This is a genomic window from Cellulomonas sp. ATA003 (assembly GCF_031582905.1).
In the GTDB taxonomy this organism is placed as follows: domain Bacteria; phylum Actinomycetota; class Actinomycetes; order Actinomycetales; family Cellulomonadaceae; genus Pengzhenrongella.
Map to the genome: position 1 here is coordinate 2,751,043 of NZ_CP133990.1, position 115,343 is coordinate 2,866,385.

At 75.1% G+C, this 115,343-nt stretch carries 93 protein-coding genes and 21 pseudogenes (2 of these 114 only partly in view); 40 read left to right on the forward strand and 74 right to left on the reverse strand.

Features of this window, described 5'->3' with window-relative positions; translation table 11 throughout:
• The 4 genes and pseudogenes from REH70_RS13760 to argC form a co-directional block, all read right to left on the reverse strand.
• Positions 1-320 (reverse strand): annotated as a pseudogene (locus tag REH70_RS13760) (acetylornithine transaminase); it reaches 933 nt to the left of the window's first position.
• Positions 317-1,303 carry an acetylglutamate kinase gene (argB, locus tag REH70_RS13765; RefSeq protein ID WP_310748025.1) on the reverse strand — a complete coding sequence of 329 codons (987 nt, stop codon included), beginning with the start codon at positions 1,301-1,303 and terminating at the stop codon, positions 317-319. The pseudogene REH70_RS13760 and the gene argB overlap by 4 nt, the downstream one beginning before the upstream one ends.
• Positions 1,300-2,462: pseudogene (argJ, locus tag REH70_RS13770) on the reverse strand (bifunctional glutamate N-acetyltransferase/amino-acid acetyltransferase ArgJ). The gene argB and the pseudogene argJ overlap by 4 nt, the downstream one beginning before the upstream one ends.
• The gene (gene argC, locus REH70_RS13775; protein ID WP_310748028.1) at positions 2,459-3,529 is read right to left on the reverse strand and encodes an N-acetyl-gamma-glutamyl-phosphate reductase; all 1,071 of its coding nucleotides are present in this window, start codon (positions 3,527-3,529) and stop codon (positions 2,459-2,461) included. Before argC ends, argJ begins: the two are co-directional and overlap by 4 nt.
• Before the next feature lie 82 nt (positions 3,530-3,611).
• Between argC and REH70_RS13780 the strand changes: the two genes are divergently transcribed.
• From REH70_RS13780 to REH70_RS13790, 3 genes are all read left to right on the forward strand, one after another.
• Positions 3,612-4,595, forward strand: coding sequence for a quinone oxidoreductase (locus REH70_RS13780; RefSeq protein ID WP_310748031.1), 984 nt, complete (start codon positions 3,612-3,614; stop codon positions 4,593-4,595).
• A 70-nt stretch (positions 4,596-4,665) separates the two neighbouring features.
• A complete protein-coding gene (locus REH70_RS13785; RefSeq protein ID WP_310754303.1) occupies positions 4,666-5,301 on the forward strand; it encodes a DsbA family oxidoreductase in 636 nt (211 codons plus the stop codon).
• Positions 5,298-5,828, forward strand: coding sequence for a GNAT family N-acetyltransferase (locus REH70_RS13790; RefSeq protein WP_310748034.1), 531 nt, complete (start codon positions 5,298-5,300; stop codon positions 5,826-5,828). The genes REH70_RS13785 and REH70_RS13790 overlap by 4 nt, the downstream gene beginning before the upstream one ends.
• A gap of 19 nt (positions 5,829-5,847) precedes the next feature.
• On the opposite strand, the gene REH70_RS13795 is transcribed toward REH70_RS13790, so the two are convergent.
• From REH70_RS13795 to REH70_RS13805, 3 genes are all read right to left on the reverse strand, one after another.
• Positions 5,848-6,354, reverse strand: coding sequence for a GyrI-like domain-containing protein (locus tag REH70_RS13795; protein ID WP_310748037.1), 507 nt, complete (start codon positions 6,352-6,354; stop codon positions 5,848-5,850).
• Positions 6,355-6,438: 84 nt separating this feature from the next.
• Entirely contained in the window at positions 6,439-7,173 is a 735-nt protein-coding gene (locus REH70_RS13800) for an alpha/beta hydrolase (protein WP_310748039.1), read from the reverse strand.
• 256 nt (positions 7,174-7,429) lie between these two features.
• Positions 7,430-7,819 (reverse strand): hypothetical protein, encoded by a 390-nt coding sequence (locus tag REH70_RS13805; RefSeq protein WP_310748042.1) that lies wholly within the window; start codon positions 7,817-7,819, stop codon positions 7,430-7,432.
• 217 nt (positions 7,820-8,036) lie between these two features.
• On the opposite strand from REH70_RS13805, the gene REH70_RS13810 reads away from it, so the two are divergent.
• The 3 genes from REH70_RS13810 to REH70_RS13820 are packed head-to-tail and all read left to right on the forward strand — an operon-like array spanning position 8,037 to position 10,437.
• Complete coding sequence (locus REH70_RS13810; RefSeq protein ID WP_310748044.1) at positions 8,037-9,770, forward strand: FAD-dependent oxidoreductase; 1,734 nt, start codon at positions 8,037-8,039, stop codon at positions 9,768-9,770.
• Positions 9,767-10,126, forward strand: coding sequence for a rhodanese-like domain-containing protein (locus tag REH70_RS13815; RefSeq protein WP_310748046.1), 360 nt, complete (start codon positions 9,767-9,769; stop codon positions 10,124-10,126). The genes REH70_RS13810 and REH70_RS13815 overlap by 4 nt, the downstream gene beginning before the upstream one ends.
• A 38-nt stretch (positions 10,127-10,164) precedes the next feature.
• Positions 10,165-10,437 (forward strand): metal-sensitive transcriptional regulator, encoded by a 273-nt coding sequence (locus REH70_RS13820; RefSeq protein WP_310748049.1) that lies wholly within the window; start codon positions 10,165-10,167, stop codon positions 10,435-10,437.
• Positions 10,438-10,522: 85 nt separating this feature from the next.
• On the opposite strand, the gene glsA is transcribed toward REH70_RS13820, so the two are convergent.
• The 9 genes from glsA to infC all read right to left on the reverse strand — a co-directional run bounded on the left by glsA (position 10,523) and on the right by infC (position 19,159).
• Positions 10,523-11,461 carry a glutaminase A gene (gene glsA, locus REH70_RS13825; protein WP_310748052.1) on the reverse strand — a complete coding sequence of 313 codons (939 nt, stop codon included), beginning with the start codon at positions 11,459-11,461 and terminating at the stop codon, positions 10,523-10,525.
• A 66-nt stretch (positions 11,462-11,527) separates the two neighbouring features.
• On the reverse strand, positions 11,528-12,004 hold the full coding sequence (locus REH70_RS13830; protein WP_310748055.1) for a GNAT family N-acetyltransferase: 477 nt from the start codon (positions 12,002-12,004) through the stop codon (positions 11,528-11,530).
• A 2-nt stretch (positions 12,005-12,006) separates the two neighbouring features.
• Complete coding sequence (pheT, locus tag REH70_RS13835; protein ID WP_310748058.1) at positions 12,007-14,595, reverse strand: phenylalanine--tRNA ligase subunit beta; 2,589 nt, start codon at positions 14,593-14,595, stop codon at positions 12,007-12,009.
• A complete protein-coding gene (gene pheS, locus REH70_RS13840) occupies positions 14,595-15,650 on the reverse strand; it encodes a phenylalanine--tRNA ligase subunit alpha (protein ID WP_310748061.1) in 1,056 nt (351 codons plus the stop codon). Before pheS ends, pheT begins: the two co-directional genes overlap by 1 nt.
• 65 nt (positions 15,651-15,715) lie before the next feature.
• On the reverse strand, positions 15,716-16,363 hold the full coding sequence (thpR, locus tag REH70_RS13845) for an RNA 2',3'-cyclic phosphodiesterase (RefSeq protein WP_310748064.1): 648 nt from the start codon (positions 16,361-16,363) through the stop codon (positions 15,716-15,718).
• A gap of 44 nt (positions 16,364-16,407) precedes the next feature.
• On the reverse strand, positions 16,408-17,244 hold the full coding sequence (locus REH70_RS13850; RefSeq protein ID WP_310748067.1) for an RNA methyltransferase: 837 nt from the start codon (positions 17,242-17,244) through the stop codon (positions 16,408-16,410).
• A gap of 55 nt (positions 17,245-17,299) precedes the next feature.
• Complete coding sequence (gene rplT, locus REH70_RS13855; protein ID WP_310748069.1) at positions 17,300-17,695, reverse strand: 50S ribosomal protein L20; 396 nt, start codon at positions 17,693-17,695, stop codon at positions 17,300-17,302.
• Positions 17,696-17,759: 64 nt separating this feature from the next.
• The gene (gene rpmI, locus REH70_RS13860) at positions 17,760-17,954 is read right to left on the reverse strand and encodes a 50S ribosomal protein L35 (RefSeq protein WP_310748072.1); all 195 of its coding nucleotides are present in this window, start codon (positions 17,952-17,954) and stop codon (positions 17,760-17,762) included.
• Positions 17,955-18,055: 101 nt separating this feature from the next.
• Positions 18,056-19,159, reverse strand: a complete 1,104-nt coding sequence (gene infC / locus REH70_RS13865) for a translation initiation factor IF-3 (RefSeq protein ID WP_310748075.1) — start codon at positions 19,157-19,159, stop codon at positions 18,056-18,058.
• A gap of 334 nt (positions 19,160-19,493) precedes the next feature.
• Between infC and REH70_RS13870 the strand changes: the two genes are divergently transcribed.
• Entirely contained in the window at positions 19,494-19,871 is a 378-nt protein-coding gene (locus tag REH70_RS13870) for a DUF1844 domain-containing protein (RefSeq protein ID WP_310748077.1), read from the forward strand.
• On the opposite strand, the gene REH70_RS13875 is transcribed toward REH70_RS13870, so the two are convergent.
• Entirely contained in the window at positions 19,859-21,256 is a 1,398-nt protein-coding gene (locus tag REH70_RS13875; RefSeq protein WP_310748079.1) for an MFS transporter, read from the reverse strand. The genes REH70_RS13870 and REH70_RS13875 overlap by 13 nt on opposite strands.
• Positions 21,257-21,319: 63 nt before the next feature.
• Between REH70_RS13875 and REH70_RS13880 the strand changes: the two genes are divergently transcribed.
• The 3 genes and pseudogenes from REH70_RS13880 (at position 21,320) to REH70_RS13890 (ending at position 23,216) form a co-directional block, all read left to right on the forward strand.
• Entirely contained in the window at positions 21,320-22,033 is a 714-nt protein-coding gene (locus REH70_RS13880; RefSeq protein ID WP_310748081.1) for a hypothetical protein, read from the forward strand.
• A gap of 190 nt (positions 22,034-22,223) precedes the next feature.
• Positions 22,224-22,774 (forward strand): annotated as a pseudogene (locus REH70_RS13885) (S1C family serine protease).
• A gap of 115 nt (positions 22,775-22,889) precedes the next feature.
• A complete protein-coding gene (locus tag REH70_RS13890; protein WP_310748085.1) occupies positions 22,890-23,216 on the forward strand; it encodes a spore germination protein GerW family protein in 327 nt (108 codons plus the stop codon).
• A gap of 54 nt (positions 23,217-23,270) precedes the next feature.
• Here the strand turns inward: REH70_RS13890 and REH70_RS13895 are convergent, their stop codons facing one another.
• The 5 genes and pseudogenes from REH70_RS13895 to REH70_RS13915 form a co-directional block, all read right to left on the reverse strand.
• Positions 23,271-23,897 carry an SseB family protein gene (locus tag REH70_RS13895; RefSeq protein ID WP_310754304.1) on the reverse strand — a complete coding sequence of 209 codons (627 nt, stop codon included), beginning with the start codon at positions 23,895-23,897 and terminating at the stop codon, positions 23,271-23,273.
• A gap of 150 nt (positions 23,898-24,047) precedes the next feature.
• Complete coding sequence (gene priA, locus REH70_RS13900) at positions 24,048-24,806, reverse strand: bifunctional 1-(5-phosphoribosyl)-5-((5-phosphoribosylamino)methylideneamino)imidazole-4-carboxamide isomerase/phosphoribosylanthranilate isomerase PriA (RefSeq protein ID WP_310748087.1); 759 nt, start codon at positions 24,804-24,806, stop codon at positions 24,048-24,050.
• Between the two features lie 112 nt (positions 24,807-24,918).
• Positions 24,919-25,548: pseudogene (gene hisH / locus REH70_RS13905) on the reverse strand (imidazole glycerol phosphate synthase subunit HisH); the annotation flags it as partial.
• 476 nt (positions 25,549-26,024) lie between these two features.
• Entirely contained in the window at positions 26,025-26,630 is a 606-nt protein-coding gene (hisB, locus tag REH70_RS13910; protein WP_310748090.1) for an imidazoleglycerol-phosphate dehydratase HisB, read from the reverse strand.
• 7 nt (positions 26,631-26,637) lie between these two features.
• Positions 26,638-27,708 (reverse strand): annotated as a pseudogene (locus REH70_RS13915) (histidinol-phosphate transaminase); the annotation flags it as partial.
• Positions 27,709-27,776: 68 nt separating this feature from the next.
• Here REH70_RS13915 and REH70_RS13920 point away from each other — a divergent pair.
• Positions 27,777-30,152: a RecQ family ATP-dependent DNA helicase gene (locus REH70_RS13920; protein ID WP_310748093.1), complete on the forward strand. Its 2,376-nt coding sequence runs from the start codon at positions 27,777-27,779 to the stop codon at positions 30,150-30,152.
• A 57-nt stretch (positions 30,153-30,209) separates the two neighbouring features.
• Here the strand turns inward: REH70_RS13920 and REH70_RS13925 are convergent.
• The 4 genes and pseudogenes from REH70_RS13925 to hisD all read right to left on the reverse strand — a co-directional run bounded on the left by REH70_RS13925 (position 30,210) and on the right by hisD (position 36,583).
• A pseudogene (locus REH70_RS13925) lies at positions 30,210-31,153 on the reverse strand (NAD-dependent epimerase/dehydratase family protein).
• A gap of 56 nt (positions 31,154-31,209) precedes the next feature.
• Positions 31,210-33,930, reverse strand: a complete 2,721-nt coding sequence (locus tag REH70_RS13930) for an alpha/beta fold hydrolase (protein WP_310748095.1) — start codon at positions 33,928-33,930, stop codon at positions 31,210-31,212.
• A gap of 79 nt (positions 33,931-34,009) precedes the next feature.
• Positions 34,010-35,032 carry a 3-oxoacyl-ACP synthase III gene (locus REH70_RS13935; protein WP_310748097.1) on the reverse strand — a complete coding sequence of 341 codons (1,023 nt, stop codon included), beginning with the start codon at positions 35,030-35,032 and terminating at the stop codon, positions 34,010-34,012.
• 229 nt (positions 35,033-35,261) lie between these two features.
• Positions 35,262-36,583: pseudogene (hisD, locus tag REH70_RS13940) on the reverse strand (histidinol dehydrogenase).
• 151 nt (positions 36,584-36,734) lie between these two features.
• Between hisD and REH70_RS13945 the strand changes: the two are divergent.
• The 7 genes and pseudogenes from REH70_RS13945 (at position 36,735) to REH70_RS13975 (ending at position 43,401) form a co-directional block, all read left to right on the forward strand.
• Positions 36,735-36,953 (forward strand): RNA-binding S4 domain-containing protein, encoded by a 219-nt coding sequence (locus tag REH70_RS13945; protein WP_310748099.1) that lies wholly within the window; start codon positions 36,735-36,737, stop codon positions 36,951-36,953.
• Positions 36,954-37,263: 310 nt separating this feature from the next.
• Positions 37,264-37,683: a LacI family DNA-binding transcriptional regulator gene (locus REH70_RS13950; protein ID WP_310748102.1), complete on the forward strand. Its 420-nt coding sequence runs from the start codon at positions 37,264-37,266 to the stop codon at positions 37,681-37,683.
• Positions 37,650-38,108 (forward strand): annotated as a pseudogene (locus REH70_RS13955) (substrate-binding domain-containing protein); the annotation flags it as partial. The gene REH70_RS13950 and the pseudogene REH70_RS13955, both read left to right, overlap by 34 nt.
• A gap of 190 nt (positions 38,109-38,298) precedes the next feature.
• The gene (locus REH70_RS13960; protein ID WP_310748105.1) at positions 38,299-39,627 is read left to right on the forward strand and encodes an ABC transporter substrate-binding protein; all 1,329 of its coding nucleotides are present in this window, start codon (positions 38,299-38,301) and stop codon (positions 39,625-39,627) included.
• A 92-nt stretch (positions 39,628-39,719) separates the two neighbouring features.
• Complete coding sequence (locus REH70_RS13965; protein ID WP_310748107.1) at positions 39,720-40,709, forward strand: sugar ABC transporter permease; 990 nt, start codon at positions 39,720-39,722, stop codon at positions 40,707-40,709.
• Positions 40,706-41,629 (forward strand): carbohydrate ABC transporter permease, encoded by a 924-nt coding sequence (locus REH70_RS13970; RefSeq protein ID WP_310748110.1) that lies wholly within the window; start codon positions 40,706-40,708, stop codon positions 41,627-41,629. Before REH70_RS13965 ends, REH70_RS13970 begins: the two co-directional genes overlap by 4 nt.
• Positions 41,626-43,401 carry an alpha-amylase family glycosyl hydrolase gene (locus REH70_RS13975; RefSeq protein WP_310748112.1) on the forward strand — a complete coding sequence of 592 codons (1,776 nt, stop codon included), beginning with the start codon at positions 41,626-41,628 and terminating at the stop codon, positions 43,399-43,401. Before REH70_RS13970 ends, REH70_RS13975 begins: the two co-directional genes overlap by 4 nt.
• Here the strand turns inward: REH70_RS13975 and REH70_RS13980 are convergent.
• From REH70_RS13980 to REH70_RS14035, 12 genes and pseudogenes are all read right to left on the reverse strand, one after another.
• Entirely contained in the window at positions 43,323-43,766 is a 444-nt protein-coding gene (locus REH70_RS13980; protein WP_310748115.1) for a pyridoxamine 5'-phosphate oxidase family protein, read from the reverse strand. The two genes, REH70_RS13975 and REH70_RS13980, sit on opposite strands and share 79 nt — an antisense overlap.
• A pseudogene (gene dnaE, locus REH70_RS13985) lies at positions 43,763-47,297 on the reverse strand (DNA polymerase III subunit alpha). The gene REH70_RS13980 and the pseudogene dnaE overlap by 4 nt, the downstream one beginning before the upstream one ends.
• Before the next feature lie 83 nt (positions 47,298-47,380).
• Entirely contained in the window at positions 47,381-48,298 is a 918-nt protein-coding gene (locus REH70_RS13990) for an RluA family pseudouridine synthase (RefSeq protein WP_396134756.1), read from the reverse strand.
• Between the two features lie 10 nt (positions 48,299-48,308).
• Positions 48,309-48,737 carry a signal peptidase II gene (locus REH70_RS13995; protein WP_396134538.1) on the reverse strand — a complete coding sequence of 143 codons (429 nt, stop codon included), beginning with the start codon at positions 48,735-48,737 and terminating at the stop codon, positions 48,309-48,311.
• A gap of 202 nt (positions 48,738-48,939) precedes the next feature.
• Positions 48,940-49,395: a TraR/DksA C4-type zinc finger protein gene (locus tag REH70_RS14000; protein ID WP_310748120.1), complete on the reverse strand. Its 456-nt coding sequence runs from the start codon at positions 49,393-49,395 to the stop codon at positions 48,940-48,942.
• Positions 49,396-49,503: 108 nt separating this feature from the next.
• On the reverse strand, positions 49,504-50,184 hold the full coding sequence (locus REH70_RS14005) for a DivIVA domain-containing protein (RefSeq protein ID WP_310748123.1): 681 nt from the start codon (positions 50,182-50,184) through the stop codon (positions 49,504-49,506).
• A gap of 144 nt (positions 50,185-50,328) precedes the next feature.
• Positions 50,329-50,613, reverse strand: coding sequence for a YggT family protein (locus tag REH70_RS14010; protein WP_310748126.1), 285 nt, complete (start codon positions 50,611-50,613; stop codon positions 50,329-50,331).
• A gap of 6 nt (positions 50,614-50,619) precedes the next feature.
• A complete protein-coding gene (locus REH70_RS14015; RefSeq protein ID WP_310748129.1) occupies positions 50,620-51,108 on the reverse strand; it encodes a cell division protein SepF in 489 nt (162 codons plus the stop codon).
• Between the two features lie 42 nt (positions 51,109-51,150).
• Entirely contained in the window at positions 51,151-51,795 is a 645-nt protein-coding gene (locus tag REH70_RS14020; protein WP_310748132.1) for a polyphenol oxidase family protein, read from the reverse strand.
• Positions 51,796-52,050: 255 nt separating this feature from the next.
• Entirely contained in the window at positions 52,051-53,346 is a 1,296-nt protein-coding gene (gene ftsZ / locus REH70_RS14025) for a cell division protein FtsZ (protein ID WP_310748135.1), read from the reverse strand.
• A 221-nt stretch (positions 53,347-53,567) separates the two neighbouring features.
• Entirely contained in the window at positions 53,568-54,032 is a 465-nt protein-coding gene (locus REH70_RS14030) for a cell division protein FtsQ/DivIB (protein WP_310754307.1), read from the reverse strand.
• A gap of 29 nt (positions 54,033-54,061) precedes the next feature.
• Positions 54,062-54,307, reverse strand: a pseudogene (locus tag REH70_RS14035) (peptidase S9); the annotation flags it as partial.
• 94 nt (positions 54,308-54,401) lie between these two features.
• On the opposite strand from REH70_RS14035, the gene REH70_RS14040 reads away from it, so the two are divergent.
• Positions 54,402-54,581, forward strand: coding sequence for a hypothetical protein (locus REH70_RS14040; protein WP_310748138.1), 180 nt, complete (start codon positions 54,402-54,404; stop codon positions 54,579-54,581).
• A gap of 193 nt (positions 54,582-54,774) precedes the next feature.
• Here REH70_RS14040 and murC read toward each other — a convergent pair whose 3' ends face one another.
• The 12 genes and pseudogenes from murC to mraZ form a co-directional block, all read right to left on the reverse strand.
• Positions 54,775-56,313 (reverse strand): UDP-N-acetylmuramate--L-alanine ligase, encoded by a 1,539-nt coding sequence (gene murC / locus REH70_RS14045; protein WP_396134539.1) that lies wholly within the window; start codon positions 56,311-56,313, stop codon positions 54,775-54,777.
• Positions 56,310-57,458, reverse strand: coding sequence for an undecaprenyldiphospho-muramoylpentapeptide beta-N-acetylglucosaminyltransferase (murG, locus tag REH70_RS14050; RefSeq protein ID WP_310748141.1), 1,149 nt, complete (start codon positions 57,456-57,458; stop codon positions 56,310-56,312). Before murG ends, murC begins: the two co-directional genes overlap by 4 nt.
• A 148-nt stretch (positions 57,459-57,606) precedes the next feature.
• Positions 57,607-58,809, reverse strand: a pseudogene (locus REH70_RS14055) (FtsW/RodA/SpoVE family cell cycle protein); the annotation flags it as partial.
• A 13-nt stretch (positions 58,810-58,822) separates the two neighbouring features.
• Positions 58,823-59,929: a UDP-N-acetylmuramoyl-L-alanine--D-glutamate ligase gene (gene murD / locus REH70_RS14060; RefSeq protein ID WP_310748143.1), complete on the reverse strand. Its 1,107-nt coding sequence runs from the start codon at positions 59,927-59,929 to the stop codon at positions 58,823-58,825.
• Positions 59,926-60,285, reverse strand: a complete 360-nt coding sequence (locus tag REH70_RS14065; RefSeq protein WP_310748146.1) for a hypothetical protein — start codon at positions 60,283-60,285, stop codon at positions 59,926-59,928. Before REH70_RS14065 ends, murD begins: the two co-directional genes overlap by 4 nt.
• Positions 60,285-61,367 carry a phospho-N-acetylmuramoyl-pentapeptide-transferase gene (gene mraY / locus REH70_RS14070; protein ID WP_310748148.1) on the reverse strand — a complete coding sequence of 361 codons (1,083 nt, stop codon included), beginning with the start codon at positions 61,365-61,367 and terminating at the stop codon, positions 60,285-60,287. The genes REH70_RS14065 and mraY overlap by 1 nt, the downstream gene beginning before the upstream one ends.
• A pseudogene (gene murF, locus REH70_RS14075) lies at positions 61,364-62,829 on the reverse strand (UDP-N-acetylmuramoyl-tripeptide--D-alanyl-D-alanine ligase). Before murF ends, mraY begins: the two are co-directional and overlap by 4 nt.
• Positions 62,826-64,445, reverse strand: coding sequence for a UDP-N-acetylmuramoyl-L-alanyl-D-glutamate--2,6-diaminopimelate ligase (locus tag REH70_RS14080; protein ID WP_310748151.1), 1,620 nt, complete (start codon positions 64,443-64,445; stop codon positions 62,826-62,828). The pseudogene murF and the gene REH70_RS14080 overlap by 4 nt, the downstream one beginning before the upstream one ends.
• Positions 64,446-64,557: 112 nt before the next feature.
• The gene (locus tag REH70_RS14085) at positions 64,558-66,111 is read right to left on the reverse strand and encodes a penicillin-binding protein 2 (protein ID WP_310748153.1); all 1,554 of its coding nucleotides are present in this window, start codon (positions 66,109-66,111) and stop codon (positions 64,558-64,560) included.
• 442 nt (positions 66,112-66,553) lie between these two features.
• Complete coding sequence (locus REH70_RS14090) at positions 66,554-66,979, reverse strand: hypothetical protein (protein ID WP_310748155.1); 426 nt, start codon at positions 66,977-66,979, stop codon at positions 66,554-66,556.
• Between the two features lie 10 nt (positions 66,980-66,989).
• Positions 66,990-67,967, reverse strand: a pseudogene (rsmH, locus tag REH70_RS14095) (16S rRNA (cytosine(1402)-N(4))-methyltransferase RsmH); the annotation flags it as partial.
• A 231-nt stretch (positions 67,968-68,198) separates the two neighbouring features.
• Complete coding sequence (mraZ, locus tag REH70_RS14100; RefSeq protein ID WP_310754310.1) at positions 68,199-68,633, reverse strand: division/cell wall cluster transcriptional repressor MraZ; 435 nt, start codon at positions 68,631-68,633, stop codon at positions 68,199-68,201.
• A gap of 413 nt (positions 68,634-69,046) precedes the next feature.
• On the opposite strand from mraZ, the gene REH70_RS14105 reads away from it, so the two are divergent.
• The 4 genes and pseudogenes from REH70_RS14105 to REH70_RS14120 all read left to right on the forward strand — a co-directional run bounded on the left by REH70_RS14105 (position 69,047) and on the right by REH70_RS14120 (position 73,597).
• The gene (locus REH70_RS14105) at positions 69,047-70,045 is read left to right on the forward strand and encodes an AAA family ATPase (protein ID WP_310748158.1); all 999 of its coding nucleotides are present in this window, start codon (positions 69,047-69,049) and stop codon (positions 70,043-70,045) included.
• Between the two features lie 89 nt (positions 70,046-70,134).
• Positions 70,135-71,400: a DUF58 domain-containing protein gene (locus REH70_RS14110; RefSeq protein WP_310748161.1), complete on the forward strand. Its 1,266-nt coding sequence runs from the start codon at positions 70,135-70,137 to the stop codon at positions 71,398-71,400.
• Positions 71,397-72,569, forward strand: a pseudogene (locus tag REH70_RS14115) (DUF3488 domain-containing protein); the annotation flags it as partial. The gene REH70_RS14110 and the pseudogene REH70_RS14115, both read left to right, overlap by 4 nt.
• A 161-nt stretch (positions 72,570-72,730) precedes the next feature.
• Positions 72,731-73,597, forward strand: coding sequence for a transglutaminase domain-containing protein (locus tag REH70_RS14120; RefSeq protein WP_310754312.1), 867 nt, complete (start codon positions 72,731-72,733; stop codon positions 73,595-73,597).
• Positions 73,598-73,845: 248 nt separating this feature from the next.
• Here REH70_RS14120 and REH70_RS14125 read toward each other — a convergent pair whose 3' ends face one another.
• The 3 genes and pseudogenes from REH70_RS14125 to REH70_RS14135 form a co-directional block, all read right to left on the reverse strand.
• Complete coding sequence (locus REH70_RS14125; RefSeq protein ID WP_310754313.1) at positions 73,846-74,247, reverse strand: DUF3040 domain-containing protein; 402 nt, start codon at positions 74,245-74,247, stop codon at positions 73,846-73,848.
• 47 nt (positions 74,248-74,294) lie between these two features.
• Complete coding sequence (dinB, locus tag REH70_RS14130; RefSeq protein WP_310754315.1) at positions 74,295-75,575, reverse strand: DNA polymerase IV; 1,281 nt, start codon at positions 75,573-75,575, stop codon at positions 74,295-74,297.
• A 93-nt stretch (positions 75,576-75,668) separates the two neighbouring features.
• Positions 75,669-76,148, reverse strand: a pseudogene (locus REH70_RS14135) (SAV_6107 family HEPN domain-containing protein); the annotation flags it as partial.
• Between REH70_RS14135 and REH70_RS14140 the strand changes: the two are divergent.
• The gene (locus REH70_RS14140; RefSeq protein ID WP_310754469.1) at positions 76,103-76,615 is read left to right on the forward strand and encodes a hypothetical protein; all 513 of its coding nucleotides are present in this window, start codon (positions 76,103-76,105) and stop codon (positions 76,613-76,615) included. The pseudogene REH70_RS14135 and the gene REH70_RS14140 sit on opposite strands and share 46 nt — an antisense overlap.
• A complete protein-coding gene (locus REH70_RS14145) occupies positions 76,593-76,970 on the forward strand; it encodes a hypothetical protein (protein ID WP_310748164.1) in 378 nt (125 codons plus the stop codon). Before REH70_RS14140 ends, REH70_RS14145 begins: the two co-directional genes overlap by 23 nt.
• A 119-nt stretch (positions 76,971-77,089) precedes the next feature.
• Here the strand turns inward: REH70_RS14145 and REH70_RS14150 are convergent, their stop codons facing one another.
• From REH70_RS14150 to REH70_RS14175, 6 genes are all read right to left on the reverse strand, one after another.
• On the reverse strand, positions 77,090-77,293 hold the full coding sequence (locus REH70_RS14150) for a cold-shock protein (protein WP_310748167.1): 204 nt from the start codon (positions 77,291-77,293) through the stop codon (positions 77,090-77,092).
• A 266-nt stretch (positions 77,294-77,559) separates the two neighbouring features.
• Positions 77,560-78,504 (reverse strand): PAC2 family protein, encoded by a 945-nt coding sequence (locus REH70_RS14155; protein ID WP_310748170.1) that lies wholly within the window; start codon positions 78,502-78,504, stop codon positions 77,560-77,562.
• A gap of 162 nt (positions 78,505-78,666) precedes the next feature.
• Entirely contained in the window at positions 78,667-79,107 is a 441-nt protein-coding gene (locus REH70_RS14160; protein WP_310748173.1) for a response regulator, read from the reverse strand.
• Between the two features lie 11 nt (positions 79,108-79,118).
• The gene (locus REH70_RS14165; RefSeq protein ID WP_310748175.1) at positions 79,119-79,994 is read right to left on the reverse strand and encodes an ATP-binding protein; all 876 of its coding nucleotides are present in this window, start codon (positions 79,992-79,994) and stop codon (positions 79,119-79,121) included.
• Positions 79,937-80,806, reverse strand: a complete 870-nt coding sequence (locus REH70_RS14170) for a CHASE3 domain-containing protein (RefSeq protein WP_310748177.1) — start codon at positions 80,804-80,806, stop codon at positions 79,937-79,939. The genes REH70_RS14165 and REH70_RS14170 overlap by 58 nt, the downstream gene beginning before the upstream one ends.
• On the reverse strand, positions 80,803-81,993 hold the full coding sequence (locus REH70_RS14175) for a SpoIIE family protein phosphatase (protein WP_310748180.1): 1,191 nt from the start codon (positions 81,991-81,993) through the stop codon (positions 80,803-80,805). The genes REH70_RS14170 and REH70_RS14175 overlap by 4 nt, the downstream gene beginning before the upstream one ends.
• Positions 81,994-82,130: 137 nt before the next feature.
• Between REH70_RS14175 and REH70_RS14180 the strand changes: the two genes are divergently transcribed.
• Positions 82,131-84,380 carry an AAA family ATPase gene (locus REH70_RS14180; protein WP_310748183.1) on the forward strand — a complete coding sequence of 750 codons (2,250 nt, stop codon included), beginning with the start codon at positions 82,131-82,133 and terminating at the stop codon, positions 84,378-84,380.
• Positions 84,381-84,424: 44 nt separating this feature from the next.
• Complete coding sequence (gene serA, locus REH70_RS14185) at positions 84,425-85,660, forward strand: phosphoglycerate dehydrogenase (protein WP_396134758.1); 1,236 nt, start codon at positions 84,425-84,427, stop codon at positions 85,658-85,660.
• Here the strand turns inward: serA and REH70_RS20770 are convergent.
• Positions 85,581-86,000: a DUF5302 domain-containing protein gene (locus REH70_RS20770; protein WP_396134541.1), complete on the reverse strand. Its 420-nt coding sequence runs from the start codon at positions 85,998-86,000 to the stop codon at positions 85,581-85,583. The genes serA and REH70_RS20770 overlap by 80 nt on opposite strands.
• A 151-nt stretch (positions 86,001-86,151) precedes the next feature.
• Here REH70_RS20770 and REH70_RS14190 point away from each other — a divergent pair.
• Together REH70_RS14190 and REH70_RS14195 are read left to right on the forward strand one after the other, a co-directional pair.
• A pseudogene (locus tag REH70_RS14190) lies at positions 86,152-87,200 on the forward strand (aldo/keto reductase).
• Positions 87,201-87,329: 129 nt separating this feature from the next.
• Positions 87,330-89,063: an AMP-binding protein gene (locus tag REH70_RS14195; RefSeq protein WP_310748189.1), complete on the forward strand. Its 1,734-nt coding sequence runs from the start codon at positions 87,330-87,332 to the stop codon at positions 89,061-89,063.
• 7 nt (positions 89,064-89,070) lie between these two features.
• Here REH70_RS14195 and nrdR read toward each other — a convergent pair whose 3' ends face one another.
• Both nrdR and REH70_RS14205 read right to left on the reverse strand, forming a co-directional pair.
• Positions 89,071-89,664, reverse strand: coding sequence for a transcriptional regulator NrdR (nrdR, locus tag REH70_RS14200; RefSeq protein WP_310754317.1), 594 nt, complete (start codon positions 89,662-89,664; stop codon positions 89,071-89,073).
• Positions 89,665-89,869: 205 nt separating this feature from the next.
• The gene (locus REH70_RS14205; RefSeq protein ID WP_310748192.1) at positions 89,870-90,127 is read right to left on the reverse strand and encodes a LysM peptidoglycan-binding domain-containing protein; all 258 of its coding nucleotides are present in this window, start codon (positions 90,125-90,127) and stop codon (positions 89,870-89,872) included.
• Positions 90,128-90,486: 359 nt separating this feature from the next.
• Between REH70_RS14205 and lexA the strand changes: the two genes are divergently transcribed.
• On the forward strand, positions 90,487-91,194 hold the full coding sequence (lexA, locus tag REH70_RS14210; RefSeq protein ID WP_310754319.1) for a transcriptional repressor LexA: 708 nt from the start codon (positions 90,487-90,489) through the stop codon (positions 91,192-91,194).
• Between the two features lie 104 nt (positions 91,195-91,298).
• Positions 91,299-91,616 carry a hypothetical protein gene (locus tag REH70_RS14215; protein WP_310748194.1) on the forward strand — a complete coding sequence of 106 codons (318 nt, stop codon included), beginning with the start codon at positions 91,299-91,301 and terminating at the stop codon, positions 91,614-91,616.
• A gap of 60 nt (positions 91,617-91,676) precedes the next feature.
• Here REH70_RS14215 and REH70_RS14220 read toward each other — a convergent pair.
• From REH70_RS14220 to hflX, 3 pseudogenes are all read right to left on the reverse strand, one after another.
• Positions 91,677-92,572: pseudogene (locus REH70_RS14220) on the reverse strand (L-lactate dehydrogenase).
• Between the two features lie 172 nt (positions 92,573-92,744).
• Positions 92,745-94,993, reverse strand: a pseudogene (locus tag REH70_RS14225) (ATP-dependent DNA helicase).
• Between the two features lie 105 nt (positions 94,994-95,098).
• Positions 95,099-96,656: pseudogene (gene hflX, locus REH70_RS14230) on the reverse strand (GTPase HflX).
• 240 nt (positions 96,657-96,896) lie between these two features.
• On the opposite strand from hflX, the pseudogene REH70_RS14235 reads away from it, so the two are divergent.
• Positions 96,897-97,540, forward strand: a pseudogene (locus tag REH70_RS14235) (class I SAM-dependent methyltransferase); the annotation flags it as partial.
• Here REH70_RS14235 and REH70_RS14240 read toward each other — a convergent pair.
• The 4 genes and pseudogenes from REH70_RS14240 to REH70_RS14255 form a co-directional block, all read right to left on the reverse strand.
• Complete coding sequence (locus tag REH70_RS14240; RefSeq protein ID WP_310748197.1) at positions 97,527-97,862, reverse strand: thioredoxin family protein; 336 nt, start codon at positions 97,860-97,862, stop codon at positions 97,527-97,529. The pseudogene REH70_RS14235 and the gene REH70_RS14240 overlap by 14 nt on opposite strands.
• Positions 97,863-97,933: 71 nt before the next feature.
• Positions 97,934-98,935 carry a diaminopimelate epimerase gene (dapF, locus tag REH70_RS14245; protein WP_310748202.1) on the reverse strand — a complete coding sequence of 334 codons (1,002 nt, stop codon included), beginning with the start codon at positions 98,933-98,935 and terminating at the stop codon, positions 97,934-97,936.
• 166 nt (positions 98,936-99,101) lie between these two features.
• A pseudogene (gene miaA / locus REH70_RS14250) lies at positions 99,102-100,013 on the reverse strand (tRNA (adenosine(37)-N6)-dimethylallyltransferase MiaA); the annotation flags it as partial.
• Positions 99,899-100,669, reverse strand: a complete 771-nt coding sequence (locus REH70_RS14255) for a hypothetical protein (protein ID WP_310748205.1) — start codon at positions 100,667-100,669, stop codon at positions 99,899-99,901. The gene REH70_RS14255 and the pseudogene miaA, both read right to left, overlap by 115 nt.
• A gap of 140 nt (positions 100,670-100,809) precedes the next feature.
• Between REH70_RS14255 and REH70_RS14260 the strand changes: the two genes are divergently transcribed.
• Both REH70_RS14260 and REH70_RS14265 read left to right on the forward strand, forming a co-directional pair.
• The gene (locus REH70_RS14260; protein ID WP_310748208.1) at positions 100,810-101,436 is read left to right on the forward strand and encodes a YbjN domain-containing protein; all 627 of its coding nucleotides are present in this window, start codon (positions 100,810-100,812) and stop codon (positions 101,434-101,436) included.
• Entirely contained in the window at positions 101,433-101,942 is a 510-nt protein-coding gene (locus REH70_RS14265) for a YbjN domain-containing protein (protein ID WP_396134542.1), read from the forward strand. The genes REH70_RS14260 and REH70_RS14265 overlap by 4 nt, the downstream gene beginning before the upstream one ends.
• A 9-nt stretch (positions 101,943-101,951) precedes the next feature.
• Here the strand turns inward: REH70_RS14265 and miaB are convergent, their stop codons facing one another.
• Positions 101,952-103,637 carry a tRNA (N6-isopentenyl adenosine(37)-C2)-methylthiotransferase MiaB gene (miaB, locus tag REH70_RS14270; RefSeq protein WP_310748212.1) on the reverse strand — a complete coding sequence of 562 codons (1,686 nt, stop codon included), beginning with the start codon at positions 103,635-103,637 and terminating at the stop codon, positions 101,952-101,954.
• A 129-nt stretch (positions 103,638-103,766) separates the two neighbouring features.
• Between miaB and REH70_RS14275 the strand changes: the two genes are divergently transcribed.
• The 4 genes from REH70_RS14275 to REH70_RS14290 all read left to right on the forward strand — a co-directional run bounded on the left by REH70_RS14275 (position 103,767) and on the right by REH70_RS14290 (position 107,201).
• A complete protein-coding gene (locus REH70_RS14275; protein ID WP_310754323.1) occupies positions 103,767-104,531 on the forward strand; it encodes an amino acid ABC transporter ATP-binding protein in 765 nt (254 codons plus the stop codon).
• An 82-nt stretch (positions 104,532-104,613) separates the two neighbouring features.
• On the forward strand, positions 104,614-105,510 hold the full coding sequence (locus REH70_RS14280) for a glutamate ABC transporter substrate-binding protein (protein ID WP_310748215.1): 897 nt from the start codon (positions 104,614-104,616) through the stop codon (positions 105,508-105,510).
• A 153-nt stretch (positions 105,511-105,663) separates the two neighbouring features.
• A complete protein-coding gene (locus REH70_RS14285; protein WP_310748218.1) occupies positions 105,664-106,314 on the forward strand; it encodes an amino acid ABC transporter permease in 651 nt (216 codons plus the stop codon).
• On the forward strand, positions 106,311-107,201 hold the full coding sequence (locus REH70_RS14290; RefSeq protein WP_310748221.1) for an ABC transporter permease subunit: 891 nt from the start codon (positions 106,311-106,313) through the stop codon (positions 107,199-107,201). The genes REH70_RS14285 and REH70_RS14290 overlap by 4 nt, the downstream gene beginning before the upstream one ends.
• A gap of 40 nt (positions 107,202-107,241) precedes the next feature.
• On the opposite strand, the gene rny is transcribed toward REH70_RS14290, so the two are convergent.
• The 4 genes from rny to REH70_RS14310 form a co-directional block, all read right to left on the reverse strand.
• Positions 107,242-108,777, reverse strand: coding sequence for a ribonuclease Y (gene rny, locus REH70_RS14295; RefSeq protein WP_310748224.1), 1,536 nt, complete (start codon positions 108,775-108,777; stop codon positions 107,242-107,244).
• A 40-nt stretch (positions 108,778-108,817) separates the two neighbouring features.
• Positions 108,818-109,558, reverse strand: coding sequence for a regulatory protein RecX (locus REH70_RS14300; RefSeq protein ID WP_310748226.1), 741 nt, complete (start codon positions 109,556-109,558; stop codon positions 108,818-108,820).
• An 80-nt stretch (positions 109,559-109,638) separates the two neighbouring features.
• On the reverse strand, positions 109,639-110,679 hold the full coding sequence (recA, locus tag REH70_RS14305; RefSeq protein WP_310748229.1) for a recombinase RecA: 1,041 nt from the start codon (positions 110,677-110,679) through the stop codon (positions 109,639-109,641).
• 237 nt (positions 110,680-110,916) lie between these two features.
• The gene (locus REH70_RS14310; RefSeq protein ID WP_310748232.1) at positions 110,917-111,150 is read right to left on the reverse strand and encodes a DUF3046 domain-containing protein; all 234 of its coding nucleotides are present in this window, start codon (positions 111,148-111,150) and stop codon (positions 110,917-110,919) included.
• A gap of 86 nt (positions 111,151-111,236) precedes the next feature.
• Between REH70_RS14310 and REH70_RS20775 the strand changes: the two genes are divergently transcribed.
• Both REH70_RS20775 and REH70_RS20780 read left to right on the forward strand, forming a co-directional pair.
• A complete protein-coding gene (locus REH70_RS20775; RefSeq protein ID WP_396134543.1) occupies positions 111,237-113,006 on the forward strand; it encodes a DEAD/DEAH box helicase in 1,770 nt (589 codons plus the stop codon).
• A gap of 355 nt (positions 113,007-113,361) precedes the next feature.
• Positions 113,362-115,343, forward strand: partial view of a hypothetical protein gene (locus REH70_RS20780; RefSeq protein ID WP_396134759.1) — the 5' portion only. Its footprint extends 1,087 nt past the window's final position; 1,982 of the gene's 3,069 nt are visible here — the first part of the coding sequence; it begins with the start codon at positions 113,362-113,364; its stop codon lies off the right edge, out of view.

Sequence of the window (115,343 nt, forward strand, 5' to 3'; positions counted from 1 at the left end):
GCGACCTGGGTCGGGGTGGCGAAGAAGTTCGAGACGTGCCCGAGCGTGCCGAGCTGGGCGGAGATCGCCGCGGTCAGCGTGGGGTGGGCGTGGCCGAGCGCGTTGACCGCGATGCCGGCGAGCAGGTCGAGGTAGCGGACGCCGTCGGCGTCCCACACGTACGCGCCCTCGCCGCGGACGAGGACCCGCTGCGGCGGACCGAACGTGTTCATGAGCGCGTGGGTGTACCGGTCGGTCCACGCGGCGACCGAGTCGTGGCCGACGACGTCGGTGGGCGCGCTCGAGCCGACGGCGGACGGGCTCGAGGGGATGCCGGTCATGACTGGCCTCTCGGGTCGACGACGACGGGGATGGCGCCGGTGAACGGGGACGGGACGGGCTCGTCGTCCGGCAGGACCATCGTGCCCACCCCCTCGGACGTGAACACCTCGACGAGCACGGAGTGCGCCTCGCGGCCGTCGATGACGTGCGCGCGGCCGACGCCGCCGGTCACCGCGCGCCAGCACGCCTCCATCTTGGGGCGCATGCCCTGGTCGAGCCCGGGCAGCAGCTCGGCGAGCGACGCCGCCCGGATGCGGCGCACGAGCGAGCCGCGGTCGGGCCACGAGGTGTAGAGGCCCTCGACGTCGGTGAGCACGATGAGCTTGCGGGCGCCGAGCGCGACCGCGAGCGCGGCGGCGGCGGTGTCCGCGTTGACGTTGAGCACCTGGGTCGGGTCGTCGACGTCCGGGGCGACGGTCGAGACGACCGGGATGCGCCCCGCGGCGAGCAGGTCCAGGACCGCGCCGGGGTTGACCTCGACGACGTCGCCCACGAGCCCGATGTCCACCGTCTCGCCGCCGACGACGGCGGTGCGGCGGCGGGCCTGGAGCAGGCCGCCGTCCTCGCCGGACAGCCCGACGGCGTACGGGCCGTGCGCGTTGAGCAGCCCGACGAGCTCGCGCGACACCTGGCCGGTGAGCACCATCCGGACGACGTCCATCGCCTCGGGCGTGGTCACGCGCAGCCCGCCGCGGAACTCGGACTCGATGCCGAGCCGGTCGAGCATCGCGTTGATCTGCGGGCCGCCGCCGTGCACGACGACGGGGCGCAGGCCGACCTGGCGCAGGAACACCATGTCCTGGGCGAAGGCTCGCTTGAGGCGGTCGTCGACCATGGCGTTGCCGCCGTACTTGACCACGACGAGCGCACCGGCGAAGCGCTGCAGCCACGGCAGGGCCTCGATCAGCACCTCCGCCTTCTGGTGCGCGAACAGTCCGGTGCGGACGTCGAAGTCGTCGTGCTCGGGGGCGATGTCGGTCATGAGGAGTACGCGCTGTTCTCGTGGACGTAGTCGTGCGTGAGGTCGTTGGTCCAGACGGTCGCCCGGGCGTCGCCGGCGTGCAGGTCGACGCGCACGTGCACCTCCCGGGCGGACGCGAGGTCGACGCCCTCGCGGTCGTCACCGACGCCGCCCGCGCGGCACACGGTGACCCCGTTGATCGTGACGTCGATGCGGTCGGCGTCGTACGCGGCGACCTCGACCGGCACGGTCCCGACGGCGGCGAGCACGCGCCCCAGTTCGGGTCGTTGCCGAAGACGGCGGCCTTGAACAGGTTGGAGCGGGTGACCGAGCGGGCGACCGCGACGGCGGCGTCCTCGCTACCCGCGCCGGTGACGGTGACGGCGATCTCGTGGCTCGCGCCCTCGGCGTCGGCGATCAGCGCGCGGGACAGGCTCGCGCACGCCTCGGTCAGCGCGGCGGTGAGCTCGTCGCGGCCGACCCGCACGCCGGACGCCCCGGACGCGAGCAGCGCCACGGTGTCGTTGGTGGACATGCAGCCGTCGGAGTCGATGCGGTCGAAGGTGACGCGGGTGGCGGCGCGCAGGGCGGCGTCGGCGTCCTCGGCGGTGCACTCGGCGTCGGTGGTCAGGACGCTGAGCATCGTGGCCAGGCCGGGGGCGAGCATCCCGGCGCCCTTGGCCATGCCGCCGACCGACCAGCCGTCACGCTCGACGACGACGGTCTTCGGCACGGAGTCGGTGGTCATGATCGCGGTGGCCGCGTCCGGTCCGCCGTCGGCGGTGAGCCCGGCCGCGGCGGCGCTGACGCCGGCGAGCAGGCGGTCCATCGGCAGCCGGGTGCCGATGAGCCCGGTCGAGCAGACCAGGACGTCGCCCGCGGACACCCCGAGCGCCGCCGCGGTGTGCTCGGCGGTGGCGTGCGTGTCGGCGAAGCCCTCGGGCCCGGTGCAGGCGTTGGCGCCGCCGGAGTTGAGGACGATCGCGGACGCCACGCCGTCGGACACGGCCTGCCGCGACCACAGGATCGGGGCGGCCTGCACGCGGTTGGTCGTGAACACGGCGGCACCGACGGCGAGCGGGCCGTCGTTGACGACGAGGGCGACGTCGGGCGCGCCGGTGGACTTGAGCCCGGCGGCGACGCCGGCGGCCCGGAAGCCGCGGGGGTGGGTTGTCGTCACGGCGCGACTCCGTTCGTGGTGAGCCCGAGCGTCTCGGGGAGTCCGAGCGCGAGGTTGAGGGACTGGATCGCTCCGCCGGCGGTGCCCTTGACGAGGTTGTCGATCGCGGTGACGGTCACGACCCGGCCGGCGCGCTCGTCGACGGCGACCTGCACGAGCGCGGTGTTCGCCCCGGCGGTGGCGGCCGTCGTCGGCCAGCGCAGGGCACCGGCGGACGTCGCGGGCAGCAGGCGGACGAACGGCTCGTCGGCGTAGGCGGCCTCCCACGCAGCCCGTACCGCGGCGGCGTCGGTGCCGGGCGCGAGGCGCGCGGTCGCGGTGGCGAGGATGCCGCGGGCCATCGGCACGAGGGTCGGCGTGAAGGAGATGGACACCGACGCCGCACCCGCGACCCGCAGGTTCTGCTCGATCTCCGGGATGTGCCGGTGCACGCCGCCGACGCCGTACGGCTGGGCGGCACCGAGCCCTTCGGCGGCGAGGAGGTGCGGCTTGAGCGCCTTGCCGGCGCCGGAGTAGCCGTTGGCGAGCACCGCGACGAGGTCGGTGGCCTCGACGACCCCGGCCGCGACGCCGGGCTGCAGACCGAGGGTCACCGCGGTGACGTTGCACCCGGGGACGGCGATCCGCCGCACCCCCGCGAGCGCGGCGCGCTGGGCGAGGGGGCGCACCTCGTTCGCGTGGAGGAGCTCGGGCAGCCCGTACGGCCAGTGCCCGGCGTGCTCGCCCCCGTAGAAGGTGGTCCAGGCGGCGGCGTCGGTCAGGCGGTGGTCCGCGCCCAGGTCCAGGACGAGGACGTCGTCGCCGAGCTCCGCGGCGATCGCGGCCGACGCGCCGTGCGGCAGCCCGAGGACGACGACGTCGTGCCCGCCGAGCGTCTGCGCGGTCGTCGGCTCGAGCACGCGGTCGGCGAGCTCGACGAGGTGCGGGTGGTGCTCACCGAGCGTGGTGCCGGCGCTGGCGTGCGCGGTGAGCGTGCCGATGCGGGCCTCGGGGTGGCCGAGCAGCAGGCGCAGGGCCTCGCCGCCGGCGTAGCCGCTGGCACCTGCGACGGCGACGGTGAAAGACATGTGCATGACCATACACCGCCATGCTCGATCTATGCATACGCCGCGCCGGGCCGGTCGGCGGCCTCGACTATCGTGCCCGGACATGCGAGCCATCCGCGCCACCGCCGCCGGCGGACCCGACGTCCTGAGCCTGGACGACCTGCCCGCCCCGTCCCCCGCGTCCGGCGAGGTCCTCGTCGACGTCGCCGCGGCGGGCGTCAACTTCATCGACACCTACCGGCGGTCCGGCGTCTACCCGATGCCCTACCCGCACGTCGTCGGCTCCGAGGGCGCGGGGCGCGTGGTCGCGGTGGGCGACGGCGTCGACGACCTCGCCGTCGGCGACCGCGTCGCCTGGAGCGGCGCCGCGGGCTCGTACGCCGAGCAGGTCGCCGTGCCGGCCCGCGAGGCGGTCCCGGTGCCGGACGGCGTCGACGACGACGTCGCGGCCGCGCTCCTCCTGCAGGGCCTGACCGCCCACTACCTCGTGACGTCGACGTTCCCCGTCGAGCAGGGCCAGGACGTGCTGCTGCACGCCGGCGCTGGCGGCGTCGGCCTGCTGCTCACCCAGCTCGCCGTCCCGCGCGGCGCCCGCGTGATCACCACCGTGGGGTCGACGGAGAAGGAGGAGCTGTCGCGCGCCGCGGGGGCGTCCGACGTCATCCGGTACACCGAGCTCGGCGACCTCACGGCCGAGCTGCCGGCGCTCGTCCGGGACCTCACCGGCGGTGCGGGCGTGCACACCGTGTTCGACGGCGTCGGCCGCTCGACGTTCGAGGCTTCGCTGGCGTCGCTGCGCCCGCGCGGCGGCCTGGCGCTGTTCGGGGCAGCGTCCGGGCCCGTGCCGCCGTTCGACCCGCAGCGGCTCAACGCCGGCGGGTCCCTGTACCTGACCCGCCCGTCGCTCGGTCACTACGTCGCGACCCGCGCCGAGCTGCTCGACCGGGCCGGTGACCTGTGGGACGCCGTCCTCGCCGGGAGACTGGACGTCCGCATCGGCGCCACGTTCCCCCTGGCGGACGCCGCCGACGCCCACCGCGCCCTCGAGGGTCGCGCCACCACCGGAAAGGTCCTGCTGCACCCGTGAGCACCGCCGAACCCGTCTCCCCCACCGCCCCCTCGCCGCTGCACCGCGCACCCGGCCGCTGCTCGTCGAGATCTGGTCCGACGTCGCCTGCCCGTGGTGCTACATCGGCCGACGCCGGTTCGCCGCCGCGCTCGAGGCCTTCCCCCACCGTGAGCAGGTGCAGGTCCGGTGGCGCAGCTACCAGCTCTCCCCCGAGGCCGAGGTCGGCTCCCCGCTCAGCGAGGCCGAGATGCTCGCGCAGACCAAGGGGCTGCCGCTGGAGTCCGTGCAGGAGATGTTCGCGCACGTCACCGAGGTCGCCGCGGGCGTCGGGCTGCGGTACCGCTTCGACACGGTCCGGCCGGCGAACACCCTCGACGCGCACCGGCTCATCCACCTGGCCCGGCGTCGTGGCCCGCAGGTCGCCGACGCGATGGTCGAGGCGCTCATGAGCGCGCACTTCGAGCAGGGGCTCGCGGTGGACGACCGCGAGGTGCTCGCCGGCATCGCCGCGGGCGTCGGCCTGGACGCCGACGACGTGCGCGCGTCCCTGGCCGGGACGGACGCCACCGACGACGTCCTCGCCGACCTCGAGGAGGGCCGCACCGTGCGGGTCTCCGGCGTCCCGTTCTTCGTGCTGGACCGCCGGCTCGGCGTCTCCGGCGCCCAGCCGACCGAGCTGTTCACCGAGGCGCTCGAGCGCGCCTGGGCTGCGGACGGGCGATGACCGGCCCGCTCCCCGGCGCGCCGGTGCACGACGCCCTGCGCCCCCGCCCGATCACGCCCGACGACGTCCCGGCCCTCGCCGTCCTCAACGACGCCGCCGTCCCGGCCGTCAACGCGCTCGGGACCGCCGCCCTCGCCGCGCACGTCCCCGTCTGCGACCTCGCGATCACGATCGCCGACGACGACGACGGCACCCCGGTGGCCTTCCTGCTCGCACTCGCCCCCGGCGCGGACTACGTCAGCGAGAACTTCCGCTGGTTCGCCGAGCACCGGCCGGGGTCGCTGTACGTCGACCGCATCGTCGTCGCCCCGCACGCCCACGGCCGCGGCCTGGGACGGCTGCTGTACGACGCGGTGCTGGGCCGGGCACGCACGCTCGGCCTCGCCGAGGTCACCTGCGAGGTCAACCTCGAGCCGCCGAACCCGCAGTCCCTGGCCTTCCATGCCCGGCTCGGGTTCGCCCAGGTCGGCGAGCAGGTGACCAAGGGCGGCACGGTCCGGGTGGCCCTGCTGGCACGCCCGGTCTGACGGTCCGGCGGTCCGACCCTCAGTCGGCCAACCGGAAGACCAGCTCGGTCCGCCACCGGTCCATGTCCGGTTCCTCGCGAGGGTCCGTCGGGTAGACCTCCAGCCGGCAGCCCCAGGCCTCGCCACGGTCGGTGTCGACCCGGTCCCACACCAGCCCGTCGTCGCGGGCCCGGTCGAGGAGGTCGGCCGTCGCCTCGACGAGCCGGTCGGGGTGGCCGGTGACCTCGACGACGGCGTACCGGCCACCCGGCAGGACGCCCGCCGTGACCTCACCGTCGCCGTCCACGCCCCGGTCCACCGGCACCCCGACCTCGATCTCGACGTCCGCCTCCATGTCGATGACGAGATACCGGAAGAAGGGCGCACCGGAGGGGACGACACCGCGGTCCGCCGCCCAGCTCAGCACGTCCGGAATACGGTCCGCGGCCACGCTCATCGTCTGCATGGTCACGACGCACCGGATCGCGACGTACGGCTGCGCGAGCCGCGTGACGATCACGGGTCCGCTCGTGGGAGAGGTCATCATGCTCGTAGGGACCGCCGCGCGGGCGCGGACTCATCGGTGGCCCGTGGGCCACCGGACGGGCACGCTGCCGGGCGAGGCGTCGCCTCAGTCGCCCGCGGGCTGAGGAGCGCGGAGGGTCGCGACGGCGTGACGGAAGCCGTCGAGCAGGAAGGCCCGGGCCTGTCGGCTGACCGGGGCCCAGGGCGCGACCAGGTCGAACCCGTGGAAGGCACCGGGGTACACGGTGGACGTGACGGGGACGTCGGCGTCGCGGAGGCGACGGACGTAGTCGACGACCTCGTCGTGGAACGGCTCGGCGTCACCGACGAACGTCAGCGTGGGCGGCAGGCCACGCAGGTCCTCGGCGCGGGCCGGTGCCGCGTACGTGGGGACATCGCCACCCCGGAGGGCGCCGAGGTACAGATCCCAGGCACCCTCGTTGGTGGCGGTGTTCCAGACCGGAGCGCCGTTGTCGCGCGAGGAGCCGGTGGGCCGGTCGTCGATCATCGGGTACAGCGGCATCGCGAAGGCGATGGCCACCTCCCCGCGGTCGCGGGCGAGCAGGGTGAGCGCCGCGGCAAGACCGCCTCCGGCGCTCTCGCCACCGACCATGAGCTGGTCGTCGGCGACACCGAGCCCGGCGGCCGAGTCCCGCAGCCACCGCAGGGCGTCCTCGCAGTCGTCGAGGGCGGCGGGGTAGGGCGCCTCGGTGGAGAGCCGGTAGTCGGGCAGGACGACCACGCAGCCCGACGCGGCCACGAGCCGCTCCGCGGTCGCGCGGCTCTGCTCCGGCGTCCCGATCGCGTAACCGCCACCGTGGATCCACAGGACGGCGGCCACCCCGTCCGGGCGGCCGCCGGGCGGATGACGAGCAGACGCAGCGGCGACCCGTCGCGACGTGTGATCCACCGCTGGCTCCGCTCGATCCCGCCGCGGACGCGGGGACGGGACGGACGCGATCGACGCGGCCGACGGGTGAGCGCGTTGACCACGCGCACCTGACGCCGGTAGCCCTGCGGGGTCCGCGCCGTGATCGCGTGCAGCACCGGCGCCATCCGGCGCAGACCGGGGTCGAGGCCGTCGTGGCCGGGGGCGCTCACGCCGGCGGTCCCGCCGCGACCACCGCGCTGCACGCGGCGAGCACGAGCGCCGTCGGTGTCATGACGACCCGCTCGGCCCGGCTGCGGGAGAGCGCGTTCATCACCACGCCGAGCGCGAGGTACCCGACGAGCACCCAGGAGAGCACCCGGACGACGCCGTCGGGAGCGACCGGCCGGACGAGCCCGGCCCGTGCGAGGAGCAGCGCACCCATCGCGGCGTACAGGGCGATCGAGACTCCGCTGGCGACCCGGAGCCCCCGCGGCAACGGGCCGTCGTGCCGGCCACCCCACGCGAGACGTCCCCACGGTGCCCCGAGCGCGAGGCACGCCTGGAAGGCGACGAGGCACGCCAGGACGGAGCAGGCGACCAGGGCAGCGGTGTGCATGACCGCACCGTAGGCCCTGCACACCGGCGGCACGGGCGACACGGGCGGCACGGGCGGCGTCGTCAGGACCAGCGCGAGCCGACGCACCCGCTGCCGTGTCGTCCTCGGCGCATGGACGTGGGACGGGCTCGCCGCGCGGTTCGTCCGGGCGGCCTCCTCGGCGCGGTGACGGGCGCCACGCGCGGCAGCCGTTAATCGATGCATACCCCCGGGGGTATTGTCGGGCCATGCTCTCAACCTCCGCACAGCGTCCCGCAACCCCCGGCGCATCGTCGTCGTCGGTGGTGTCGCCGGTGGCATGAGCGCGGCCGCCCGCGCTCGCCGCCTCGACGAGACCGCGTCGATCGTGGTCCTCGAGCAGTCCGACCACGTCTCGTTCGCCAACTGCGGCCTGCCGTACCACCTGTCCGGCGAGATCGAGCGTCGTGACGACCTCCTGCTCCACACCCCCGCATCTCTGGGCGCCGCCCTCGCGCTCGACGTCCGCACGGGCAGCCGCGTCACGGCGATCGACCGCGAGGCGCGCACCGTCACCGTGGCGACGGCGCAGGGCGTCGACGAGGTCCCGTACGACGCCCTGCTGCTCGCACCGGGTGCCGTCGCCGTGCGACCGCCCATCGAGGGGCTGGACCACCCGGCCGTGCACTCCTTGCGCACGATCCCGGACCTCGACGCGCTCACCGCCCGGGTCGCCGACCTGCCCGCGGACGGTCCCCGACGCGCGGTCGTCGTCGGTGCCGGGTTCATCGGGCTCGAGGCCGTGGAGGCGCTGACCGCCCGCGGGCTCCAGGTCGAGCTCGTCGAGCTCGCCGACCACGTGCTGCCCCCGCTCGACGCCGAGCTCGCCCCGCTGCTCGCCGACGAGCTCGGGGCGCACGGCGTCGGCCTCCACCTCGGCATCTCGGCCCGCACCGTCACGCCCGCCGACGGCGGCGCGGCGACGGTCACCCTGTCCGACGGCACCGAGATCACCGCGGACGTCGTCGTCGTGAACGTCGGGGTCCGTCCGGCGAGCGACCTCGCACGCGACGCCGGGTTGGAGCTCGGCGCCCGCGGCGCGATCCGGGTCGACGCCGACCAGCGCACGTCCGACCCGCACATCTGGGCGGTCGGCGACGCCGTCGAGGTCGTCCAGGCGGTCACCGGCGAGACGGGGCCGGTCCCGCTCGCCGGGCCGGCGAACCGCCAGGGACGCCGGGCTGCCGACTCCCTGCTGGGTCGGCGCACCACGCCGCAGGCCCCGGTCCTCGGCACGGCGATCGTCCGGGTGTTCGGGCTGACCGCAGCCGTCACCGGTGCGAGCCAGGCGACCCTGGCGCGCGCCGGGATCGCGCACGAGGTCGTCCGGATCCACGGCGGTCACCACGCCGGCTACTTCCCCGGCGCGGAGCCCGTCCACGTGGTGGCGAGCTTCGCCCCGGACGGTCGCCTGCTCGGCGCCCAGGCCGTCGGCCGCGCAGGCGTCGACAAGCGCATCGACGTGCTGGCGACCGCGCTGCGCGCGGGGATGACGGCCGACGACCTCGCCGAGCTCGAGCTCGCGTACGCCCCGCCGTACGGCTCGGCCAAGGACCCGGTGAACATGCTCGGCTTCGTCGCGCAGAACGTCCTCGACGGCACCATGCCGCAGTGGAGCGCGTCAGAGGTCGACGACGTGCTGGCCACGAGCCTGGTCCTGGACGCGCGCTCCCGCGCCGAGTTCGACCGCGGTCACCTGCCCGGCGCGCTCAACATCCCGCACACCGAGCTGCGGGGGCGCCTCGACGAGGTCCGCGACGCGGCCGACGGCCGCCCGGTCGCGGTGCACTGCGCCAGCGGGGTGCGTTCCTTCATCGCCACCCGCGTCCTGCTCCAGGCCGGCCTGGACGCCCGCAACCTGTCCGGCGGCTGGCTCAGCCTCACCACCGCCCGACCCGACCTGGTCGCCACCCCCGAAGGAGCCCACGCATGAGCCTGCGCGACACCCTCGACCGCCTGCTCGGTCGTACCGACCCGAGCAGCCTCCCGTCGACGATCGACGGACCGACCGCCGTACGGCTCGTCCGTGACGGCGCCGGCCTCCTCGACGTCCGGGAGCGGACCGAGTGGAGCACGGGGCACGCGCCGCAGGCCGTGCACGTGCCGCTGAGCGACGTCTCCGTCGCCCCGCGGCGTCTGCCGAAGGACGCCCCGGTCGTGGTCATGTGCGCCTCCGGGATGCGCTCGCGCATCGCGGCCAAGCAGCTGCGCGGGCTCGGGCTCCAGGCCACCAGCCTGTCCGGCGGCATCGGTGCCTGGCAGGCCGCCGGCGGCGCGGTCCGCCGCTGACGCACCGACCACCACAAGACGCACCCCGAGGAGGACCCATGGAGCTCGATCCCACCGAGATGGCCAAGGTCGGCAACCGGCTCAAGCGAGCCCAGGGCCAGCTCACCGCCGTCATCCGCATGCTCGACGAGGGCCAGAGCTGCGAGGACGTCGTCACCCAGCTGTCCGCGGTCTCCCGCGCCCTGGACCGGGCGGGGTTCGCGATCATCGCCTCGGGCATGAAGCAGTGCCTCACCCAGCCGGAGACACCGGGCGAGGCACCGGCTCTCGACGTCGCGAAGCTGGAGAAGCTCTTCCTGTCCCTGGCGTGAGCGGGCGTCGCCGGAGCCGGTCGCACGCGGACGACCGCGTCACGAACGATCGTCGTGGTGCGGAGCGGACCGCCGTCCCCGCCCCTCAGGACCAGCGCGAGCCGAAGACGTGCAGGTCCAGTTCGGCGCTGAGCACCTCGCAGGCGATGCGTCCCCGCACGCTGGTGCCCTGCTCGTCGAGGGGCGGGCTGATCACGGCGCCGCCGAGGACCCCCGGCGCCGAGAGGACGATGGCGCCGGACACGCTCGACTTCGCGGGAACGCCGACGCCGCGCATCCACCGGCCGGAGCCGTCGTAGACGCCGCACGTGGCCATGACCGACACGACGTCGCGCGCCACGCCCTCGGGGACGACCCGCTCCCCGGAGACGGGGTTGACGCCTCCGAAGGCGAGCGTCGCGCCCATGACGGCCAGCGCACGGGCGTCGACCAGCACCGCGCACGCGCGGGCGTAGACCGCGACGGCGTCGTCGGCTCCCACGCTCAGCGTGCCCTCGGCCCGCATGAGGTGCGCCAGGGCGTGGTTGCGGTCACCCAGGAGGTGCTCGCTCTGGGCGACGTCCTCGTCCACCTCGAGGTCCCGGCCGGCGAACGCGGACAGGCCACGCACGATGCGCTCCTCGCGGGCGGCGACGTCGTCCCCGTCGACCATCGCGGCGGTGAGGAGCGCACCGGCGTTCACCATGGGGTTCGGCGGTCGGCCGGTGCCGGTCTCGAGCTTGATCGCGTCGAAGGCCTCGCCGGTCGGCTCGATGCCGATGCGGTCCAGCGCCTCGCCGTCGGTGTCGAGCAGCGCCAGCGCGAAGAGGAACGGCTTGACGGCGGACTGCACGCTGAAGGCGACGTCGGCCTGGGCGCTGCCCCGCACGGTGCCGTCCGTCAGCACGAGAGCGAGCCCGCACAGGTCCGGGTCGGCGTCCGCGAGCTGCGGGATGCTGTCGTCCACCGATCCGCCCTGCTCCCCCAGCACGCGCTCGCGCAGCGCGTCGAGGTCGACGGTGCGGGCGTCGGCGGCGCGGCTCATCACGCCATGCTGTCAGCGGCCTCGCCGGACCGCGCGCCGGTCCTCACCGCGCCGCATCACCGGGACTCAGCCCGCCGGCCCCCGCCGCATCGGCACGTGCGGGATGCCGTCCTCGTCGAACCCGTCCCCGGCGACGGCGAACCCGAACCGGGCGTACCAGTGCGCCAGGTGCGCCTGCGCGTCGAGCACGACGGGTGCGGCCGGGTCGATCTCGCCGCAACGGCCCAGCGCGGCCCGCATGAGCTGCGCCGCCACGCCGCGCGACCGTGCGGTCGCGGCCGTGGCGACCCGGCCGATGCGCAGGGCGCCGTCGGCGTCGTGCAGCAGCCGCAGCGTGGCGAGCACGTCGGGGCCGTCGCTCACCCAGAACAGCTCGGCGTCCGGCTCGACGTCACGCCCGTCGAGCTCGGGGTACGCGCACGCCTGCTCCACGACGAAGACGTCGACCCGCAGCCGCAGGATCGCGTAGAGCGTCAGCGGGTCGACGGCGCGGACGCCGGCGCGGTGGACCGTGACCGGGTGGACCGGGACCGGCGCCGCCACGCTCAGGCGCCGCGCAGCACGGCGCCCGTGCGACGTCCGGCCTCGGCGACCGCGGCGTCCCGGACCGCGGCGGCGTCGGCCGCGGTGAGGGTGCGGTCCGCGGCGCGCAGGCGCAGGGAGAACGCGAGCGACTTCTTGCCCTCGCCCACCTGCGGGCCGGTGAAGACGTCGAACAGCCGGACCTCCTCGAGCAGGTCACCGGCGCCGTCGCGGACGGCGGCCTCGACGTCCCCGGCCGGGACGTCGGCGTCGACGACGAGCGCGAGGTCCTCCTTGCCCACCGGGAAGGTGGACACGGGCAGGGCCTGCAGCGGCTCACGCGGCGCGGCGCCGAGCAGGACGTCGAGGTCGACCTCCCACGCGACCGACCGGGCCGGCAGGTCGAGGCGGGCGAGCACCTGCGGGTGCAGCTCGCCGGCGTGCCCGACGAGCGTCCCGTCGGCCAGCTCGACCCGGGCGGTGCGGCCGGGGTGCCACGGCGCGTGGTCGGCGTCGGCGCGGACCTGCACGGTCACGCCGACCGTCCGCGCGACCAGCAGCGCGGCGGCGATCGCGTCGGCGTGGTCACCGCGACGCCCCGGACCCCACCAGCCGGCCCGCTCGCGGGCACCGGCGAGGAAGCCGGCCACCCGGCGCGGCTGCGGCGGGACCGCCGCGGCGAGCCGCGCGAGGTCGTCGTCAGACGGCCGGACGCCGCCGGGCAGCTGCGGCGCGGGCGGGGCGTCCGGGAGCGGCCGGGTCACCAGGCCGATCTCGTACAGCGCGACGTCGGTCGCGCCCCGGCCCACGTTGCGCCGCGCCGTCTCCAGCAGCGTCGTGAGCAGGTTCGTGCGCATCTCCGGCTGCGTGTCGGCGAGCGGGTTCGCCAGCCGCAGGGCGCGGCGGCGGGCGTCGTCGGCGGGCAGGCCCAGGGCGTCGTGCTGCTCGGCCCCGACGAAGGGGTAGGACAGCGTCTGCGTCCAGCCGTCATCGGCGAGCGCGGTGGCGACCGCGCGGCGGGCACGCTGCTCGGGCGTGAGCCCGCGGCCGGACGGCGCCGCCGGGAGCTCGGAGGGGATCGCGTCGTAGCCGCGCAGCCGCGCGACCTCCTCGACGAGGTCGACGCCGACGCGCAGGTCGGGTCGCCAGGACGGGACGGTGACGTGCAGCGTGGCGCGGTCGGTGTCACCGGACGGCGCGACGCGGCACCCGATGGCCTCGAGGGTCTCGGTCACCTCGGCGGGCGTGTACGGGACACCGACGAGCCGGGCCGGGAGGTCGACGGCGAGCTCGACCGTCGGCTCGGTGGGCGTGCGGTCGACGTCCGTCAGGGCGTCGTCGGCCACGCCGCCGCCGTGGGCGACGAGCAGGTCGACAGCCCGGGCGACCGCGACCCGCGCGACCTGCGGGTCGACGCCGCGCTCGAAGCGCTTGGCGGCCTCGCTGGGGATGCGGTGCCGGCGGCTGGTCCGCGCGACCGAGACGGGGTCGAAGTGCGCGGCCTCGAGCAGCAGATCGGTGGTCACCGCGCTGACCTCGGTCTGGGCGCCACCCATGACCCCGGCCAGGCCGAGCACGCGTGCGCCGGTGCGCCCCTCGGGGCTGTCGGTGATGACGAGGTCCTCGGGGTGCAGCGTGCGCTCGACGTCGTCCAGCGTCGTCAGGGCGTCGTCCGGGCGCGCCCGGCGCACGACGACGGGCTCGGCGACGAGGCCGAGGTCGTAGGCGTGCAGGGGCTGGCCGAGGTCGAGCATGACGTAGTTCGTGACGTCGACGGCGAGCGAGATGGGGCGCATCCCGGCCTGGGTCAGGCGGCGCTGCATCCACGTCGGGGACGGCCCGGACGCGGCGACGCCGCGCACGACCTGCGCGACGAAGCGGTCGCAGCCCGGGGCGCCGTCGATCGGGGCGTCGTCGGCGATCTCGACGGCGAAGCCGCCCGCCGCGGGGCGGGTCACCGCGGCGACGTCCGTCACGGTCCCCGGGAGGCCGGGGTCGGTGAACGCCGCACCGGTGGAGTGCCCGTACTCGCGGGCGACACCCCGCATCGCGAAGCAGTACCCGCGGTCCGGGGTCACGTTGATCTCGAGGACCTCCTCGCCCAGCCCGAGCAGCTCGCGCGCGTCGGTGCCGGGCTCGGCGTCCAGGCCCATCCGGGAGATGACGATGATCCCGTCGTGGTCCTCGCCCAGCCCGAGCTCGCGGGCCGAGCAGATCATGCCGTCGGACACGTGGCCGTAGGTCTTGCGGGACGCGATCGGGAACGGCCCGGGCAGCACGGCGCCCGGCAGCGCGACCACGACGCGGTCGCCGACGTCGAAGTTGTGCGCGCCGCACACGATGCCGCGCGGGCCGACGGTCCCGTCCTCGCGCACCTCGCCGTGCTCAGGCCCGACGTCGACCCGGCACCAGTTGATGGTCTTGCCGTTCCGCTGCGCCTCAGGCGAAACGGACACCACTTCCCCGATCACGAGCGGACCCGTGACGGCGGCCGGGTGGATGGCCTCCTCCTCGAGCCCGACCCGCACGAGGTCGGCGGCGACGGACTCGGCGGTCGCCCCGGCGGGCAGGGCGACGTGCTCGGCGAGCCAGGACAGCGGGATGCGGGGCATCAGAGGACTCCTGCGAACTGCTGGGAGAAGCGGACGTCGCCCTCGACCATGTCGTGCATGTCGGCGATGCCGTGGCGGAACATGAGGGTGCGCTCGATGCCCATGCCGAACGCGAAGCCGGAGTAGACGTCGGGGTCCACGCCGCACGCGCGCAGCACGTTCGGGTTGACCATGCCGCAGCCGCCCCACTCGATCCAGCCGGGCCCGCCCTTCTTCTGCGGGAACCAGAAGTCCATCTCGGCGCTGGGCTCGGTGAACGGGAAGAACGCGGGCCGCAGCCGGGTGCGCGACTCGGGGCCGAACATCGCCTTGGCGAAGTGGTCCAGCGTGCCCTTGAGGTGCGCCATCGTCAGGCCCTTGTCGATCGCGAGGCCCTCGACCTGGTGGAACACCGGGGTGTGGGTCGCGTCGAGCTCGTCGGTCCGGAAGGTCTTGCCGGGGCAGGCGATGTAGACCGGCAGGTCGCGGGACAGCAGCGTGCGCGCCTGCACGGGCGAGGTGTGCGTGCGCAGCACGAGGCCGGCGTCGGCGGGCTCGACGAAGAACGTGTCCTGCATCTGCCGGGCGGGGTGGTCGGGGCCGAAGTTCAGCGCGTCGAAGTTGAACCACTCCGCCTCGACCTCGGGGCCCTCGGCGATCTCCCAGCCCATCGCGACGAACACGTCGGCGATCCGCTCCTGGAGCAGCTCGAGCGGGTGCCGAGCACCGCGCGGGGTCCGGTCGACCGGGAGGGTGACGTCGACCGTCTCCTCCACCAGCACCCGCGCGTCGCGCTCGGCCTCGAGCTCGGCGCCTCGCGCAGCGATGGCGGCGTTGAGCCGTCCGCGGACCGAGCCGAGCAGCTTGCCGGCGACCGCCTTGTCCGCCGGGGCCAGGCGTCCGATCTCGCGGTTCGCGAGCGCGAGCGGGCTGCGGTCACCGGAGTGGGCCAGCCGTGCGGCCTTCAGCGCGTCGAGGTCGGTCGCGGCGGCGACGGCGGCCAGCGCCTGGGTCAGCGCGGCCTCGACGGCGTCGGCGTCGAGCGGCGACAGGGCGGGGGTTTCTGGGGTGGACATCCGAGCCTTCCGGGGAGTGCGACGGGCCTCGCGGCCCCGAGGAGTCTAGGGGGCGCTCGCCCCGGTCAGGTGCCCGACGACGACGCGTGGCCGAGCGCGAGGGTCGCCTCGGTCGTGTACGCCGGTCCCCCACCGCGCCCCTCGCCGGGGCGCGAGGACACCAGGGCGAAGTCCTCGACGGTCCACTCGGGCCCGGAGTACACCGCGAGCGCGTGCGACAGCGCGGCGACCCGGTCCGGCCCGGCGGGCCCGGCCGTCGTCTCGCGACGCCGGTACGGCCGGGGGCGGGCCCGGGCCTGCGAGCGCACGCGGGCGACGGTCAAGTGCGACCGCGACCGGACGCGGCTGTCGGTGCGGCCGGTGACCTCCTCGCCGAGCCCGACGCACTCCGCCGTCAGCGCACCGAGCGCGTCCACGTCGCCGCCGACGCCGATCCAGAACACCCGCCGGTCGAACACACCGGCGCCGCGCAGCTGGGACCGGAACGGGGCGTGCGCCGCGGCGATCGCGGCGAGCCCGTCCGCGAGGTCCGGCGCGGCGCCGTCGGGCACCTCGCCGAAGAACGCGAGCGTGACGTGCCGGTCCTCCAGGGCCGCCCACCGCAGCGGGCCGACGCCGCCGGCGTCCTCGTCCGGACCGCGGACGGCGGCGAGGGCGCGCTCGAGGTGCGCGAGCACGTGCTCGGGTGGCTGGACGGCGGCGAACAGACGCACGGTGCCTCCGGAGGTGTGTGGCGGTCGGGCGGCGGACGCCGGCGTCAGCGCTGCGCGCGCGAGGAGGCGTACAGGCACACCGTGGCGGCGGTCGCGAGGTTGAGCGACTCGGCGCGCCCGCGGATCGGCACCCGGACCACGGCGTCCGCGAGAGCGCGGTCCGCCTCGGGCAGCCCCCACGCCTCGTTGCCGAACACCCACGCGGTCGGCCGGGACAGGTCCGGGACCGTCCCGGAGCCGCCGGCGACGTCCAGCAGGTCGTCGAGGTCGTGCTCCCCCGCGCCGTCCGCGGCCAGGATGCCCAGGCCGGCGTCGCGCAGGGCGGCGGTGACCTCGGCGAGGCTCGCGCCGGCGGTGACCGGCAGGTGGAACAGCGACCCTGCGGTCGACCGGACCACCTTGGGGTTGTGCACGTCGACGCTCTCGGCGGTGAGGACGACGGCGTCCGCCCCGGCGGCGTCGGCGGCCCGGATGACGGTGCCGGCGTTGCCGGGGTCGCGGACGCGGGCGAGCACGGCGACGAGCCGCGGGCGCGCGGCCAGCACGGCAGCCAGGCCGGGGTCGTGCATGTCGACGACCGCGAGGACGCCCTGCGCGTCCGGGCTCATCGCCGCGACGACGTCCTCGCTCGCCATGCGCACCCGCACCGAGCGGTCCGCGGCATCCGTGACGATCTCCGGGTACCGCTGGGCCGCCGTGGGGGTCAGGTACAGGTCGCGGACGCGGTCCGGGGCCTCGCGCACCGCCTCGCGGACGCCCTGCGGGCCCTCGACGAGGAAGCGTCCGGTGCGCAGACGCGCCGAACGCCCGGACAGGGCCCGCGCTGCCTTGACCCGCTCCGCGCGGGGGTTGGTCAGCTCGGGTCCGGCCGGCGACGTCATGACGAGGTCTGCCGGTGTCCGGGCGTTCGGGGGTGTGCTGCTGCGTCGGCGACGGTCAGGCCGCGGTCACCGGCGCGGCGGGCGCGTTGACGTCCGCGGGCAGGGCGGCCTTGGCCACCTGCACGAGGGCCGCGAAGGCGGCGGCGTCGTTGACGGCCATGTCGGCCAGCACGCGGCGGTCGACCTCCACACCCGCGAGCTTGAGGCCCTGGATGAGGCGGTTGTAGGTCAGGCCGTTCGCGCGGGACGCCGCGTTGATGCGCTGGATCCACAGCTTGCGGAAGTCGCCCTTGCGGACCTTGCGGTCACGGTAGGCGTAGACGAGGGAGTGGGTGACCTGCTCCTTCGCCTTGCGGTACAGGCGCGAGCGCTGGCCGCGGTAGCCGGCTGCGCGCTCGAGGGTTGTGCGGCGCTTCTTGTGGGCGTTGACCGCCCGCTTCACGCGTGCCACGTGATGCTCCTTGCGTAGTGGGGCTCAGGGGTTACAGGGGTGCGGGCGCAGGCGCCCGCGAGGCTCACTTGCCGAGGAGCTTCTTGATCTTCGACGTGTCGGCCGGGGAGACGACCTGGTCGGTCGAGAGGCGGCGCGTCCGACGGCTCGACTTGTGCTCGAGCAGGTGACGGGTTCCCGCCTGCTCGCGCATGACCTTGCCGCTCCCGGTGATCCGGAAACGCTTCTTCGCACCGGAGTGCGTCTTGTTCTTCGGCATGGGAGCCGTTCTCCTGTCGGTCACATCGCGCGGACCTCACGCGACTGGCGTCGTTGCGGCGGTCGATGGACCTCCGCGCAGTGCTGGGTGGTGCTGGTCGGTCAGGCCGTCCCGCCGGCCGGCGGACGCGGGGCCCCCGGCTTGGCGGCGCCGGGCCGTGCGGACGGCTTGGCGGGCACCGGCTTGACGGCGGCCGGGGTCGGACGCGGCGCCGGAGCCGGTGTCTCCTCCGCCGGGGCGGAGGAGGGCGCCGGGGTCTGCGCAGCGGGACGAGCCGGAGCCGCCGCCGGACGAGCCGGGGTCGACGCCGGACGAGCCGACGCCGGCCGTGCAGCAGCGGCCGGGCGGGCGGCCGCCGCGGGACGCGGCGCAGCAGCCGGACGCGGTGCAGCGGGAGCGGCCGACGGCGCCGGCTGGGCGGCAGGGGCCTCGGCCGACGGCGCCGCCGGCGTCTCGGCGGCAGCGGGCTGCGCCGGAGCGGCCTCCGGTGCCGGCTGGGGTGCCGGTGCGGACGCGGGCGGGGACGCCGGTGCGACGACCCGCGGCGCCGGGGCGGTCGCCCGGGCAGCCGGACGGCGCTCCTCGTCGGGGGTGTCCCGGGCGGCGCGACGCTGCTCCTGCTTCTGCTCGGCCTTCTTCTTCGTGGGGCCGAGCACCATGATCATGTTGCGGCCGTCCTGCTTCGGCGAGCTCTCGACGAAGCCGAGCTCGGCGACGTCCTCGGCGAGGCGCTGCAGCAGCCGGATGCCCATCTCCGGGCGCGACTGCTCACGGCCACGGAACATGATCATGACCTTGACCTTGTCGCCGGCCTTGAGGAACCGCTCGACGTGGCCCTTCTTGGTGCCGTAGTCGTGCGGGTCGATCTTCAGCCGGAAACGGATCTCCTTGAGGACCGTGTTCGTCTGGTTGCGCCGGGCCTCGCGCGCCTTCATGTCGGCTTCGTACTTGAACTTGCCGAAGTCCATGAGCTTGCAGACGGGCGGGCGTGCGTCGGGGGCGACCTCGACCAGGTCGAGGTCCGACTCCTGCGCCAGCCGCAGAGCGTCCTCCACGCGGACGATGCCGACCTGCTCCCCGGCGGGGCCGACGAGCCGGACCTCGGGGACGCGGATCCGATCGTTGATGCGGGGCTCGCTGATGTGGGGCTCCTCGTGCTCGCAGTGTTTCCACCACGGACGAGAAAGGCCCTCGTCCGTGGGCACAGGCGAGGGCCGATGGATCCGCGTCGCCAGGTGCGGGATGCACCGGCGACCCGAGCGCACCGACGACCTCTGGCCGTCACCACGCTCTCGGACCGGACCCGGCACCTGTTGCCCCGAGAGGCGGTCGGCACCTGGGTGGGATCAGCTCCACTTGTGCATCGGCCGGCCGAGCGCACCGGGGTGCGGGCACGACTGACCGATTGGTCGACGACGAGCGTACCACCCGGTCGGCACCGGCCCCCGGGCGGCCGCAGTGACACGCGCCACCCGGGCGATCCCGCCGTGGACGCCCGGCCGACCCCCTCCTCGCCGGCCCCGGTGAGAGGATCGGCGCATGTCCTCCGACGCCACCACCCCACCCTCCGACGACCCGACCGCCGCCGCGACACGCGACATCGCCGACGTGGCCGCCGTCGAGGTCATCACCACCGCCGCCGTCCACCTCATGAGCGCCGCCGCGGTGAAGTGCGGGCTGAGCGAGGACACCCCCGGGGCCAAGGGCGCGGACTTCCTCGACCTCGACGAGGCGCGCAAGCTCATCACGGCCCTCGCCGCGCTGGTGACCGCGAGCGCCACCGACCTGGGCAACCAGCACGCCCGGTCGCTGCGTGACGGGCTGCGCACCCTGCAGCTCGCGTTCCGCGAGGCGTCCCCCTACCCCGACGCGCCGGGTGAGGGCCCCGGGGAGAAGTTCACCGGCTACGTGAGCTGACCCGCGGCGAGCACCTCGTCGCCGGTCGCGGCCGCGGTGACCGGCGCGGTGACCGGCGCCGTGACCGGGGTCGCCGTCACAGCGCCGGCCGGGCCGGCCGGGCGCAGCGCGGCACGGCGCGCCCGGGTCAGCCGCAGCACGAGCAGGCCGCCACCGGCGACGACGGCGCCCACCGCACCGGCCACCAGGAACCCGGCGCCCGCGCCGGACCGGTCGATGAGCGCGCCGCACACCGGCGCACCGAGCGCCGACCCGACGGTCATCGCCGACCCGCTCCACCCCATGACCTCGCCGCGCCGTTCCTCCGGCACGAGCCGGACGAGCGTCGCGGTGATCGACGACAGCGCCGCCGCGCACGGGAGCCCGGCGAGCACGACGGCGACCGCGAGCACGAGCGGCGTCCCGGCCAGGGCGGCCGGCACCGTCAGCAGTGACAGGACGAGGACCAGGGTCAGCGGCTGCACCGAGCGGTGCCCGGCGCCGTAGACCACCCCACCGACGGCCGAGCCGCCGGCCCAGAGCGCGAACATCCACCCGGTCGCCTCGGTGCGGTCCCACTCCTCCAGGGACGCGACGATCCCGACGTCGGTGCCGGTGAGCACGAGCGATGCCGCACCGGCGGCGAGCAGGGTGACCAGCAGCGCGGGTGTCACCACGCGCGGCCGCTGGAGGGCCGGTCCGGCGTCCGTCCGGGCGACCGGCTGCACCTGCCCAGCCTGCTCGACCTGGGCTCGTGGGTCGGTCGGGTCGGCCGGGCCGGCCGGGGTGACGGCGAGCGAGCGGGTCGGCGGGTCGAACCACATGAGCAGCGCCCCGGCACCGACGGTCGCGACGCCGATCGCCACGAGGGCGGCCGTCGTCGACCAGGTGGTGGCGACCAGGACGCCGAGCACCGGCCCGAGCATGAACGTCAGCTCGGTCGCGACGGAGTCGAGAGCGAACGCGGTGCGCTGCTCGGCAGGCGGGACGAGCACGGACAGCGATTGCCGCACCACCGAGAACACCGGGACCATGAACAGCCCGGCGACGACCCCGGCGCCGATCAGCGCGTGGTACCCGAGGAACGGCGCGGCAGCCCAGACGGCCGCCTCGACGACGACCGACGGCAGCAGGGCGCGACGCAGACCCAGCCGGTCCACCCGCCGCCCGCGCCACGGCCCGCCGAGCGCCATGCCGACCGTCATCGCGGCCGCCACCAGGCCGGCCTGGGCGTACCCGAGGTCGAGGGTCACCACGACGTGCAGGGTGAGCACGACCCCCACGGTGGCGTGCGGCACACGCGCCACGAGCGAGACGAGCACGAGGCGCAGCACAGCGGGGCGCCGCAGCAGGCGCCCGTAGGGGCGAGGATCACCGCGGGATGATCCCGCACCGTCCGGGCGCACCGCACCGTGATATCGCTCTCGCGGTCCACGCCGACCCGTGAGGGCGGTGCCTATCCTGGCGCGGTGACGAACGAGCCGACCGCCGAGGTGCCGACGACCCACCGGGCCGGTCCGGGCGTCCCCGTCCGGGTGTCGGGGATGTCCTCCGGGACGGCGGGTGCCGACCGCGTCCCCGGGTGGGGGCAGCCGGAGCGGACCGGCGCGCGGCACGGCGCCGCGGGCACCGGCGGCGCCGTGCCGCCTGTCCACGCGGCCGCTGCGCGCGGCAGGCGGCGTCGGCGGTGGCCGGTCGTCCTGCTCACCCTCCTGCTCCTCGCGACGCTGGGGGCGGCGGGCTACCTCTACGCGACGACGACGGCGTACCGCGAGCGCGTCACGTGGACCGAGGACCAGGCGCGGGCCATCGGCACGGAGCTCGTCGCGACCCGGATGGAGCTCGAGGGCGCGACCGCGGAGCTGGAGGCCGTCCGCGGCCAGCTCGCCATCGCGCAGGAGCGCATCACCGCCCTGGCGGACGAGAAGGCGCAGATCGGCGACGACCGGGAGGCGCAGGCACAGCTGCTGGACTACCAGGCGCGCGTGACCGCGGCGGCCGGGACGGTGGCCTCCGCCCTCGAGCGGTGCGTGCAGGGTCAGGACCAGCTCATCACCTACCTCGGGGACGCCGCGTCCTACGACCCCGACCAGCTCGCGCGATTCGGTGCGGACGTCGAGCGGCTGTGCGCGTCCGCCTCCGAGGCCAACGACGCGCTGCAGGCCGAGCTGGCGGACCGGTGACGGCCCGAGGCCGCGGGGCCGCGCGCGCCACGCTCGGCGCGGTGCTCACGGGGCTGCTCGTGGCCGGGTGCGCGTACGTGCCGCCGATGCCCGGGCCGACCCCGGTGGACCTCGTCCCCTCGGAGATCCCGCCGGCCACCCCGACCACGTCGGGGAACCTCTCCCCGACGGCTTCGACGCGGCGCAGCGCATGGCGGTGCGGATCCGCAACGTCGGGTGCGGGTCGGTGTCGACCGGGTCCGGGTTCGCGATCGACGCCCGGACCCTCATCACGAACCGGCACGTCGTCGCCGAGTCCGCCGAGCTGCAGCTGAGCACGTACGACGGGCGTGACCTCGCCGCGACGACGGCGAGCACCGCGAGCCTCGCGGACCTGGCCGTCGTGCGGACCACCGACGACCTGCCCGCCGTCCCCGAGCTCGCCGACGCCGACCCGTCCCCGGGCGACGAGGTGACCGTCGTCGGGTACCCCGAGGGGGCCGGCTCACGGTGACGAGCGGCCGCGTGATCGGGGGCACGACCGACCCGCTCAACGAGAACCTCGGCGAGGTGCTGGTCACTGACGCCGCGGTGGAGCCCGGCAGCTCGGGCTCGGCCGTGCTCGACGCGGACGGTCGGGTGATCGGCGTCGTCTACGCGAAGAACACCCTGGACCAGAGCTTCATCGTCCCGGTCAGCACCCTGCGCTCCCTGCTCGAGGACACCGCCGCCTTCGTCGACGCCCCGTCCTGCGCGGGGTGACCCCCACCACCCAGGTACCCGCCCCACCCCGGAGGACCGTCATGGACAGCACCCGCGCCCCTTCGACCCGGCCGCCCACAACCGCGCGGCCGCCGAGGCCCTGACGGTGCGCCGCGTGTTCGGCGAGGCGTACACCCGCGACGGCGTGCAGGTGATCCCGGTCGCGAAGGTCCTCGGCGGCACCGGCGGCGGCTACGGCCTGGGCGGGACGCCGGACGGCGGCGGGTCGGATGCGGGCCCGGCGGACGGCACCCCGGCGGGCGAGGGCGGCGGGGGCGGCTTCGGCGTCCGCGTGCGGCCGGTCGGCGTCTACGTGGTCGACGACGCCGGGGTGCACTGGCGCCCGGCGCTCGACCTCAACCGCGTGGTCCTCGGTGGGCAGGTCGCCGGGACGCTCATCGCGATGGCGCTCGCCTGGGCGCTGGGCCGGCGGCGCGGCTGACGCCCGTCCGCGTCCCGGGGCGCGACGACGCACCCCGGCCGGTGGCGGCGTCGGTCAGCCGGGCGCCTGGGTCAGGCGCAGCTCGACCGAGTCGACCCGTGCCGCGACGACCTCGTGCGCGGCGAGACCGGCGTTGACGCGCGCGAGGACGTCGTCCAGCGCAGCCCGGTCCAGCCCCGGGACGAGCGCGAGCACGACGGCGACCTCGGCGCGGCGGCCCGGTTCGGCGCGCACGCCCGCGACCGCAGCGATCCCCGCGACGGCGTCGGCGACCGCCGCGACGACCTCGGCGTCGACGACGCCGTCGACCACGGCGGGACGCCACCGCTGCTCGCGGGCCAGCGCCCACACCGCGGGGCGCGGGAGCACCGCGGTGACCGGGCCGCCCGGGTCGAGGACGACGACCTCCCAGCCCTCGCCGACCGCGGACAGCGCGGCGCGAGCGGCGTCGCTGGGCACCGGGCGCGCGTGCGGGTGCCAGGCCTGCATCGCGGCCACCGACGAGAACACCGGCATCGCGGTGCGGCCGTCCGGGGCGCGCAGCGCGACGATGCCGGCCGACGCCTCCTTGTCGACCGTGTGCTCGTGACCGTCGTGCACGACGACGTCGGCGGCCTCGAGCTCGGCGAGGACCGGGACCAGCACCCGGGTCGGGGCGAGCGCGGCGACGACGTCGGTCAGCGATCCCGTGCCGGCGGCGTAGCGCTCGAGCGCCGCGGCGAGGGCGGGGCGGCTGTGCCGTCGTCCCCGGCGAACGGGGACGACGGCGGCAGGGCGCGACCGGTCGTGCGCCCGGGGTCCGCAGGCCCGGCGGCGCCGCCGGGGTGCCGGTCAGAACCGGCCCGGGCCGGCGCCGGTGGGCTTGCCGGCGACCTCGAGGGCCTCGGGGAGCGTGAACGCCCCGGCGTACAGGGCCTTGCCGACGATGGCGCCCTCGACACCGTCGTCGACGAGGTCGCGCAGCGCGCGCAGGTCGTCCAGGCTCGAGATCCCGCCGGACGCCACCACCGCGGCGTCGGTGCGCGCGCAGACCTCGCGCAGCAGCTCGAGGTTGGGGCCGCGCAGCGTGCCGTCCTTGGTCACGTCGGTCACGACGTAGCGGGCGCAGCCGGCGTCGTCCAGGCGCGCGAGGACCTCCCACAGGTCGCCGCCCTCCTGCGTCCAGCCGCGCGCGGCGAGCGTGGTGCCGCGCACGTCGAGCCCGACCGCGATGAGCTCGCCGTACCGGTCGATGACCTCAGCGGTCCACTCCGGGTTCTCCAGCGCCGCGGTGCCGAGGTTGACCCGGGCGGCGCCGGTGGCCAGCGCGCGCTCGAGCGACGCGTCGTCACGGATGCCGCCGGACATCTCGACCCGGACGTCCAGCGCGGCGACGACCGAGGCGAGCAGCTCGGCGTTGGACCCGCGACCGAAGGCGGCGTCCAGGTCGACGAGGTGCACCCACTCCGCGCCGCCGGACTGCCAGTCGAGCGCGGCGGCCAGCGGGTCGCCGTAGGAGGTCTCGGAGCCGGCCTCGCCCTGGACGAGGCGGACGGCCTGACCGTCGGCGACGTCGACGGCGGGCAGCAGGACGAGCGGTTCGGTGGACATGGGTGGGGCTCTCCTCGGTGGGGGTTCGGGGCGTGCCGCGGGGATGCGTGACGGGCGGGCGCGACGGGCGGGTGCGACGGTCGCCGCCCGTCGGCGCGGCGGCGCGCGGCGGTCAGGACCGCAGGGAGCCGACCCAGTTCGCGAGCAGCTGGGAGCCGGCGTCGCCGGACTTCTCGGGGTGGAACTGCGTCGCCGACAGCGGCCCGTTCTCCACCGCGGCCACGAACCGGCCGCCGTGCTCGGACCAGGTGACCATCGGCGGGGTGAACCGGGCGTCCCCGAGCGGGGGGAAGGTCCGGGCCGCGTAGGAGTGCACGAAGTAGAACCGCTCGGCCTCGATGCCGTCGAACAGCACGGAGCCCTCGGGCGCCTCGACGGTGGACCAGCCCATGTGCGGGACGACGTCGGCCTCCAGCCGGTCGACCACACCGGGCCACTCGCCGAGCCCCTCGGCCTCGACGCCGTGCTCCTCACCGCGCTCGAACATGACCTGCATGCCGACGCAGATGCCGAGCACGGGGCGCCCACCGGCCAGGCGGCGGTCGATGATCTGGCCGCCGCGCACGCCGTTGAGGCCGTCCATCACCGCGGCGAACGCGCCCACACCCGGGACGACGAGTCCGTCCGCCTCGCTGGCGGCGGTCGGGTCGGCGGTCAGCTCGACCTCGGCACCGACGCGCTCGAGCGCGCGGACCGCGGATCGGACGTTGCCGAACCCGTAGTCGAGGACGACGACCTGGGGGTGGGAGTCACGGGACCCGAGTTTACCGGCGGTTCGCGCGCGCCGACGCGGCGAGCAGGCGCAGCGCGCGGAACCGGGACATGCCGACGCTCGACACGACCCCCGGGACGTCCGCGGCGGTGACCGTGCCGAGCAGCAGGTCCTCGAGGACGTCCGGTGCGCCGCTGAGCACGAGACCGGCGGCGAGCTTCTCCCCTGCTCGCCGTCGAGCCAGCGCGACGCGGTCGCCCGGCCCTCGGCCTTCTGCAGCAGCACGACGGGGACGCCCTTGAGCAGCCGGGACACCGCGACCGCGGCGTCCCGCGGCGCGGTGCCGGTGGTGTCGCGGCAGACGGCGATCGCGCCGACGTCCGACGGGACGACGTCCACGTCGACCTTGGCCATCGCGCACGTCGCCGCGAGCGGGCCAGGTGCGGCGACCGGGGTGACGACGAGCGCGACCGCCGGCGGGGTCGGCGGGGTGGCCGGCCCCGCCATCAGAGGGCGCCCTTCGTGGACGGGATCCCCACGACACGCGGGTCCGGCTGCACCGCGGCGCGCAGCGCCCGCGCGAGGGCCTTGAACTGCGCCTCGACGATGTGGTGCGGATCCCGGCCGGCGAGCACCCGCATGTGGATGCAGATGCCGGCGTGGTGCGCGATCGACTCGAGCACGTGCCGGGTCAGCGACCCGGTGAAGTGACCGCCGATGAGGTGGTACTCCTGCCCGGCGGGCTCACCCGAGTGCACGAGGTAGGGCCGCCCGGACACGTCGACGACGGCCTGCGCGAGCGCCTCGTCGAGCGGGACCAGCGCGTCGCCGAACCGGCCGATGCCCGCCTTGTCCCCCAGGGCGACCCGCAGCGCCTCGCCCAGAGCGATCGCGACGTCCTCCACGGTGTGGTGGGCGTCGATGTGGGTGTCCCCGGTCGCCCGGACGGTGAGGTCGAGCAGGGAGTGCTTGCCGAGCGCGGTGAGCATGTGGTCGTAGAACGGCACGCTCGTGGAGATGTCGGTCCGGCCCGTGCCGTCGAGGTCGAGCTCGACGAGCACGCTCGACTCCGAGGTCGTGCGCTCGATCCGTCCGGTCCGCGTGCCGCTCATCGGGGTCCACCTCCACCAGGGCGTCCCGGAAGGCCGCCATCTCCTCGCGGGTGCCGATCGACACCCGCAGCCACTGCGGTGGCCCGACCTCGCGGATCAGCACCCCGCGGGCCAGCAGACCCTCCCAGATCGCGTGCCGGTCGTCGAACGGCCCGAACAGCACGAAGTTCGCGTCGGACTCCGCGACGTCGTACCCGCGCCCGCGCAGCCATTCCACGCACGCGTCCCGCTCCGCGCGCAGCGACCCCACCTGCGCCATGAGCGCGCCCGAGTGCTTGAGCGCGGCGCGCGCGACCGCCTGGGTCACGCCGGACAGGTGGTACGGCAGGCGCACGACGCGCAGCGCGTCGACCAGCGCGGGTGCCGCGGCGAGGTAGCCGACCCGGGCCCCGGCGAGCCCGAACGCCTTGGACATCGTCCGGCTGACCGCCAGGTGCGGGTGGTCGGCGAGGATCTCCAGGGCGGACGGCGTCCCCGCGCGGCGGAACTCCCCGTACGCCTCGTCGACGACGACGACGCACCCGCCCGGCACCGCGGCAGCCGCGGCGAGCACGGCCTCGATCGTGCCCAGCGGCAGCGCCGTCCCGGTGGGGTTGTTGGGGCTCGCGAGGAGCACGACGCTCGGCGCGTGCTCGGCGATCGTGGCGGCGGCGCGCTCGGGGTCGAGCGTGAAGTCGTCCTCCCGGCGGCCCTGCACCCAGCCCGTGCTGGTGTCGCGCGCGTACTCGGGGTACATGGAGTAGGTCGGCGCGAACGACAGCGCGGTGCGACCGGGCCCGCCGAAGGCCTGGAGCAGGTGCAGCATGACCTCGTTGGAGCCGTTCGCGGCCCAGATCTGCTCGGGTGCCAGGTGGACGCCGGACTCGCGGAGCAGGTACGCGGCGAGGTCGGTCCGCAGCGCGAGGAAGTCGCGGTCCGGGTACCGGTTGAGCCCGCGCGCCGCGGCGGCGACGTCCGCGGCGATGTCGGCGACGACGTCGTCCGCGGGCGGGTAGGGGTTCTCGTTGACGTTGAGCAGCACCGGGACGTCGAGCTGCGGAGCGCCGTACGGCTCGAGGCCCGCGAGCTCCGGACGCAGGGAAGGGTCACGGCCCCGAGTCTAGGGAGGCCCACGGACATGTCGGTGCCGCTGCCTACGATCGACGGATGAGCCCCACCCCGACGTCCACCGGCCCGCGATCGACCGACAGCCCCGCCGGCGCGGCGGTCGGCGGGACCGCCCCGACCGGCGCGACCGGCGCGACCGACCGGACCACCGCCGACCGCGCCGGCCTGCGCGAGGAGGCCGAGGCGGCGCTGGTCGCCTTGGTGGGCCGCCCCGACGCACGGCTGCGCGACGACCAGTGGGTCGCGATCGAGGCGCTCGTCGCCGACCACCGCCGTGCCCTCGTCGTCCAGCGCACGGGGTGGGGCAAGTCCGCGGTGTACTTCGTCGCGACCGCGCTGCTGCGCGCTCGGGGCGCCGGCCCGACGGTGATCGTCTCGCCGCTGCTCGCCCTCATGCGCAACCAGGTCGAGGCCGCGCAGCGGGCCGGCATCCGCGCCGAGACGATCAACTCCGCCAACGTCACCGAGTGGGACGGCGTGCACGAGCGGGTCGCGGCCGGGGAGGTCGACGTCCTGCTCGTCTCCCCCGAGCGCCTGAACAACCCGGGCTTCCGCGAGGAGGTGCTGCCGCGACTGGCGGCGTCGGCGGGCCTGGTGGTGGTGGACGAGGCGCACTGCATCTCGGACTGGGGGCACGACTTCCGCCCCGACTACCGCCGCATCCGCACCCTGCTGGCCGACCTGCCCGCGGGCATCCCGGTGCTGGCCACGACGGCCACCGCGAACGCACGCGTGACGGCCGACGTCGCCGAGCAGCTCGCTGTCACCTCCGAGTCGACCGACGGGGCCGACGCCACGCCCGCCCACCCCGAGCGCGCGCTCGCGGACGTCCTGGTGCTGCGCGGGTCGCTGGACCGCGAGAGCCTGCACCTCGCGGTCGCGCGGCTGCCTGACCAGGCGTCCCAGCTCGCGTGGCTCGGGCACCGGCTGCCGCAGGTCGACGGCTCCGGGATCGTCTACTGCCTGACCGTCGCCGCCGCGCAGCAGGTCACCGAGTACCTGCGCGAGCAGGGCATGGCGGTGCGTGCCTACTCGGGGCAGACCGACCCGGCGGAGCGCGAGGCCGCCGAGCAGGACCTGCTCGCCAACCGGGTCAAGGCACTGGTGGCGACCTCGGCGCTCGGCATGGGCTTCGACAAGCCGGACCTGGCCTTCGTGGTGCACCTGGGCGCCCCGGCGTCGCCCATCTCGTACTACCAGCAGGTCGGGCGTGCCGGTCGCGCGACCGACCGCGCCGAGGTCGTCCTGCTGCCCGGTCGGGAGGACACCGCGATCTGGGACTACTTCGCGTCGATGGCGTTCCCGCCCGAGGCCGAGGTGCGCGCGACCCTCGCGGCGCTCGAAGCGGGCGGCACGCTGTCCACCGCGGCGCTCGAGACCCGGGTGTCGCTGCGCCGCAACCGCCTCGAGCTCATGCTCAAGGTGCTCGACGTCGACGGCGCCGTGCGCCGGGTGCGCGGTGGGTGGGAGTCCACCGGGCGGGCGTGGGAGTACGACGCGGAGCGGTACCGCCGGGTCGCCGAGACCCGGCGCGCGGAGCAGCGCGCGATGCTCGACTACGTCACCACCGACGACTGCCGGATGGCGTACCTGCGCCGGGCCTTGGACGACCCGGACCTGACGGACGGCTGGCGGTGCGGGCGCTGCGACGTGTGCGGCGGCACGAGCGCCGGTGAGGCGCCCGACGACGCCGAGGTCGCCGCCGCCCGCGAGCGCCTCGCGGTCCCCGGCGTGGAGGTCGAGCCGCGCCGGCAGTGGCCGACCGGGATGTCCGGGCTGGGGATCGACCTGTCCGGGCGGATCGCGGTCGACGAGCGCCCGGAGACGGGCCGCGCGGTCGCCCGGCTCGACGGGATCGGGTGGGGCGGTCTGCTGCGCGACCTCTTCGCACCCGCCCCGGCCGGGTCCGAGGACGACGGGTCCGGGCCGGGCTCGGGAGGCTCGGGCCCCGGGGCGGGCGGCGAGCCGGACGGAGCGGCCGGCGGCGGCGCGGCACGCGACGGCGGGCTCCCGGTGGCGCTGCGCCGCCCGGTGCTCGAGGTCCTCGACGCCTGGCACCCCGACCCGGCACCGGCCGGCGTGGTGCTCGTGGAGTCCGCGAGCCGACCCGAGCTCGTCCGGCACCTCGCCGAGGGCCTCGCGCACCGGCTCGGTGTCCCGGTCGTCGGGTCGGTCGGGCCGGTGCTCGGGGTGCCCGCGGGCCGGCACGACGTGAACTCCGCGCAGCGGCTCGCCGGCGTCGCGCGGCGCCTCGAGCTGCACCTGTCCGACGCCGCCGCGGCCGGGCTGCCCGGACGCGCGGTCCTGCTCGTCGACGACCGCACGGACTCGGGCTGGACGCTCACCGTGGCGGCGCGCCTGCTGAGGCGCGCCGGGGCGTCGGCAGTGCACCCGTTCGTGCTCGCGGTCGGCTGAGGGGTCGGGCGCGGCGCCGTCGGACAGGCGGCGCCGTCGGTCAAGCGGCGCCGTCGGTCAAACGGCGTCGGCGAAGGACGCCGCGAGGCGGGCGAAGCCCTCGTCGAGGGTCACCGCGGGCGACCAGCGCAGCGCCTCGCGGGTCCGGCGCTGGTCGAACCAGTGCGCGGTCGACATCTGCTCGGCGAGGAAGCGGGTCAGCGGCGGCTCGCCCCACTGCGGGCGGGCCGCCCAGACCCGCTCGAGCGCGCCGCCCGCGGCCCGCGCGAGCGCGGGCGACACGGACCACTGCGGCACCGGGACCCCGGCGGCCCGGCACATGCCGGCCAGCAGGTCGCGCACCGGGCGCGGCTCCCCGTTGGTGACGACGTACGACGCTCCCCACGCGTCGCCCGGCGCCCCGAGCGCCGCGACGAGCGCGTCGGCCGCGTTGTCGACGTAGGTCGTGTCGATGAGCGCGGTCCCGCCGCCGAGCAGCGGCAGCCGCCCGTGCCGGGCGCGCTCGACGACGCGGCCCACGAGCTGGGTGTCCCCCGGGCCCCACACGATGTGCGGGCGCACCGCGAGCACCCGCATCTCGGGTGAGTCCGCGGCGAGCGCGAGGAGCTCGGCCGCGGCCTTGGTCCGGGCGTACGGGCCGCGCGCCCGGTCGGGGTCCGCCGGTCCGGCCGCCTCCCCACGATCGAGGCCCCGACGTGCGCCACCGACGGCGACGACACCATGACGAAGCGACGGACGCCCGCGGCCCGCGCGGCGGCGAGCAGGGTCCGGGTGCCCTCGACGTTCACCGCGCGGTACTCCTCCTCGTGCCCGGTGATCGACACCTTGGCCGCCAGGTGCACCACCGCGGTGCACCCCTCGACCGCGCGGGTCACCGCGCCCGGGTCGGTGAGGGAGCCGCGCACGTCGGTCGCGCCCGGGACGTCGGCCGGCCCGCGCTGGAACGTCCGCACGGAGTGCCCGCGGTCGGCGACCGCGACCGCGACCGCACGCCCCAGCATCCCGCTCGCGCCGGTGACCAGGACCCGCTCGGTGGACCCGACGGCGTGGCCCGTGCTCACGGCCGGCCCGTCCGCCCGCCGGCGAGCACACCCTCCGCCCATCGGGCCAGCCGGGTGCGCTCGATCTTGGAGTTGTGCCGCACGTCGGTGGGCAGGGCGTCGGTCACCAGCACCGCCGCGACCGGCACGTCGACCGCGGCGCGCACGCGCGCCGTGAGGTCGAGGTCGGCCAGCCCCGGCTTCGCCGCCGGCGGCTGCGTCTCGACGACGACCACGACGGCCTGCACGCCGCGCGGGCCGACGCCCACGGCCGCGGCGCGCGCGACGCCGTCCACACCCTCGACGCGGCGCTCGATCCCCACCGGGGTGAGCACGCCGTCGGGCGTGGTGACGACGTGCGCCAGGCGACCCTCGACCCACAGGCGACCCTCGTCGTCCAGGTGCCCGACGTCGCCGGTGCGGTGCCACCCGGCGTCACGGCGGGCGGCGCGGTGGGTCAGCCACAGCCGGTCGTACCGGGCCATGACGTGCGGTGCGCTGACCAGGATCTCCCCGGTGACCCCGACGTGGCGCCCCACCGGGCCGGTCGCCGCACCGCTGGGGTCGAGGGCGCTGATGGCGAGATCGGCCCCGGCGACCGGGCGCCCCACGCACACGCCCTCGCCCTGCCCGGCGGCGCGGATGCCGTCGAGCGAGATGTCGGTGATGGGCAGGGCCTCGGTCATGCCGTACGGCGTGTGCGGCTCCGCGGCGGGCATGAGCCGTCCGGCCGCGGCGAGCAGCTCGGGCGGCACCGGTGCACCGGCGGACAGGAACAGCCGCACCCCCGCGAGGGCACGCCGGCCCGCGTCGTCGAGGGTGTCGGCACCCGCGACGACGCTGGTCAGCGCGGCGGGCGAGGCGAAGACGACGGCCGCGTCGATCGCCGCGACGGCGTCGGCGAGCGCCGCCGCGGTGAGCGTCCGGGGGGCGGTGACGTCCATGTCCGGGCTCGCGCAGGTCGCGCCGAGCGCGGGTCCGAGCAGGGCGAACGGCGCGAAGGCCGCGACCAGAGCGGAGCCGGGGCCGATGCCGTAGGTCGCTCCGACGGCCCGCGCCATCGCTGCCAGGCGCGCATGGGTGTACGCGACGCCCTTGGCCGGCCCGGTGGAGCCCGACGTGAACAGGATGGCGGCGTCGTCGTCGGCGGCGGGCTCGGGCAGCGACGCGCCGTCGGCCTCGCGCGCCGCCCGGCCGCGGTCGGCGACCTCGACGAGTGTGCTCTCGACCCCCAGCGCCGCACGCGCGGCCGGGGCCAGCGATCCGGCGAGGACGCGCCGCGGCGCCCACCCCAGGGCCCGGGCGGCCGCGAGCGCCCGCGGGATGCCGATGACGACGTCCGGGCGCGCGCCCCGCACGGCCCGCGACAGCCCACGCAGCCCGAGGCCGGCGTCGGCAACCACGACGACCGCACCGATCCGCAGGCACGCGTAGAGGATCGCGGTGAGGTCGGCGCCGGGCGGGACGAGCAGGGCGACGCGGTGGCCGGGGCGCACGCCGTCGGCCACGAGGCCGTGGGCGATCTCGTCGACCCGGCGCGCGAGGAGCGACCAGGTGATGGTGCGCGGGCCGGTGCGGCCGGGTGGCGCCATCTCGACGAGCGCGACGCCGTCGTCGTCCCGGCGCTTCTCGAGCGCGTGCCACAGCGGGGCGAAGGGGGCCGTGGGAGGCGTGCGGGGCGCGACTCCGTCCGGGGCGCGGAGCTCGTCGGGCAGGACGGCGTCGGTCGGGACTGCGCTGGTCGTGGCGGCGTCGGTCGTGGCGGCGTCGGTCGTGGCGGCGTCGGTCGTGGCGGCGTCGGTCGTGGCGGCGTCGGTCGTGGCGGCGTCGGTCGTGGCGGCGTCGGTCGTCCGGACGGGGAACCGCTCGCCGAGCCAAGTCACGACCGCGCCCGCGACGTCGGCGTCCTGCGGCAGCAGGTGTCCCGCGCCCTCGAACCGGTGCACGTCCGCGTGCGGCAGGCGCTGGAGGAGGTCGGCGAGGAACTGCTCGCCGAACACCGGATCCCGCGGGCCCCAGAGCAGCAGGGCAGGCACCCGCAGCGTGGCGACCCCGGCGGCGAGCGCCTCGAGGGTTGGCCGGCTGGGGTGGTCCGCGTCGACCGGGATGTCGGCGACGAAGTCCCCGATCGCGTGGCGACGATCGGTCGTCCGGTACGGGGCGCGGAACGCCTCGCGGACGTCGGCGTCGAGCGGCGGGTGCGCGATCGCGAGCGTCGTCTCCAGGAAGGCCGGGGTCGTCACGGTGCTGGCCCGCAGGACTCCTGGCGTCATCGCGAGGCGCAGCGGGGCGGGGGTGCGGCCGTCGAGGTCCTGGTACACCGCGGTGTTGGTGAGCACGACGCCGGCGAGGAGGTCGGGGTGGGCGACGGCCCACCCGAGCGACACCGGGCCTCCCCAGTCGTGGCCGACGCTCACCACGGCGCCGGTGAGGTCGAGGGTGTCGGTCAGCGCGCCGAGGTCGGCGATGCGGTCGGCGAGGCGGTGCACGCGCCCGGTCCGGGCGGAGAAGCCCATGCCGAGCTGGTCGACGGCGACCACGCGCCACCCGGCTGCCGCACCGGCGCGGAGCAGGTCGCGCCACAGGTACGACCAGGTGGGGTTGCCGTGGACGCACAGCAGGGTGCCGCGCACGGGTCCGTCGACGTCGGCGCGGTTGTCCAGCACGTGCCAGGTGTCGACGGTCACGCCGACGTCGGCGCCGGCTGCGGACGTCGTCGCGGCGCGTGGGACGTCCACCAGGCGCGACCAGGCGGCGTCGAGCCCCGGGAGGTCGGCCGGGGGTGCTGCGCGGTCTGGACGGGGACGGGCGCCGCCGTCACCAGACGATCTCGGTGATCGCGGTGTTGAGCCCGGAGCCGACGCCCATGCAGAGCACCCGGTCGCCCGCGGAGAGCTCGTCGGCGGTCGCGGCGAGGGTGATCGGGACCGACGCCGGCCCGACGTTGCCGAGCGTGGGGAAGGTCAGGGGCACCGCACGGCGGTCGAGCCCGAGGGACTCGACGATGCGCTTGATGTGGACCGTGGACACCTGGTGCATGACGAAGCGGTCGATGCCGGACCAGCCCCACTCGGCCTCGGCCTCCTGGAACGCCTCCTGCACGAGCTCGAGCCCGCCCTCGAGGAGCCCGGTCGGGTCGGTCTGCATGCCGTCGATGCCGCCCACGCACAGGTTGTGGTGCTGCGTCGCGGCGCGGGCGACCCCGCCCAGCACCCGGTGCGCGCCGGGATGGTCGTCGACCGGCCCGAGGACCGCCGCGGCCGCACCGGACCCGAGGGTGAGGGTCGCGAACTCCCGCATGTAGTCCTCGCGCGTCGTCTCGGGACGGTTGAGCCGGGCGATCGTGGCCTCCTGCGTGGCCTGCGGGTCCTCGCCGTCGACGATGAGCGCGTAGCGGATCTGCCCGGAGTCGATCATCCCGGCGGCCAGGGTGAGCCCGTTGACGAACCCGAGGCACGCGTTGGTCACGTCGAAGTTGAGCGCCGACGGCGGCAGCCCGAGCCCGTCGTGCACCTTGGAGGCGACGGACGGCTCGAGGTGCGCGCGCGTGACCGAGGTGTTGATGAGCAGGCCGATGTCGGCCGCGTCCACCCCGGACTCGGCGAGCGCCTTGGCGCCGGCCGCGATGGCGGCGTCGTCGAACGCGGTCCCCGCGTCCCACCAGCGGCGCTCCCGGACGCCCGCGACGCGCTGCAGCAGCCCGCGCGGCAGCCTCAGCCGCCTCAGGGTACCGGCGAGCTCGTCGTCGAAGTGGGAGGACGGGACCACCACCGGGGCTTCGAGCCCGGTGACCGCGAGCAGCGCGGTGCCGGTGTGGCGGAAGGTGGCATTGCCGTTCACGTGCTGACCCGGTTTCTGCGATGAGCTGCGGACGCCGGTCCCTGTCGTCCGGCCGAGGCGGCCGACGGGTCCCGGTTCGGCCCTGCACCGCACGGGCCGGGTCGGAACCCTAGTTTGGCATCGCGCACCGCGTGCGTCGTCCGGAACGGCGTGAGGCTGCCCACGCCCGCGCCGCACGCCGCCCGCGCGGATGCGCGCGGGCGGCGTCGGTGCGCCGGCAGGTACCCGCTCAGAACCGTGCCCGGACGGCCTCGCCGTGCGCGGGAAGGTCCTCCGCGTCGGCGAGTGCGGTGATGCGGTCGCTGAGCTCCGCCAGGGCGTCGGCGTCGTACTCGACGACCTGCACGGCCTTGAGGAAGCTGTGCACGCCGAGCCCGCTCGCGAAGTGCGCGCAGCCGCCGGTGGGCAGGACGTGGTTGGACCCGGCCATGTAGTCCCCGAGGGACACCGGCGAGTAGGGCCCGACGAAGATCGCGCCCGCGTTCCGGATGCGGTCGGCCACACCGGACGCGTCGGCCGTCTGGATCTCCAGGTGCTCGGCCCCGTAGGCGTCGACCACCGCGATGCCGTGCTCGACGTCGTCGACCAGGACGACCGCGGACTGCCGCCCGGTCAGGGCGGTGCGCACCCGCTCCGCGTGGCGGGTGGCGGCGACGCGCTCCTCCAGCCGGTCCTCCACCGCGTCGGCCAGCTCGGGTGAGTCGGTCACCAGGACCGCGGCGGCGAGCGGGTCGTGCTCGGCCTGGCTGACCAGGTCGGCCGCGACGTGGGTGGGGTCGGCCCCGGCGTCGGCCAGGACGGCGATCTCGGTGGGCCCGGCCTCGGCGTCGATGCCGACGACGCCCCGGACGAGCCGCTTGGCCGCGGCCACGTAGACGTTCCCCGGTCCGGTGATGACGTCGACGGGCTCGCACAGCCACGGGCCGTCCACCGGCTCGGTGCCGGCGGCGCCGTACGCGAACATCGCCACGGCCTGCGCCCCGCCGACGGCGTACACCTCGTCGACCCCGAGCAGCGCGCACGCGGCGAGCACCGTGGGGTCGGGCAGCCCGCCGCGCTCGCGCTGGGGCGGGGACGCGACGGCGAGCGACGTGACACCCGCCTCCTGCGCGGCGACGACGTTCATGACGACCGACGACGGGTAGACCGCGATGCCGCCCGGCGCGTACAGGCCGACGCGCTCGACCGGGACCCAGCGCTGGCGCACCCGCCCGCCGGCCGCCAGCTCGACCTCGAGGTCGGCGGGGCGCTGGGCGGCGTGCACCGTCCGCACCCGGCGGATCGCCTCCTCGAGCGCCGCGCGGACCGTCGGGTCCAGATCGCTGAGCGCGGCGGCGAGCGCCTCCGCGGGGACGCGCAGGTGCTCGGGGCGGACGCCGTCGAACCGCTCCGCGAGGTCGCGCAGCGCGGCCGCGCCATGGGTCCGGACCGCCTCCAGCGTGGGGGCGACGAGGTGCGTCGCGGCGTCGACGTCGACCTCGGCGCGCAACAGCACCGCGCGCAGCTCACGGGGGTCATCCTGCGGCCACGCAGGTCCAGGCGGGTGATCACGCCCGACAGTCTAGGACCGCGGCCGGCGGGACCCCGGCCGACAGGCGACCGGCGACCGGCGACCGGCGTCCGACGTCTGGCGACCGGCGACCGGCGGCGTCCGGCGACCGGCGGCGACCGGCACCGGCCGACGGCGCGGCATGATGGGCGCATGGACTCCGTGCCGATCAGCGACGACGTCATCCGCCTCGGCCAGTTCCTCAAGCTGTCCGGCCTCGCCGACTCCGGCGCGCAGGCCCGTGAGCTGCTCGAGGACGGCGCCGTCACCGTCAACGGCGCGGACGAGACCCGCCGCGGACGCCAGCTGCGCCGCGGCGACGTCGTCATGGTGGACACGCCCAGCGGGTCGGTCAGCGCCACCGTCGCCTGACCCGCGCCCGGACCCTGTCCCGGGCTGGAACCGGGGCCGGGGCTGCCTCTCGATCCCGGCCCAGCCGGTCGGCTGGGCCGCGCGACCGCGCTGCACCGGACGCGGCGCGCAGCGACGCCCCGCGCCCGCTCCGCCGAGGCCGGGCGTCCCGGGCGGCGACGCCGCAGCCAGCAGCCGCCGTCCCGTGTTTCCGAAACGTTTGCCCCGGTCCCGCGACGCTTCCTAACGTGCCGTGCCGTTGCGCAAACGTTTACGTGCTCCACGACACAGCGGCTCCACCAGCCGAGGACGACGCAGGACGGAGGACGCCATGGCCACCATCCGCGACGTCGCCCGGTCCGCCGGCGTCTCCCCGGCGACCGTCTCACGTGTGGTCAACGGCGTCCCCGGCTTCTCCGCGGCCACCGAGCAGCGGGTGCGGGACGCGGTCCAGGAGCTGGGCTACGAGCCCGACACGCTCGCACGTGGCCTGAAGACCATGCAGACGTCCGTGATCGGGGTGCTCGCACCGATCGTCTCGGACGCTCTCGCCTCCGAGGTGATGAGCGGGGTCGAGAACGCCGCCCGGGTGCGCGGCTACTCGGTGATGCTCGGTCGTACCGGCTCGGGCTCGGAGCACGCCCCGGGGTACCTCCGCATGCTGCGGACGTACCGTGCGGCCGGGGTGGTGCTCATCTCGGCGGCGATCACCCCGACATGCGCCGCGTCGTCGGACCGAAGGTCCCGCTGATCTCGGTGGCCATCCGCGACGGCGCACGCTTCCCGAGCCTGGCGATCGACGACGAGCGCGCCGCCTTCGAGGCGACGCGGCACCTCCTGAAGCTGGGTCACCGGCGCATCGCCCTGCTCGCGGGCGACACCTCATCGGTGTTCGTCAACGCACCCCGTGAACGCGGGTACCTGCGGGCGATGGGCGAGGCCGACGCCCGGCCGCTGGTCGAGCACGGCAACTCGCTGTACGACAGCGCGCCGCCCGCGCTCGCCCGCCTGCTCTCCCGCGACCCCGACCTCACCGCCGTGTTCGCGCTCAGCGACGAGATGGGCGCGGCCGTGGTGAACGAGCTCCAGCGCCGGGGCCGCCGCGTCCCGGACGACGTCTCGGTCGTCGGGTTCGACAACACGCGCACCGCCCAGCACGTGCACCCGGCGCTGACCACCGTGGCGCAGCCGCTCGAGCGGATGGGCGAGCTCGCCGTGCAGTGCCTGCTCGAGACACGCAGCAGCAGCACGCGGGTGCTCCCCACCGGCTCGTCGAGCGGGGCACCACCGCCCCCGCCCGGTCCGTCCCCCCGTTACCGCCCCACCCCGACCGGGTCGCCACCCGGTCCAGCCAAGGAGAGAACGCATGAGGCAACGACGCCCGAACACCCGACTGCTGGTCGGCACGGCCATGCTCGCCGTCACCGCGCTGACGCTGACCGCGTGCGCAGGGGGCGGCGACGACGAGCCCGCGACGACCGGCGGCGGGGACACCGCCGCCGGAGAGCTGTCCGGTCGCGGCCCGATCACCTATGTCAGCAGCCCGGACGCGTCCGGTGCGGCGCAGGCCTCCATCGACGCCTGGAACGCCGAGCACCCGGACGAGCAGGTCGAGTGGATCGAGCTGCCCCTGGACGCGGACCAGCAGCGTCAGCAGATGGCGCAGAACGCCCAGATCGAGGGCGACGCGTACACCGTGCTCAACCTCGACGTCGTGTGGACGTCGGAGTTCGCCGCGAACCGCTGGATCACACCACTGCCCGAGGACGCCCTGCCGCTCGACGACCTCATCCCCGCGACGGTCGACGCGGCGACCTACCGGGACACCCTGTTCGCCGCCCCGTACTACACCGACGGGGCCCTGCTGTACTCGCGCACCGACCTGCTCACCGCGGCCGGGATCTCCGAGCCCCCGTCCACGTGGGCGGACGTCGAGACGGCGTGCGACGCCGTCCTCGCCCTGCCGGAGGCGGCCGGGATGTCGTGCTACGCGGGTCAGTTCGACAAGAACGAGGGGCTCACCGTCAACTTCAGCGAGGCCGTCGGCTCCGCCGAGGGCTCGCTGTTCACCGACGACGGTCAGCCGGACGTCGACACCCCGGAGGCCCTGACGGCGCTGCAGCACCTGGTCGACTGGTTCGACGCGGGGATCATCCCCGAGGAGGCGATCACGTACCAGGAGGAGCAGGGCCGTCAGGCCTTCCAGGACGGCCGCCTGGTCTTCCTGCGCAACTGGCCGTACGTGTACAACTCCTTCAACGCCGCGGACGGCTCCAGCAGCGTGGCCGGGAAGTTCGGCGTCTCGCCCACGCCCGGCGAGGACGGGCCCGGGGTGTCGACCCTGGGCGGTCGCAACATCGCGATCTCGAGCTTCGCGGAGAACCAGGAGACCGCGCTGGAGTTCATCCAGTTCTTCACCGGAGAGGAGCAGGAGCGCGAGCGCCTCGAGCTGAGCTCACGGGCACCGGTGTACTCCTCGTTCTTCGAGGACGACGCCGTCGTCGGGAAGTACCCGTACCTGCCGACGCTCCTCGAGTCCCTCGAGAACGCGCAGCCGCGCCCGCAGGTCGTGCAGTACGGCGCGACGACCGCCGCGATCCAGGACGAGGTGTACGCCGCCGTCACGGGTGAGAAGTCGCCCGAGGACGCGCTGGCCGACCTCCAGGAGACGCTCACCGGGATCGTCGGCGGCTGACCCGGCGCGGGTGGCCGCCGACCCCGGCGGCCACCCGGCCGGTCCCGCAGCACGTCCGACCCCGCCGATCCCCGCTGAGGCGAAGGACCCCCATGACCTCGATGCCCGTCACCCCGACGCTCACTCCGCCACGCGTCCGCACGAGCGTGCCCCGGGAGGGACGCACGGCGGCTGCGCTCCTGTCACCCACGTTCCTGGTGCTCGCGCTCGTCGTGCTGTACCCGCTGCTCTCCGCGTTCCACCAGTCGCTGTACAGCTCGCAGTCCGGCCTCGACGCGGACGGCTTCGTCGTCGAGGGGGACGTCTTCGTCGGCCTGCGCAACTACGTCGACATCTTCACCGGCGCCGGCAGCGACCGCTTCTACAACGCGCTGTGGAACACGACGTTCTTCACGTTCGTCTCCGTCGGCCTCGAGACGGTGATCGGCGTCGCCTTCGCGGTCGCGATGAACCGCGCCTTCCGCGGCCGGGCCTTCCTGCGTGCGGCGATCCTCGTGCCGTGGGCGATCCCGACCGCCGTGTCCGGTCTGCTGTGGCGCTGGATGTTCCAGGCGGAGGGCATCGTCAACGCGCTCTCCGGCCACCAGGTGCTGTGGACCGCCGAGGGGTTCATGTCCCAGGTCGCCGTGATCACCGCCGAGGTGTGGAAGACCGCGCCGTTCATCGGTCTGCTCGTCCTGGCCGGCATGCAGATCATCCCCGAGGAGATCTACGAGGCCGCCAAGCTCGACGGCGCCACCGCCTGGCGACGGTTCTGGTCGATCACGCTCCCGCTCGCCAAGCCCGCGCTGCTCGTGGCGGTGCTCTTCCGGCTGCTCGACGCGCTACGCATGTTCGATCTGCCGTTCGTGCTCATCGGCCCGCGCAAGTCCTCCGTGGAGACCCTGTCCATCCTGGCCTGGGACTCCTCGAACCAGCTGCAGTACGGGACCGCGTCGGCGTTCTCCATCGTGCTGGTCGCCTACGTGGCGGTCATCGCGTTCGTGTTCATCAAGCTGCTCGGGGCCGACGTCGTCGGCTCGGGCGACGAGGCGAAGCAGCGGCGGGCCGCGAGGGCCGCCCGCAAGGAAGGATCCCGATGACCACGATCGACCCCGTGGCCGGACGCACAGCCGGCCCCGGCGACACCGCCCGGGCGCCGGACGCCACCCGGACCACCCGGACCACCCGGCGGCGTAGCGGCGTGCTCGGCGCCGTCGGCCCCGTCGTCGCGGTCGTCGTCATCGCCGCGTACTGCCTCGCGCCGTTCTACTGGATGCTCGTGTCGAGCCTGCGGCGGACCAACGACATCTTCGACAACTCGCTGCTGCCGACCGCGTGGTCGCTCGAGAGCTACACGAAGGTGTTCTCCGGTTCGACCACGTTCGCCCGCGCCCTGCTCAACAGCCTCATCGTCGCCTCGACCACCACGGTGCTGGCGCTGGCACTGGGCATCTTCGCCGCGTACGCGATCGCACGCCTGAACTTCCGCTTCAAGACCGCGGTGCTCACGGTGATCATCGCGACGTCGATGTTCCCCGGGATCTCGGTCGTGGTGCCGCTGCTGCGCCTGTTCTCCGACATCGGGTGGATCAACACCTACCAGGCGATGATCGTGCCGAGCCTGTCCTTCGCGATCCCGCTGGCCGTCTGGAACCTCACCACGTTCATGAAGCAGCTGCCCTACGACCTGGAGCAGGCCGCGATGATCGACGGCTGCACGAAGTGGCAGGCCTTCCGCAAGATCCTCCTGCCGCTCGCCGCCCCCGGGGTCTTCACCACCGCGATCCTGACCTTCATCCACAGCTGGAACGAGTTCATCATCGCGCTCTCGATGGTGAACGACCCGGCCATCCAGACCGCCACGGTGGCCATCTCCAAGTTCACCGGCGCCAGCGAGTTCCAGGCACCGTACGGCGAGCAGATGGCGGCCGGCGTGATCGTCACGATCCCGCTGGTCGTCGCGGTGCTGCTGTTCCAGCGCCGCATCGTCGAGGGCCTCACCGCCGGGGCGACGAAGTGAGCGCCACGAGGCACGCGGACCGCGCGGACCGGTGGTGGCAGACCGCCGTCGTCCTCGAGGTGTACCCGCGGTCGTTCGCCGACTCGAACGGCGACGGCATCGGTGACCTGCGCGGGGTCATCGAGCGGCTGCCGTACCTGGAGTCCCTCGGCGTGGACGGGATCTGGCTGACGCCCTTCCAGCGGTCGCCCCAGGTCGACCAGGGGTACGACATCAGCGACCCGTGCGACGTCGACCCGATGTTCGGCACGCTCGCCGACCTCGACGAGCTCCTCGAGCGGGCCCACGCGGCCGGGATCCGGGTGCTGGTCGACCTCGTGCCCAACCACACGTCCGTCGCGCACCCCCTGTTCCAGGCGGCCGTCGCCGCCGGACCGGGATCCGCCGAGCGGGCGATGTTCCACGTCGCCCCCGACCGCGGGGACGGCCGGCCGCCGAACAACTGGGTCAGCGTCTTCGGCGGACCGGCGTGGAGCCGCATGTCGCCCGGGTCCGCCCGCGACACCGACTGGTACCTGCACCTGTTCTCCCCCGCGCAGCCGGACTGGAACTGGCGCAACCCCGCCGTCGGTGACATGTACGAGGACGTGCTGCGCTTCTGGCTCGACCGCGGCGTCGACGGCGTCCGGGTCGACGTCGCCCACGGCCTGTTCAAGGCGGAAGGGCTCCCGGACGCACCGGACGCCCCGACCGTGATCGACGGTCTGCGGGCGAACCCGCTCGCGGCGGACCAGGAGCCCGTGCACGACGTGTACCGGCGCTGGCGCCGGGTCACGGACGGCTACCGCCCGCCGCGCATGCTGGTCGGCGAGGTCAACCTCGACCCCGAGCGCGCCGGCCGCTACACGCGTCCGGACGAGATGCATCAGGCGTTCGCCTTCGCGTTCGCCCGACTCGGCTGGGAGCCGGCCGAGTGGCGCCGGGTCGGCGACGAGCTGGAGGCGGTCCGCCGCCGCTACGGGGCGCCGCCGACGTGGGCGCTGGAGAACCACGACCTCGTGCGCACGGCGACACGGCTGGGTGACGGCGAGCGCGGGCCGGCCCGCGCTCGGGCCGCGCTGGTCGCGCTGCTCGGCCTGCCCGGCGCGGTGTACGTCTACCAGGGCCAGGAGCTCGGGCTGCCGGAGGTCGACGTCCCCGTCGACGCACGTCAGGACCCGATGTGGGCGCGCGGCGGAGTGTCGCGCGACGGCGCCCGGGTGCCGATCCCGTGGACCGCAGCACCCGAGGGCGCGCACGGCTTCTCCCCGGGCCGGACGCCGCCGCACCGTGGCTGCCGGTCCCCCCAGGCTGGGGAGAGCGCGCCGTCGACGTCCAGGAGACCGACCCCGACTCGACGCTCACCCTGTTCCGCCGGGCCGTGCGGGTGCGCCGCGAGCTGCTCGCGTCGGGGGCGTTCGGCTCCTCGGAGGGCGGCACGTGGGACCTGTCCCCCGACGGCCTGCTCACCTGCCGGCGGGACGGTGGCGCCCTCGTCGCGGTCGCGATGGGCGAGGCCCCCGTGCCCCTGCCCGACGGCGACGTCGTGCTGGCGAGCGGTCCGGTCACCGGCGGGCTGCTCCCGCCCGACACGGCCGCGTGGATCCTCCCGCGCTGACAGCGGTCACCCCGCTCACCGCGGCGGCGTCGTGACCGCGGCGGCGTCGGCGACTGCGGCGGCGTCCTCGGGTCGGCGCGGGGGCCGGTGTGCGGCTCAGCGCACCGTGCCGAGGATCCGCGCGACCTGCAGGTGGAGCACCACGCGGAGCGGCTGCTCGCCGAGCACGCGGTAGCGGTCGGCGTACCGCTCGACCGCCTCGGCGATGTCGGCCGGGTCGTCCGACAGCGTGATGGTGCCCTCCAGGGTCATCCACCGCCGACCGTCGACCTGGCACAGGGCCGCCGGCAGCGGCCCGCCGTCGGGCCCGCCCCGGGCGATCCGGCGCGCCTTGACCGACGTGGACCGGGTGGTGATGCGGGCCCGCCCGCCCGCGGCGTCCCAGGTGAAGGCAACCGGGACGACGTGCGGGGTCCCGTCGCGGCGCACCGTGCTCAGCGTCGCGAGGTGGCGGTCGGTGACGAACGCGAGCTGGTCGGCGCTGAGCACGACCGGCCCGGGTGCCTCGACCCCAGGCGCCTCGACCCCGGGCTCCGTCACGCGGACGTCAGGCAGCTCGGGCCGAGCAGCGCCTTGAGGTCGCCGAAGAGCGCCGACGTGCGCTCGACCCGCAGCCCTTGGTCGAGCCGCATGACGGTGGCCTTGCCGGGGCTGGTGAGCTTGAGGTGCACCTCGGTGGTCCCGGGGTGGGTCGAGAGCACCTCGCGCAGCCGCTCGACCACCGGCGCGGTGCACCGTGCGACCGGCAGGGTGACCAGGACGGGCGCGTCGGCCGCCGCCGAGACGTCGGGCAGCGACACCTCGATGGCCTGGAGCTGCATGGAGTCGTCGCGGCGCCGGACCCGCCCGCGGACGACGACCACGGTGTCCTCCGCGAGGGCGGTCGAGTAGGCGAGGTACGTCTCGCCGAAGAACATGATCTCGACCGAGCCCTCCATGTCCTCCACGGTGACCGCGGCCCACGGGTTGCCCTGCTTGGACATCTTGCGCTGGAGCGACGTGATGAGGCCGGCGATGACGACCGTCGACCCGTCGGGCCGGGCCTCGTCGGCGAGCAGGGTCGCGATCGACACGTCGGCGGCCTGCGCGAGCACGTGCTCGAGCCCGGAGAGCGGGTGGTCGGAGACGTACAGGCCGAGCATCTCGCGCTCGAACGCGAGGCGCTGCTTCTTGTCCCAGTCCGGCAGGTCGGGCACCTGGACCGAGAACTCGACCTGGGCCTCCTCGCCGCCGAACCCGGCGAAGAGGTCGAACTGGCCCTCGGCCTCCTTGCGCTTGACGCCGATGACCGCGTCGACGGCCTGCTCGTGCACGAGCAGCAGGGCCCGGCGGGTGTGGCCGAGCGAGTCGAACGCGCCCGCCTTGATGAGCGACTCGATCGTCCGCTTGTTGCAGACCACCGCGGGCACCTTGTCGAGGAAGTCGGTGAACGACGTGAACGCCCCCTTGGCCTCGCGGGTCGCCACGATCGCGTCCACGACGTTGGCGCCCACGTTGCGCACCGCGGTGAGCCCGAAGCGGATGTCCACCCCGACGGCGGTGAAGTTCGCCGACGACGAGTTGACGTCCGGCGGCAGCACGGTGATGCCCATGCGACGGCACTCGTTGAGGTAGAGCGCCGACTTGTCCTTGTCGTCGCGCACCGAGGTGAGCAGCGCCGCCATGTACTCGGTCGGGTAGTTCGCCTTGAGGAAGGCGGTCCAGTAGGACACCACCCCGTACGCGGCGGAGTGCGCCTTGTTGAACGCGTAGTCGGAGAACGGCAGCAGGATGTCCCAGAGGGTCTGCACGGCGGCCATCGAGAAGCCGCGCTCGCGCATGCCGGCCGAGAAGCCCTCGAACTGCTTGTCCAGCTCGGACTTCTTCTTCTTGCCCATCGCGCGGCGCAGCAGGTCGGCCTGGCCGAGGGTGTACCCGGCGACCTTCTGCGCGATGGCCATGACCTGCTCCTGGTACACGATCAGCCCGTGCGTCGTGCCGAGGATCTCCTCGAGCGGCTCCTCGAGCTCGGGGTGGATCGGGTCCTTGGGCTGGACGCCGTTCTTGCGCAGCGCGTAGTTCGTGTGGGAGTTGGCCCCCATGGGACCCGGCCGGTAGAGGGCGCCGACCGCGGAGATGTCCTCGAAGTTGTCCGGGCGCATGAGCTTGAGCAGCGAGCGCATGCCGCCGCCGTCGAGCTGGAACACGCCCAGGGTGTCGCCCCGGCCGAGCAGCGCGTAGGTGGCCGGGTCGTCCAGCGGGAGCGTCTCGACCTCGATGCGCTCCTTGCCGTTCATGACGATGTTCGACAGGGCGTCGTCGAGGATCGTGAGGTTGCGCAGCCCCAGGAAGTCCATCTTGATCAGCCCGAGCCCCTCGCACGTGGGGTAGTCGAACTGCGTGATGATCGCGCCGTCCTGCTCGCGGCGCATGATCGGCACGATGTCGATGAGCGGCTCGCTCGACATGATGACGCCGGCCGCGTGCACGCCCCACTGGCGCTTGAGGTTCTCCAGGCCCTTGGCGGTCTCGACCACGCGCTGGGCATCAGGGTCGGCGGCGACCGCCTGCCGGAACTCCTCGGCCTCGCCGTACCGCTTGTCGGACGGGTCGAACACCCCGGACAGCGAGATGTCCTTGCCCATGATCGCCGGCGGCATGACCTTGGTGAGCTTCTCCCCCATCGCGAAGGGGTAGCCCAGCACGCGCGAGGAGTCCTTGAGGGCCTGCTTGGCCTTGATCGTGCCGTAGGTGACGATCTGTGCGACGCGGTCCTCGCCGTACTTCTCGGTGACGTACCGGATGACCTCGCCGCGGCGGCGCTCGTCGAAGTCGACGTCGAAGTCGGGCATGGACACGCGGTCGGGGTTGAGGAACCGCTCGAAGATCAGGCCGTGCTGCAGCGGGTCGAGGTCGGTGATCCGCATCGCGTAGGCGGCCATCGACCCGGCGCCCGAGCCTCGCCCGGGCCCGACGCGGATGCCGTTGTCCTTCGCCCAGTTGATGAAGTCCGCGACGACGAGGAAGTACCCCGGGAACCCCATCTGCGTGATGACGCCCGACTCGTACTCCGCCTGCTTGCGCACGGCGTCCGGGATCCCCCGGGTACCGCACGTGCAGCCCCTTCTCGACCTCCTTGATGAACCAGGACGTCTCGTCCTCGCCCTCGGGGGTCGGGTACCGCGGCATGTAGTTCGCGGCGGTGTTGAACTCGACCTCGCACTGCTCGGCGATGCGCAGCGTGTTGTCGCACGCCTCGGGCAGGTCGGCCCAGGTGCGGCGCATCTCCTCGGCGGACTTGAGGTAGAAGTCCTCGGCGTCGAACTTGAACCGCTTGGGGTCGGCGAGGGTCGAGCCGGACTGCACGCACAGGAGGACCTCGTGCGCCTGGTGGTCCTCCTTCTTCGTGTAGTGCAGGTCGTTCGTCGCGACCAGGGGCGCGTCGATCGCCTCGGCGACGCGCAGGAGGTCCTTGATGACGCGGGTCTCGATGTCGAGGCCGTGGTCCATGAGCTCGACGTAGAAGAAGTCCTTGCCGAAGACGTCCTGCATCTCGCCGGCGGCGCGCACCGCCTCGTCGAACTGCCCCAGCCGCAGCCGGGTCTGCACCTCGCCGGACGGGCACCCCGTGGAGGCGATGAGCCCCTTGCCGTAGGTCTGCAGCAGCTCGCGGTCCATGCGCGGCTTGTAGAAGTGCCCCTCGAGCGACGCGAGCGACGCCATCCGGAACAGGTTGTGCATGCCCTCGGTGTTCCGCGCCCACATCGTCATGTGGGTGTACGCGCCACCACCCGAGACGTCGTCCGACGCCTGGTGCGACTCGCCCCACTTCACGCGGGTGCGGTCGTGCCGGCTGGTCCCCGGGGTGAGGTACGCCTCGACCCCGATGATCGGCTTGATGCCGGCCGCCTTCGCCTTGGACCAGAAGTCGAACGCGCCGAAGACGAACCCGTGGTCGGTCGTCGCCATCGACGTCTGGCCGAGCCGCTGCGCCTCGGCGAACAGGTCGTTCAGCCGCGCCGCGCCGTCGAGCATCGAGTACTCGGTGTGCACGTGCAGGTGCGCGAAGTCCGTCGACGAGGCTGAGGGCATGGCGCCGATTCTAGGCGCCGGCACCCACACCCTCGTTGCGCGCGGACGCGTCGTCGGGCGTGACGCTCACCGCCCGCGCGGTGTCAGCGGCCCGCGTCCCGCACGGTCGCGAGCGCCGCGGCGAGGTCGTCGGGGTACTGGCTGGTCACCTCGAGGCGGCGGCCCGTCGCGGGGTGGTCGAACGCCAGCCGCATCGCGTGCAGCCACTGCCTGGTCAGCCCGGTGCGCTCGGCGAGCCGCGGGTCGGCGCCGTAGGTGAGGTCGCCGACGCAGGGGTGGCGCAGCGCGGAGAAGTGCACCCGGATCTGGTGCGTGCGACCGGTCTCGAGGTGCACCTCGACCAGGGAGGCCGCCGGCAGCATCTCGAGGACCCTGTAGTGGGTGACCGACGGCTTGCCGTCCGCGACGACGGCGAACTTCCAGTCCGAGCTGGGGTGCCGACCGATCGGGGCGTCGATGGTCCCCGTGGTCGGCTCCGGGTGGCCCTGGACGAGCGCGTGGTAGACCTTGTCGACCGTCCGCTCCTTGAACGCCCGCTTGAGCACCGTGTACGCGTGCTCGCTCTTGGCCACGACCATGAGCCCCGACGTGCCGACGTCCAGCCGGTGCACGACGCCCTGCCGCTCGGCGGCACCGGACGTGGAGATCCGGTAGCCCGCCGCGGCGAGCGCCCCCACCACCGTCGGACCGGTCCAGCCGGGCGAGCCGTGCGCCGCGACCCCGACGGGTTTGTCCACCACCACGACGTCGTCGTCGTCGTGCACGATCCGCATGCCGGGGACGGGCTCGGGCGGCGTCTGGTCGGCCGGGCGCGGCGGGTCGGGCAGGTCGACCTCGAGCCAGCCGCCCGGCACCAGCCGGTCGGACTTGCCGACCGCGGCGCCGTCCAGGCGCACACCGCCGGCCGCGGCGAGCTCGGCCGCGCGGGTCCGGGACAGCCCGAGCAGGCGCGCGATGGCGGCGTCGACTCGCTCGCCGGCCAGCCCGTCCGGGACCGGCATCGCGCGGGTCTCAGCCACGACGGGAATCCGTGGTGTCGCTCTCGCGGCTGCCGTCGAGGCCGATGCCGCGCAGCGCGAGCAGCATGATCAGCCCCGCGGCCGCGACGATCGCGATGTCCGCGACGTTGCCGACGAACAGGTCGCCGTACGCGATGAAGTCCACGACGTGCCCGCGGGCCGGGCCGGGGTCGCGGAAGAACCGGTCCACGAGGTTGCCCACCGCGCCACCGAGCAGCAGCCCGAGCGCCACGGCCCACGTGGCGGACCCGATCCGGCGGGACGCGCGGATCGTGAAGGCGACCACCCCGACCGCGACCAGCGTGAGCACCCACGTCATCCCGGTGGCGATCGACAGCGCCGCGCCGGGGTTGTACAGCAGGGTCAGCCCGAGCAGGTCCCCGACGAGGTCGGTGCGCCGGCCCTCGGTCAGGTTCGCCACCGCCCACACCTTGGTGACCTGGTCGACCGCGAGGACGACGACGGCGAGGACCGCGAGCAGCGTGAGCAGTCGGCGGCGCCGGGCGCGAGCGACGGGGGCGTGCCGTCCGTGGAGGTCTGGGCGCCGGGGGCAGGGTCGTGCGCGGGCACCGCGTCTGGGGTCGTGGACATCGCGGAAGAGTCTCGCACGGACGCCCGACCGGTCAGCGGCGCTCCTCGCGCTGCTTGCAGGTGACGCACAGCGTCGCCCGCGGGAACGCCTGCAGGCGCGCCTTGCCGACGGCCTTGCCGCACGACTCGCAGGTGCCGAACGTGCCCAGGCCGATGCGCGCCATGGCGTGACTGGTCTGGGTCAGCAGGTCGCGCGTGTTGTTGACGAGCGTGAGCTCGTGCTCGCGCTCGAGCGCGCTGGACCCGGAGTCGGCCTGGTCGTCCCCGGCGCCGTCACCGGAGTCGCGCAGCAGGTCCGAGAGGAGCTCGTCCGCGGCGGCGAGCTCGGCCGTGAGCCGCTCGACCTCCGCGGTCAGCTCGGTGGCGATCTCGCGGACCTCGGCCTCGGTCCACGGCTCCTCGGAGTCACGGACCGGGAAGCGACGGACGAGCTCGGCGAGGTCCGGCACGTCCGCCAGCGTCGTCGAGCTTGCGGCTTCGGGACTCACCACGAGCGCCCCCTCTGGTCGAAGTCACGCGAGACTAGGCCCCCTGCCCCGGACGCACAACACACCACGCCGGATCGCGCCGGCGTGGTGTGTCGGTGGACGGGTCGGTCAGCCTCTACGGCGCGGTCGGGGCACCGTCGGCTGTCGGCTTGGCCTGCGGGGAAGCGCGCTGCCCCGGTTGTCGAGATCACCGAGCAGGTTCTCCAGGTAGCTCTTCAGACGCGTGCGGTAGTCGCGCTCGAAGACGCGCAGCTCGTCGATCTTCCGCTCCAGGAGGCTGCGCTCCTGCTCGAGCTGGGAGAGGGTGCGCTGCGACGTCTGCTCCGCCTCCTCGACGATGCGGGTGCTCTGCGCCTTGGCCTCGGCCAGGAGGCGGTCACCCTCCTCCTGACCGTTGCGCACGTAGTCGTCGTGCAGCTTCTGCGCGAGCTGCAGCATGCCGGTCGCGGACTCGGGCTCGGTCGCGCGCGCAGGCGCAGCGGGAGCGGGCGCGGCGGGAGCGGTGGCCGCCGGAGCGGGCGCCGGCTCGGCGGCGGCTGCGGGCGCGGCCGGCTCGGTCGTCCCCTCGGCCGCGGAGGTCTGGGCCGCGCCGGCCCGGCTCAGCTCGGCGACCCGGCGCTCGGCGGCGGCGAGCTTGTTCTGCAGCTCGTCGTTCTCCCCCTGGACCGCACGGAGGGTGTTCACGACCTCGTCCAGGAAGTCGTCCACCTCGTCCTGGTCGTAGCCCTCGCGGAACTTCGTCGCCTGGAACTTCTTGTTCAGGACGTCGTCTGCGGTCAGCAGTGCCATCGGTGTCACCTCGGAGAGTGTGTGCGCTCGGGTCGTGCAGGTCGTGCGGGTCGTGCAGGTCGGACGGCGGTCCGGGGACCGCCCAGCGATCACCGTAGCGGAGTCCGCGCAGGGCCACTGGCCCGCGGCGGACCCCGCCGGCGGTCAGATCCGGACGAGGATCGACTGCAGGATGACGCAGATCACCACGAGGACGAGGAACGCCATGTCGAGCCGGATCGCGCCCAGGGTGAGCGGCGGGATGACCCGTCGCAGTGCACGCAGCGGAGGGTCCGTGACGGTGTAGACGGCCTCCGCCACGACCAGCGCCACGCCCCGCGGCCGCCATTCCCGCGCGAACACCTGCACCCAGTCGAAGACGACCCGGATGAACAGGACGAGCAGGAAGAGGTTGATGAGGAGGGCCGCCAGGGAGGCGATCGTTCGCACCGGCCGTCAGCTCTGGTTGTAGAACCCGGCGCGCATCTCGCCCGGCACGGCCTGCTCCTCGGCCGTCACCTCGACGTGCGCCGGCGAGAGCAGGAAGACCTTGTTCGTGACGCGCTCGATCGCGCCGTGCAGGCCGAAGATGAGCCCCGCCGAGAAGTCGACGAGGCGCTTGGCGTCGGCGTCGTCCATGTCGGACAGGTTCATGATCACGGGGGTGCCCTCGCGGAACGCCTCGCCGATCTTGCGGGCGTCGTTGTACGACCGCGGGTGCACGGTCGTGATGCGGCGCAGCTCGGCGTCCGGCGCGCTCGGCGCGGGCGCCGGGACCAGCGCGTGGCTGCCGTTGGCCCGGATCGGGGTCACCTGCGCCTCGTACTCCTGCGGCACATCGACCTCCAGCTCGTGGTACTCGTCGGCGAACTCCTCGCCCTGGTTCTCACCGCGCTCGTCGGCGAGACCGAGGTACAGCATCGTCTTGCGCAGTGCTCCGGCCATCGCCTCTTCCTCTCACAACCCTGATCGTCCTGCCGATGAACGCTAGCAACCGGCGGCGTCGCCGCCGCCGTCCGACACGCCCGCGTGCGGTGTGTCGCTCCGGACCACGCCGGCACACCGGCCCTGCGGTTCGCCGGACTCGACCGACCGCCGGTGCGAGAAGAACCGCAGGTCCTCGCGGGTGCACGCCCCCACGCTGAGCACGCGGTGCACCCCTGCGTCACGGAGCACCGCCTCGGCCCCCCGGGGCAGGTCGAGCGCGGGCGTGCCCCACGACGTCCGGGAGGCGACGTGGGGCACGACGTCGGCGACGGCGTCGCGCAGCTCGGCCGGCACCTCGTAGCACCGGCCGCAGATGGCCGGCCCGATCGCGGCGTGCAGCTCGGCCGCACGCGCGCCGCGCGCGACCATCCGCGCGACCGCCGCCTGCACGACGCCGTCGGCCAGCCCTCGCCGCCCGGCGTGCACCGCGGCGACGACGCCCGTGCCCGGATCGGCGAGGAGCACCGGGACGCAGTCTGCGACGACCACCGCGGCACCGGACCCCGGCCCCGCCACCACGGCGTCCGCCTCCGCCGACGGCTCGCCGTCGGGGCAACCCCCGAGCGGGCCGAGCGGGCCGGCCGGGCCGGGCGGGCCGGTGAGGTCGAGCACCGCGGTGCCGTGCACCTGGGTGACCCACCCCACGGGCCCCCGGCCCACCGCGCGAGCTCGCGTCGGCGGGCCAGGACGGCCTCGCGCGGCTCACCGACGCCGAGCCCGAGGTTGAGCCCGGGCCCGGCGTCGGCGGCACCGTCGGCGCGCCGCATGGTGAACCCGGCGCGCACGCCGGGCCCGAGGTCCACGCGGACGACGCCGCCCGCGCCCGCGGTGGCGAGCAGGCCCGCGGTGCCCGCGGCGCCCGACGTGCCCGAGCTCCCGGGACTCGCCGTCACGGCCTCCCTACTTGAGGAAGTCGGGGACGTCGAGGTCCTCGTCACGACGACGACGCTGCTCGTCCTCGAAAACCCGCGGCACCTCGAGCCCACCCGTCGACACGACCGTGTGCGGGTCGAAGGACAGGAACGACGGGACCGGCGTGCCGTTCGGCCCGGTCGGCACCGGCTGGGTCGGGGTGCGCTGGGCGGGCGCCTGCTCGACCGGGACGCTGGGGTTGTACTGCTGCTGCGCGTACCCGCCCTGGCCCTGGTTCTGCGGCGCCGCCGGGACGGACCCCGGGGGCGCCGGCGGGACCACACGCTGGCCGCCCGCCACCTGACCGACCCCGCGCGGGGTGCGCCGGGTCTCGGGGCCACCGCTGTCGAAGCCGGCCGCGATGACGGTGACCCGCACCTCATCGCCCAGGGCGTCGTCGATGACGGCACCGAAGATGATGTTGGCCTCGGGGTGCGCGGCCTCCTGCACGAGGCGCGCGGCCTCGTTGATCTCGAACAGGCCGAGGTCGCTGCCACCCTGTATCGACAGCAGCACGCCGTGCGCCCCGTCGATGCTCGCCTCGAGCAGCGGCGAGGAGATCGCGAGCTCGGCGGCCTGGACGGCTCTGTCGTCGCCCCGGGCGGACCCGATGCCCATGAGGGCGCTGCCCGCCCCCTGCATCACGGACTTGACGTCGGCGAAGTCGAGGTTGATCAGGCCGGGGGTGGTGATGAGGTCGGTGATGCCCTGCACACCGGAGAGCAGCACCTGGTCGGCGGAGTGGAACGCGTCCAGCACCGAGACCGAGCGGTCGGAGATCGACAGCAGGCGGTCGTTGGGGATGACGATGAGGGTGTCGACCTCGGCGCGCAGGTTGTCGATGCCGGAGTCGGCCTGCACGGTGCGCCGGCGACCCTCGAAGGTGAAGGGGCGGGTGACCACACCGATGGTCAGCGCACCGAGCGAGCGGGCGATGCGCGCGACGACGGGCGCGCCACCGGTGCCGGTGCCGCCACCCTCACCCGCGGTGACGAAGACCATGTCGGCGCCGCGCAGGACGTCCTCGATCTCCTCGGCGTGGTCCTCGGCGGCCTTCTTGCCGACCTCGGGGTCCGCGCCGGCACCGAGCCCACGCGTCAGCTCCCGGCCGACGTCGAGCTTGACGTCCGCGTCGGACATGAGGAGGGCCTGCGCGTCGGTGTTGATCGCGATGAACTCGACCCCCTTGAGGCCGACCTCGATCATGCGGTTGACGGCGTTGACGCCACCGCCTCCGATGCCGACCACCTTGATGACCGCCAGGTAGTTCTGCGGAGCTGCCACGTCTATGCCTCTCGTTGCCACGGGTAGTTCTCGTTCACGGGTCGTGCTGTGTCCGGTGCCAACCCTCACCCTCAACTAGAGGGTTAGAGTTATGTCAAGTAGTTCGAGCGGCGAGACCGTAGGCGCCAGGCCGGGACGGATCAACGACCGCGCCGCGCGTGTCGCCGACGGTCTTCGTCACACCGCGCGCATGGCCCCCGGGGCGACCGGCGACCGAGCGGTCAGCGGGTGATCGGCAGGGTCGGCGCGGAGACGTCGTACTCGCTCGCGTCCGCTGCCGCCGGGGCCGCACGGAGGGCTTGGAGCACCCGGATCTTCAGCGCCGCGTCCCCCGCGCTCCCCCACACGACCGTCTTGCCGTCGCGCAGCCCCATGCGGACGGTGTCCTGCGTCCGGGCCTCGATCGTCGCGACCTCCGCGGCGAGATCCGCCGGCAGCGCGTCGAGGATCGCCAGCACCGCGTCCAGGCTCCGGTTGCGGCCCTCGTCGACGACCGGCACCGACACGACCGGCAGCCCCTCGGGCGGCGTGGCCGTCCAGCCGACGCCGTAGCCCTCGACGTCGAGCAGGGTGAACCCGGGCGGCGTCGGGCCGCCGGGGCCGTCCGGGCCGGACCCCTGAGGGTCTGCGGCACCGCGGCGACCGGCTCGCGGGAGACCAGGGCGATCACGAGCCCGTGCGGCCAGATCCGCGTCACCTTGGCCTCGCGCACGCCGGGCACCTCGAGCACGCGGTCGCGCAGACCGACGGTGTCCAGCCGCGGCAGCGGGACGCCGTCCACCTCCGCGACGACGGCATGGACGTCGGCGACGTCGACCACCGTCCCCGAGCCGGTGACCTCGACCTCGGCTGCGTGGAGCGCGAGCACGGGCGACAGCAGCAGCAGCCAGCCGAGCGCGCCGACCAGCACGAGCACCGCGGCCACGAGGTACGCCTTGTGCCGTGCGAGGCGACGGCGCATCGCGATCCGCTCGGCGAACCGCGCGGCGGACCCGCTGGACACGACGGTCCGCGACGGCGACCGCTCCGGGACCCCGAGCGAGCGTCGACCCGCGGTGTACGTCGTCACCGCGTCCGAGGTGGCGGACGCCCGGGCGCTCCCGGGTGCCGTCGACGACGCGGGTGCGGTCGCGGTGCCGGGTGCTGTCGGTGCGCCGGCTGCCGTCGCGGTCGCGCCCGACGGCGTGTCGCCCCCGTCCGTGCCGGACGGCGCCCGGCCGGGGGCGGCTGGGTGAGCAGGCTCGGCGGGACGCGGAGGCGCGGCAGCGTCGACCGGTGCAGGAGGGTCGACCGGGTCGACCGACGCAGCCGGGTCGGTCCCCTCGGCGGGTGGCCGTGGCGGGGCGGGGCGGGGCGGCCGCGGGCGCGGCGGGGCAGGGCGGGATCGTCCGGCGCGCGGCACCGGGGTGCTCGGGCGGGTGGGCGGGGTCACCGGTCGTCCCGGTCCGGCAGGGCGTCGGCCAGCGCGGCGAGGACCACGGGACCGAGCTCGGTGACGTCCCCGGCGCCGACGGTGAGCACGAGGTCGCCGGGGCGGGCGAGGGCGGCGATCCGACGCGCCGCGGCCTGCCGGTCGGGGACGTGCTCGGCCGTCCCCGGCCGCGGCGCGAGGTCGGTGATCGACGCACCGGTGACCGCGGGGTCGGGGTCCTCGCGCGCGGCGTAGACGTCGGTCACCACGGCGACGTCGGCGAGGTCGAGCGCGGTCGCGAACTCGGCCGCGAAGGTCCGGGTGCGCGAGTACAGATGGGGCTGGAACAGCACGAGGACGCGGCCGTCCCCCGCGACCGGGCGCGCGGCGCGCAGCAGCGCGGCGACCTCGGTGGGGTGGTGGGCGTAGTCGTCGACGACGCGGACCCCACCGGCGGTCCCGCGCTCCTCGAACCGGCGTCCGGTCCCGCGGAACGCTGCCAGGCCGCGCCGGACGTCGCCCGGGGCGGCCCCGAGCAGCCGGGCCGCGGTCCAGGCGGCGGCGGCGTCGAGCGCGTTGTGCGCACCGGGGACCGCGAGGTCGAGGTCGACCTGCACCGCGGCGCCGTCGTCGCCGACGAGGGCGGGGTGCACCGTGCGCAGGGTCGCGGTGGAGCCGGCGCCCGCACCGGGGCGGTACCCGCTGACGACGACGTCCGCGCTCGGGTCCTCGCCGTAGCCGAGGGTGCGTACGCCGCGCGCCGCGAGCCGGGCGCCGGCCGCGGTCAGCAGCCGGCGCGAGCCCGGGTCGTCCGCGCAGGCGACGAGCGCGCCGCCGTCGGCGACGCGGTCGGCGAACTGCTCGAACGCGGCCTCGAACGCCTCGCGGGTGCCGTAGTGGTCGAGGTGGTCGGGCTCGACGTTCGTCACGACCGCGACGGTCGGGGTGTAGGCGAGGAAGGACCCGTCGGACTCGTCCGCCTCGGCGACGAACACGTCCCCGGCGCCGTGCCGCGCCCCGGCCAGTGGGCCGCTCGCGGGCGCACCGGCGCCGGTGTCGGCGGCGAGCACCGTCCCGCCGATCGCGTACGACGGTTCGGCCCCGGCGGCGAGCAGCGCGACGGCGACCATCGCCGACGTCGTCGTCTTGCCGTGCGCGCCCGCGACCGCCACCGAGCGCCGGTCGGCCATGAGCGCGGCGAGGGCGCCCGAGCGGTGCATCACGCGCAGCCCGGCGGCGCGGGCGGCGGCGAGCTCGGGGTTCGTCTCGCGCACCGCGCTCGAGACGACGACGGTGTCCGCACCGCGCACGTGGGCGGCGTCGTGCCCCACGTGCACGACGACGCCCGCGTCGCGCAGCGCGCCGACGACGGCGCTGTCCCGCGCGTCGGAGCCGCTCACCGTGAGCCCGCGGGCGGCGAGCAGGGCCGCGATCGCGGACATGCCGGCGCCACCGATGCCGACGAGGTGGACCCGGCCGAGTGCCGCGACGGCGTCGGGTGCCCCGTCGGTGGCCGGCGCGCCGTCGGGTCGCGTGGTCGGCCGCGCGGCGCTCATCGCCGGCCCCCGGTGCGTGCGGCGCGCGCCACGAGGTCGGCGACCCGGGCGGCGCCGTCGACAGTCCCCGCGACGGCCGCGGCGCGGCCCATCGCGGCCAGACGGCCCGGGTCGGCGAGCAGCGGCAGCAGCTCCCCGCGCAGCCAGGCCGGGGTGAGCTCCTCGTCGGGGACCAGGAGACCACCGCCGGCGGCGACGAGCGGGGCGGCGTTGAGCCGCTGCTCCTCGTTGCCGATCGGCAGCGGGACGTAGACGGCCGGCAGGCCGAGCGCGGCCAGCTCGCAGACGGTCGCGGCGCCGGACCGGCACACGACGAGGTCGGCGACGGCGTAGGCGAGCTCCATCTCGCCGAGGTACTCGCGCAGGTGGTAGTGCTCCGCGGCCGGCCCGGACGGCAGGGCGGCACGCACGGCGTCGGCCTTGCCGGCCCCGGTCAGGTGCAGCACCTGGACACCGGTCGCGAGGAGGTCCCCGGCGACCGTGGCGACCGCGGCGTTGAGCCGGACGGCACCCGACGAGCCACCGGTCACCAGGACGGTGCGGCGCGTGGGGTCCAGCCCGAGCGTGGTGGCGGCCTCGCGCCGGGTCGCGTCCGCGTCGGCGGTCCGGCGTCCGGCGAGCGCCGCGACCGCCGCCCGCAGCGGCATGCCCACCACGTGCGCCCCGGGCAGCGGGGTCCCGGGGAACGCGACGCCGACCTCGGCCGCCCACCGGGCACCGAGCCGGTTCGCCAGGCCGGGGCGGGCGTTGGCCTCGTGGACGACGACGGGCACGCCGCGGCGCCGCGCGGCGAGGTACGCCGGGGTCGACACGTAGCCGCCGAAGCCGACGACGACCTGGGCGCCGGTGCGGTCGATCGCGTCACCGGCGGCGCGCACCGCGGCGGCCAGCCGGCCCGGGAGCCGCAGCAGGTCCGGTGACGGACGGCGGGGCAGCGGCACCCGCGGCACGAGCTCGAGCGGCAGCCCGTGCTCGGGCACCAGACGCGCCTCGAGCCCGGTCGACGTGCCGAGCACGGTGAGCGTCGTGGCCGGGTCCCGGCGCCGCAGCTCCTCGGCCACGGCGAGCAGGGGGTTGACGTGACCGGCCGTGCCGCCGCCGGCGAGCAGGACCGAGCGCAGCCCGGACGTGGGTGTCGCCGTCATCGGCGCGCCCCCGGGTGCGGCCGAGGACGGCGAGGGACCGGCGCACCACGCCCGGGCGGGCCGCGAGCGCCTCGGCGGCGCCCGGCTCCTGGCGCGCGAAGGAGATGAGGACGCCGACGGCGGCCATGGTCATGATGAGCGCGGACCCTCCGGCGGAGACCAACGGGAGCGGCACGCCGATCACCGGGGCGAGCCCGATGACGACGCCGATGTTGACCAGGGCCTGACCGATGATCCACAGGCTGATGGCCCCGGTCGTGATGACGACGAACGGGTCGGGGTGGCGCCGGATGATCCGGCTCATCGCGAGCCCGAGCACCGCGAACAGAGCGAGCACGAGCAGCGTCCCGACGAGCCCCAGCTCCTCGCCGATGATGGCGAAGATGTAGTCGTTGTGGGCCTCGGGCAGGTACGACCACTTCTCGCGGCTCGCGCCGAGCCCGAGCCCGGCCCACCCGCCGGTGGCCAGACCGTAGGTGCCGTGCAGGGGCTGGTACCCCTCGGCCGTCGGGTCGCAGGTCCCGCTGAACAGGCACGTGAAGCGGCTCACCCGGTTGGGGCTGCTCACGACGAGGCCGACGACTCCGGCAGCGGCTGCCGCACCGGCGACCGCGAACACGCGCAGCGGGACGCCGGCCATGAACATCCCGCCGGCCACGAGCAGCATGAGGATGAGCGCGGTCCCCAGGTCGTGGCCGAGCAGCACGAGCCCGACCATCACGCCGGCGACCGGCAGCACCGGCACGACGGCGTGCTTCCAGTCCCCGAGCAGGTGCTGCTTGCGCGCCAGCACGGCGCCCAGCCACAGCGCGAGCGCGAGCTTGACCACCTCGGACGGCTGCATGGTGACCGGTCCGACGCCGATCCAGTTCTTGTTGCCGCCCGCGCCCAGGCCGAGCGGGGTGAACACGAGCAGCTGGAGGAAGGCGGCGCCGAGCAGCATGGGCCACGCGAGCCGCTTGAGCACCGCCACGGGCATCCGGCTCATGATCCACAGGACCGGCACGCCGATGATCGCGAACTGGGCCTGCTTGAGGAACTCGGCGTACGGGGAGTCGCCGTCGGCGAGGGACGCGACGCTCGAGCTGGACAGCACCATGACGAGCCCGAGCACGACGAGCATCGTGGTCGCGCCGGTGAGCAGGTAGTAGCTGGTGACCGCGCTGTTCCAGTGCCCGAGCACGGCGGCCAGGTCGCGTCGGCCGACGCGCTCCGGCTCCGGTGCCTGCGGCGGGGTGCCGCCACGCGGGGACGAACCCCGCGTGGACGGGAGCGACGTGGAGGAGCTGGGCGAGCCGGCCGCCGCGGCGCGCGCTCGCGGCGCCGGGCGGTACCCGGTGGTCTGCGTCATGACGGTCCCCGGCTCACCGGTCGCCGAGTGCGCGGGCGGCCGCCGCGAAGGCGTCGCCACGCTCGGCGTAGGAGGCGAACTGGTCCATCGAGGCGCAGGCGGGTGCGAGCAGCACGGTGTCGCCCGGCCGGGCGAGCCGGCGGGCCTGGTCGACGGCACGAGTCATCACCGTCCCAGTGTCGCCGGGATCGATCCGCACGACGGGAATCTCGGGTGCGTGTCGGCCCAGAGCACCCTCGAGGGGCTCGGGGTCGGCGCCGATGAGCACGACGGCGCGCAGCCGGTCGCGGCGGGTCCGGACGAGGTCGTCGAACGTCGCGCCCTTGGCGAGCCCGCCCGCGACCCACACCACGGAGTCCGGCGCGAAGGCGCCGAGCGACGCGGCGGCGGCGTGCGCGTTGGTGGCCTTGGAGTCGTCGACGTACCGGACGTCGCCCGCGACCGCGACGGTCTCGATGCGGTGCGCGCCGGGGGTGTAGGCGCGCAGGCCGTCGCGCACGGCGGCCGGCTCGACGCCGTGCGCGAGCGCGAGCGCGGCGGCAGCCAGGGCGTCGGCGACGACGTGCGACGGCACCGCGCCGGTGCGCGGGTCGCTCGCCTCGCCCCCGCCGAGGTGCGCCAGGTCGGCGAGGGTCCCGAGCTCGGCGGCGTGCGTGTGGCGCAACGTCGCGAAGCCGCGGTCGACGAGGACGTCCTCCACGAGCCCGACCTGCCCGACCGACGGCATGCCCAGCGTGAACCCGACCGCGACGGCGCCGTCGACGACGTCGGCGTCCCGCACCAGCCGCTCGGTGACCGGGTCCGCGCTGTTGTAGACGCAGGCGACCTGGGTGCGCTCGAAGGCGCGTCCCTTGTCTGCGGCGTACGCCTCGAGCGAGCCGTGCCAGTCCAGGTGGTCGGCGGCGACGTTGAGCACCGCGGCGGCCTGCGCGGACATCGAGTGCGTGAAGTGCAGCTGGAAGCTGGACAGCTCGACCGCGAGGACGTCGAGGTCGGGGTCGGTGGCCGCCTCGACGACCGGGGTGCCGACGTTGCCGACCGCGAGCGTGCGGCGTCCGGCCGCGGTGAGGATCGACGCGAGCATGCCGACCGTCGTGGTCTTGCCGTTCGTCCCGGTCACCACGAGCCACGGGGCGGGGCCGCGGTGGGCGCCGTCGGGCCCGGGGTGCGGTCGGCGCGCAGGCGCCAGGCGAGCTCGACCTCGCTCCACACCGGCAGCCCACGGTCCCGTGCTGCCGCGAGCAGCGGTGTGCCCGGCGCCCAGCCCGGGGAAGCGACGACGAGGTCGGCGTCGGCGAGCCCGTCGTCGGCCAGGAACGCGGCGGCGTCGGCGACGTCGGCCTCCGGGTCGCGGGCGTCGACGGTGACGACGACGGCACCCTGCGCCCGCAGCACGGCCGCGGCCGCGCGGCCGGTGACGCCGTGACCGGCGACCACGACGCGGCGCCCGGTGAGGTCCTCGCGGGCGGCGGACATCAGCCCACGACCCACTCGGCGTAGTACACGCCCACCCCGGCGGCGACGAAGAGCCCGGCGATGATCCAGAACCGGATGACGATCGTGACCTCACCCCACCCGGACAGCTCGAAGTGGTGGTGCAGCGGTGCCATCTTGAACACCCGCTTGCCGGTCATCTTGAAGAAGCCGATCTGGATGACGTCCGACAGCACGATGAGGACGAACAGACCGCCGATGATCGCCGCGAGGATCTCGGTGCGGGACAGGATCGACAGCCCGGCGAGCGCGCCGCCGAGGGCGAGCGACCCGGTGTCGCCCATGAAGATCTTGGCGGGGCTCGCGTTCCACCACAGGAAGCCGAAGCAGGCGCCGGTGATCGCCGCCGCGACGACGGCGAGGTCGAGCGGGTCGCGGGTCTCGTAGCAGCGCGGGCCCACGGTGAGGATCGACTGGCAGGCCTGGTTGGACTGCCACACGCACACGATGACGTAGGCGCCGAAGACGATGAGCGAGACCCCGGTGGCCAGGCCGTCGAGGCCGTCGGTGAGGTTGACCGCGTTGGACCACGCCGTGATGAGGAAGTTGGCCCACAGCACGAACAGGATGAGCCCGAGCGTGGCGCCGGCAAAGGCGAGGTCGAGCCCGGTGTCGCGGATGAAGGAGATCTGGGTCGACGCGGGCGTGCGGAAGTTCTCGTTCGGGAACTGCAGGGCCGCGACGGCGAAGGTGATGCCGACCAGCCCTTGCCCGACGATCTTCCACCGGGCCCGCAGCCCGAGGCTGCGCTGCCGGGAGATCTTGATGAAGTCGTCGAGGAAGCCGACGATCCCCAGCCCGGTCATGAGGAACAGCACGAGCACCGCGGACGCACTCGGGACGTTGCCGGTGACCAGGCTCGCACCCGCCCACCCGAGCAGCGTCGCCAGGATGATGACGACGCCGCCCATGGTCGGCGTGCCGCGCTTGGTGAAGTGGGCCGTGGGCCCGTCCTGGCGGATGAACTGGCCGTACTGCTTCTTGACCAGGAAGCGGATGAACAGCGGCGTGCCGAGGAGCGACAGGACGAGCGCGAGCCCGCCCGAGATGAGGACCGCTCTCATCGGTCGGAGTCCACCGGCGCGTCGGCCGACGAGTCCGCCGGCGCGGTGAGGATGTCCCCCAGCCGCCACAGCCCCGCGCCGTAGGACGACTTCACCAGGACGACGTCGCCCGGGCGCAGCTCGTCGGCGAGGAACGCGGCGGCGGCGTCGACGTCGTCGACCATCGCGACCTCGTCGCCCCACGACCCCTCGCGCAGGGCGCCGTCGGCGATGGGCTGGGCCCCGGCGCCGACCACGACGGTCAGGCCGATGTTGAGCCGGACGACCATGAGGCCGAGGGCCTCGTGCGCGGTCCGGTGGTCCTCCCCGAGCTCGAGCATCTCGCCGAGCACCGCGACGGACCGGCGGTCCCGCCCGGACACGATGGCGAGGGTCTTGAGGGCTGCGCGCATCGAGTCGGGGTTGGCGTTGTAGGAGTCGTCGATGACGGTGACGCCGTCGGGTCGCTCGACCACGTTCATCCGGTGCGGGCTGAGGGGCCCGGCGGCGGACAGCCGCTCGGCGACGTCCGGCAGCGCCACACCGAGGCGCAGGGCGACCGCGGCCGCGGCGAGCGCGTTGTGGACGTGGTGCTCCCCACGAGTCGGAGCGTCACCGGCGCGGCCTCCTCGCCGGCGGTCAGGGTGAAGGTGGCGCGCCCGGCGCGGTCCAGGCGCAGCGCGGTCGCGCGGACGCCGGCGCCCTCACCCGTGCCGAAGGTCGTGACGTCCCCGGGGGCCACGGACGCCATCGCGGAGACCCGCATGTCGTCGGCGTTGAGGACGGCCACGCCGCCCGGCGCGAGGCCGGTGACGATCTCGGACTTGGCGCGGGCCACCGCCTCGATCCCGCCGAACTCCCCGAGGTGCGCGCTGCCCACGACGAGCACGACGGAGACGTCGGGCGGCGCGATCCGGGTGAGGTAGGTGAGCTGGCCCAGACCGCTCGCGCCCATCTCGAGCACGAGGAAGCGGGTGCCCTCGTCGGCGCGCAGGACGGTCAGAGGGAGGCCGATCTCGTTGTTGAACGAGGCGACCGGCGCGACGGTCGGTCCGGTCGGCGTCAGGAGCTGGAGCAGGAGGTCCTTGGTGGTGGTCTTGCCGACGGAGCCGGTGACGCCCACGACCGACAGCCGGGTCGCACCCGTCTCGTCGTCGGTGCGCAGGCGCAGCAGCACCTCCCGCGCCAGGTCGCCCAGGGCGCGCTCCACGTCGTCGACGACGACGCTGGGGACCGCGGCGCCGTCGGGCCCGGTGACGGTCCGGGAGGCGAGCACGAGCGTGGCCCCCGCGGCGACGGCCGCTGCGGCGTGGTCGTGGCCGTCGGTGTGCTCGCCCGGCAGGGCGACGAAGAGCGAGCCCTGGTCGACCTGGCGCGAGTCGACGACGACGGGCCCGTGCACGACGGTCGCCGGGTCCAGGCCCTCGGGGTGCAGGCGACCGCCGGTCGCGGCCGCCACCTCGGCGGCCGTCAGCGCGATCACTCGCCCGCCCCGCTGGTCGACGTGCCGGTCGAGGTGGCGGTCGGGGTGGCGGTCGGGGTCCCGGTCGCGTCCGCACGGACGGCAGCCAGCAGCACGTCGCGGTCGTTGTACCGGTGGAAGACCCCGGCGATCTCCTGGGTGGGCTCGTGCCCCTTGCCGGTGATGATGATCGTGTCCTTGTCGTCGGCGAGCGCGAGCGCGGCGCGGATGGCGTCCGCGCGCGAGGTCGCCTCGTGGAGGTCCGTCCCGTCCGGGCGTGCCTCGAGGGCCCCGGCGAGGATCTGGGCGCGGATGGACGCGGGGTCCTCCGAGCGGGGGTTCTCGTCGGTGACGACGAGGACGTCGGCGAGGCGGGCGCCGATCTGCCCCATGAGCGGGCGCTTGCCCTGGTCGCGATCGCCGTCGGAGCCGAAGACCAGGATCAGCCGGCCCGGCGTGATCGGCCGGACCGCCTCGAGCGCGAGCACGAGCGCGTCCGGGGTGTGGGCGTAGTCGACCAGGGCGAGCGGCCGCCCTGGACCGCGCTCGACGACGCGCTCCATCCGGCCGGGGATCGCGCTCGCGGCGCCGACCGCGGCGACGGCCGCGTCCAGGGGGACGCCGGCGCGGTGCGCGAGCACGATCGCCAGCGCCGCGTTGGACACGTTGACCAGGCCCGGCAGCGGGCTCGCTGCCGCGTGCCGGGCGCCGTCGGGCCCACGCAGGGTGAACGTCGAGCCGACGCCGTCGAGGCCGATGGTGGCCTCGACCACGGCCCAGTCCGCGGTCTCGGCCTCGGGCGTGTCGACGTGCGTCGCGACGGACTCGACCGGGATCGCCGCCGTCGCCACGAGGCGGCGACCCCACTCGTCGTCGACGACGACGACGCCGCGGGCGGCCTGCCCGGGCGCGAACAGTCGCGCCTTGTCGGCGAAGTAGCCCTCCATGTCGCCGTGGAAGTCGAGGTGGTCACGCTGGAGGTTGGTGAAGCCGACGACGTCGAACGTCATCCCGTGCACGCGTCCGAGGGCGAGCGCGTGGCTCGACACCTCCATGGTGACCGCACCCGCCTCGCGCTCGCGGGCCAGCCGCAGCAGCGCGTGCAGCGCGGGAGCCTCGACGGTCGTCCGGGGGCTCTCGATCGCCTGGTCGCCGACCCGCAGCTCCACGGTGCCGAGCAGCGCGGTGGTCCGGTGCGCGGCCCGCATCGCGGCGTCGACGAAGTAGGTGGTCGTGGTCTTGCCGTTCGTCCCGGTCACACCGACGCTCACGAGCTCACGCGCCGGGTGGCCGTGCACCCACGCCGCGACGTCACCGAGCAACCCGCGCGGGTCGTCCGCCACGAGCACGGGGACGCCGAGCCCCGCGCACCGCTCGGCGCCCGCGTCGTCGGTGAGGATCGCGACCGCACCGGCCTCGACGGCACCGGGGGCGTACGCCGCGCCGTGCACGCGGAAGCCCTGCAGGGCGACGAAGAGGTCGCCGGGCTCGACGTCGGAGCTGGCGTGGGTGAGGCCCGTGAGGACCCCGTCCGTCCCGTGCGGACCGGCGGTGCGGAGCGCGAAGGCCGCCGCGAGGTCGACGATCCGGTGGGCCGTGGGGCGCGCAGGGCGCATCGAGGCGTGCGCGGACGTCATGCGACGAATCTACCGCGCGCGCTCCGGCTCACCCCGTCGGCGGGCCGCGTGACGGGCACGGGGACGGGCATGACGCTGCTCACTCGCCCCGCTCGACGTCTCACCCGCCGCCTCACTCGTAGGTCGTGGGGAACAGCGTCGCGGGAACCCCCGTCGGCGGCACCTTGAGCAGCTGCAGCGCGAAGCCGGCGACCTCGCTGAAGACGGGGGCGGCCACGGTCCCGCCCCACACGGAGGTGCGCGGGTTGTGCATGATGACGGCCACGGCGATGCGCGGGTCGTCGGCCGGGGCGACGCCGATGAACGACGCCGTGATCCCGGTGCTGCCGTCCATGCCCCACGACTGCGCCGTGCCGGTCTTGCCCGCGACGCGGTAGCCGGGGATCGCGGCGGCCGAGCCGGTGCCCTCCGCGACGGCGCTCTCCATCATGGTCAGCACGGTGTCGGCGGTCGCCTCGGAGACCACCCGGGTCCCCTCGCCCCGCTCCGGGCGGGTCACCGTGCCGTCGTCGGCGGTGATGTCCTTCACCAGGTGCGCGGGCATGCGCACGCCGCCGTTCGCGATGGTCGCGAAGACCTGCGTCGCCTGCACCGCGTTGACCGAGACGCCCTGGCCGAACAGGACGGCGTACCTCGTGCGCCCGTCCCAGTTCTCCACGGGGTGCAGCTTGCCGGCGGACTCGTTGCGCAGCTCGATCCCGGTGGGCGTCCCGAACCCGAACTTGGCGAGGTAGTCGTAGCGCACCTGCTCGGGCAGCTGCTGGCCGATCATCACCGTGCCGGTGTTGGACGACTCCGCGAGCACACCCGTGGTGGTCAGCTTCTGGCCGGGGTGCTCGTGCGAGTCCTTGAACGTCTGCCCGTTCGCCGTCGTGTACTGGTACGGCACCTCCCAGTGCTGCAGCGGGTCGGTGATCCCCGTCTCGAGCGCGGCAGCCATCGTGATGACCTTGGCGGTCGAGCCGGGCTCGAAGACGTCCGAGATCGCGCGGGAACCACGCCGGTCCGCCGCGGTCCTGCCCGGGTCGTTGGGGTCGACGGCGCCGGAGTCGACCAGGGCGAGGATCTCGCCGCTGCGCACGTCCATCGCGACCAGCGCGCCGGAGTCCGAGCCGGTCGCCGCGACCTGCTGGTCCACCGCCTCCTGGGCCATCCACTGCAGGTCCCGCAGGATCGTGGTCCGCACGTCCTGCCCGGGCTGCGGGGCGACGCGCTCCCGCTCGCCGCCCGGGATCTCCTGCCCGCGGGCGCCCCGCTCGTAGCGGTACGTGCCGTCGACGCCGGTGAGCTGGTCGTCCAGCGCGCGCTCCAGGCCGGCGAGCGCCTCGCCGTCCTGGCTGAGGAACCCGATGACGTTGCCGCCGACCGACCCGGCGGGGTAGATCCGCTCGTCGGCGCGGTCGGCGTTGACCCCGGCGATGCGCTCCTCGCGGATCGCCCGCCACACCTCGGGCAGCACGCCCCGCCGGATCTCGACGTACGGCGCGTCCCCGACGAGCTGCGCACCGAGCTCCCCGGCGTCCACCCCGAGGATCGGGGCGAGGACCTGCGCCGCGCCGGCTGCGCCCTCGGCGACGACGGTGCCGTTGCTGGTCTGCTTCCAGCTGGCGACCTCGGCCTGGTTGACCCACAGCACGTACCGCTCGACCGTGGTGGCGAGGGCCACACCGTCGGCGTCGGTGATCTCCCCGCGGGGGCGACCAGCGTCGCGGTGCCCATGCGCGAGGACAGCGCCTCCGCGGCCACCGCAGAGCCGGCGATGCCTTGGACGTAGACCAGCCGGCCGGCGAAGACGGTCAGCACGACGAGACCGAGGGCGAGCAGCGCGCTGTGCCGACGCGCCGGGACGCCCGGCGGTCGGGTGGCCGCGCCGGTCGCTCCGGTCGCACCGGCGGTCGCCCCGGCTCGGCGGGCGGCCGTGGACGCCGCCCGGGCGACCGTCCGCGGGGACGGTCGCTCCGTCGTCGCGGTCCGCGCCGCACCCCGGGCAGCGGTCCGCTGGCCCCCGCGGGCCGGTGCGCCGCCGCGCGCCGGAGCGCTCGGGTCGCTCGGGGTGCCGTGGGCGGGTGTGCGCGCGCCGGTGGGTCCGCGACCGCGGTCCGGCCCCGTCATCCCCCGACCCCGGCCGGGGTCGGGGTCCCGAGGACGGCGCCGTCGGCCAGCCGCAGGTACGCCGACGGCGGCGCCTGCACGAGGCCGAGCGCGCGGGCCGACGCCGCGAGCTGCGGCGGTGAGGCCTGCGCCTCGAGCTGCGTCTGCAGCGACTGCTCGGTCCGGGCGAGCTGCGCGAGCTCGATCTCCATCTCGTGCTTCTCGTACGCCGCACTCGCCATCGTCGTGTTGAGGACCAGCGCCCCGAGGAGCGCCCCGGCCAGGATGGCGATGCACAGCACCACGAACGGGACCCGGGTGCGGTGGTGCTCCGGTGCCCGGACCACGCGCAGCCGCGACGCGGGTGTGCGGGACCGCGACGGTCCGGGCGGTGCCGGGACCGTCCGTGGGGCCGGGGCGAAGGACTGCGGCAGAGCACTCATGAGCGCACCCCTTGAGGTGGTCGGGCGTCGGACGGAGACGTTCAGCGGCGCGGAGCCGCACGGAGGCGGAGCGCGGGTTGCGCTCGCGTTCGTCGGGCGGCGCCTCCTCCGCCCCGCGGGTGACCAGGCGGAGGTAGGGCCGGTGGGTCTCGGGTTCCACCGGCAGTCCCTCCGGGGCGCTCGACGTCGCCCCGGCGGCGAAGGCCCGCTTGACGATGCGGTCCTCGAGCGAGTGGTAGGCCTCGACGACGATGCGCCCACCCACCGCGAGCGCCTCGATCGAGGCCGGGACGGCGCGCTCGAGCACCTCGAGCTCGCGGTTGACCTCGATGCGCAGCGCCTGGAAGGAGCGCTTGGCCGGGTTGCCGCCGGTCTTGCGGGTCGCGGCCGGGATGCTCGCACGCAGCAGGTCGACCAGCTCGCCGGTGCGCGTCAGCGGGCGGGTCGCCCGCTGACGCACGACGTTGCGGGCGATCCGGGCCGCGAACCGCTCCTCGCCGTACTCGCGCAGGACCCGCGTGAGCTCGCGCTCGTCGTAGGTGTTGAGGACCTCGGCGGCGGTGATGCCCGTGCTCGCGTCCATCCGCATGTCCAGGGGCGCGTCGTGGGCGTACGAGAACCCACGCTCAGCCTCGTCGAGCTGCAGCGAGGACACCCCGAGGTCCATGAGGACCGCCTGCACCGCGGGCAACCCGCGGTCCGCGAGGACGTCACCGATCTCGTCGTACACCGCGTGCACGCCCTCGAACCGGTCACCGAAACGGGCGAGACGCCGTCCGGCGAGGGTGAGGGCCTGCGGGTCCCGGTCGAGCCCGATGACCCGGACGCCGTCGAACCGCTCGAGCACCGCCTCGGTGTGCCCGCCCATGCCGAGCGTGGAGTCCACGAGCACGGCTCCCGGTGCCCCGAGCGCCGGCGCGAGGAGCTCGACGCAGCGGTCGAGCAGGACCGGCGTGTGCCGGTCCGCCGTCTGGCGCGGCTCGCTCATCGGGTGCTCCTGGTGCTGCGGGTGGGTCGTGCGGTGCGGTGGTGCGGTGGTGCGGGATCGGTGGCTGCTGGGCCGCTGGTCGGGGGTCGTGCGGGGGTGGTGCGTACGGGGCGGCCGGGCGACCCTCCGCCGTCCGGCCAGGTCCCCTCCGACCCTCTGGCGCCGGGGAAGTGCGTCAGAGCAGGCGGGAGGAGACCTCACCGGGCGGTGGCACGCAGGCCGCACCCGTCGTCAGAACGGACCGTTGGGGAAGACCTCCTCGGCCGTGTCGGCGTACCCGGACTCCTGCTCGGCCAGGTACTGCTCCCAGGCCGGCAGGTCCCAGATCTCGACCCGGGTGCCGGCGCCGATCACGGCGACGTCCCGGTCGAGCCCGGCGTAGGTGCGCAGGGTCGGCGGGATGGAGATCCGCCCCTGCTTGTCGGGCAGCTCGTCGCTGGCCCCGGACAGGAAGACCCGCAGGTAGTCGCGCGCCTGCTTGCTGGTCACCGGGGCCTGCCGGATCTGGTCGTGCATCCGGCGGAACTCCTCCAGCGGCAGCAGGAACAGGCATCGCTCCTGACCACGGGTCATGACCAGGCCCGGCGCGAGCTGCGCGCGGAACTTGGCTGGCAGGATCAGCCGGCCCTTGTCGTCGAGCCGCGGGGTGTAGGTCCCCAGGAACATCGCCGACCCGCCGCCGAAGAGGTCGCTCATGGACGACCGACCTCCCCCGTGGACACCCGCACTCACCCGTTGCCCCCACACTACTCCACTTCCCTCCACCGACAAGGGGCGCGGGGGTGGCGTCACCCCCGGATGCGGCGTCGTCCCAGGCCAGGGCGGTGGAGGGACGTGGAGGGTCGCGTGGGCCGTCCGGCGCCGACTGGGGCCGGTGTCCCATTCGTCCGGATGCGGTCGCCGCCCGCCGCCTCCTGGCTGCCGCCCGTTCCGCCGGACGGCGCCCGGTCCGCACCCCGCTCCCTCTTCTCCCCGGGCGCGGGTGGAGCGAAGTGGGGCGACGGGCAGAGGCCGCCCTGGGATCCGGTGTCCCGGCGCTGTGCGTCGCTTAGGCTCTGGGCAGTCCGTGAGGAGTCACCATGCTGCAAGCCGTGCCGACGTCGGCCGAGCTCGACGAGCTCGTCGACACCACCAGCCTGATCAGCGCCGGGATCGAGCGGGTGGTCGCCGGCCGACCGCAGCTCGTCCGGCTCACGCTCGCCGTCCTGCTCGCCGAGGGCCACCTGCTCCTCGAGGACGTGCCCGGGGTGGGCAAGACGACGCTCGCCAAGGCGCTGGCCCGCAGCATCGACTGCTCGGTCGGCCGCATCCAGTTCACGCCGGACCTGCTCCCCAGCGACCTGACCGGTGTGAACATCTTCCGGGCGCAGACTCACGAGTTCGAATTCCGGCCCGGCCCGGTGTTCGCCAACATCGTCATCGGCGACGAGATCAACCGCGCCTCGCCCAAGACGCAGTCCGCGCTGCTGGAGTGCATGCAGGAGTCGCAGGCCACGGTCGACGGCGCCACCTACCCGCTGCCCCGACCGTTCCTCGTCATCGCGACGCAGAACCCCGTCGAGATGGAGGGCACGTACCCGCTGCCCGAGGCGCAGCGCGACCGCTTCATGGCACGGCTGAGCGCCGGGTACCCGGACCGGTCGGCCGAGCTCGAGATGCTCGAGCGGCAGGAGGTCGCCGACCCTCTCGCCGACCTCGCACCGGTGACCGACGCCGCGCACGTGGCCCGCCTCATCGCCACCGCGCGCCGCCTGTACGCGGCACCGGCGATCAAGGGGTACGTGCTCGACCTCGTCGCGGCCACCCGGACGGACCCCGGGCTGCGGCTCGGCGCCTCACCGCGCGCGTCCATCCAGCTGCTGCGCGCGGCCAAGGCCCTCGCTGCGCTGTCCGGCCGGGACCACGTGCTGCCGGACGACGTCCAGGAGGTCGTCGAGCCGGTCCTCGCGCACCGCCTCCTGGCGAGCACGGAGTCCCGGCTGGCCGGGCGGACGACCCTCGACGTCGTCCGGGGTCTCGTCGCCCGCACCGCGCTGCCGCCGGTCGAGGCGCCGCGCGCGCGTCGCGCCACCGGCTGAGCCGCACGGCCGACGCGGGCCATGGCACGCGACGCCGTCGTCCGGCCCGGCACCCGCCGGGCTCCCGCCCGCCGCCGAAGGAGGCGCTCATGTGGACGCTCCGTCCCACCCCGCGCGGCTGGGGCCTGTTCGTCGGCGGGTCGCTGCTCGCCCTCGCGGGGGTCGGCTGGGGATCGACGGACGTCGCGCGCCTCGGGCTCCTCGGCCCCCTCGTCGTGCTCGCCGGTGCGCTGTGGGTCCTGGTGGTGGATCCCACCCGTGGTCGCCACGCGCTGCGCGTGCACCGCTCGGTGCAGCCCAACCCGGTCTCGGCCCGGTCGCCTGCGACCGCCCACGTCGAGGTGGTCGCCGCCGACCCGGCGGCCCGGTCCCGACTGGCCGACGTCGACCTCGGGGAGCAGGCGGCGAGCCAGCTCTCCGGCGGGCTGACGCTGCGCGCCCGGATGGAGCGCGCGCCGGGGAGGATCGCGCTGACCTACCCCTGGACCCCGTGCGCCGGGGACGCTGGCCGCTCGGTCCGCTCGTCGTCCGCCGCACCGACCCGTTCGGTGTGGTCCGGAGCCGGTCCACCCTCGGTGAACCGGTCGAGGTCGCGGTGTGGCCCGCCGTCGTCGACCTCGACCTGCCGGCCGGCGCCCTGGTGGGCGAGCCGGACCGCGTCGCGCTCGGCGCCCGTTCCCCTCCCCGACGACGCCGCCCTGCGCGGCTACCGCGTGGGTGACGACCTGCGCCGCGTGCACTGGGCGAGCTCGGCACGGCGCGGCGAGCTCGTCGTGCGCAGCGACGAGCGCGCCGGACGGCGTACCGCGTCGATCCTGCTCGACCTCCCGCCGGACCGGTCCGGGATCGAGTGGAGCATCTCGCTCGCGACGTCGATGGGGCTCGCGGCGCTCGGTGGTGGCCATCCCGTGCGGATGCTCGGCGGCCGGTCCACCCGCGACGACGCCGCGCGCCGCGCCGTCACGACCGGGCACGTGCGCGAGGGCGGCGGCAGCCACGGCCGGGTGGAGCTCCTGGACCGCGCCGTCGACCTCGAGCCGGCTCCCACCGACGCGGAGAACGAGGCCGACCTGCTGGCCGCGGTCGCGGAGCTGAGCACCCCCGGAGCGGGGCGCGAGCTCGTCCTGGCCGTCGTCGGCGTGCTCTCCGCACGCGGACGCGCCGCGCTGGCCGGGCTCGCCGAGACCTGCGAGCCGTTCGCCGTCGTCCGCATGCCGGCGCTGCCGGCGTCCGCCCGACGCGACGCCCACATCACCCTGGCCGCGCTGCGCCGTGCCGGCTGGCACGCGTGCTCGGCCGAGGTCGACGACGACCTGCACCAGACCTGGGCCCGACTGCTGGAGACCACCCGATGAACGACGTCGTCCGAGGACCCCGGGCCTGGATCACCGGCGCGCTGTGCGCCCTGGGGGTGATCGCGAGCCTGCTCGCGCTGTCCGGCCTCATCTCGCCCGGCCGGTGGACGCAGGCCGGGACGGTCGGCGTGATCGCGCTCGCCGTCGTGCTCGGCGTCGTCCGCGCCTCGACCCGGACGTGGTGGGTGCCGACCGTGGCCGGGGCGGCCGCGGCCCTGCTCGGGATGCTGGTCGTGTACGGCAGCCCGCCCGGCCGGATCGACCTGCTGCCGGACGGCGAGACGATCGCCCGCCTCGGGGACCTGCTGCGCGGCGGCCTGCAGGTGGCGGACGCGTCCCGCCCACCCGCCGACCCGGCTCTCCCGCTGGAGGCGCTCGTGGTGGGCGGCGCCCTGCTCGTGATGCTCTCGGCCGACCTCATCGCCCTCGGGCTGGGTGCGCCGGCGTGGTCGGGGCTGGCGTTCCTGGCCCTGTGGATCCCGCCGCTCCTCATCGGTCGGCCCGCCCCGACGTCGGCGTTCCTCGGCACGGCGCTCGCCTTCCTGCTGCTGCTCGCCGTGAGCGCCGTCCCGTCGTCGTCCCGCCGCGGCCGTACCCCGGCGGACGACCGGCGGCGCATCACCGCTGCCCTCGGGACGTCCACCGCGGTCACCGTGGTGGCCCTCGCCGTCGGGCCGTTGGGGTCGGCGCTACCGGGCTGGTCGAGCGTCCGCCTGCCCGACCTGGGGACCGCGACGACCGGCTCGCTGCAGCTGGCCGAGGACCTCGACATGCGGCAGAGCCTCGGGGCGCGCTCCACCGAGGTGGTGCTCGCGTACCGCGCGGAGCCGGTGGCCGCCGGACCGCTGCGCGTCTTCACGCTGCGCGACTACGACGGCGAGCGGTGGGCCCGCGACGACGCCGGCCTCGACCAGTTCCCGACCGTGGACGAGGACGCTGTCCTGTGGCCGGTCCGGGACCTGACCCCCGAGCCGGCCGGTGAGGGCCCGCCCACGTCCACGCGCCTGGACGTCCGCCTCGCCGCGCTGCGGGAGGACCGGCTGCCCGTACCGGTCATGCCGCGCCGGGTCGACATCGCGGGCGGCTTCACCTACGACAGCCGACGCGACGAGGTCCGCCGCCCGACGGTGACCAGCAGCGGCCTGGAGTACTCCATGCAGGTCGAGCTTCTCGACCTGACGGCGGACACGCTGCGCGGTTCCAGCGCCGCGGACCCCGGGACGTCGCCGACTACCTGCAGGTCCCGCAGACCTCGCGCACCGACGACGTCGCCCGGCTCGCCCGGGAGATCACCGAGGGCTCGGCCGCCCGGTACGACCAGGCGCTGGCCCTGCAGTCCTGGTTCCGCAGCACGCAGAACTTCACCTACGCGACCGACGTGGAGACGGCACGCAGCGACGACGCCGTGTGGGACTTCATCGGCACCCGCACGGGCTACTGCGTCCAGTTCGCCACCGCGATGACGGTCATGGCGCGCACCCTCGGCATCCCCGCCCGCCTCGCCGTGGGCTTCCTGCCCGGCACGCCGGACGACACCGGCCGGTTCGTCGTCACCGGGCGGGACTCCCACGCCTGGCCCGAGCTCTACTTCCCGGACGCCGGCTGGATCCGCTTCGAGCCGACGCCGGCGGTGCAGACCGGAGCGCCGCCGCGCTGGGCCGACCCCTTCGCGAACGTCGATCTCACCGACCCCGAGCTCGCCGAGCCCGGCGCGCCGGAGCCGGGCACCGTCCCGCTGCCGTCGACGGCGCCGGTACCGGCGCCGGGCACGACGGTCGGCACCGAGGACGACGGCAGCGGCCTCGTGCCGGTCGGCGTGGGTGCAGCGGTCCTCCTCCTGCTCGTGGGCGCCGGGGTCGTCGTCCTGCGCCGCCGGCTCGCCGGCGCCGACGAGCTGCGACCGGAGGCGGCGTGGGCCCACCTGCGCCGGCGGCTCGCGACGGCCGACATCACGTGGAGCGACGCGCAGACGCCGCGGCAGGCCGCGGCGCACGTGCAGGCCGAGGTGGAGGCGCGCCGCGACGGTCCGATGGACCCCGAGGCGCGGACCGCGCTGCTCGAGCTCGCCCGCGCTGTCGAGGACCACCGGTACGCCCTGGCACCCCGGACGTGGGAGCACGCCGCACTCGAGCAGCGCGTCGCGACCGTCCTGCGCGACGTCGCCCGGCTCACCGCGGCGGGCAGCCGCCGCGGCTGACCGCCGGAGGCGAGAGCGCCGCCCCCGGGTGCCGGCGGCCTGCGTTGCGCGCGGGCGGGCGGGCCGAGATACGCGCGGGGGCCCGCGGTCCGCACCGGCGGCCTACGGTGCGCGCCGACGTCCTGCGGTGCACGCGGGCCGCCTGCGGTACGCGCCCGCCTCCGCCGCCCGTGCGGCACACGCCACCGGGCGGACGAGACGACGACGCCGCCCGGCCGGAGCCGGGCGGCGTCGTGACGAGCGGGAGGTCAGCGGCCTTCGTGCCGGCGACGGTCCCAGCGCTCTTCGAGGCGGTCCATGAACCCCCGCCGCGCCGGGGGCTTCTGCCCACGGGCCGGGCGGGGGCCGACGGTACCGTCACCACGCACCACGCCGACCGGTCCGGACGACGCCGACGGCCCGGCGAAGGCGAATGCGACGGCGCCGAACATCAGCAGGAAGCCGATCACCCCGAGCCACAGCTGCGACATCGCAGCGCCCGCGACGAGGAGGAGCAGCCCGCCGACGAAGCCGGCGCCCACGATGAGCCAACGGCCCACACCGCGCCGACCGCCCCGTGACTGGAGCGTGTTGGCCAGCCTGGGGTCGTCAGACGTGAGCTGTCGCTCCATCTGTTCCAGTACGCGCTGCTCGTACTCGGACAGAGGCATCACTACCCCCGCACTTCCCCTGATGGGACTGGTCATGGTCTGGGACCTCAGGATAGGTCGCTCGGCGCCCCGACGGTAGTTGAGCGAGGGGTGACAACATCACTGATCCCGGCGGCCGATCCGGGAACTATCGCGGCACGCCCGAACCGGCCGCGGACGAGGTCCATCACGGCCTCCGCATCGCGCCGCGTGGCGGCCTCGTCGCCGACCGCCTCCTCGAGCGTCGGCTGCCGGGGCGTCGACTCCGCGGGCGAGAGCCCCTCGGCCCGGACACCCACCAGCCGCACCGGGAGCCCGCCGAGGTCGACGCCGGCGAGCAGCTCGCGCGTGACGAGGTAGATCTCCTGGCCGACGTCGGTCGGTGTCGGCAGGGTCCGCGCCCGCGTGAGCGTGCGGAAGTCGTTCGTGCGGATCTTGATGCTCACGGTGCGCGCCAGCAGCGACTGGGACCGCAGCCGCTCGGCACACCGGTCGGCGAGCGCCAACGCCTGCTGCTGCACGACGGCGACGTCGTGCACGTCCGCGAGGAACGTGACCTCGGCCCCGATGCTCTTCTCGACGCGGCCGGGCTGCACGGGGCGCGGGTCACGCCCCCAGGCGAGGTCGTGGAGGTGCGCGCCGGCGACCTTGCCCACCGCACGCTGGATCGTCGCGACGTCGCTGTGGGCGAGCTGCTCGACGGTGCGGATCCCCCACCGCGCGAGCGCCGCCTCGGTGCGCTCGCCCACGCCCCACAGGGCACCCACCGGGAGGGTGTGCAGGAAGGCGACGGTCGCCGCCCGCGGGACCAGCAGCACGCCGTCGGGCTTCGCGTGCCCCGAGGCGAGCTTCGCCACGAACTTGGTGCTCGCGATGCCGACCGAGCACGTGATCCCGTGATCGGCGCGCACCCGCTCGCGGATGCGCGCCGCGATGGTCGTCGGCGGTCCGAGCCGGCGCCGGGCACCGGACACGTCGAGGAACGCCTCGTCGACGCTGACCTGCTCGACCAGCGTCGTGACGTCCGCGAGCGCGTCCATCACCGCCGCCGAGACCTCCCGGTAGGCCGACAGGTCAGGCGGGACGACGACCGCCTGCGGGCACATCCGCCTCGCCATCGTCATCGGCATCGCCGAGTGCACACCGAACGCGCGGGCCTCGTAGGTGGCCGCGAGCACGACCGACCGCTCCTCGCCGCCGACGATGACCGGCCGTCCGCGCAGCTGTGGCCGGCGAGCCAGCTCGACCGAGGCGAAGAAGGCATCCATGTCGACGTGCAGGATCGAGCAGCCGTCCTCCTCGGTGCCCCAGTCGCGCCGGGCGCCGTCGGCGCGTGGCCCGCGGCTCACCGCAGCCCCGTCACGAGGCGCGGGCCGCTGCCCCGCGCCCGGGGTCCGGGCACCGGAGCGACCGGCGGGCTCGAGCATCCTCCGCACCTCGTCGAGGAGGTCCTCCGCGGCGCCCAGCGTGCGCTCGGCGTGCTCGGCGTCGACCGCGTCGAACCGCCCCGCGTCGACCGCCTGCCGCAGCGGGGCCCCGGCGGCGAAGAACGCGGACCACGCGGAGGCCTCGGGTGCGACGGACGCGAGCATGTCCCACACCGTACGCGGCGGGCGGCGCCCACCCGGCCGGCCGTGCGTGGCGATCACCGCGGCCGCGGCCCGCAGGGCGGCCAGGTGCGCGTGGTTGAACATCTCGGCCGGCCCGGCGGAGAACTGCGCGGCGAGCAGCTCGGCATCGGCTCGGCGCAGCAGGTCGACGGCCGTGGTCGGCAGTGGTGCGGCGTGGACGGTACGGCTCATGGGTGGCACCTCCTCCTCCAGTGTCGAACGGGTGTTCGAACCAGTCAACCCCTCCCGTGCCCTACGGTGGGCCCGTGGCTCGATCCGGTGGCACCTCCCCGAGGCGACCGGGCCGAGCATCCCACCGGCCACCCACAGACGCCGCGGGGCTGCCGGACGGCCCCGTCCGGACCTCGACCGGGACCGTCGAGCTCGTGCGCAGCCGCGACGACCCGGACGGCGTGACCGTCGTGGTCAACGGGGTGCCGAGCTCGCACCTCGACCTCGCCGACCCCACCCGGCTCGACTTCGAGTACATGCAGCAGATGGCCGTCGTCGTCGACCGGGTCGCCGAGCCGGGCGCCTCGCTGCGGGTGCTCCACCTCGGCGCGGCGGGCTGCACCTTCGCCCGGTACGTGCACGCCACTCGGCCCGGGTCCCACCAGCTCGCGGTCGAGCTGGACGCCACGCTCGCCGAGCTCGTGCGGGGCTGGTTCGACCTGCCCCGCTCCCCGCCCTGCGCATCCGGGCGGGGACGCACGCACCGAGCTCGAACGCCGGCCCGACGCGAGCGCGGACGTCGTCGTGCGGGACGTCTTCGCGGGTGACACCACACCGGAGCACGTCCGCACCGCCGAGTTCACCCGCGAGGTCGCGCGCGTGCTGGTCCCCGGCGGGGTGTACCTCGCGAACTGCGCCGACCGCCCGCCGCTCGCCCGGGCGCGCGCCGAGATCGCGACGCTGGGCGCGGTGTTCCGCGACGTCGTCGCGATCGCGGAGCCGGCTCAGCTCAAGGGCCGCCGGTACGGCAACCTCGTGCTCGCGGGCAGCGACGACACCGGGCTGCTCGGGTCCGCGGACGTCGCCCGCGCGATCCGGTCGCTGCCCGCACCGACGCGCGTGCTGCACGGCGCCGAGCTCGAGGCCTTCGTCGCCGGGGCGACGCCGCTGCACGACGCCTGACCCGGCCGCGGCGCGGCCGCACCGGCCCGCGGACCGCCCGCCCCGACCCGGGAGCCAACCCCGGGCACGAGAGGCCCCGTCCCTGTCGGGACGGGGCCTCACCTGCGAGCTCTCAGACCTCAGAGCGGGCGGACCTGCTCGGCCTGCGGGCCCTTCGGACCCTGCGTGATGTCGAACTCCACGCGCTGGCCCTCCTCGAGGGACCGGTAGCCCTGGGAGTCGATCGCCGAGTAGTGGACGAAGACGTCGGCGCCGCCGCCGTCCTGGGCGATGAACCCGTAGCCCTTCTCAGCGTTGAACCACTTGACAGCACCCTGTGCCATGTTCTGTGTCCTTCTGTCCATCCGAGGCGCATGACCGGACCCTTGTTGCCCGGTCGCCGTGCCGCAATGCACACGTCCTTCACCGGGTGGACCAGCCAGGGCTGGGGTACCGGTCCCGAGGGGCACCGGCGCCGGGTCGAGCGTCCGTACGTCACTGCAACGCCGCCGAGTGTGGCACACCGTGGTCCGCGTCGGCAGGGTTTCGCGGCCCCTGTGCGGAGCTCGTCCGGACGACCCCGGACGGCCCGCGCGCGCGCGCACGAGGACTACAGACCGGGGTTCTCGCCGCCCTGCTGCGAGGCCAGGAAGCGCTCGAACTCGTCACCGAGCTCGTCCGCCGTCGGGATCTCGGCGGTGTCCGCGAGCAGGCTCGTGCGGCCGATGGAGCGGGCGAAGCTGTCGTACTGCTCCTCCAGCGCGTGCACGACGGCGGCGACCTCGGCGGACGCCTCGACCTGGCGGCCGATCTCCTCGTTCGCCTCGCGCACCGCGTCGGTGAGCGCGGCCACCTTGAGGTCCAGGCCGGTGGACCGCTCGACGTTCTGCAGCGCGGTCTGGCTGGCGAGCGGGAACGGCGACTGCGCGAGGTAGTGCGGGACGTGCACCGCGTAGCCCATCGCGTCGTGCCCGGACTGACCCAGCCGGTACTCCAGCAGCGAGCTCGCGCTCGCCGGGACCTGCACGGTGCCGAACCACGAGGTGTGGTCGGCGACGAGCTCGGGCCGGGTCGCGTGCGCCGTCGCCGAGAGCGGTCGCGTGTGCGGGATGCCCATCGGGATGCCGTGGATGCCGATCGTCAGCGGCACGTCGAAGCGCTCGACGAGCTGGCGCACGGCTGCCGCCCAGCGCTCCCACTGGACGTCCGGCTCGACGCCGTGCAGAAGCAGGAACGGCACGCCGTCGGCGTCCGTGACCAGGTCGACGCCCAGGTGCGGCTCGGCGTACTCGCTGAACGTCGTCGCGTCGAAGGTCATCAGGGGACGCCGTGACCGGTAGTCCAGCAGCTGGTCGACGTCGAAGGTCACCAGGGGGACGGCGTCGAGCTCCTCGCGGATGTGCTCGGCCGCCAGCTGGCCCGCGCTGCCGGCGTCGACGAAGCCGCGCACGGCGTGCACGAGGACCGGTCCGCCCTCGGGCAGGTGCGCGGACAGCTCCGCCAGACGGCTCTCCGCCTGCGGGTCGACCTCGTAGATCTCGCTCGGGTTCAGCATCGCTCCCTCTCCGCCTGCTCACCGCCGACGGCGGTCACGCCGCCGGCACTCCCGGGTCAACGCCTCGCGCGGCCTGATCCTTCCCGGCGCGGTCCCGCGCCGGGCCGCCCCGCGCCGCACGTGCTCGCCGAGCCGCACGTGCTCACCCGACCCGCCGGGTGGTCACCGACCCGGCAGGCGCACCACGGAGACGAAGAACTCGTCGATCTGCCGGACGACGTCGATGAACCGGTCGAAGTCGACCGGCTTGGTCACGTAGGCGTTCGCGTGCAGCGTGTAGCTGCGCAGCACGTCCTCCTCCGCCTCCGACGTCGTCAGCACCACCACGGGGATCCGGCGCAGCTCGTCGTCCTCCTTGAGCGCCTGCAGCACCTCGCGCCCGTCCATCCGGGGCAGGTTGAGGTCCAGCAGCACCAGGTCCGGGGTGGGGGCGTCGGCGTACGGCCCCTCCTTGCGCAGGTACTCCATCGCGCTGACGCCGTCGCTGACGACGGCGAGCCGGTTGGCGACCTTGTTGTCCGCGAACGCCTCGCGGGTCATGAGCACGTCGCCGGGGTCGTCCTCGACCAGCAGGACGTCGATCACCTTGGGCACGGGGGGCATGGCAGGTCCTCTCAGCGCCGGACGTCGGCGGTCGTGTCGTCATGGACGGTGTCGTGGGTGTCGCGGGTGTCGTCCCGGGCGCCGCCCTCCGGCGTGTCCGCCTCGACCGGGATCGGGAGCGTCCACCGGATCCGGGTGCCGGGGCCGTCGTCGGTCGGCTCGACCCAGATGTGCCCGCCGTGGTGCTCGACGATCTTCTTGCACAGCGACAGGCCGATCCCGGTGCCCTCGTAGGCGTCCTTCGCGTGCAGCCGCTGGAAGATCACGAAGACCCGCTCCGCGTACTGCGCGTCGATGCCGATCCCGTTGTCACGGCACTCGAACTCCCACGCACCCGCCGACCGCCACGCGGTGACCCGCACCTCGGCGGCGCGGTCCGGCGCGCGGAACTTGACCGCGTTGCCGACGAGGTTCTGCAGCAGCTGCACCAGCAGCGGCCGTTCGCCACGGATCACGGGCAGGTCCCCGTGGATGACCGTCGCCCCGGCCTCGGCGATCGCCTCGTCCAGGTTGGACACCGCCTCGCTCAGCGCGTCCGCCATGTCGACGTCCACGGTCCGGCCGTTCATCCGGCCCACCCGGGAGAAGCCCAGCAGGTCCTGGATCAGGCGCTGCATGCGCTTGGCGCCGTCGACGGCGAATTCGATGTACTGGTCGGCGCGCTCGTCCAGCTGGCCGCCGTAGCGCTTCTGCAGGAGCTGGGTGAAGCTCGCGACCTTGCGCAGCGGCTCCTGCAGGTCGTGCGAGGCGACGTAGGCGAACTGCTCGAGGTCACGGTTCGACCGCTGGAGCTCCTCGGCCTGCTCGGTGAGCCGGCGGTGCGCCTCGCTCAGCTCCGTCGACGCCGACGCCGCCTCCTGCACCTGGCGGACCAGGGTGCGGCGCATGCCCTCGACGTCGCCGGCGAGCGCGGCGATCTCCCCGGCCCGGTCGCGCGGACCCGGTGCGCCAGGTCGCCCGAGCCCACGTGCCGGGCATCCGCGGCGAGCGCTGCCAGCGGCCCGGTCACCCAGCGGCCGAGCGCCGTCCACAGCGCAACCCCGACGGCGGCGGCGCCCAGGGCGAGCGCGGCGGTCGCGGCCACCAGGATCGACGTCCAGCGCTGGAGGTCGTCGATGGCGTCGGCCCGGCGCTCGCGGATGTCCTCGAGGTAGTCCTCGAGCGCGGTGCGGGTGGCGTCGAACAGGACGCGACCGGCCTCGATCTCCTCCGGCGTCACCGCGCCCGTCCCGCCCGCGCCGACCGCGGCGATGGTTGGCTCGGCGAACTCGGCCACCCAGCGGCGCGCGGCCTCGACCGCCCGCTCGCGCGACGCGAACAGCGCGGCGTCCGCGGCGAGCTCGTCGGCCAGCTCCGGCGTCGAGCTCCCCGTGCCGCTCAGCGAGTCCGCGTAGGGCGCGAGCGTGACCGGGTCGGCGGTCAGCGCGTACCCGCGCACGGCGGTCTCCGCGTCGAGCATGCGCACGTACCCGGCGTTGGCCTCGGTGACCGCGCCGTAGTAGAGCTCGGTGACGTCGTCCTGGGCCCGCACGACCTGCACCGTCGCGGTCACCGCGCACAGCACGAGGACGCCGAGCACGACGGCGGCCGCGATCAGCGCGCGCCGCAGCTGGGTGCGCAGGGTGGTCGGCCGCGCCCCGGCCGGGTCGGGCCCGTCGGGGCGCGCCGACACGTCCGGTCCGGTCGCCCCGTCGCTCACGGCGTGCCCCCGGCCCAGCCGAGGACGACCGCCGCGGCGTCGTCGGCGAGCTGGCCGCCGTGGCGGCGCCGCACCTGGGCGATGACGTCCTCGACGAGACTCGGGGTGCCCTGGGTCAGGGCGTCGTCGACGACCTCGACGAGCCCGGCCTTGCCGATGCGCCCGCCGTCGACCGTCGCCTCGATGATGCCGTCGGTGTACATCATGAGCCGCCACCGGTCGCCGAGGTCGAGGCGCTGCGGCTCCCAGTCGCCGGGCACCGGGACGCCGATGGCCCGGCCCCGACGGTCGGGCGGCAGCAGGCGGCTCGGCGGCCCGAGCAGCAGCGGCACGGGGTGGCCGGCGTTGTACAGGTCGGCCGAGCGCCGGCTCGGGGCGACCTCGAGCATGGCCGCGGTCGTGAAGATCTCCTCCGCCCACCGCTCGGCGGCGAGCACCCGCTCGAGCAGCGGCAGGATCGAGCCGGTGGGGGTCCCGGCGAGCACGAGGGTGCGCCACGCGGTGCGCAGCGTCGCGCCCAGCGCGGCGGCGTCCGGGCCGTGACCGCACACGTCGCCGACGATGGCCAGCACCCGACCGTCCGGACGCTCGACGACGTCGTAGAAGTCGCCACCGAGGAGCCCGTCGCGGCCGGCGCGGTAGCCGACGCCGACCTCGAGGCTCGCGTCCAGGACGGCGGGGACGGGCAGGAGCGCCCGCTCGAGCCGGGCGGTCTCCTCCGCGCGGACCTGGCTGCGGTACAGCGCGCGCTCGGTGGCCTCCGAGCGCCGCCGCTGGACGGCGTACCGGACGGAGCGGCCGAGCATGCCGGCGTCGGCCTCGCCCTTGACGAGGTAGTCCTGCGCGCCGGCCGCGAGCGCCTGGAGGCCGAGGTCGGTGCCGCTCAGGCCGGTGAGCACGACGACCGCGGGCGCACCGGCGGCGAGCAGTCGCTGCAGACCGCCGAGACCGACGGCGTCGGGCAGTCCGAGGTCGAGCAGCACGCAGTCGACGTCGAGGGCGCCGAGCGCCTCGTCGAGCGAGCGGGTGCGGTGCAGGTCGACGGACATCCCGGCGTCGGCGAGCAGCTCCTCGACGAGCACGGCGTCGCCCTCGTCGTCCTCGACGAGCAGGACACGGATCGGCGCACCCCCGTCGCACTGCTGCTCACGCCCGTCCCCCGCCGTCGTCGACCCCGGTCGGAGCATACGGGCGGGCCGGTGCCGCCCGGGACGGGCACGACACGCCGAGATGGACGCCGCCCGGCCGTGGCGGATAATGGACGGCCGCCTCGGAGGGGCGGTCGGTCCCACGGGCCGGGGAGCCGGCACCGGAGGGCGGGACGATGGCAGGCCACGAGGCCGAGCTGCGCAGCGAGCAGGAGCGCGTCGACGCTCTCTACGCACGACTGGACGCGCTGCGTGCCCACCAGCGCGAGCGGCTGCGCGAGGTGCGCCTCGGCGGACCGTCCGGCTCCCCGCAGAACCGCAGCGAGCGCGACGCCTTCGCGACGCTGTACGAGGACCGCGTCGCCCAGCTCGAGGCGGTCGAGGACCGCCTGGCGTTCGGCCGGCTCGACCTCGAGGACGGCACGCAGCGCTACATCGGCCGCATCGGCCTGACCGACGAGCAGCAGACGACGATGCTCACGGACTGGCGCGCACCCGCCGCCCAGGCCTTCTACCGCGCGACCGCCGCACACCGCGACGACGTCGTCCGGCGGCGGCACCTGGTCACGCGGGGCCGGTCGGTCACCGGCATCGAGGACGAGGTGCTCGACCTCGCCGCGCTCGACGGCGCCGACGACGCCGCGCTGTCCGGCCTCACCGGCGAGGGGGCCCTGCTCGCGGCGCTGGCGGCCGGGCGCACCGGGCGGATGGGCGACATCGTCGCGACCATCCAGGCGGAGCAGGACGCGATCATCCGCTCGGACCTCGCCGGTGCGCTGGTCGTGCAGGGCGGCCCGGGGACCGGGAAGACCGCCGTCGCGCTGCACCGGGCGGCCTACCTGCTGTACGCGCACCGCCGCGTGCTGGAGCGCTCGGGCGTGCTGCTCATCGGCCCCAGCGCGGTCTTCCTGCGCTACATCGACCAGGTGCTGCCGTCGCTCGGCGAGACCGGGGTCGTCACCACCACGATCGCCGACCTGTACCCGGGCATCGAGGTGCGCGGGGACGACGAGGAGGCGGTCGCCGAGGTCAAGGGCCGGGCGCTCATGGCGGGCGTCGTCGCGCGCGCCGTCCGGCAGCGTCAGCGGGTGCCGGCCGAGGCGCAGGAGGTCAAGGTCGAGGGCCGCGTGGTGGTGATCACCCCGCGCGACGTGGCGGACGCGATGGCCCGCGCCCGGCGCAACCACCGGCCGCACAACGTGGCCCGCGTGACGTTCGTGCGCGAGATGCTCGCGAAGCTCGCCGACCAGTACGTGGAGCAGCTCGGCTACCCCGTCCCGGCCGACGAGCGCGGGGAGATCCTCGAGGAGCTGCGCACCACGCGCGAGATCCGGATCGCGCTCAACCTGGCCTGGATGCCGCTGACCCCGCAGCGCCTGGTCGAGGACCTGTACACCAAGCCGCACCGGCTCGCCGCGGCGGCGTCGGAGCTGTCCCGCCGGGACCGGGCGCTGCTCGCGCGCGAGCCCGGTGCCCCGTGGACCGCGGCCGACGTGCCGCTGCTCGACGAGGCCGCCGAGCTGCTGGGCGAGGACGACCAGGCCGCGCGCGCCCAGGCCCGCGCCGACGCCGAGCGGCGCACCGCCGAGGTCGACTACGCGCGCCGGGTGCTCCAGTCGTCGGGGAACGCGGGCCTGGTGTCCGCGGAGCTGCTCGCCGACCGGTTCGCGAGCAGCGGCCCACGGCTGACCACCGCCGAGCGTGCGGCGGCGGACCGCACGTGGACGTACGGGCACGTCGTCGTCGACGAGGCGCAGGAGCTGTCCGCGATGGCGTGGCGCATGCTGCTGCGGCGGGTGCCGACGCGGTCGATGACCATCGTGGGCGACGTCGCCCAGACCACCGCCCGGGCCGGGGCGCGCTCGTGGCGCGGCATGCTCGACCCGGTGCTGCGCAGCTCGTGGCGGATGTCGGAGCTCACGGTGAACTACCGCACGCCCGCCGCCGTGGCGGACGCCGCGCAGAGCGTCGCCCGCGCCGCCGAGCTGCCGGTCAGCACGCTGCGGTCGGCGCGCGAGGTCCCCGGGGCGCTCGCCGTGACCCGGGTCGGGTCGCCGGACGACCTGGTGCAGGGCGTCGTCCGCGGCGCCGCCACCGCCCTCGGCGAGGTCGACGACGTCGCCGACGGCGGCCGGGTCGCGGTGGTCGTCCCGCAGCGCCTGGTCGAGCCCGTCCGGGCCGCGGCCCGGGCGGCAGGTCTCGGCGAGGCGCTGGGCTCCGGCACGGCCGCGCTGGACGCCCCGCTCGTCGTCCTGACCCCGCGCCAGGCGAAGGGCCTCGAGTTCGACGTGGTGGTGCTGGCCGAGCCCGCGGAGGTGCTCGCCGCGAGCGCCGGCGACCTCTACGTGGCGATGACCCGGCCGACCCGCCGGCTGGGGGTGGTCCACCACGAGCCGCTGCCCGAGGGATGGCCGACGTCGGTGTGAGCGGCGCCGCACGACCGTCCGCCAGTCCGAGGGGCGGGACCGGATTGGTCCGGTCCGCGGACACGGCGCACCATAGGGGCGTGCTCCGCGCCCTCCTCCTCGAGAACCTGCATCCCCTCGCCTCGACCATCCTGGCCTCACAGGGGATCGAGGTGACCACCCGGACCGGTGCGCTGGACGAGGACGAGCTCATCGAGGCCCTCGACGGGGTCCACCTGCTCGGCATCCGCTCCAAGACCCAGGTCACCGACCGGGTGGTGGCAGCGGCGCCGGACCTGCTCGCGATCGGCGCCTACTGCATCGGCACGAACCAGATCGACCTCGCCGCCGCCGCGTCGCGCGGGGTCGCGGCGTTCAACGCCCCGTTCTCCAACACGCGTTCGGTCGTGGAGATCGCGCTCGCCGAGATCATCGCCCTCACCCGGCGGCTGACGGTCCTGGACCGCGCGATGCACGACGGGATCTGGGAGAAGTCGGCGACCGGCTCGCACGAGGTGCGCGGTCGCACGCTCGGCATCATCGGGTACGGCAACATCGGCACCCAGCTGTCGGTGCTCGCCGAGAACCTCGGCATGTCGGTGATCTTCTACGACACCGCCGAGAAGCTCGCGCTCGGCAACGCGCGCCGCATGGACAGCCTCGACGAGCTGCTCGAGGCCGCCGACGTCGTGACGCTGCACGTCGACGGGCGCAGCGGGAACGCGGGGCTGTTCGGCGCCGACCAGTTCGCCCGGATGAAGCCCGGCGCGATCTTCCTCAACCTCTCGCGCGGGTTCGTCGTGGACTACGCCGCACTGCGGGACGCCGTGCTCTCCGGGCACGTCGCGGGCGCCGCCGTCGACGTGTTCCCGGTCGAGCCCAAGCGCCGCGGGGACGCGTTCGAGTCCGAGCTGCGCGGCCTGCCCAACGTCATCCTGACCCCCCACACCGGCGGGTCGACCGAGGAGGCGCAGGAGGCGATCGGCCAGTTCGTGTCGAACAAGATGCGCGACTACCTCGCGACCGGCACGACGACGCTGAGCGTCAACCTGCCCAACCTCGCCCTCGACCAGGGCACCGGGATCCAGCGCATCGCGCACCTGCACCGCAACACGCCCGGTGTGCTCGCGGCGGTCAACGCGACCCTGGCCGAGCACGGCGTCAACATCGAGGGCCAGCTGCTGGGGACCCGCGGGGACATCGGCTACGTGGTCACGGACGTCAACTCCGACGTCGCCCCGGACGCCGTCGAGGCGCTGCTCCGCATGCCCCAGACAGTGCGCCTGCGCGTGCTGTCCTGACGCGCGCGGGCCTGAAGCGCGCGCTGCCCTGAAGCGCGCGGGCCGGGGCGGGCACGCGGCCCGACACAGGTCCGGCCCCGCACGCCGTCGGGTGCGGGGCCGGGAGGTGCCGCGCGCGGAGCGCGGGCCGGGCGGGCGGCTCAGGAGGAGCCGGACCGCCGGCGGAAGGTGCGCTGGGACGGTCCGGTCGTCTCCGACCCGTGCACGGAGCCGGTGTTCCCCGACCCTGCGCGGACCGGTGGTTGGCCGCCTTCTTGCGCTCCAGCGCCTCGCGGAACTTCGCCTTCGCGTCCTCGTTCACCGCAGCCGGCGTCGGTGCGTCCTCGTCCTGGTGCGCCACGTGTGCCTCCTGGGTGCGTCACTGCTGCGCCGGGACCGGCGCCCGGGTCCAGGGTGCCCGCCGCCGGGCCGGGCGACAAACGCATCGCCCCGGCGCGTGCCGCCCGGGCGCCAGCCCCTCGGACCGCTGACGGCGGCGTAGCGTGACGCCGGTGCACCGACCGGACCCGCAGCGCCACGACGCCCTCCCGTTCCGCCGCGCCGGCCGGTCCGGCCTGGACCTGCCCGCCGTCTCCCTCGGCCTGTGGCAGAACTTCGGCGCCGGGGACCCGGTGGCGCGCCAGCGCGACGTCGTCCTGCGCGCCGTCGACCGCGGCGTGACCCACCTCGACCTCGCGAACAACTACGGCCCGCCGCCGGGCTGGGCCGAGGAGGGCTTCGGCCGGGTCCTCGCCCGCGACCTGCGGTCGCTGCGGCACGAGCTCGTGGTGTCGACCAAGGCCGGCTACGACATGTGGCCGGGGCCCTCCGGCAGCGGCGGCTCGCGCAAGCACCTCCTCGCGTCCCTGGACCAGTCGCTGCGGCGCCTGGGCCTGGACCACGTCGACGTCTTCTACAGCCACCGCTTCGACCCGACCACCCCGCTCGAGGAGACACTCGGTGCGCTGCGCACCGCCGTCGAGTCCGGCCGGGCCGTGTACGCCGGCATCTCGTCGTACTCGGCACGTCGCACCGCGGAGGCGCTCCGGATCGCCACCGACCTCGGGCTCACGCTCACCCTGCACCAGCCGTCGTACTCGATGCTCAACCGCTGGATCGAGCGTCCGGACGCACAGGCGGGTGACCGGTCCCTGCTGGACGTGCTCGACGACGCCGGCGTGGGGGCGATCGTCTTCTCCCCCTGGCCCAGGGGATGCTGACCGGCAAGTACCTCGACGGCGTCCCCGCCGGCTCCCGGGCCGCACGCGGCGGGTCGCTTCGGCCGGAGTTCCTCACGCCCGAGAACCTCGAGCACGTCCGTGCCGTGGCCGGTCTCGCCGCAGCGCGCGGTCAGACCCTCGCGCAGATGGCGATCGCCTGGGCGCTGCGCGACCGCCGCGTCACCTCGGTGCTGCTGGGCGCGAGCAGCGTCGCGCAGCTGGACGAGAACCTCGCCGCGCTCGAGCGGACCGCCTTCGACGACGACGAGCTCGCCGCCATCGACGAGCACGCGGTGGACGCGGGGGTCAACATCTGGGCGGCTCGGTCCAGCGACCTGTGACGACGCGCCGGGGCCGACCGGCCCCGGGCCTGGGGCCTGGGGCCTGGGCCCGGGCGCACGCCGGGTCGGAGCCACGCGCGACCGGGCTACCCGGCAGTAACCTACGCAACCGTAGGTTAGCCTGACGCCGTGGCCGACCCCCTCGCTGACCGTCCCTGGCTCCGCTCCTACCCCGCCGGTGTCCCGGCCGAGGTCGACGTCCCGGACGAACCGCTGACCGCCGCGCTGGACCGCGCCGCCCGACGTCACGGCGACCGGGTCGCCGTCGACTTCCAGGGACGCACCACCACGTACGGCGAGCTCGCCCGCGAGGTCGACCGCGCCGCCGGCGCCCTGGCCGGCCTCGGGGTGCGCGCGGGCGACCGGGTCGCGATCGCGCTGCCCAACTGCACCGCGCACGTCGTCGCGTTCTACGCGGTCCTGCGCCTGGGCGCCGTCGTGGTCGAGCACAACCCGACGTACACCGCGGAGGAGCTCGCGCACCAGCTCGCCGACTCCGGTGCGGTCGTCGCGATCTGCTGGCAGCGCACCGCGGGCGAGGTGGCACGCATCCGGTCACGGACCGCCGTCCGCACGGTGGTCGCCGTCGACCTCGCCCGCGACCTGCCACCGCTCAAGCGGCTCGCCCTGCGCCTGCCCGTCGCCCGGGCACGCGCCACGCGCGCCCAGCTGCAGGCGCCGGTCCCGGCAGGCTGCCCGGACTGGCACACGCTCGTGCGGCAGGCCGCCCCCGTGCCCGACGACGTCGCGCGGCCTCGCTCCGGCGACACCGCGCTCCTGCAGTACACCGGGGGGACGACGGGGACCCCGAAGGCCGCGGTGCTCACGCACCGCAACCTGGTCGCCAACGCGCTGCAGGGCGCGGCGTGGGCGGGTCTGCGCGACGGCGAGGAGACCGTCTTCGGGATCCTGCCGTTCTTCCACGCCTTCGGTCTGACCCTGTGCCTGACGTTCGCGACCCGCATCGGTGCGACGCTGGTCGCCTTCCCGAAGTTCGACCCGGAGGCGGTCGTCGCCGCGCAGGCGCGCCGCCCGGCGACCTTCCTGCCCGGGGTGGCGCCGATGTTCGACCGCATCGCGACCGTCGCCGAGACGACCGGCGCCGACCTCACGTCGGTGCGGGTCGCGTTCGCCGGGGCGATGCCCGTGCCCGCGTCGACCGCCGCGCGCTGGGAGGCGCTCACCGGCGGCCTGCTCATCGAGGGGTACGGCATGACGGAGACCTCGCCGGTGGCGCTCGGCAACCCGTGCTCGCCCGACCGCCGGCCGGGGACGCTGGGCCTGCCGTTCCCCAGCACCCGCATCCGCGTCGTGGACGTGGACGACCCGACCTGCGACGTCGAGCCGGGCGAGCGTGGCGAGCTGCTCGTCGCCGGCCCGCAGGTCTTCGCCGGCTACTGGAACCGTCCGGAGGAGACCGCCGGATCGCTGCTGCCGGGCGGGTGGCTGCGCACGGGGGACATCGTCGTGGTCGACGACGCCGGGTCGGCGACCCTCGTCGACCGCTCCAAGGAGATGATCATCACCGGCGGCTTCAAGGTGTACCCGTCGCAGGTCGAGGACCACCTGCGGGCGATGCCCGGCGTCGCGGACGCCGCCGTGGTGGGCCTGCCCGGCGGTGAGCTCGGCGAGACGGTCGCGGCCGCCGTGGTGCTCGCCCCCGGCGCCGGCGCCCCGGACCTGGCTGCCGTCCGCGCGTGGTGCGAGCAGCGCCTCGCGCGCTACGCGGTCCCCCGGCGCGTCGACGTCGTCGCCGAGCTGCCCCGGTCCCCCATCGGCAAGGTGCTGCGCCGAGTGGTCCGCGAGCGGCTGCTCGGCCAGGCCCCGGGCGACCCGACCGAGGCCGGCCGGACCGCGAGCTGACGTCCGCTCAGCGGGCGGGCTCGGTCGCCGGCGAGCCGCTGCCGGTCGTGCCGGCGGTGGCGTCCGACGCCCCGTGGGCGGAGCCTGCGTCGTCGGTCACGGGGTCGCCGGAGCCCGCGTCGGACAACGGCGAGCCGGCGTCGACGGCGGACGCCTCGTGCTCGGCGCGGAGCACGGTGATGGCCGCCTCGAAGTCGTCCAGCGAGTCGAACGCCTGGTAGACGCTCGCGAAGCGCAGGTAGGCGACCTCGTCCAGGTCGCGCAGCGGACCGAGGATCGTCAGCCCGATCTCGTACGCGTCCAGCTCGGCACTGCCGGTGCTGCGGATCATCTCCTCGACCCGCTGGGCGAGCAGGGCGAGGTCGTCCTCGGACACCGGACGCCCCTGGCACGCCTTGCGCACGCCGTTGACGATCTTCTCGCGGCTGAAGGGCTCGGTGGCGCCGGACCGCTTGACGACCGACAGGCTCGCGGTCTCCACGGTGGTGAACCGGCGACTGCACTGCGGGCACTGCCGACGCCGGCGGATGGACGACCCGTCGTCGGAGGTCCGGGAGTCGACGACCCGCGAGTCGGCGTGACGGCAGAACGGGCAGTGCACAGCGGCCTCCGGCCCCTCGGAGCGGCCGGGCACCCCGATCCGATTGGTCTGGCATGTGGTGGCTGCGGCCGCTGACACCTATGACAACTGCCGCCCAACCTAGGCGGCGCCCTCCCGGGCCTGCAAGGTGCGCCCGGACCACGGCGCCGACCACACGCGCCCGTCGTGGCCCGGCGATCCGGCCGGCCCGCGCTCCGCGCGCGGGTCAGTCCCCGGCCGGCACCAGGATCTGCTCGCCGGCGACCAGACCGCTGGACGCACGGTTGTTCAGGGTCACCAGGTCGTCGACCGTCTCCCGCACGTCCTCACCCGGAGCCGTGAAGCCGGAGGCGATCGACCACAGCGTCTCGCCGCTGCCCACGGTGTAGGTGTCGACCGCGACGGGCGAGGCCGGGGCGTCGGCGACGGCACGCCCACCGGTGAACACCGCGCCCGCTGCGAGCAGGACCGCGACCGTCCGCACCGCGCGGCGACCGCGCGGTGTCAGGTGGAGCTCGCCCCGCCGGTCGTCGTGGGTGTCATCGTTGCTGCGCTCATCGTCCTGCTCCCTCCGTCGGTCCGGGCCGAACGTCTGTTCGTCGAACGTCTGTACGAATGTCTAGCACGCTTCGCCCGACACGTCGAGACACGATCGAACAGGTGTTTGAAACCCGGCCTCGGCGCTCCTAGGCTTGCGAGCACGCGGACAGCGCACCACGAGCCACCCACACGCCGACCGGGCGCACGGTCGGGGGCTCGGTGACGAGGAGGACTTCGGTGGCAGACGACGGCACGACACCCGGCCCGGACGGCCCCACGGCGGACGCCCAGGACCTCGCCTCCGTGCACGTCCTGCCCGACGGCGGGACGGGCGGCGACGGCCTCACGCCGCGCCAGCGGCTGGTGCTGGACACCATCCGGTCCTCGGTCGAGCAGCGCGGGTACCCGCCGAGCATGCGCGAGATCGGGGAGGTGGTCGGGCTGACCAGCCCCTCGAGCGTCAAACACCAGCTCACCGCGCTCGAGCGCAAGGGCTACCTCCGTCGGGACCCCAACCGGCCGCGCGCCATCGAGGTCGTGCAGCCGGACGACTCGCGTTCGATCTCGGCGTGGCAGGGGCAGCCGGCACCGCAGCCCTACGGCGAGGAGAGCCTCGCCTCGCAGGACTCCGCCCCGGCACCGTCGTACGTGCCCGTCGTCGGTCGGATCGCGGCCGGTGGTCCGATCCTCGCCGACCAGGTGATCGAGGACGTGTTCCCGCTCCCCCGCCAGCTGGTCGGGGACGGCGACCTGTTCCTGCTCAAGGTCGCGGGCGACTCGATGGTCGACGCCGCCATCTGCGACGGGGACTGGGTCGTCGTTCGTCGGCAGCCGGTCGCGGAGAACGGCGAGGTCGTCGCGGCGATGATCGACGGGGAGGCGACCGTCAAGACCTTCAAGCGCACCGACGGCCACGTGTGGCTGATGCCGCACAACGCGGCCTACGCGCCGATCCCCGGCGACCAGGCGCAGGTCCTCGGGCGCGTGGTGAGCGTGCTGCGGAGCCTGTGACCGCAGGCCGACGGGGCCGGTCGCCCTGGCGGCGCGGCGCCGCCGCCGGGTGCGGGACGAGGGCGCCGGCGGCACGCTGGGTCGCCGACGACAGGAGGGACCTCATGCCCGGACCACTGCGCGATCCCGGACCCCGCGCGCTCGACGCGCTGCGCCGAGCCGGTGGGGCGTCGGCGGCGTCCCCGGACGAGCCGGTCGCCCCGGACGAGCCCGACCCGGCCGCTCCGGACCCCGAGGCCGACACCGGTACCCACACCGCCACCCGCACCGACGCCGGCACCGGCACCTTCGCCGACACGGACGGCCGGGCACCGTCGACCGTCGACCGTCGACCGTCGGGCGACGGGACGGACGAGGACGTGCCGGGTGCCGTCAAGCGGCCCCCGGCCCGGACGGCCGATGCGCGTCCCGACCGGTCCTGAGGCGCCGGCGAGGCCGGCGAGGGCACGTCCCTGCCGAGCCTCGTCCGCCCGGCAGCGGGCTCAGAGCCCGAAGCGCCGCGCGACCGCCTGCAGGGCCTCGGCCGAGTGCCGCAGGCTGGCGAGCTCGTCGTCGGACATGGGGACCTCGAGCTGACGCTCCGCGCCGCGGCGACCGACGACGGTCGGCACGGACAGGCAGATGTCGCTGACGCCGTGGTAGCCCTCGAGCAGGCTCGACACGGGCAGCACCCGCCGCTCGTCCTTGAGCACCGCCTCGATGATCCGGGACCCGGCGAGCGCGATGGCGTAGTTCGTCGCGCCCTTGCCCTCGATGATCCGGTAGGCCGAGTCGATGACCTCGCGCGTCATGGACTCGCGCACCTCGGGGTGAGCGGTCCCGCGCTGCGCGACCCGCGCCAGTCCAGCAGCGGCACCCCACCGATCGTGGCCGACGTCCACAGCGGGAACTCGGTGTCACCGTGCTCGCCCGCGATGTACGCGTGGACGTTCTGCACCGCGACGCCGGTGTGGTGGGCGATGAGGTACCGCAGCCGCGACGAGTCGAGCACGGTCCCGGACCCGAACAGCTGCTCGCGCGGCAACCCGGAGATCTTGCCGGCGGCGTAGGTGACGATGTCGACCGGGTTGGTGACCATGACGAAGATGGCGTGCGGCGCGACCTCGACCAGGGCCGGCAGCATCGTCTTGACCAGCGAGATGGTGTTCTCGGCCAGGTCGATGCGGGTCTGACCCGGCTTCTGCTTCGCGCCGGCGGTCACCATGACCACGTCGGCGTCAGCGCACACCGCGATGTCGTCCGAGCCGATCACCTCGGCCATCGGCATGAACTGGATGCCATGCCCCAGGTCGAGGGCCTCCGCCTCGACCTTGGCGGCGTTGATGTCGTAGAGCGCCACCGTCCGGGCCGCACCGCGCATGAGCGCCGCGTACGCCATGGTCGCACCGACAGCACCCGCACCGACCACCGCCACCTTCGTCGTCCGGCGCGCGGGGGCGAGCGGGGAGTCGGCGGGGTGCGGCTGGGACGAGGTGTCGGTCACGGGTCCTCCGGGGGTGGTCGGCACACGCCGGCGCGGGTGTGCCGGCGCACGAGAGCGCGCGTCCAGGCTAGGCGGACAACCGCTCGAGCGCAGCGACCACCCGGGCGCGGTCGGTAGTGCGCCAGAAGCTCGGCAGCGACCGGGACAGGAACTCGCCGTACCGCGCGGTCGCGAGGCGCGGGTCGAGCACGGCGACCACGCCGCGGTCCTCCGTGCTGCGGATGAGCCGCCCGGCCCCCTGCGCGAGCAGCAGGGCGGCGTGGGTCGCGGCGACCTGCATGAAGCCGTTGCCGCCGGCGGCGACCACGGCCTCGGACCGCGCCGACCGGACCGGGTCGTCCGGGCGCGGGAACGGGATCCGGTCGATGAGCACGAGCCGGCAGGACGGCCCGGGGACGTCGACGCCCTGCCACAGCGACAGCGTGCCGAACAGGCAGGTGGCGGGGTCCTCGGCGAAGCGGCGCACGAGCGTCGGCAGCTGGTCGTCCCCCTGGACCAGCACGGGGACGTCGAGCCGCTCGCGCATCGCCTCGGCTGCCGCGGTCGCGGCACGGCGCGAGGAGAACAGCCCGAGCGTGCGCCCGCCCGCCGCGGTCACGAGGGCGGCGATCTCGTCGAGCTGGGCGTCCGTCGTGGGCTCACGCCCCGGTGCGGGCAGCCGCGACGCGATGTAGAGGATCCCCTGGCGTGCGTAGTCGAACGGGCTGCCGACGTCGACCGCCCGCCACGCGCGCTCGCTGTCCGGCTCCGGTCGACTGCCGCCCTCCTCCGGCCGCCTGCCGCCCGCCTCCGGCCGCCTGCCGCCCGCCTCCGGCCGCTCCGGCACGACCGTCGACGCCTCGCCGGTCCGGGCCCCGCCCTCCAGCCCGAGCGCGCGCGCGAGCGGGACGAACGACCCGCCGAGCGCGAGGGTGGCGGAGGTGAGCACCCCGGACCGGCCCGCGAGCAGGTGGGTGCGGATGAGGCCGTTGACGGACAGCGGTGCCGCGTGGAGCTTCGACATGCCGCCACCGCGCCATCCACCACCGGCGTCGTCGCCACGCGAGCACCACAGCACGTCGTGCTGCGGCCGGTCGGGGTCTCCGGCCATCCGGTCGGCGATCTCGAACAGCGCCAGCACCGCCGACGCCGCCATCTTCAGCCCGCCCTCGGCGGCCGCCTGGGCGGGGTCCCCTCGGGCTTCAGGACGCTGACCAGGCCGCGTGCCGCGTCCCGTACCGCGGCGACGGCACCCACGGCGTCGGGCGGCAGCCCGTCGCGGAACCGGCCCTCCGGCAGCTCGGCGAGCACCGCGCCGAGCGCGACGCTCGCCGCGTCGAGGTCGGTGGTCGGGACGCCGCCGTGCCGCCGCGCGAGGCGCGCGGCGTGCTCCACGCTCGCCACCGACAGCTCCACGGTGGCCTGCGCCGTGACCCGGTCGGTGAGCTCGTGGGCCTCGTCGACGACGAGCACGTCGTGCTCGGGGAGCACGTTCTGGGCGCCGGACGCCGCGATGCCGAGCATCGCGTGGTTCGTCACGACGACGTCCGCCTCCTTGGCCAGGTTGCGCGCCCGGTTCGGGAAGCAGTCGGCGATCATCGGGCACCGGGGACCGACGCACTCCAGGGACGTGACGGACACCTGCCGCCAGGCCCGGTCGCTCACACCGGGGACGAGGTCGTCACGGTCGCCGGTGCCGGTCTCGTCCGCCCACGCGCGCAGCCGTAGCACCTGCGCGCCGAGGTCACCGACCCGCTCCCCGTCCCCGTCGGCCGCAGGGTGGTCGGCGGCGCCGGCGTGCTCGGCGCGCGCGTCCACCGGCAGCGCGAAGAGCGTCGCGCTGTCGTCGGTCGGGTAGCCGCCGGTCGCCTTGTGCACGCACAGGTAGTTGTGCCAGCCCTTGAGCAGCGCGATCTGCGGCGCCCGGGGCAGCTCGGGGGCGATCGCGTCCGCGACCAGCGGGAGGTCGCGAGTCACGACCTGGCGTTGCAGGGCGAGCGTCGCCGTGGACACCACGACACGCTCGTCCTCCCGGACCGCGTGCCGCACCGCCGGGACGAGGTAGCCGAGCGACTTGCCGGTGCCGGTGCCGGCCTGGACGAGCAGGTGCTCCCCGCGGTCGATGGCCTCGGCGACGGCGCGGGCCATGGCGTGCTGCCCGTCGCGCCGGGCACCCCCGAGCCGCCCGACCGCGACGTCGAGGAGCGCGTCGACCTCGTCCGCCGGCGAGCGGTGCGGGCCGTCCGCGCCGTCGGGTGCGACGCCGACGGCGGCGCCGGTGTCACCGCGGTCGCCGGTGCCGGGCGAGGCCGCCGAGGCGGCCGTCGAGGAGGTCACGGGCACCGGGACAGCGTAGTCGCCGCCCCGGTGCCACCCGGCTGACGGTCCACCACCGGTGGCACCGGCGAGCGCGCCGGTGCCTCGGCCGGCACCCGGCCGGCGTCAGGAGGCGGCGACCGCCGCCTGCTCGAGCTCGGCCGCGAGCGCCGCGTCGACCTTGGCCCGCAGGGCGGTACCGCGCTCGGTGTGCTGCTCGGTCTCGATCTCCCCTTCGACGTGCACACGGCTGACGAGGTCGCCGCGCCCGTAGGGGATGACGACGTCGACCTGCACGCCCGGCCGGGGCAGCTGGTCGGCGATCAGCGTGAGCAGCTCCTCGATGCCCTCACCGGTGCGCGCGGAGACGACGATCGAGTGCACCTCGCGCGACCGCAGCCGGGCCACGACCGCGGGGTCGGCGGCGTCGGCCTTGTTGAGGACGATGACCTCGGGCACGTCCATCGCCCCCGGGATGTCCGCGAACACGTGCCGGACGGCGGAGATCTGCCCCTCGGGGTCCGGGTGCGAGACGTCGACGACGTGCAGCACGAGGTCCGCCTCGGCGACCTCCTCCAGGGTCGAGCGGAACGCCTCGACGAGCTGGTGCGGCAGGTGCCGCACGAACCCGACGGTGTCCGAGAGCGTGTACACCCGCCCGTCCGGGGTCTGTGCGCGCCGCACGGTCGGGTCGAGGGTCGCGAACAGCGCGTTCTCGACCAGCACGCCGGCGCCGGTGAGGCGGTTGAGGAGCGACGACTTGCCGGCGTTGGTGTACCCGGCGATCGCGACCGACGGGACGCCGTGCCTGCGGCGCGAGGACCGCATGGTCGCCCGGGCGGGCTCCATCGCGGCGATCTCGCGGCGCAGCTTGGCCATCCGGTTGCGGATGCGCCGGCGGTCCAGCTCGATCTTCGTCTCACCGGGACCACGCGACCCCATGCCGGCGCTCGCGCTGCCGACCTGACCACCTGCCTGGCGGGACATCGACTCGCCCCACCCGCGCAGGCGCGGCAGCAGGTACTCGAGCTGGGCCAGCTCGACCTGCGCCTTGCCCTCCCGGGACTTGGCGTGCTGGGCGAAGATGTCGAGGATCAGCGCGGTGCGGTCGATCACCTTGACCTTGACGATGTCCTCCAGCGCGCGGCGCTGGGAGGGCGAGCTCGCCGTCGACCACGACGGTGTCCGCACCCGACGAGCGCACGAGCTGGGCGAGCTCGGCGGCCTTGCCCGAGCCGAGGTAGGTGCTCGGGTCCGGGTTGCGCCGGCGCTGCAGGAGCCCGTCGAGCACCACCGACCCCGCGGTCTCCGCCAGTGCGGCGAGCTCGCGCAGCGAGATCTCGGCGTCCTCGGCGGTTCCCTCGCCCCAGACGCCGACGAGCACCACGCGCTCGAGCCGCAGCTGCCGGTACTCGACCTCGGAGACGTCCTGGAGCTCGGTCGACAGCCCGGCCACCCGGCGCAGCGACGTGCGCTCCTCGAGGTCGAGCTGGTCGCCGTCGTACGACGTGTGCCCCGCCGCGTCGACCTGCGGGCTGCCCCCGGCCCGCGCCAGCACCCGCGCGACGACGTCGTCGGCGACGTCCTGCGCGCTGCGCTCGGGGACGGCCTCGGCAGCGGCGACGTCGCTGCCGTCCTCGGGCTGGCCGGTGGCGTCGGGGTGTCCGGTGTGGGGATGGGTCACATGCACCTCTTCGTGAAGTCCTGGCGTGTCGTTCCAGCGTGACACGCACCGCCCACGGTCGCGACACAATTCGCTGGCAGCGTGACGCCGCGCCGCGGGCGCCGCCGGCCCGACCGTTACGCTCGCCGCGTGCCCGACGACGACCCCCGCACCGCCTCCGTCCCGGACGTCACGGACGGCACGCACGGCACGCACGGCACAGACGGCACAGCGGGCCCGGACGGCACGGACGCCGCCGGCGACCACTACTTCACCGCCCGGCCCGCCTCGGCCGACGAGCGCCGCACGCTCGACGTCCGCCTCGCCGGCCGGGACGTGACGGTCGAGACCGCGGGCGGCGTGTTCTCCCCGGTCGGCTCGACCTAGGCACGCAGGTGCTGCTGCGCAGCGTCCCCGCACCACCCGCCACCGGCGACCTGCTCGATCTCGGGTGCGGGTGGGGGCCGGTCGCGCTCACCCTGGCGATGGAGTCACCCGACGCCCGGGTGTGGGCGGTCGACGTCAACGAGCGGGCGCTGGACCTCGTCCGGCGCAACGCCGAGCGCCTGGGGCTGGCCGGGGTGCACGCGGTCACGCCCGACGCAGTGCCCGACGACGTCGCGTTCGCCGCGCTGTGGTCGAACCCGCCGATCCGGGTCGGCAAGGAGGCGCTGCACGCGATGCTGCTGCACTGGCTGCCGCGGCTCGCGGGCGGCGCCGACGCCCACCTCGTGGTGCAGCGCAACCTCGGGGCGGACTCCCTGCAGCGCTGGCTGGCCGATGCCCTGGCACCGGTCGACGGTGCCCCCACCGCCGCGGGATCCGACGCCTCACCGAGCGCCCTGACGGTCGAGCGCGCTGCGAGCGCGAAAGGGTTCCGCGTCCTGCGGGTCAGCCGCCGCTGACCGCTGCCGCGTGCGCGGCCGCGGCGCGCGCCTGCGCGAGGGTCGGCGCCCCGGACGCCCGCCGCACGACGACCCCGTCGCGGTCGAGCACGAGCACCGTGGGCGTCGTCGTCACGGCGAACCGCTCACCCAGGTCGGTCCGGTCGGCGACGTCCAGCTCGACGTGCGCGACGCCGTCCTCGGTCCCCACGACGCGCTCGAGCACCCGGCGGGTGGCACGGCAGGGTGCGCAGAACGTCGACGAGAACTGGACCAGCGTCGCCCGGGGGCCGAGCGCGGCGCCCAGGTCGTCGGCGGTCAGCCGGGGCTGGTCGGTGGTCACGGGGGTGAACGCGGCCGCGGGGGCCGGTGTTCCGGTCAGCCGGTCAGCCGGTCAGCCGGTCGCGAGCACGGTCAGCCGGTCAGCGCGGCCAGGTCCACCGTGCCGGACCCGACGAGCACGGCCGGCCCCGCCAGCTCGACGTGGCCGGACGGCAGCAGCCGGACCCGGACGGTCCCGCCGGGCACGTCCACGAGCCACACGTCCGGCGCGCCCGCGCCGGCCCAGGTCCGGACCGCGAGCGCCGCGGCGCACGCCCCCGTGCCGCACGACCGGGTCTCGCCCACGCCGCGCTCGTGCACCCGCATGCGGACCCGCCCGACGAGGTCACCGTCCGGGGCGGTGGTCTCCCCGAGCGGGACGACGAGCTCGACGTTCGTGCCGTGCGGGGGCAGCGGGCGCACGTCCGGAGCCCGGGTCAGGTCCGCGGCCGCCAGCTCGCCCTCACCGGCCAGCGCCAGAACGGTGTGCGGGTTCCCCAGGTCGAGGCTGAGCGCCGGCCGGGCGACGTCGAGGCCCACGACGGCGACCTCCGCGTCGAACCCGGCGATGGCCGCGTCCGGGCCACCGGCCAGGCGCCACGGCCCCATGTCGACCGCGTACAGCCCGCCGGCCTCGCGGTGCACGGACCGGAGCCCGGCCCGGGTGCCGATCACGAGCGCACCGGACGTCCGGTCCGGGGTGCGCTCGGGCACCTGGGCCAGCCCGAGCCGCTCGAGGTACGCCACGAACACCCGGACGCCGTTGCCGCACATCTCCGCGACCGAGCCGTCGGCGTTGCGGTAGTCCATGAACCAGGTCGCGCCCGGGTCCTGCGCGAGCAGCGCCGCCCCCTCGGGGACCGCCGCGGTCGGGACCACCCGGATCACGCCGTCCCCGCCGATCCCGGCCCGGCGGTCGGCGAGCGCGCGCACGAGCCCCGGGGTGAGGTCCAGCGTCGCGTCGCGGTCGTCGAGGAGCACGAAGTCGTTCTCGGTCCCGTGCCCCTTGGTGAACGCCAGCGTGCGGGGAACGGGTGCCGGCGGGGCGCCGCGGCCCGCGTGCGGCGCGGTCGGGGCGACGTCGGGCACGGTCATGAGCCCAGGGTACGGCGGCCTGCCGGACCGCCCGGGGCCGGGGGCCGCTCCCCGCCGGTGCGCGGTCGGCCGCGGCGACGACGGCCAGGGCGCGCTCGACCAGGTCCGGGTCCCGCGCGTCGAGCCAGTGGACCCGCGGGTCCCGCCCGAACCACGTCATCTGCTTGCGTGCGAGCCGCCGGGTGCCGGCGACGACGGCGTCGCGCGCACCCGCCTCGTCCACCTCGCCGCGGACGAGGGCGAGCACCTCGGCGTAGCCGACCGCTCGCGCCGCGGTGCGGCCCATGCCCTGGGCCACGAGCCCGAGCGCCTCGGCGACCAGGCCCTGCTCCCACATCACCTCGACGCGCGCCTCGATCCGGGCGTCGAGCACCGCGCGGTCGCAGTCCAGCCCGATCTGGACGGCCGGCACCTCGTACTCCTGCTCGGGCAGGTTCGCGGTGTACGGCCGGCCGGTGATCTCGATGACCTCGAGCGCCCGCACGATCCGGCGCGTGTTCGCCGGCCCGATCGCGATCGCGGCCGCGGGGTCGAGACGCGCGAGCTCGTCGTGCAGGTGCCGGGTGCCGTGCCGCTCCGCGCGCTCCTCGAGGCGCGCGCGGACGCCGGCGTCGGTCCCCGGGAACTCGAGCCGGTCCAGCAGCGCGCGCACGTACAGCCCCGACCCGCCGACGACGACGCCGCGCCGGCCCCGTCCGGCGATCGCCGCGAGGTCCGCGCGGCCGTCGGTCTGGTAGCGCGCGACCGAGGCGTCCTCGCTCACGTCCAGCACGTCGAGCTGGTGGTGCGGGATCCCGCGGCGCTGCTCCACCGGGAGCTTCGCGGTGCCGATGTCCATCCCGCGGTAGAGCTGCATCGCGTCCGCGTTGACCACCTCGCCCCCGAGTCGCTCGGCCAGGGCGAGACCGAGGTCGGACTTACCGGTCGCAGTGGGGCCGACGACGGCGACCACGGGCGGCGTGGTCACCGGGTGCTCCAGGTGACCACGGCGAGGGTCACACCGAACGGCGACCCCGTGTGCGTGACAGCCGCGGTCACCGCGGTGCGCGGCCCGACCCCGCCCATCGCGACCTGCCACGGCGCCCACGCGGTCACGGTGAGCTCGCGCGCCAGGTCGGGTGCCATCGTGGCGAGCCGGCGGCGGGCCTCGGGACCGGCGTCGGCGAGGTCGGCGAGCATCCCGCCGTCGACCGCGACGGCGCGGGGGTCCTCGGCGAGCGCCGCGTCCGGGCCGCGGCGCGCGCTGAGCGATCCCGCGACGAGGACGGCGACGCGCTCGGGCCCGGCCGTGACACCGGCACCGAGGGCGGCGAGCTCGGCGGCCCTGCCGTCGGCGCGGGTGATCGCGTCGTCACCCGGCGGGGCGGCCTCGACGAGCGTCACCGGTCCGCTCCACCCGGCGTGGGCCAGCAGCAGCAGGGCGACCGCGGCCGCGGGTGCGTCGACGGCGGTGGGGGTCACGCCGGGGTGGGTGCCCGGGTCGACACCGGGGGCCGTCCAGCCGAGGGCGGCGTCGTCGAGCCCGGCGCCGGCGAGCGTCGGGGCGAACGGGCCGGGGCGCATCCGGTCGGCGTCGCTGGACGCGACCACGACGACGCGCGCGGGCCCACTCGCGACCAGCGCGCGCACGGCGTCCACCGCGGCCGCCCGGGCGTCGGCGAGGACCTCGGTGGCGCCGGCGGCGCCGGGGACGAGGAGGGCGGAGTCGGGCACGAGGGTGGCGGAGTCGAGCACCCGCCGACGGTAGCCGGTGCGACCCACCCGGACGGACCACCGCGCGATGCCGGCGGGTGGGGCGGGCGCATAGGGCCGGCGGGGGGGCCGGTGCGCGGGGCGGGCCGTCGGCCCCGCCCGGGCGGGGGTACTGTGCGGCGATGGGCTTCCACTGGGGCGGTCGCCGGGGCTGGTGGGCCGGACGTGACCCCGACCGCCGTGACGACACCGGCGCGGACCTCAGCGACGGCGAGCTGCAGGCCCGGGTCGAGGACCTCCTGGCGCGCGAGCTCGGGGCGCAGCCGCTGCCCGCCGACGGCTCCTCCGACCCGCTGCCCGCCCAGGACGACGACGGCATCCCGTGGCCGCTGACCGTCGGTCGCATCGTCGAGTGGTTCGAGGACAACGGCTTCAGCTACTTCATCGACAACGACGGCGACCTCGGCGGGCTGTGGCGCGGCCGGCTGTTCTACTTCTTCCTCTTCGGTGACCGCTCGGAGATCCTCCAGGTGCGCGGGCAGTGGAACCGCGAGGTCTCCATCGAGCGGCTGCCGGAGGTGCTCGAGATGTGCAACGAGTGGAACGCCGACCGCATCTGGCCCAAGGCGTACGTCCGGGTGCGCGACAACGGGATGGTGCACGTCGTCGCGGAGGTCGCGACCGACCTGGAGCACGGTGTGACCGACGCGCAGCTCGGTCAGCTGCTGCACTGCGGGCTGAGCACCGGCAGCATGCTGTTCGACGGGATGGACGAGATGTACCCCGACCCCGCGGCGGCCGCGCCGTGAGCCCCGAGGCGCTGTCCGGCTGGATCCAGCGGATGCTCGGCAACGCCCGGCCCAAGCCGGCCGAGAAGCCCGTGGTCCGTGAGCGGGCGACCCCGGTGACCCGGGACCGGGTCGCGACCTACCTCCTGAGCCGGGGCTACCGCTTCCTGCTCGACGACGACGGCGACCTCACCGGAACCTGGGACGGCAGCCGGTTCTGGTTCCTCCTGCTCGGCGAGCGCGGGGAGATCCTGCAGGTCCGCGGCCGGTGGCACCGGACGCTGCCGACGACCCGGCGGACGGCGGTGCTGCTCGCGGTCAACGACTGGAACCGCGAGCGCATCTGGCCGAAGGTCTACGCCCGGGAGGAGGACGGCGAGCTCGCGCTGTACAGCGAGGTGTCCGTCGACCTGGAGCACGGGGCGACCAGCACCCAGCTCGCGCAGCTCGTGGCGTGCGGCCTCGGCACCGGCGTGCAGATGTTCGGGGTGCTCGACACGCTGCTGCCGGACGGGCTCGAGGGCTGACTCGGCGACTCAGGCCGTGCGCAGGGTGGGCAGCCCGAGGACGACCGGTCCGCCGGTGGCCGCGCTCGCGGCCCCCGCGTGGCCGTGCCCGCCGTGGCCGTGCACGCCGTGGCCGTGCACGCCGTGCCCGTGCTCGTCGCCGCCCGGCAGCCCGGCACGGGCCCGCTCACGCGCCGCCCAGGCGTCCCCCGCACGGGTCCGGCGGACCGCGAAGGGTCCGCCCGCGAGCGCGGAGTCGGCGACGAGGTGGTGCGGTGCGCCGTGCGTCACGGCGACCGTGACGAGGTCGCCCGGCCGGGGCAGGCGCGGGTCGACGTCGGGCCCGAGGCGCGGGTCGACGGCGCCGTCCGCCGGGTCGCGGTGCGCGGGCCCGGTCACGTCCGCGGGCAGCGCGAAGTGCACGAGGCGGTTGTCCGCGGCGCGCCCGGAGACACGCAGCGACGCACCGTCCTTGCGGCCGTCGCTGTCGGCGACGAGGACCTCGACGACCCGTCCGGTCTGGGCGACGTTCTCCTCGAGCGAGATCCGCTCCTGCAGCGCCTGGAGCCGCTCGTAGCGCTCCTGCACCACGGCCTTGGGCAGCTGGTCGGGCAGGTCGGCCGCCGGCGTGCCCGGCCGGGGCGAGTACTGGAAGGTGAACGCGGAGGAGAACCGGGAGGCCTCGACGACGCGGAGGGTCTCGGCGAAGTCCTCCTCGGTCTCCCCGGGGAAGCCGACGATGATGTCGGTCGTGATGGCGGCGTCGGGCATCGCCGTCCGCACCCGGTCCAGGATCCCGAGGAACCGCTCGGCGCGGTAGGAGCGGCGCATCGCGCGCAGCACGCGGTCCGAGCCGGACTGCAGCGGCATGTGCAGCTGCGGCATGACGTTCGGGGTGGCGGCCATCGCCTCGATGACGTCGTCGGTGAACGCGGCCGGGTGCGGGCTGGTGAAGCGGACCCGCTCCAGGCCGTCGATGGTCCCGCAGGCGCGCAGCAGCTTGGCGAAGGCCCCGCGGTCGCCGAACTCGACGCCGTAGCTGTTGACGTTCTGGCCGAGCAGCGTGACCTCGACCGCACCGGAGTCCACGAGGGCCTGGACCTCGGCGAGCACCTCGCCGGGCCGGCGGTCGCGCTCCTTGCCGCGCAGGTGCGGGACGATGCAGAAGGTGCAGGTGTTGTTGCAGCCGACGCTGATGGACACCCACCCGGCGTAGACCGACTCGCGCCGGGTGGGCAGCGTCGAGGGGAACACCTGCAGCGACTCGGCGATCTCCACCTGAGCGGCCTCGTTGTGGCGCGCGCGCTCCAGGAGCACCGGCAGGGCGTCGAGGTTGTGGGTGCCGAAGACGACGTCGACCCACGGCGCGCGGTCGACGATCCCGGCGCGGTCCTTCTGCGCCAGGCACCCGCCGACGGCGATCTGCATGCCGGGGCGGGCGCGCTTGACCGGTGCGAGCTGGCCGAGGTTGCCGTAGAGCTTGCCGGCTGCGTTCTCGCGGACCGCGCACGTGTTGATCACCAGCACGTCCGCGCTCCCCCGGGCGGCGTCCTGCGGTGCCGCCGGGACGTAGCCCGCGGCCTCGAGCATCCCGGCCATGTGCTCGGAGTCGTGGATGTTCATCTGGCAGCCGAGCGTGCGCACCACGTAGGTGCGCGCCGCGTCGGCACCGACGGCCGGGGTCGTCTGCAGGGTGGGGTACGGGCTGGCGTTCATCACCCATCAGGGTACGGCGCACGCGCGTGTGATCTGCGACGTTGTCGTTCCGTAACCTGCGGAGGTAGCGACCCGTCACACGGGCCACCTAGGTTCACACCCATGGTCACCCCCACCGCCCAGCCCGCCATGCCCTCGCCCGGGGCCCGCGCCACCGGTGAGCCGCTCGTCGTCCTGGACCGGGTGAACAAGCACTTCGGGGCCCTGCACGTGCTCCAGGACATCGATCTCACCGTCCACCGGGGCGAGGTCGTCGTCGTGATCGGCCCGTCCGGCTCCGGCAAGTCGACCCTGTGCCGCACGATCAACCGGCTCGAGACGATCGACGCGGGCACCATCTCGATCGACGGCAAGCCCATCCCTGCCGAGGGCAAGGCGCTCGCCCGGCTGCGGGCCGACGTCGGCATGGTGTTCCAGTCCTTCAACCTCTTCGCCCACAAGACCGTGCTCGAGAACGTCATGCTCGGCCCGGTGAAGGCCAAGGGCGTCAAGCGCGGCGAGGCGAAGAAGCAGGCGGTCGCGCTGCTCGAGCGCGTCGGGGTCGCGAACCAGGCGGACAAGCTCCCGGCCCAGCTGTCCGGCGGTCAGCAGCAGCGCGTCGCGATCGCCCGGGCACTGGCCATGAGCCCGAAGGTCATGCTGTTCGACGAGCCGACCTCCGCGCTGGACCCGGAGATGATCAACGAGGTCCTCGACGTCATGGTCTCCCTCGCGCAGGACGGCATGACGATGATCGTGGTCACCCACGAGATGGGGTTCGCGCGCAAGGCCGCGCACCGCGTGGTGTTCATGGACGCCGGCCGGATCGTCGAGGAGGCCGACCCGGAGACGTTCTTCACCAACCCGCGCAGCGACCGTGCGCAGGACTTCCTGTCGAAGATCCTGACCCACTGACACCCGGGTCGGGCGCACGCCGCCCGGCCCGCCCCCCACAGCGGCCACGCACACCGACGGTCGCTCGACGAAGGAGATCACCATGAAGATCCGCAACGCCGGGGTCATCGCCCTGCTGTCCGCCGGGGCGCTGACGCTCTCGGCCTGTGGTGGCGGGGACGAGCCGACGGAGCCCGCCGCCGGGGACACCGGTGACACCGGGACCTCCGAGACCACGGACGCCCCCGAGTTCCCCGAGGGCTCCACCATGGCCGAGCTCGCCGAGGCCGGCGAGATCACCATCGGCACCAAGTTCGACCAGCCCCTGTTCGGCCTGCAGGGCCCGAATGGCGTGCCGGAGGGCTTCGACGTCGAGATCGGCCGGCTGATCGCGAGCGAGCTCGGCATCCCCGAGGACGGCATCAACTGGGTCGAGACGATCTCCTCCAACCGGGAGCCGTTCATCGAGTCCGGCCAGGTCGACATCGTCGTGGCCACCTACACGATCAACGACGCCCGCAAGGAGATCATCTCCTTCGCCGGTCCGTACTACGAGGCCGGGCAGTCGATCCTCACCTTGACCAGCACCGAGGACATCCAGGGTCCGGACGACCTGGCGGGCAAGCGGGTCTGCACCGTGTCCGGCTCGACGCCCGAGCAGAACCTGCTGGAGAACTACCCCGAGGCCGAGGTCGTGGCGTTCGGCGCCTACTCCGACTGCCTCGACCCGCTCCGCAACGGGCAGGTCGACGCCGTGAGCACGGACAACGTCATCCTCGCCGGCTTCGCGGCGGACAACGACGACCTCCAGGTCGTGGGCGAACCGTTCACCGAGGAGCCGTACGGCATCGGCCTGGCCAAGGACGACACCGACTTCCGGATGTGGATCAACGACGTCCTGGAGCAGAGCTACGAGGACGGCACCTGGACCGAGGCGTGGGAGGCGACGGCGGGCACCGTCCTGCCGACGCCCGAGCCGCCGGCCGTCGACCGGTACTGACCCGCTGACGCGCGCGGTGCCCGGGGCCGCTCCGACGGCCCCGGGCACCGCCGCGCCGCCGGTCCGGCCGCCCGGCCCACCCGGCCGGCCGGCCCCGCGCTCACCCCGCGCCCGCCCTGCTCCAGCCCTGCTCCCGCGACCGCAAGGACCCCTGTGGACGTCATCCCCGACAACCTCCCCGCGTACCTGGCGGGGTTCCGGGCCACGCTGTCGCTCACCGTGGTCTCCGGCGCCGTCGCCGTCGCCGTCGGCCTGCTGCTCGCCGCGATGCGGGTGTCCCCGCTGGCGCCCCTGCGCGGCCTGGCGACCGTCTACGTCGAGGTGCTGCGCAACACCCCGCTGACCCTCGTGTTCTTCTTCATGGCCTTCGTCGCCCCGCAGTTCGGCGTGCTCGCGCCGCTGGGCTTCTGGACCGCGGTGATCTGCCTGTCGGCGTACACCGCCGCGTTCGTGTGCGAGGCCGTGCGGTCCGGCATCAACAGCGTCGGCATGGGGCAGTCCGAGGCTGCGCGCGCCATCGGCCTGACGTTCGGCCAGACGCTCAGCCTCGTCGTGCTGCCGCAGGCCGTCCGCTCGGTCATCCCGCCCCTGATCAACGTGCTCATCGCCCTGGCGAAGAACACGTCCGTCGCGGCCGGGTTCGCCGTCGTCGAGCTCACCGCGAGCGGCCGCCGGCTCGCGCTGTCCAACCCCGCCGACTCGCTGTGGGCGCTCGGCGGGGTCGCCCTCTTCTACCTGCTCCTCACGATCCCCGCGGGACTGCTCGCCGGTGTCGTGGAGCGAAAGGTGGCGTTCGCCCGATGAGCTCGGTCCTGTACGACGTCCCGGGTCCCGCCGCCCGCCGCCGCGAGCGCATCGGCTCCGTGATCGGCGCCGTGGTGCTCCTCGTGCTCGTCGGCCTCGCGGTGCGGTACGCAGCGGACCGCGGGATCTTCACCGCCGAGCGCTGGAACGTGCTGTACGACCCGCCGAAGGGGCAGACCGCGGCCGACGTGTGGCGGTTCATGGTCATCGAGGGCCTCGGCGCGACGCTGCGCGCCGCCGCGGTGGCAGCGCCGCTCGCCCTCGTGCTCGGCCTGCTGCTGGCGCTGTGGCGCACGACGCGGCTCGGCTGGCTGCGACTGCCCGCGGTGGTCGCCATCGAGCTGTTCCGCGGCCTGCCGGTGCTGCTCATGATGCTGTTCGGGCTGCTGGGCTTCGGGTGGAGCGCCTTCACCGCGGTGGTGTTCGGACTGGTCGTCTACAACATGGCGATCATCGCCGAGATCCTGCGCGCGGGGCTCGCGTCCCTGCCGCGCGGCCAGGCCGAGGCCGCGTACGCGGTGGGGCTGACCCGCACCCAGACGCTGCTGACGATCCTGCTGCCGCAGGCGGTGCGGACGATGCTCCCGAGCCTCATCGCGCAGCTCGTCGTGCTGCTCAAGGACTCCTCGCTCGGGTTCATCGTCGGCTACCCCGAGCTGCTCAAGTCGATCCAGAACAACGCCCAGTACTTCGGCAACGAGACCTACGTCGCGCTGTTCGTCGTCGGCGCCGGCATCTACCTCGCCGTCAACATCTCGCTGACCCGGCTCGCCGTGTGGCTCGAGCGACGGTCCGGACGACCCGGGGCACCGGCGGCGACGGCCGCGACCGGCTCGGTCGTGGTCAACGCACCGGGTGTCGGCGGGGAGCCGCGCGGCGGCGTCTGACCGCCCCGAGCACCACCGGGTCGGCCGGACCGGCCGGCGGTCAGCCGGCGGTCGCGCTGGCCCGGATCTCCCGGATGACGGTCACCTTGATCTCACCGGGGTACGTCAGGTCCGCCTCGATGTGGCGCGCGATCGCGGTGGCCAGGCCGGGCATGCTGTAGTCGTCGACCACCTCGGGCTGGACGATCACCCGGACCTCACGACCGGCCGACATCGCCAGGACCCGCCGGACGCCCTCGTGCTCGGCGACGAGCCGCTCGATGGTGTCCATCCGCTCGACGTACTGGTCGAGCTCCTCGCGCCGGGCCCCCGGGCGGGCCGCCGAGCAGGCGTCGGCGGCCTGCACGAGGACGGCCTCGACCGACTCGGGGGTCACCTCGTCGTGGTGGGCCGCGATCGCGTTGACCACGACGTCGCCCTCGCCGCAGCGGCGAGCGAGGTCCGCCCCGATGGCCGCGTGGGTGCCGGCGACCTCCGGGGTGAGCGCCTTGCCGACGTCGTGCAGGAAGGCAGCGCGCCGGGCGACGGCGACGTCGGCGCCGACCTCGGCGGCCATCACCGCGGCGATCTGCGCGGTCTCCACCAGGTGGGCGAGCACGTTCTGGCCGTATGAGGTGCGCAGCCGCAGCCGTCCCATGGTGTGCACGAGATCACGGTGCAGCGGCCCGACGCCGGCCTGCTCCGCGGCGAGGTGCCCGGCGGCCATGGCGCGCTCGTCGGCGCCCGCGACCGCGTCGGTGTAGGCGGTCTCGATGCGCTGGGGGTTGATGCGGCCGTCGGCCATGAGCGCCTCGAGCGCGACGTGGGCGACCTCGCGGCGCTCGGCGTCGAAGCAGGACAGCACCACGGCGTCGGGGGTGTCGTCGATGAGCACGTTCACGCCGGTCAGGGCCTCGAAGGCGCGGATGTTGCGGCCCTCCTTGCCGATGATCCGGCCCTTCATCTCCTCGGTGGGCAGGCGCACGTGCGCGACGACGCTCTGCGAGCTCGTCGGGCCGGCGAGGCGCTGCACGGCGGTCGCGACGATCCGGCGCGCCCGCTCGTCCGCCTCCGCCCGGACCCGGGCCTCGGCACGGCGGGCGGCGGTCTCGGCCTCGTGCGTCGCCTGCTCGACGACGCGCCGCTCGACCTCCGCGCGCGCCTGCGCACGGGTCAGCCCGGCGATGCTCTCGAGCTCGGCGACCGCCGCCGACCGCGCGGTGAGCGCCTCCTGCCGTTCCGCGGACGCAGCGGCGCGGTCGGCGGCCAGCGCAGCCCGTTCGGCTGCGAGCTCCTGCGCCGTCCGACGCTCGGAGTCCGCGAGGGCCAGGGCGCGGTCCCGCAGGGACTGCGCGAGATCTGCGGCCGCGGCGCGGTCGTCCGCGAGAGCGCGCTCCCGGGCGGCGATCCCGTCGGCGCGCCGCTCCAGCTCCGCGGCCGCGCGTCGGGTGTCGTCCCCGATGCGCGCGGCGTCGGCCGCCGCGCGCTCGCGCACGCCCGCCGCGGCACGCCGTGCCGCCAGGACGATGCCCAGCGCCACGAGCAGTGCGACCACCGTCACCACGACGGCGACCACCTCGGCCCCACCCACGTCCATGTCCGTCTCCCTCGCACGATCTGAGGGTGACGGTACGGCCTCAGTCGTCCTGCGCGTGCACGGCGTCATCCGGCCCGTCGACGACCATGTCGTCCCAGCCGCTGCCGGCCGGGCCCGCGGCGCCGTCCTGGTCGTCGACGGCCTCCTCCGCGAGGAGCTCGCGCACCAGACGGTGCGCGAGCCCGCCGGAGTACCCCTTGCGGCCCAGCATCGCGGTGACCCGGCGCACCCGCACCTCACGCGCGAGCCCGGACGTCGCGGCCAGCCGGCGGCGGGCGAGCTCGCGCGCCGTGGTCTCCTCCTGGTCGGCGTCGACCGTGCTCAGCGCCTCCGCCGCCAGCTCGTCGTCGATGCCCTTGCGCCGCAGCTCGACCCCGAGGGCGCGACGGGCCAGGCCGCGGTCGGCGTGCCGGGACCGCACGAGGATGCGGGCGTACTCGGCGTCGTCGATGAGGCCGACCTCGGTGAACCGGTCGAGGACCTTCTCCGCGACGGCCTCCGGCACGTCCTTGCGGGCCATCGCCTCGGCGAGCTGGGCCCGGCTGCGTGGCGCCCCGGTCAGGAGCCTCAGCGCGATCGCCCGGGCGACCGACTCGGGGTCCGGCTCGCGGTCGCTCGCGGCCGGGCCGTCGAGCGGCGGCTCCGACGTCCGTGACCGTCCGCCGGACCAGCCGGACGACGACCGCGCGGACCGTCGGCCGCGACGCGACCCGGCCGCGCCCGTCCCGTCCGTCCCGTCCGTCCCGTCCGTCCCGTCCGTCACGTCGGTCACGTTCGTCACGTCCGCTCCGTCCGTGGACCGGCTGCCCGTGGCGCCGCCGGACCACGGGTCATCGTGCTGCGGACCGGTGGGCACGGCGCTCAGAAGTCGACCGCGGGGCCGGGGTCGGCCGGGGCGTCGAGCTTGGCACCCACCCCGAGCTTCTCCTTGATCTTCTTCTCGAGCTCCTCGGCGAGGTCCGGGTTGTCGCGCAGGAACCCGCGGGCGTTCTCCTTGCCCTGGCCGAGCTGGTCGCCGTCGTAGGTGAACCACGACCCGGACTTGCGCACGAAGCCGTGCTCGACGCCCATGTCGATCAGCCCACCCTCACGGGAGATCCCGACGCCGTAGAGGATGTCGAACTCGGCCTGCTTGAACGGCGGGGACATCTTGTTCTTGACGATCTTGACCCGCGTCCGGTTGCCGACCGCGTCGGTGCCCTCCTTGAGGGTCTCGATGCGGCGGATGTCCATGCGGACGGAGGCGTAGAACTTGAGCGCCTTGCCACCCGTGGTGGTCTCGGGCGAGCCGAAGAACACGCCGATCTTCTCGCGCAGCTGGTTGATGAAGATCGCCGTCGTGCCGGAGGCGTTGAGCGCACCGGTGATCTTGCGCAGCGCCTGCGACATGAGGCGGGCCTGCAGGCCGACGTGGCTGTCGCCCATCTCGCCCTCGATCTCGGCCTTCGGCACCAGCGCGGCCACCGAGTCGATGACGACGATGTCGATCGCGCCGGAGCGGATCAGCATGTCCATGATCTCCAGCGCCTGCTCGCCGGTGTCCGGCTGGGAGACGAGGAGCGCGTCGGTGTCGACGCCGAGCTTCTTGGCGTACTCCGGGTCGAGCGCGTGCTCGGCGTCGATGAACGCGGCGATTCCGCCGGCGCGCTGGGCGTTGGCCACCGCGTGCAGCGCGACGGTCGTCTTGCCGGAGGACTCCGGGCCGTAGATCTCCACCACGCGGCCGCGCGGCAGACCACCGATGCCGAGCGCGATGTCGAGCGCGATCGACCCCGTGGGGATGACCTCGACCGGGGCGCGGCCCTCGTCACCGAGGCGCATGATCGAGCCCTTGCCGAACTGACGGTCGATCTGGCCGAGTGCGGCCTCGAGGGCCTTCTCGCGGTCCTGGGGAGCGGGCATGTCACACCTCATGTGTCGAAAGCAGCGAGCGCTGCGCCTGTGGGACTGGTCTTGAGCGTGCGGTGACGCTATGCCCGACCACCGACATCCGCGCCGGCCCCGGCACTGCGTGTGGACGGGGCGGCGTCGTCATCACCTGGGGTCAGCGTAGCCGAACACGTGTTCGATCGGCAGAGCCGGGCGACGACACGCCGGTGTCCATGAGCGGGCGTCCGTGGCGGACGCCCTGCTCTGCGGTCAGGCCCGCGGCGGCGCGGGACGGCGGACGTCCGCCCCCCACCGCTGCTCCTCGGGGACGTCCATCGCGTCGCACAGCACGTGCCACACCGTGCGCGGCTCGACCCCGTCCTCGATGGCCTGCGCCGCCGTCCGGTCGTCGAGCTCGCCGAGCACCTGGTCACCCGCGAGCGTGCGTCCGTACCGGTCCCCGAACACCTCGTCGACCAGCTGCCAGAACTCGCGGTTGCGCATGGGAGAAGCCTGTCACGCCCGGGGCGGCCCGTGCCCACCCGGTGACGCCCGGGCGCATGTGGGTGGCGACCGACACAATGGCGCCCGTGAGCACGGACGGCGGCGAGACGGCACCCGGGGCACCCCGCCGGTGCCCCCGCGGCGGACCCGGTCGCCGGGTTCTCCCCGCGACGCGGGACTGGTTCACCGGTGCGTTCGCGGCCCCGACCGCGGCCCAGGCCGGTGCGTGGAGCGCCGTCGGCTCCGGGCAGCACGCCCTCGTCGTCGCGCCCACCGGATCGGGCAAGACGCTCGCGGCGTTCCTGTGGGCGCTGGACGGGCTCCTCGCGCCGCGGGCCGGCGAGCCCGTGCCGCAGTCGCCGGTCGAGCGCTGCCGCGTGCTGTACGTCTCACCGCTCAAGGCCCTCGCCTCGGACGTCGAGCGGAACCTGCGCTCCCCGCTGGTCGGCATCCGGCAGGCGTCGACGCGGCTGGGGCTGACCGCCCCGGACGTCACCGTCGGGGTGCGCACCGGCGACACCCCGCCGGCCGAGCGCCGCGCCTTCGCCACCAAGCCTCCGGACATCCTCATCACGACGCCCGAGTCGCTCTACCTCGTGCTCACCTCGGCGGCCCGCGCGGGCCTGTCCGGGGTGCGCACCGTCATCCTCGACGAGATCCACGCCGTCGCCGGCACGAAGCGCGGTGCGCACCTGGCGGTCACGCTGGAGCGGCTGGACGCGCTGCTGCCCGCACCCGCTCAGCGGGTGGGGCTCTCGGCGACGGTCCGGCCGGTCGACGCCGTCGCGTCCTTCCTCGGCGGGGCGCGCACCGCGGCCGACGGCGGCCGTGGCGTCGTCGTCGTGCAGCCGCCGTCGACGAAGCGCATCGAGGTGGACGTCGTCGTCCCGGTGCCCGACCTGTCCGACCTCGCCGGCGCCCCGCTCCCGTCCGGCGCCGCGGCCGTGAAGGCCGCCGCGGCCCCCGACCTCCCGCCCCTGCCGGCGGGCGAGGTCGACCTCAGCGGCCCGGCCGCCGGCAACCCGCCCCGGCCGTCGATCTGGCCGCACGTCGAGGAGCGCGTCGTCGACCTGGTCGCGGACCACCGCTCCACGCTCGTCTTCACCAACTCCCGGCGCGGGGCCGAGCGGCTCACCGCCCGCATGAACGAGGTGTGGGCCGTGCGCCGCGGCGAGGACGTGCCGGACCCGGGCACGCTGCAGCCCTCCGAGATCGCTGCGCAGTCCGGGACGGCGGTCGGGGTCGGCGCCGGGCTGCCCCCGTCGGACGACACGGTGCTGGCCCGTGCCCACCACGGCTCGATGAGCCGGGCCGAGCGCACCCGCACCGAGACCGAGCTCAAGGCGGGCCGGCTGCCCGCGGTGGTCGCGACATCGTCCTCGAGCTGGGGATCGACATGGGTGCGGTCGACCTCGTGGTCCAGGTGGGGTCGCCGCCGTCGGTGGCGAGCGGGCTGCAGCGCATCGGCCGCGCCGGGCACCAGGTGGGCGCGGTGTCCCGCGGCGTGCTGTTCCCGACCTTCCGCGGCGAGCTGGTGCCGTCGGCGGTGGTGGCCGGACGGATGCGGCGCGGCGAGATCGAGCACCTGTCGGTCCTGCGCAACCCCCTCGACGTCCTCGCCCAGCAGATCGTGGCGATGGTCGCCGTCGAGGACTGGACGGTGGCCGACCTCGCCGAGGTCGTGCGGCGCGCGGCGCCGTTCGCGGGGCTGGGTGACGGCGCGTTGCGGGCCGTGCTCGACATGCTCGCCGGGCGGTACCCGAGCGAGGACTTCGCCGAGCTGCGCGCCCGCATCGTCTGGGACCGCACGCGGGACCTGCTCCAGGCCCGCCCCGGGGCGCTGCGGCTCGCCGTGACCAGCGGGGGCACGATCCCCGACCGCGGTCTGTACGGGGTGTTCCTCGCGACGGGCTCCGCGCCGACCTCCGGTCCGGACGTCCCCGCCGACGACGAGCGCGCCGGCGGTGGGCGGCTCCGCGGGGGCAAGCGGGTCGGCGAGCTCGACGAGGAGATGGTCTACGAGTCGCGGGTCGGCGACACGTTCACGCTCGGGTCGAGCACCTGGCGCATCGAGGACATCACCCCGGACCGGGTGCTGGTCACCCCCGCACCGGGCATCCCGGGGCGGCTGCCGTTCTGGAAGGGCGACTCCCCGGGCGTCCGGCCGACCTGGGCCGGGCGATCGGGGCGTGGGTGCGCGGGCTGGTCGCGATGGCGCCGGACGCCGCCCGCGCGGAGGTCGAGGGCGCCGGGCTGGACCCGTGGGCGGCGGACAACCTCCTCGACTACCTGCGCGAGCAGGGCGAGTCGACCGGGACCGTGCCGGACGACCGGACCCTCGTCGTGGAGCGGTTCCGCGACGAGATCGGCGACTGGCGCATCGTCATCCACTCCCCGTACGGCGCCCGCGTGCACGCGCCCTGGGCGCTGGTGATCGGTGCGCGGATGCGTGAGCGGTACGGGGTGGACGCCGCCGCGATGCACGCCGACGACGGCATCGTCCTGCGCCTGCCGGACGTCCTGGTGGGCGACGGCGCGACGACCTGGGACGACTCGGGTCCGGCGCTGGACCCGGCCGACCTGCTCATCGACCCCGACGAGGTCGCCGACGCGGTCCGCGAGGAGCTGGGCGGATCGGCGATGTTCGGCGCCCGCTTCCGGGAGGCGGCCGCACGCGCGCTGCTGCTCCCGCGGCGCCGACCCGACCGCCGCCAACCGCTGTGGCAGCAGCGGCAGCGGTCCGCGCAGCTGCTCAGCGTCGCCGCGCAGTACCCGGACTTCCCGATCCTGCTCGAGGCCGTGCGGGAGTGCCTGCAGGACGACTTCGACGTCGCCGCGCTCTCCGAGCTCATGGCCGACGCCGCCGCGGGCCGGGTCCGCGTGGTCGAGGTCACCACACCGACGCCGTCGCCGTTCGCGCAGTCCCTGCTGTTCGGCTACACCGCCCAGTTCCTCTACGACGGCGACGCCCCGCTCGCCGAGCGCCGCGCGGCCGCGCTGACCCTGGACCCGACCCTGCTCGCGGAGCTCCTCGGCGCCAGCGGCAGCTCCCAGCTCGCCGACCTGCTGGACCCGGCGGCGGTCGAGCGCACCGAGGCCGAGCTCATGGGTCTGGCGCCGGACCGGCTCGCGCGGCACGCGGAGGACCTCGCCGACGTGCTGCGCCGCCACGGGCCGCTCACCACGGAGGAGGCCGCGCTGCGCACGCGCGAGGAGGTGCGCGGTGAGGTCGGCACCTGGCTGAGCGGGCTCTCCGAAGCCCGCCGGGTCATCCGCGTCCGCCTCGCGGGCGCCGCCCCCGGCCCGGACGGCGTGGACCGCACCGAGCAGTGGGCCGCCGTCGAGGACGCCGGGCGGCTGCGGGACGCGCTCGGGGTCGCGCTCCCCGTCGGCGTGCCGGAGGTCTTCACCGAGCTCGTCCCCGACCCGCTCGGGGACCTCGTGCGCCGGCACGCGCGCACGCACGGCCCGTTCCCGGCCCTGCAGGTCGCCGCCCGGTTCGGCATCGGCGTCGCGGTGGCGACCGACGTGCTGCGCCGGCTGGAGTCGTCCGGGGTGCTGGTGTCCGGCCGGTTGCGCCCGGAGGTGCTCGGCGGCAGCGGCGAGGAGTACTGCGACACCGAGGTGCTGCGGACGCTGCGCCGACGATCGCTCGCGGCGCTGCGGGCCGAGGTCGAGCCGGTCGACCAGGGGGCGCTCGGGGTCTTCCTGCCGCGCTGGCAGGGGGTCGGGCGGCTGCGCGGCGTCGACGGGCTCGCCCGGGCGATCGAGCAGCTCGCCGGCTCCGTCGTCCCGGCCTCCGCCCTGGAGTCGCTCGTGCTCCCCGCCCGGGTCGTCGACTACTCCCCCGCGATGCTCGACGAGCTCACGGCCGCCGGCGAGGTCGTGTGGGTCGGGCACGCCGAGCTCGCCGGGCACGACGGCCTGGTCAGCCTCCACCCGGCCGCGACCGCCGACCTCACCCTGGCGCTGCTCGGCCCCCCGAGCCGGGCGGACCGGTCGACACGCCCCTGCACCACGCGGTGCTCGAGGTGCTCGGCGACGGCGGCGCGTGGTTCCTGTCCGGCATCGTCCCCCGCGTCGGGGAGCGGCTGCGCGCGGCGGTCGTGGAGGCCACCACCGACGGGGCCGGTCCCGGCACGAACCCTGCGGCCACGGGGGCCGCCGGCGCGAGGGCCAGCCGGCGTTCGTCG

Bases quoted from the DNA above. Each gene is read 5' to 3' on its own strand.
- mraZ (WP_310754310.1), bottom strand. From the start codon at position 68,633: ATGTTCCTGGGGACCTACACCCCGCGGCTCGACGACAAGGGCCGGCTG.
- REH70_RS14310 (WP_310748232.1), bottom strand. From the start codon at position 111,150: ATGCGCAACCGCGAGTTCTGGCAGCTGGTCGACGAGGTGTTCGGGGAC.
- REH70_RS13815 (WP_310748046.1), top strand. From the start codon at position 9,767: ATGAGCCTGCGCGACACCCTCGACCGCCTGCTCGGTCGTACCGACCCG.
- argB (WP_310748025.1), bottom strand. From the start codon at position 1,303: ATGACCGACATCGCCCCCGAGCACGACGACTTCGACGTCCGCACCGGA.
- REH70_RS14260 (WP_310748208.1), top strand. From the start codon at position 100,810: ATGGGCTTCCACTGGGGCGGTCGCCGGGGCTGGTGGGCCGGACGTGAC.
- REH70_RS13990 (WP_396134756.1), bottom strand. From the start codon at position 48,298: ATGCCGGTCCCGGACGGGCTGGCCGGCGAGCGAGTCGACGCCGCCATC.
- glsA (WP_310748052.1), bottom strand. From the start codon at position 11,461: ATGAGCCGCGCCGCCGACGCCCGCACCGTCGACCTCGACGCGCTGCGC.
- murG (WP_310748141.1), bottom strand. From the start codon at position 57,458: ATGACGGCGACACCCACGTCCGGGCTGCGCTCGGTCCTGCTCGCCGGC.
- REH70_RS14090 (WP_310748155.1), bottom strand. From the start codon at position 66,979: ATGAGTGCTCTGCCGCAGTCCTTCGCCCCGGCCCCACGGACGGTCCCG.
- miaB (WP_310748212.1), bottom strand. From the start codon at position 103,637: ATGAACGCCAGCCCGTACCCCACCCTGCAGACGACCCCGGCCGTCGGT.
- REH70_RS13820 (WP_310748049.1), top strand. From the start codon at position 10,165: ATGGAGCTCGATCCCACCGAGATGGCCAAGGTCGGCAACCGGCTCAAG.
- recA (WP_310748229.1), bottom strand. From the start codon at position 110,679: ATGCCCGCTCCCCAGGACCGCGAGAAGGCCCTCGAGGCCGCACTCGGC.
- REH70_RS14155 (WP_310748170.1), bottom strand. From the start codon at position 78,504: ATGCTGAACCCGAGCGAGATCTACGAGGTCGACCCGCAGGCGGAGAGC.
- REH70_RS14080 (WP_310748151.1), bottom strand. From the start codon at position 64,445: ATGACGTCCGCGCACGCCTCGATGCGCCCTGCGCGCCCCACGGCCCAC.
- REH70_RS13920 (WP_310748093.1), top strand. From the start codon at position 27,777: ATGAGCCCCACCCCGACGTCCACCGGCCCGCGATCGACCGACAGCCCC.
- REH70_RS14180 (WP_310748183.1), top strand. From the start codon at position 82,131: ATGGCAGGCCACGAGGCCGAGCTGCGCAGCGAGCAGGAGCGCGTCGAC.
- rny (WP_310748224.1), bottom strand. From the start codon at position 108,777: ATGGACGTGGGTGGGGCCGAGGTGGTCGCCGTCGTGGTGACGGTGGTC.
- REH70_RS14160 (WP_310748173.1), bottom strand. From the start codon at position 79,107: ATGCCCCCCGTGCCCAAGGTGATCGACGTCCTGCTGGTCGAGGACGAC.
- REH70_RS13970 (WP_310748110.1), top strand. From the start codon at position 40,706: ATGACCACGATCGACCCCGTGGCCGGACGCACAGCCGGCCCCGGCGAC.
- REH70_RS13790 (WP_310748034.1), top strand. From the start codon at position 5,298: ATGACCGGCCCGCTCCCCGGCGCGCCGGTGCACGACGCCCTGCGCCCC.
- REH70_RS14110 (WP_310748161.1), top strand. From the start codon at position 70,135: ATGTGGACGCTCCGTCCCACCCCGCGCGGCTGGGGCCTGTTCGTCGGC.
- REH70_RS13870 (WP_310748077.1), top strand. From the start codon at position 19,494: ATGTCCTCCGACGCCACCACCCCACCCTCCGACGACCCGACCGCCGCC.
- REH70_RS14290 (WP_310748221.1), top strand. From the start codon at position 106,311: ATGAGCTCGGTCCTGTACGACGTCCCGGGTCCCGCCGCCCGCCGCCGC.
- murC (WP_396134539.1), bottom strand. From the start codon at position 56,313: ATGAGCGCCGCGCGGCCGACCACGCGACCCGACGGCGCGCCGGCCACC.
- REH70_RS13960 (WP_310748105.1), top strand. From the start codon at position 38,299: ATGAGGCAACGACGCCCGAACACCCGACTGCTGGTCGGCACGGCCATG.
- REH70_RS14015 (WP_310748129.1), bottom strand. From the start codon at position 51,108: ATGGCCGGAGCACTGCGCAAGACGATGCTGTACCTCGGTCTCGCCGAC.
- REH70_RS14125 (WP_310754313.1), bottom strand. From the start codon at position 74,247: ATGCCTCTGTCCGAGTACGAGCAGCGCGTACTGGAACAGATGGAGCGA.
- hisB (WP_310748090.1), bottom strand. From the start codon at position 26,630: ATGAGCGGCACGCGGACCGGACGGATCGAGCGCACGACCTCGGAGTCG.
- REH70_RS14280 (WP_310748215.1), top strand. From the start codon at position 104,614: ATGAAGATCCGCAACGCCGGGGTCATCGCCCTGCTGTCCGCCGGGGCG.
- REH70_RS14215 (WP_310748194.1), top strand. From the start codon at position 91,299: ATGCCCGGACCACTGCGCGATCCCGGACCCCGCGCGCTCGACGCGCTG.
- argC (WP_310748028.1), bottom strand. From the start codon at position 3,529: ATGTCTTTCACCGTCGCCGTCGCAGGTGCCAGCGGCTACGCCGGCGGC.
- REH70_RS13795 (WP_310748037.1), bottom strand. From the start codon at position 6,354: ATGATGACCTCTCCCACGAGCGGACCCGTGATCGTCACGCGGCTCGCG.
- REH70_RS13805 (WP_310748042.1), bottom strand. From the start codon at position 7,819: ATGCACACCGCTGCCCTGGTCGCCTGCTCCGTCCTGGCGTGCCTCGTC.
- priA (WP_310748087.1), bottom strand. From the start codon at position 24,806: ATGTCCACCGAACCGCTCGTCCTGCTGCCCGCCGTCGACGTCGCCGAC.
- REH70_RS13780 (WP_310748031.1), top strand. From the start codon at position 3,612: ATGCGAGCCATCCGCGCCACCGCCGCCGGCGGACCCGACGTCCTGAGC.
- REH70_RS14165 (WP_310748175.1), bottom strand. From the start codon at position 79,994: ATGCGCCGCACCCTGGTCCGCCAGGTGCAGGAGGCGGCGTCGGCGTCG.
- REH70_RS14105 (WP_310748158.1), top strand. From the start codon at position 69,047: ATGCTGCAAGCCGTGCCGACGTCGGCCGAGCTCGACGAGCTCGTCGAC.
- dapF (WP_310748202.1), bottom strand. From the start codon at position 98,935: ATGACCGTGCCCGACGTCGCCCCGACCGCGCCGCACGCGGGCCGCGGC.
- REH70_RS14175 (WP_310748180.1), bottom strand. From the start codon at position 81,993: ATGCTCCGACCGGGGTCGACGACGGCGGGGGACGGGCGTGAGCAGCAG.
- REH70_RS14005 (WP_310748123.1), bottom strand. From the start codon at position 50,184: ATGGCACTGCTGACCGCAGACGACGTCCTGAACAAGAAGTTCCAGGCG.
- REH70_RS14275 (WP_310754323.1), top strand. From the start codon at position 103,767: ATGCCCTCGCCCGGGGCCCGCGCCACCGGTGAGCCGCTCGTCGTCCTG.
- REH70_RS13950 (WP_310748102.1), top strand. From the start codon at position 37,264: ATGGCCACCATCCGCGACGTCGCCCGGTCCGCCGGCGTCTCCCCGGCG.
- REH70_RS14150 (WP_310748167.1), bottom strand. From the start codon at position 77,293: ATGGCACAGGGTGCTGTCAAGTGGTTCAACGCTGAGAAGGGCTACGGG.
- REH70_RS13945 (WP_310748099.1), top strand. From the start codon at position 36,735: ATGGACTCCGTGCCGATCAGCGACGACGTCATCCGCCTCGGCCAGTTC.
- rpmI (WP_310748072.1), bottom strand. From the start codon at position 17,954: ATGCCGAAGAACAAGACGCACTCCGGTGCGAAGAAGCGTTTCCGGATC.
- REH70_RS13850 (WP_310748067.1), bottom strand. From the start codon at position 17,244: ATGACGTCGCCGGCCGGACCCGAGCTGACCAACCCCCGCGCGGAGCGG.
- pheT (WP_310748058.1), bottom strand. From the start codon at position 14,595: ATGCCCCGCATCCCGCTGTCCTGGCTCGCCGAGCACGTCGCCCTGCCC.
- pheS (WP_310748061.1), bottom strand. From the start codon at position 15,650: ATGTCCACCCCAGAAACCCCCGCCCTGTCGCCGCTCGACGCCGACGCC.
- mraY (WP_310748148.1), bottom strand. From the start codon at position 61,367: ATGAGAGCGGTCCTCATCTCGGGCGGGCTCGCGCTCGTCCTGTCGCTC.
- REH70_RS14065 (WP_310748146.1), bottom strand. From the start codon at position 60,285: ATGTCCGCCGCCCGCGAGGACCTCACCGGGCGCCGCGTCGTGGTCGCC.
- REH70_RS13965 (WP_310748107.1), top strand. From the start codon at position 39,720: ATGACCTCGATGCCCGTCACCCCGACGCTCACTCCGCCACGCGTCCGC.